General features: G+C 71.3%; 108 protein-coding genes and 1 riboswitch (2 of these 109 running past the window's edge). Of the genes, 60 read left to right on the forward strand and 48 right to left on the reverse strand.

Annotated elements, in window-relative coordinates:
• Positions 1-1,054: the 3' portion of a glycosyltransferase family 9 protein gene (locus tag JOD64_RS16635; RefSeq protein WP_204943055.1), read on the forward strand. 56 nt of this gene lie to the left of the window's left edge; 1,054 of the gene's 1,110 nt are visible here — the last part of the coding sequence; its start codon lies off the left edge, out of view; the stop codon is at positions 1,052-1,054.
• A 6-nt stretch (positions 1,055-1,060) separates the two neighbouring features.
• Here the strand turns inward: JOD64_RS16635 and JOD64_RS16640 are convergent, their stop codons facing one another.
• Together JOD64_RS16640 and rfaE2 are read right to left on the reverse strand one after the other, a co-directional pair.
• Positions 1,061-1,939, reverse strand: a complete 879-nt coding sequence (locus tag JOD64_RS16640; protein ID WP_204943056.1) for a glycosyltransferase family 2 protein — start codon at positions 1,937-1,939, stop codon at positions 1,061-1,063.
• Positions 1,936-3,795 (reverse strand): D-glycero-beta-D-manno-heptose 1-phosphate adenylyltransferase, encoded by a 1,860-nt coding sequence (gene rfaE2 / locus JOD64_RS16645; RefSeq protein ID WP_204943057.1) that lies wholly within the window; start codon positions 3,793-3,795, stop codon positions 1,936-1,938. Before rfaE2 ends, JOD64_RS16640 begins: the two co-directional genes overlap by 4 nt.
• 170 nt (positions 3,796-3,965) lie before the next feature.
• On the opposite strand from rfaE2, the gene JOD64_RS16650 reads away from it, so the two are divergent.
• Both JOD64_RS16650 and JOD64_RS16655 read left to right on the forward strand, forming a co-directional pair.
• Positions 3,966-4,505 (forward strand): type 1 glutamine amidotransferase domain-containing protein, encoded by a 540-nt coding sequence (locus JOD64_RS16650; RefSeq protein ID WP_204943058.1) that lies wholly within the window; start codon positions 3,966-3,968, stop codon positions 4,503-4,505.
• 119 nt (positions 4,506-4,624) lie between these two features.
• On the forward strand, positions 4,625-6,301 hold the full coding sequence (locus tag JOD64_RS16655) for an MDR family MFS transporter (protein WP_204943059.1): 1,677 nt from the start codon (positions 4,625-4,627) through the stop codon (positions 6,299-6,301).
• 115 nt (positions 6,302-6,416) lie between these two features.
• Here JOD64_RS16655 and JOD64_RS16660 read toward each other — a convergent pair whose 3' ends face one another.
• Complete coding sequence (locus tag JOD64_RS16660) at positions 6,417-7,049, reverse strand: TetR/AcrR family transcriptional regulator (protein WP_204943060.1); 633 nt, start codon at positions 7,047-7,049, stop codon at positions 6,417-6,419.
• Between the two features lie 128 nt (positions 7,050-7,177).
• Here JOD64_RS16660 and JOD64_RS16665 point away from each other — a divergent pair, with 128 nt between their 5' ends.
• Positions 7,178-8,212 (forward strand): aldo/keto reductase, encoded by a 1,035-nt coding sequence (locus tag JOD64_RS16665; protein WP_204943061.1) that lies wholly within the window; start codon positions 7,178-7,180, stop codon positions 8,210-8,212.
• Between the two features lie 37 nt (positions 8,213-8,249).
• Here JOD64_RS16665 and JOD64_RS16670 read toward each other — a convergent pair whose 3' ends face one another.
• Entirely contained in the window at positions 8,250-8,741 is a 492-nt protein-coding gene (locus JOD64_RS16670) for an NUDIX domain-containing protein (RefSeq protein ID WP_184180824.1), read from the reverse strand.
• A gap of 71 nt (positions 8,742-8,812) precedes the next feature.
• Here JOD64_RS16670 and JOD64_RS16675 point away from each other — a divergent pair, with 71 nt between their 5' ends.
• Positions 8,813-10,447 carry a fatty acid--CoA ligase gene (locus JOD64_RS16675; protein WP_204946097.1) on the forward strand — a complete coding sequence of 545 codons (1,635 nt, stop codon included), beginning with the start codon at positions 8,813-8,815 and terminating at the stop codon, positions 10,445-10,447.
• Positions 10,448-10,634: 187 nt separating this feature from the next.
• Here the strand turns inward: JOD64_RS16675 and JOD64_RS16680 are convergent, their stop codons facing one another.
• The 6 genes from JOD64_RS16680 to ku all read right to left on the reverse strand — a co-directional run bounded on the left by JOD64_RS16680 (position 10,635) and on the right by ku (position 15,942).
• Positions 10,635-11,645 carry an NADPH:quinone reductase gene (locus JOD64_RS16680; RefSeq protein ID WP_204943062.1) on the reverse strand — a complete coding sequence of 337 codons (1,011 nt, stop codon included), beginning with the start codon at positions 11,643-11,645 and terminating at the stop codon, positions 10,635-10,637.
• Between the two features lie 28 nt (positions 11,646-11,673).
• A complete protein-coding gene (locus JOD64_RS16685; RefSeq protein ID WP_204943063.1) occupies positions 11,674-12,327 on the reverse strand; it encodes an HAD family hydrolase in 654 nt (217 codons plus the stop codon).
• Between the two features lie 32 nt (positions 12,328-12,359).
• Positions 12,360-13,187: an SCO6745 family protein gene (locus tag JOD64_RS16690; protein ID WP_204946098.1), complete on the reverse strand. Its 828-nt coding sequence runs from the start codon at positions 13,185-13,187 to the stop codon at positions 12,360-12,362.
• Between the two features lie 189 nt (positions 13,188-13,376).
• Positions 13,377-14,093, reverse strand: a complete 717-nt coding sequence (locus tag JOD64_RS16695) for an FKBP-type peptidyl-prolyl cis-trans isomerase (RefSeq protein WP_204946099.1) — start codon at positions 14,091-14,093, stop codon at positions 13,377-13,379.
• A gap of 111 nt (positions 14,094-14,204) precedes the next feature.
• Positions 14,205-14,843, reverse strand: coding sequence for a DUF4241 domain-containing protein (locus JOD64_RS16700; RefSeq protein ID WP_204943064.1), 639 nt, complete (start codon positions 14,841-14,843; stop codon positions 14,205-14,207).
• A gap of 73 nt (positions 14,844-14,916) precedes the next feature.
• Positions 14,917-15,942 (reverse strand): non-homologous end joining protein Ku, encoded by a 1,026-nt coding sequence (gene ku, locus JOD64_RS16705; protein ID WP_204943065.1) that lies wholly within the window; start codon positions 15,940-15,942, stop codon positions 14,917-14,919.
• Between the two features lie 85 nt (positions 15,943-16,027).
• On the opposite strand from ku, the gene ligD (JOD64_RS16710) reads away from it, so the two are divergent.
• The 5 genes from ligD (JOD64_RS16710) (at position 16,028) to JOD64_RS16730 (ending at position 20,596) form a co-directional block, all read left to right on the forward strand.
• Positions 16,028-16,969, forward strand: coding sequence for a non-homologous end-joining DNA ligase (gene ligD / locus JOD64_RS16710; RefSeq protein ID WP_204943066.1), 942 nt, complete (start codon positions 16,028-16,030; stop codon positions 16,967-16,969).
• Positions 16,959-17,870, forward strand: coding sequence for a non-homologous end-joining DNA ligase (ligD, locus tag JOD64_RS16715; protein WP_204943067.1), 912 nt, complete (start codon positions 16,959-16,961; stop codon positions 17,868-17,870). The genes ligD (JOD64_RS16710) and ligD (JOD64_RS16715) overlap by 11 nt, the downstream gene beginning before the upstream one ends.
• A 160-nt stretch (positions 17,871-18,030) precedes the next feature.
• Positions 18,031-18,993 carry a zinc metalloprotease gene (locus JOD64_RS16720; RefSeq protein WP_204943068.1) on the forward strand — a complete coding sequence of 321 codons (963 nt, stop codon included), beginning with the start codon at positions 18,031-18,033 and terminating at the stop codon, positions 18,991-18,993.
• Between the two features lie 194 nt (positions 18,994-19,187).
• On the forward strand, positions 19,188-19,706 hold the full coding sequence (locus JOD64_RS16725; RefSeq protein WP_307813441.1) for a SigE family RNA polymerase sigma factor: 519 nt from the start codon (positions 19,188-19,190) through the stop codon (positions 19,704-19,706).
• Positions 19,707-19,711: 5 nt separating this feature from the next.
• On the forward strand, positions 19,712-20,596 hold the full coding sequence (locus tag JOD64_RS16730; protein WP_204943069.1) for a hypothetical protein: 885 nt from the start codon (positions 19,712-19,714) through the stop codon (positions 20,594-20,596).
• A 99-nt stretch (positions 20,597-20,695) separates the two neighbouring features.
• Here the strand turns inward: JOD64_RS16730 and JOD64_RS16735 are convergent, their stop codons facing one another.
• Complete coding sequence (locus JOD64_RS16735) at positions 20,696-23,002, reverse strand: esterase-like activity of phytase family protein (RefSeq protein WP_204943070.1); 2,307 nt, start codon at positions 23,000-23,002, stop codon at positions 20,696-20,698.
• Between the two features lie 54 nt (positions 23,003-23,056).
• Positions 23,057-24,139: a hypothetical protein gene (locus tag JOD64_RS16740; RefSeq protein ID WP_204943071.1), complete on the reverse strand. Its 1,083-nt coding sequence runs from the start codon at positions 24,137-24,139 to the stop codon at positions 23,057-23,059.
• Positions 24,140-24,284: 145 nt separating this feature from the next.
• On the opposite strand from JOD64_RS16740, the gene JOD64_RS16745 reads away from it, so the two are divergent.
• From JOD64_RS16745 to JOD64_RS16755, 3 genes are all read left to right on the forward strand, one after another.
• On the forward strand, positions 24,285-25,037 hold the full coding sequence (locus JOD64_RS16745; RefSeq protein WP_204943072.1) for a TIGR03089 family protein: 753 nt from the start codon (positions 24,285-24,287) through the stop codon (positions 25,035-25,037).
• An 18-nt stretch (positions 25,038-25,055) separates the two neighbouring features.
• Positions 25,056-25,199, forward strand: a complete 144-nt coding sequence (locus JOD64_RS16750; protein ID WP_239559546.1) for a hypothetical protein — start codon at positions 25,056-25,058, stop codon at positions 25,197-25,199.
• A 218-nt stretch (positions 25,200-25,417) separates the two neighbouring features.
• On the forward strand, positions 25,418-26,113 hold the full coding sequence (locus tag JOD64_RS16755) for a hypothetical protein (RefSeq protein WP_204943073.1): 696 nt from the start codon (positions 25,418-25,420) through the stop codon (positions 26,111-26,113).
• 155 nt (positions 26,114-26,268) lie between these two features.
• Here the strand turns inward: JOD64_RS16755 and JOD64_RS16760 are convergent, their stop codons facing one another.
• Positions 26,269-26,640: a DUF4267 domain-containing protein gene (locus JOD64_RS16760; RefSeq protein ID WP_204943074.1), complete on the reverse strand. Its 372-nt coding sequence runs from the start codon at positions 26,638-26,640 to the stop codon at positions 26,269-26,271.
• A gap of 89 nt (positions 26,641-26,729) precedes the next feature.
• Here JOD64_RS16760 and JOD64_RS16765 point away from each other — a divergent pair, with 89 nt between their 5' ends.
• Complete coding sequence (locus JOD64_RS16765) at positions 26,730-27,302, forward strand: TetR/AcrR family transcriptional regulator (RefSeq protein WP_204943075.1); 573 nt, start codon at positions 26,730-26,732, stop codon at positions 27,300-27,302.
• A gap of 24 nt (positions 27,303-27,326) precedes the next feature.
• On the opposite strand, the gene JOD64_RS16770 is transcribed toward JOD64_RS16765, so the two are convergent.
• On the reverse strand, positions 27,327-29,006 hold the full coding sequence (locus tag JOD64_RS16770; RefSeq protein WP_204943076.1) for a DNA repair helicase XPB: 1,680 nt from the start codon (positions 29,004-29,006) through the stop codon (positions 27,327-27,329).
• A gap of 172 nt (positions 29,007-29,178) precedes the next feature.
• Between JOD64_RS16770 and JOD64_RS16775 the strand changes: the two genes are divergently transcribed.
• Both JOD64_RS16775 and JOD64_RS16780 read left to right on the forward strand, forming a co-directional pair.
• Positions 29,179-30,060 carry a L,D-transpeptidase family protein gene (locus JOD64_RS16775; protein WP_204943077.1) on the forward strand — a complete coding sequence of 294 codons (882 nt, stop codon included), beginning with the start codon at positions 29,179-29,181 and terminating at the stop codon, positions 30,058-30,060.
• Between the two features lie 97 nt (positions 30,061-30,157).
• Positions 30,158-30,394, forward strand: a complete 237-nt coding sequence (locus JOD64_RS16780) for a hypothetical protein (RefSeq protein ID WP_204943078.1) — start codon at positions 30,158-30,160, stop codon at positions 30,392-30,394.
• A 47-nt stretch (positions 30,395-30,441) separates the two neighbouring features.
• On the opposite strand, the gene JOD64_RS16785 is transcribed toward JOD64_RS16780, so the two are convergent.
• Positions 30,442-32,928: a helicase-associated domain-containing protein gene (locus tag JOD64_RS16785; protein ID WP_204943079.1), complete on the reverse strand. Its 2,487-nt coding sequence runs from the start codon at positions 32,926-32,928 to the stop codon at positions 30,442-30,444.
• Between the two features lie 84 nt (positions 32,929-33,012).
• Here JOD64_RS16785 and JOD64_RS16790 point away from each other — a divergent pair, with 84 nt between their 5' ends.
• On the forward strand, positions 33,013-33,636 hold the full coding sequence (locus JOD64_RS16790) for an HAD family hydrolase (RefSeq protein WP_204943080.1): 624 nt from the start codon (positions 33,013-33,015) through the stop codon (positions 33,634-33,636).
• Between the two features lie 27 nt (positions 33,637-33,663).
• Entirely contained in the window at positions 33,664-34,050 is a 387-nt protein-coding gene (locus JOD64_RS16795) for a cold-shock protein (protein ID WP_204943081.1), read from the forward strand.
• On the opposite strand, the gene JOD64_RS16800 is transcribed toward JOD64_RS16795, so the two are convergent.
• Positions 34,011-34,859 (reverse strand): 1,4-dihydroxy-6-naphtoate synthase, encoded by an 849-nt coding sequence (locus JOD64_RS16800; protein WP_204943082.1) that lies wholly within the window; start codon positions 34,857-34,859, stop codon positions 34,011-34,013. The genes JOD64_RS16795 and JOD64_RS16800 overlap by 40 nt on opposite strands.
• Positions 34,860-36,326: 1,467 nt before the next feature.
• Here JOD64_RS16800 and JOD64_RS16805 point away from each other — a divergent pair.
• A complete protein-coding gene (locus JOD64_RS16805; RefSeq protein ID WP_239559547.1) occupies positions 36,327-37,181 on the forward strand; it encodes a helix-turn-helix domain-containing protein in 855 nt (284 codons plus the stop codon).
• Positions 37,182-37,228: 47 nt separating this feature from the next.
• Here the strand turns inward: JOD64_RS16805 and JOD64_RS16810 are convergent, their stop codons facing one another.
• Together JOD64_RS16810 and JOD64_RS16815 are read right to left on the reverse strand one after the other, a co-directional pair.
• Positions 37,229-37,879 carry a futalosine hydrolase gene (locus tag JOD64_RS16810; RefSeq protein ID WP_204943083.1) on the reverse strand — a complete coding sequence of 217 codons (651 nt, stop codon included), beginning with the start codon at positions 37,877-37,879 and terminating at the stop codon, positions 37,229-37,231.
• Complete coding sequence (locus JOD64_RS16815; RefSeq protein WP_204943084.1) at positions 37,876-39,492, reverse strand: MFS transporter; 1,617 nt, start codon at positions 39,490-39,492, stop codon at positions 37,876-37,878. The genes JOD64_RS16810 and JOD64_RS16815 overlap by 4 nt, the downstream gene beginning before the upstream one ends.
• Before the next feature lie 88 nt (positions 39,493-39,580).
• On the opposite strand from JOD64_RS16815, the gene JOD64_RS16820 reads away from it, so the two are divergent.
• A complete protein-coding gene (locus tag JOD64_RS16820) occupies positions 39,581-40,420 on the forward strand; it encodes a DUF3027 domain-containing protein (RefSeq protein ID WP_110564657.1) in 840 nt (279 codons plus the stop codon).
• Positions 40,421-40,456: 36 nt separating this feature from the next.
• Here JOD64_RS16820 and JOD64_RS16825 read toward each other — a convergent pair whose 3' ends face one another.
• Positions 40,457-40,702: a DUF2530 domain-containing protein gene (locus JOD64_RS16825; RefSeq protein WP_204943086.1), complete on the reverse strand. Its 246-nt coding sequence runs from the start codon at positions 40,700-40,702 to the stop codon at positions 40,457-40,459.
• Between the two features lie 88 nt (positions 40,703-40,790).
• Between JOD64_RS16825 and JOD64_RS16830 the strand changes: the two genes are divergently transcribed.
• From JOD64_RS16830 to JOD64_RS16845, 4 genes are all read left to right on the forward strand, one after another.
• Positions 40,791-42,266 (forward strand): NCS2 family permease, encoded by a 1,476-nt coding sequence (locus tag JOD64_RS16830; RefSeq protein ID WP_204943087.1) that lies wholly within the window; start codon positions 40,791-40,793, stop codon positions 42,264-42,266.
• Positions 42,267-42,381: 115 nt separating this feature from the next.
• On the forward strand, positions 42,382-42,831 hold the full coding sequence (locus JOD64_RS16835; RefSeq protein ID WP_204943088.1) for a MarR family winged helix-turn-helix transcriptional regulator: 450 nt from the start codon (positions 42,382-42,384) through the stop codon (positions 42,829-42,831).
• Positions 42,832-42,903: 72 nt separating this feature from the next.
• The gene (locus JOD64_RS16840; RefSeq protein WP_204943089.1) at positions 42,904-44,187 is read left to right on the forward strand and encodes an MFS transporter; all 1,284 of its coding nucleotides are present in this window, start codon (positions 42,904-42,906) and stop codon (positions 44,185-44,187) included.
• A 150-nt stretch (positions 44,188-44,337) separates the two neighbouring features.
• Positions 44,338-44,847 carry a hypothetical protein gene (locus JOD64_RS16845; protein ID WP_204943090.1) on the forward strand — a complete coding sequence of 170 codons (510 nt, stop codon included), beginning with the start codon at positions 44,338-44,340 and terminating at the stop codon, positions 44,845-44,847.
• Between the two features lie 33 nt (positions 44,848-44,880).
• Here the strand turns inward: JOD64_RS16845 and JOD64_RS33955 are convergent, their stop codons facing one another.
• Complete coding sequence (locus tag JOD64_RS33955; protein WP_204943091.1) at positions 44,881-45,606, reverse strand: helix-turn-helix domain-containing protein; 726 nt, start codon at positions 45,604-45,606, stop codon at positions 44,881-44,883.
• A gap of 239 nt (positions 45,607-45,845) precedes the next feature.
• Here JOD64_RS33955 and JOD64_RS16855 point away from each other — a divergent pair, with 239 nt between their 5' ends.
• A complete protein-coding gene (locus tag JOD64_RS16855) occupies positions 45,846-46,517 on the forward strand; it encodes a DUF4097 family beta strand repeat-containing protein (RefSeq protein WP_204943092.1) in 672 nt (223 codons plus the stop codon).
• A 73-nt stretch (positions 46,518-46,590) separates the two neighbouring features.
• On the opposite strand, the gene sepH is transcribed toward JOD64_RS16855, so the two are convergent.
• From sepH to JOD64_RS16870, 3 genes are all read right to left on the reverse strand, one after another.
• Positions 46,591-47,670, reverse strand: coding sequence for a septation protein SepH (gene sepH / locus JOD64_RS16860; protein ID WP_204943093.1), 1,080 nt, complete (start codon positions 47,668-47,670; stop codon positions 46,591-46,593).
• A gap of 185 nt (positions 47,671-47,855) precedes the next feature.
• A complete protein-coding gene (serC, locus tag JOD64_RS16865; protein WP_204943094.1) occupies positions 47,856-48,983 on the reverse strand; it encodes a phosphoserine transaminase in 1,128 nt (375 codons plus the stop codon).
• A 202-nt stretch (positions 48,984-49,185) separates the two neighbouring features.
• Positions 49,186-50,292 carry a citrate synthase 2 gene (locus JOD64_RS16870; RefSeq protein ID WP_124774249.1) on the reverse strand — a complete coding sequence of 369 codons (1,107 nt, stop codon included), beginning with the start codon at positions 50,290-50,292 and terminating at the stop codon, positions 49,186-49,188.
• A 279-nt stretch (positions 50,293-50,571) separates the two neighbouring features.
• Here JOD64_RS16870 and pdxH point away from each other — a divergent pair, with 279 nt between their 5' ends.
• The 7 genes from pdxH to JOD64_RS16905 all read left to right on the forward strand — a co-directional run bounded on the left by pdxH (position 50,572) and on the right by JOD64_RS16905 (position 56,698).
• Positions 50,572-51,201 (forward strand): pyridoxamine 5'-phosphate oxidase, encoded by a 630-nt coding sequence (gene pdxH / locus JOD64_RS16875; RefSeq protein ID WP_204946101.1) that lies wholly within the window; start codon positions 50,572-50,574, stop codon positions 51,199-51,201.
• The gene (locus tag JOD64_RS16880) at positions 51,198-52,496 is read left to right on the forward strand and encodes an MFS transporter (protein WP_204943095.1); all 1,299 of its coding nucleotides are present in this window, start codon (positions 51,198-51,200) and stop codon (positions 52,494-52,496) included. The genes pdxH and JOD64_RS16880 overlap by 4 nt, the downstream gene beginning before the upstream one ends.
• A gap of 18 nt (positions 52,497-52,514) precedes the next feature.
• On the forward strand, positions 52,515-53,444 hold the full coding sequence (locus JOD64_RS16885) for an aldose 1-epimerase family protein (protein WP_204943096.1): 930 nt from the start codon (positions 52,515-52,517) through the stop codon (positions 53,442-53,444).
• The gene (locus tag JOD64_RS16890; protein ID WP_204943097.1) at positions 53,444-54,046 is read left to right on the forward strand and encodes a nitroreductase family protein; all 603 of its coding nucleotides are present in this window, start codon (positions 53,444-53,446) and stop codon (positions 54,044-54,046) included. Before JOD64_RS16885 ends, JOD64_RS16890 begins: the two co-directional genes overlap by 1 nt.
• A gap of 187 nt (positions 54,047-54,233) precedes the next feature.
• A complete protein-coding gene (locus tag JOD64_RS16895) occupies positions 54,234-54,539 on the forward strand; it encodes a type II toxin-antitoxin system VapB family antitoxin (RefSeq protein ID WP_030329612.1) in 306 nt (101 codons plus the stop codon).
• A 44-nt stretch (positions 54,540-54,583) separates the two neighbouring features.
• Positions 54,584-55,747, forward strand: a complete 1,164-nt coding sequence (locus JOD64_RS16900) for an acyl-CoA dehydrogenase family protein (protein ID WP_204943098.1) — start codon at positions 54,584-54,586, stop codon at positions 55,745-55,747.
• 99 nt (positions 55,748-55,846) lie between these two features.
• Positions 55,847-56,698, forward strand: a complete 852-nt coding sequence (locus JOD64_RS16905; RefSeq protein WP_204943099.1) for a DUF4230 domain-containing protein — start codon at positions 55,847-55,849, stop codon at positions 56,696-56,698.
• A gap of 383 nt (positions 56,699-57,081) precedes the next feature.
• Here the strand turns inward: JOD64_RS16905 and JOD64_RS16910 are convergent, their stop codons facing one another.
• Positions 57,082-57,291 (reverse strand): PspC domain-containing protein, encoded by a 210-nt coding sequence (locus JOD64_RS16910; protein WP_204943100.1) that lies wholly within the window; start codon positions 57,289-57,291, stop codon positions 57,082-57,084.
• A 499-nt stretch (positions 57,292-57,790) separates the two neighbouring features.
• Here JOD64_RS16910 and JOD64_RS16915 point away from each other — a divergent pair, with 499 nt between their 5' ends.
• The 10 genes from JOD64_RS16915 (at position 57,791) to JOD64_RS16960 (ending at position 71,309) form a co-directional block, all read left to right on the forward strand.
• Positions 57,791-59,161 (forward strand): L-serine ammonia-lyase, encoded by a 1,371-nt coding sequence (locus JOD64_RS16915; protein ID WP_204943101.1) that lies wholly within the window; start codon positions 57,791-57,793, stop codon positions 59,159-59,161.
• A 72-nt stretch (positions 59,162-59,233) separates the two neighbouring features.
• Positions 59,234-60,061: an ABC transporter permease gene (locus tag JOD64_RS16920; protein ID WP_184180913.1), complete on the forward strand. Its 828-nt coding sequence runs from the start codon at positions 59,234-59,236 to the stop codon at positions 60,059-60,061.
• A gap of 1 nt (position 60,062) precedes the next feature.
• A complete protein-coding gene (locus tag JOD64_RS16925) occupies positions 60,063-60,809 on the forward strand; it encodes an ABC transporter ATP-binding protein (RefSeq protein ID WP_204943102.1) in 747 nt (248 codons plus the stop codon).
• Entirely contained in the window at positions 60,806-62,764 is a 1,959-nt protein-coding gene (locus JOD64_RS16930; protein WP_204943103.1) for a DUF5941 domain-containing protein, read from the forward strand. The genes JOD64_RS16925 and JOD64_RS16930 overlap by 4 nt, the downstream gene beginning before the upstream one ends.
• A gap of 15 nt (positions 62,765-62,779) precedes the next feature.
• A complete protein-coding gene (locus tag JOD64_RS16935) occupies positions 62,780-64,990 on the forward strand; it encodes a bifunctional glycosyltransferase/CDP-glycerol:glycerophosphate glycerophosphotransferase (RefSeq protein WP_204943104.1) in 2,211 nt (736 codons plus the stop codon).
• Between the two features lie 122 nt (positions 64,991-65,112).
• Positions 65,113-66,414: an ABC transporter ATP-binding protein gene (locus tag JOD64_RS16940; protein WP_204943105.1), complete on the forward strand. Its 1,302-nt coding sequence runs from the start codon at positions 65,113-65,115 to the stop codon at positions 66,412-66,414.
• 93 nt (positions 66,415-66,507) lie between these two features.
• A complete protein-coding gene (locus JOD64_RS16945; RefSeq protein ID WP_204943106.1) occupies positions 66,508-67,539 on the forward strand; it encodes a hypothetical protein in 1,032 nt (343 codons plus the stop codon).
• 64 nt (positions 67,540-67,603) lie between these two features.
• Positions 67,604-68,068 (forward strand): DUF4442 domain-containing protein, encoded by a 465-nt coding sequence (locus tag JOD64_RS16950; protein ID WP_204943107.1) that lies wholly within the window; start codon positions 67,604-67,606, stop codon positions 68,066-68,068.
• A gap of 59 nt (positions 68,069-68,127) precedes the next feature.
• Positions 68,128-68,934 carry an HAD family hydrolase gene (locus JOD64_RS16955; RefSeq protein WP_204943108.1) on the forward strand — a complete coding sequence of 269 codons (807 nt, stop codon included), beginning with the start codon at positions 68,128-68,130 and terminating at the stop codon, positions 68,932-68,934.
• Entirely contained in the window at positions 68,931-71,309 is a 2,379-nt protein-coding gene (locus JOD64_RS16960) for a glycoside hydrolase family 65 protein (protein WP_204943109.1), read from the forward strand. The genes JOD64_RS16955 and JOD64_RS16960 overlap by 4 nt, the downstream gene beginning before the upstream one ends.
• A 47-nt stretch (positions 71,310-71,356) precedes the next feature.
• Here the strand turns inward: JOD64_RS16960 and JOD64_RS16965 are convergent, their stop codons facing one another.
• Entirely contained in the window at positions 71,357-71,536 is a 180-nt protein-coding gene (locus JOD64_RS16965; protein ID WP_204943110.1) for a hypothetical protein, read from the reverse strand.
• 171 nt (positions 71,537-71,707) lie between these two features.
• Here JOD64_RS16965 and JOD64_RS16970 point away from each other — a divergent pair, with 171 nt between their 5' ends.
• Entirely contained in the window at positions 71,708-72,361 is a 654-nt protein-coding gene (locus tag JOD64_RS16970; RefSeq protein WP_204943111.1) for a dienelactone hydrolase family protein, read from the forward strand.
• Positions 72,362-72,364: 3 nt separating this feature from the next.
• Here JOD64_RS16970 and JOD64_RS16975 read toward each other — a convergent pair whose 3' ends face one another.
• A complete protein-coding gene (locus JOD64_RS16975) occupies positions 72,365-73,468 on the reverse strand; it encodes an AI-2E family transporter (protein WP_204943112.1) in 1,104 nt (367 codons plus the stop codon).
• 131 nt (positions 73,469-73,599) lie between these two features.
• On the opposite strand from JOD64_RS16975, the gene JOD64_RS16980 reads away from it, so the two are divergent.
• A complete protein-coding gene (locus JOD64_RS16980; protein WP_307813446.1) occupies positions 73,600-74,985 on the forward strand; it encodes an FUSC family protein in 1,386 nt (461 codons plus the stop codon).
• 10 nt (positions 74,986-74,995) lie between these two features.
• Here JOD64_RS16980 and JOD64_RS16985 read toward each other — a convergent pair whose 3' ends face one another.
• The 8 genes from JOD64_RS16985 to eccB all read right to left on the reverse strand — a co-directional run bounded on the left by JOD64_RS16985 (position 74,996) and on the right by eccB (position 81,611).
• Positions 74,996-75,640, reverse strand: a complete 645-nt coding sequence (locus JOD64_RS16985; RefSeq protein WP_204943113.1) for a C39 family peptidase — start codon at positions 75,638-75,640, stop codon at positions 74,996-74,998.
• Between the two features lie 384 nt (positions 75,641-76,024).
• Positions 76,025-76,432: a pyridoxamine 5'-phosphate oxidase family protein gene (locus JOD64_RS16990; RefSeq protein ID WP_204943114.1), complete on the reverse strand. Its 408-nt coding sequence runs from the start codon at positions 76,430-76,432 to the stop codon at positions 76,025-76,027.
• Between the two features lie 32 nt (positions 76,433-76,464).
• Positions 76,465-76,806, reverse strand: coding sequence for a YkvA family protein (locus JOD64_RS16995; RefSeq protein WP_204943115.1), 342 nt, complete (start codon positions 76,804-76,806; stop codon positions 76,465-76,467).
• Between the two features lie 33 nt (positions 76,807-76,839).
• Positions 76,840-77,637, reverse strand: coding sequence for a hypothetical protein (locus JOD64_RS17000; protein ID WP_204943116.1), 798 nt, complete (start codon positions 77,635-77,637; stop codon positions 76,840-76,842).
• 153 nt (positions 77,638-77,790) lie between these two features.
• Complete coding sequence (locus JOD64_RS17005) at positions 77,791-78,168, reverse strand: hypothetical protein (protein ID WP_204943117.1); 378 nt, start codon at positions 78,166-78,168, stop codon at positions 77,791-77,793.
• A gap of 206 nt (positions 78,169-78,374) precedes the next feature.
• Positions 78,375-79,646 carry a WXG100 family type VII secretion target gene (locus tag JOD64_RS17010; RefSeq protein WP_204943118.1) on the reverse strand — a complete coding sequence of 424 codons (1,272 nt, stop codon included), beginning with the start codon at positions 79,644-79,646 and terminating at the stop codon, positions 78,375-78,377.
• Positions 79,639-80,007, reverse strand: coding sequence for a hypothetical protein (locus tag JOD64_RS17015; RefSeq protein WP_204943119.1), 369 nt, complete (start codon positions 80,005-80,007; stop codon positions 79,639-79,641). Before JOD64_RS17015 ends, JOD64_RS17010 begins: the two co-directional genes overlap by 8 nt.
• 89 nt (positions 80,008-80,096) lie before the next feature.
• On the reverse strand, positions 80,097-81,611 hold the full coding sequence (eccB, locus tag JOD64_RS17020; RefSeq protein WP_204943120.1) for a type VII secretion protein EccB: 1,515 nt from the start codon (positions 81,609-81,611) through the stop codon (positions 80,097-80,099).
• 160 nt (positions 81,612-81,771) lie between these two features.
• On the opposite strand from eccB, the gene JOD64_RS17025 reads away from it, so the two are divergent.
• On the forward strand, positions 81,772-82,956 hold the full coding sequence (locus tag JOD64_RS17025; RefSeq protein ID WP_204943121.1) for a type VII secretion protein EccE: 1,185 nt from the start codon (positions 81,772-81,774) through the stop codon (positions 82,954-82,956).
• Between the two features lie 75 nt (positions 82,957-83,031).
• On the opposite strand, the gene eccD is transcribed toward JOD64_RS17025, so the two are convergent.
• Positions 83,032-84,429, reverse strand: a complete 1,398-nt coding sequence (gene eccD, locus JOD64_RS17030) for a type VII secretion integral membrane protein EccD (protein ID WP_204943122.1) — start codon at positions 84,427-84,429, stop codon at positions 83,032-83,034.
• A 166-nt stretch (positions 84,430-84,595) separates the two neighbouring features.
• Between eccD and eccCa the strand changes: the two genes are divergently transcribed.
• From eccCa to JOD64_RS17045, 3 genes are all read left to right on the forward strand, one after another.
• Positions 84,596-88,561, forward strand: coding sequence for a type VII secretion protein EccCa (gene eccCa / locus JOD64_RS17035; RefSeq protein ID WP_204943123.1), 3,966 nt, complete (start codon positions 84,596-84,598; stop codon positions 88,559-88,561).
• A gap of 205 nt (positions 88,562-88,766) precedes the next feature.
• Positions 88,767-89,075, forward strand: a complete 309-nt coding sequence (locus JOD64_RS17040) for a WXG100 family type VII secretion target (protein WP_110564615.1) — start codon at positions 88,767-88,769, stop codon at positions 89,073-89,075.
• A 25-nt stretch (positions 89,076-89,100) separates the two neighbouring features.
• On the forward strand, positions 89,101-89,439 hold the full coding sequence (locus JOD64_RS17045; protein WP_307813448.1) for a WXG100 family type VII secretion target: 339 nt from the start codon (positions 89,101-89,103) through the stop codon (positions 89,437-89,439).
• A gap of 99 nt (positions 89,440-89,538) precedes the next feature.
• Here JOD64_RS17045 and mycP read toward each other — a convergent pair whose 3' ends face one another.
• The gene (gene mycP / locus JOD64_RS17050) at positions 89,539-90,780 is read right to left on the reverse strand and encodes a type VII secretion-associated serine protease mycosin (protein ID WP_307813450.1); all 1,242 of its coding nucleotides are present in this window, start codon (positions 90,778-90,780) and stop codon (positions 89,539-89,541) included.
• 50 nt (positions 90,781-90,830) lie between these two features.
• Positions 90,831-91,166, reverse strand: a complete 336-nt coding sequence (locus JOD64_RS17055; protein WP_204943124.1) for a helix-turn-helix transcriptional regulator — start codon at positions 91,164-91,166, stop codon at positions 90,831-90,833.
• A gap of 186 nt (positions 91,167-91,352) precedes the next feature.
• Here JOD64_RS17055 and JOD64_RS17060 point away from each other — a divergent pair, with 186 nt between their 5' ends.
• Entirely contained in the window at positions 91,353-92,075 is a 723-nt protein-coding gene (locus JOD64_RS17060; RefSeq protein WP_204943125.1) for a carbonic anhydrase, read from the forward strand.
• Between the two features lie 57 nt (positions 92,076-92,132).
• Here the strand turns inward: JOD64_RS17060 and JOD64_RS17065 are convergent, their stop codons facing one another.
• Both JOD64_RS17065 and JOD64_RS17070 read right to left on the reverse strand, forming a co-directional pair.
• Positions 92,133-93,152, reverse strand: a complete 1,020-nt coding sequence (locus tag JOD64_RS17065; protein ID WP_204943126.1) for a coiled-coil domain-containing protein — start codon at positions 93,150-93,152, stop codon at positions 92,133-92,135.
• Between the two features lie 4 nt (positions 93,153-93,156).
• A riboswitch (cyclic di-AMP (ydaO/yuaA leader) is annotated at positions 93,157-93,287 on the reverse strand.
• A 165-nt stretch (positions 93,288-93,452) separates the two neighbouring features.
• Entirely contained in the window at positions 93,453-94,823 is a 1,371-nt protein-coding gene (locus JOD64_RS17070; protein WP_204943127.1) for a YibE/F family protein, read from the reverse strand.
• A 172-nt stretch (positions 94,824-94,995) separates the two neighbouring features.
• Between JOD64_RS17070 and JOD64_RS17075 the strand changes: the two genes are divergently transcribed.
• Entirely contained in the window at positions 94,996-97,098 is a 2,103-nt protein-coding gene (locus JOD64_RS17075) for a heavy metal translocating P-type ATPase (RefSeq protein ID WP_204943128.1), read from the forward strand.
• A gap of 6 nt (positions 97,099-97,104) precedes the next feature.
• Here JOD64_RS17075 and JOD64_RS17080 read toward each other — a convergent pair whose 3' ends face one another.
• On the reverse strand, positions 97,105-97,401 hold the full coding sequence (locus tag JOD64_RS17080; RefSeq protein ID WP_030329541.1) for a metal-sensitive transcriptional regulator: 297 nt from the start codon (positions 97,399-97,401) through the stop codon (positions 97,105-97,107).
• 97 nt (positions 97,402-97,498) lie between these two features.
• On the opposite strand from JOD64_RS17080, the gene JOD64_RS17085 reads away from it, so the two are divergent.
• From JOD64_RS17085 to JOD64_RS17115, 7 genes are all read left to right on the forward strand, one after another.
• A complete protein-coding gene (locus tag JOD64_RS17085) occupies positions 97,499-97,708 on the forward strand; it encodes a heavy-metal-associated domain-containing protein (RefSeq protein ID WP_184180969.1) in 210 nt (69 codons plus the stop codon).
• Positions 97,709-97,721: 13 nt separating this feature from the next.
• Positions 97,722-98,678 (forward strand): DUF8832 domain-containing protein, encoded by a 957-nt coding sequence (locus JOD64_RS17090; protein ID WP_204943129.1) that lies wholly within the window; start codon positions 97,722-97,724, stop codon positions 98,676-98,678.
• A gap of 12 nt (positions 98,679-98,690) precedes the next feature.
• On the forward strand, positions 98,691-100,943 hold the full coding sequence (locus tag JOD64_RS17095; protein WP_204943130.1) for a heavy metal translocating P-type ATPase: 2,253 nt from the start codon (positions 98,691-98,693) through the stop codon (positions 100,941-100,943).
• 74 nt (positions 100,944-101,017) lie between these two features.
• A complete protein-coding gene (locus JOD64_RS17100; RefSeq protein WP_036390803.1) occupies positions 101,018-101,191 on the forward strand; it encodes a CsbD family protein in 174 nt (57 codons plus the stop codon).
• A 164-nt stretch (positions 101,192-101,355) separates the two neighbouring features.
• Positions 101,356-101,703: an ArsR/SmtB family transcription factor gene (locus JOD64_RS17105; protein ID WP_204943131.1), complete on the forward strand. Its 348-nt coding sequence runs from the start codon at positions 101,356-101,358 to the stop codon at positions 101,701-101,703.
• On the forward strand, positions 101,700-101,969 hold the full coding sequence (locus JOD64_RS17110) for a hypothetical protein (RefSeq protein ID WP_204943132.1): 270 nt from the start codon (positions 101,700-101,702) through the stop codon (positions 101,967-101,969). Before JOD64_RS17105 ends, JOD64_RS17110 begins: the two co-directional genes overlap by 4 nt.
• Positions 101,970-102,091: 122 nt before the next feature.
• Entirely contained in the window at positions 102,092-103,567 is a 1,476-nt protein-coding gene (locus JOD64_RS17115; protein ID WP_204943133.1) for an alpha/beta hydrolase, read from the forward strand.
• A 55-nt stretch (positions 103,568-103,622) separates the two neighbouring features.
• On the opposite strand, the gene JOD64_RS17120 is transcribed toward JOD64_RS17115, so the two are convergent.
• Entirely contained in the window at positions 103,623-104,255 is a 633-nt protein-coding gene (locus tag JOD64_RS17120; RefSeq protein ID WP_204943134.1) for a class I SAM-dependent methyltransferase, read from the reverse strand.
• 88 nt (positions 104,256-104,343) lie between these two features.
• Between JOD64_RS17120 and JOD64_RS17125 the strand changes: the two genes are divergently transcribed.
• Positions 104,344-104,943 (forward strand): helix-turn-helix domain-containing protein, encoded by a 600-nt coding sequence (locus JOD64_RS17125; protein ID WP_204943135.1) that lies wholly within the window; start codon positions 104,344-104,346, stop codon positions 104,941-104,943.
• On the opposite strand, the gene JOD64_RS17130 is transcribed toward JOD64_RS17125, so the two are convergent.
• From JOD64_RS17130 to JOD64_RS17145, 4 genes are all read right to left on the reverse strand, one after another.
• Positions 104,925-105,551, reverse strand: a complete 627-nt coding sequence (locus tag JOD64_RS17130; RefSeq protein WP_239559549.1) for a dihydrofolate reductase family protein — start codon at positions 105,549-105,551, stop codon at positions 104,925-104,927. The two genes, JOD64_RS17125 and JOD64_RS17130, sit on opposite strands and share 19 nt — an antisense overlap.
• 25 nt (positions 105,552-105,576) lie before the next feature.
• Positions 105,577-106,830 (reverse strand): RNA polymerase sigma factor, encoded by a 1,254-nt coding sequence (locus JOD64_RS17135; protein ID WP_204943137.1) that lies wholly within the window; start codon positions 106,828-106,830, stop codon positions 105,577-105,579.
• Positions 106,827-107,183 (reverse strand): YciI family protein, encoded by a 357-nt coding sequence (locus JOD64_RS17140; protein WP_218908175.1) that lies wholly within the window; start codon positions 107,181-107,183, stop codon positions 106,827-106,829. Before JOD64_RS17140 ends, JOD64_RS17135 begins: the two co-directional genes overlap by 4 nt.
• A gap of 147 nt (positions 107,184-107,330) precedes the next feature.
• Positions 107,331-108,596, reverse strand: a complete 1,266-nt coding sequence (locus JOD64_RS17145) for a DUF2786 domain-containing protein (protein WP_204943138.1) — start codon at positions 108,594-108,596, stop codon at positions 107,331-107,333.
• Between the two features lie 657 nt (positions 108,597-109,253).
• On the opposite strand from JOD64_RS17145, the gene JOD64_RS17150 reads away from it, so the two are divergent.
• Entirely contained in the window at positions 109,254-109,745 is a 492-nt protein-coding gene (locus JOD64_RS17150) for a DUF2243 domain-containing protein (RefSeq protein ID WP_204943139.1), read from the forward strand.
• Positions 109,742-110,671, forward strand: a complete 930-nt coding sequence (locus tag JOD64_RS17155; RefSeq protein ID WP_307813452.1) for a cytochrome c oxidase assembly protein — start codon at positions 109,742-109,744, stop codon at positions 110,669-110,671. The genes JOD64_RS17150 and JOD64_RS17155 overlap by 4 nt, the downstream gene beginning before the upstream one ends.
• On the opposite strand, the gene JOD64_RS17160 is transcribed toward JOD64_RS17155, so the two are convergent.
• The 3 genes in view from JOD64_RS17160 to JOD64_RS17170 are tightly spaced (at most 56 nt apart) and all read right to left on the reverse strand, a layout consistent with a single transcriptional unit that may run on beyond the window.
• Positions 110,625-110,903, reverse strand: a complete 279-nt coding sequence (locus tag JOD64_RS17160; RefSeq protein WP_204943140.1) for a hypothetical protein — start codon at positions 110,901-110,903, stop codon at positions 110,625-110,627. The genes JOD64_RS17155 and JOD64_RS17160 overlap by 47 nt on opposite strands.
• Positions 110,904-110,933: 30 nt before the next feature.
• On the reverse strand, positions 110,934-112,082 hold the full coding sequence (locus JOD64_RS17165) for a CaiB/BaiF CoA transferase family protein (RefSeq protein WP_204946105.1): 1,149 nt from the start codon (positions 112,080-112,082) through the stop codon (positions 110,934-110,936).
• A 56-nt stretch (positions 112,083-112,138) separates the two neighbouring features.
• Positions 112,139-113,271, reverse strand: partial view of a 3-hydroxyacyl-CoA dehydrogenase NAD-binding domain-containing protein gene (locus tag JOD64_RS17170; protein WP_204943141.1) — the 3' portion only. Its footprint extends 1,021 nt past the window's final position; the window shows 1,133 of its 2,154 coding nt (coding positions 1,022-2,154); its start codon lies off the right edge, out of view — the gene reads right to left on this strand; its stop codon occupies positions 112,139-112,141.

A 113,271-nucleotide genomic window follows, 5' to 3' on the forward strand; every position in this document is an offset into this window, starting at 1 on the left:
GATCGCCGTGCTGCGCGCCAACGCGCTTGGCGACTTTCTGTTCGTCCTGCCAGCGCTGGACGCGTTGCGTGCCGCGTACCCCTTGGCGGAGATCGTGCTGCTCGGCGCGCCGTGGCACGCGAAGCTCTGGCGTGACCGGCCCGGCCCGGTGGACCGGGTGTTGGTGGTGCCCCCGGCGCCCGGCATTCGAACGGCGGAGGCGGGCGAGCCGGAGTCGTCGATGGATGATTTCCTGGCCGCTGCCGTCGGCGAGGGTTTCGACCTGGCGGTGCAGATCCACGGTGGCGGTGCCAGCTCCAACCCGCTGATCAGCAGCCTCGGCGCCCGGGTGACCGTCGGCCTGCGCGCCGAAGACGCGCCGCCGTTGGACCGCTGGGTCCGCTACGTCTACTACCAGCACGAGGTGATCCGCTACCTGGAGGTGGTGGCCCTGGTGGGAGCGGGGGCGACCACCATCGTGCCGACGCTGGCCGTGACCGATGCCGACCGGGCCGAGGCGGCCCAGGTGCTCGGCCCGGCGGGCCGACCCCGGGTGGCGCTCCATCCCGGCGCCTCCGACACCCGCCGCCGCTGGCCCGCCGAACGCTTCGCCGAGGTGGCCCGTGAGCTGCATGGTGACGGCTACGAGGTGCTGGTCACCGGCACATCCTCCGAGCAGGAGGTGGTGGACGGGGTGGTCGCCGCGGCCGGGGTGCCGGTCCGACCACAGGTGGGCACGCTCAGCCTCGGCGGGTTGGCGGGTTGCTACGCCGACTGCGCGTTGGTCGTCTCCAACGACACCGGCCCGCTGCATCTGGCCGCCGCGGTCGGCGCGTCGACCGTGGGGATCTTCTGGGTCGGCAATCTGATCAACACGGCCAACCCGTTGCGGGGCCGGCACCGGCCGATCTGCTCCTGGATGGTGCACTGCCCGGTCTGTGGAAAGGACTGCACCCCGGGCATCTACCCGCACCGATCCGGCGACGGCGAGTGCCCGCACCAGGATTCCTTCGTGGCGGACGTTCCGGCGATCGAGGTGCTGGAAGCCGCCCGGGAGTTGCTGCCATCGCGGTAACGGCGGTCAGGCCGGCTGGGGAGTGTCCTCGTCGGCGAGGACGACCTCCCACGCCTCCACGTCCCGGTCCGTGACGGTGGTGGGGGACTCCAGGTGGTACGCGCCGCTGGGCAGGATGCCCGCCCCGCCGTCGCGGGCCAGCACCGCAAGCTGCGCGGCCACGTCCTCGCCCTGGTGCTTCTCCTGCACCCGACGCCAGAAGTCGAACCCGCCCGCGTCGACGAGCTTGGCCCGGTCGTAGAGCACGCACCCACCGATCCAGGAGACCTTGTACGCCCGCCACGCGCCCGGCGGCAGCGCCAGACGTTCGGTGACGTGCAGCAGGTTGGCCGCCGAGTGGATCCGGGCGCGGTTCCACTGCGGGGTGCCGGGTCGGATTCGCTCCGGTGTGGGCGGCCCGGTCCACTCCTCGTAGTGCCCGTGCGAGTCCGGCCGCACGTCGTCGGCGTAGGAGAGCCCGTGTACGCCGTTGCCGACGAAGCCGCAGCCCAGCTCACCGATCGCCGTGACCAGCCGGTGCAGCGTCCCCGGTTCCAGCCAGACATCGTCGTCGAGGCTGAGGACGTACCGGGCGGTCGAGGCGGCGAGCAGGTACGCCCGGTGTTCGGCCAACCCCCGGCGGGGCAGCCGGCGGGTCAGTAGCACCGGGTGACCCCGGTGACGGAGTGCCCGGACCATGGTGGCCGCGGCGGGATGCGCGTACGCCGGATCCCCGTCGGACTGGTCGCTGACCACCACCCCGAACCCGGGCACCCCGTCCTGCGCGGCGAGTCCGCCCAGGGTGACCGCCAACTCGGCGGGCCGGTTCCGGGTCGGAATCAACACATCGACCAGCCGGTCGGTGCGGAACTCCTCCGGGGCGCCGAGGTCGAGGGGGCGGTTCACGACGCCTGGGTGCGGGAGCTGAGTGACGGGTCGGGCTTCCGATCATTGGTGTACGCCGACGGGTCGGGCTCCCGGTCCTGGCTGTGTGACCGGATCCGCTCGATGATCGCCGAGGTGGACCGGTCCGGCACGTACCCCAGGGTGTGCACCTGGCCGCCCAACCGGCGCACCAGCGGCGCCTCCGGCACCAGCTCCGGCGGGTAGTCCCCGCCCTTGACGTAGATGTCCGGCCGGACCGCCTCGATCAGCGCGGCGGGTGAGTCCTCCTCGAAGACCACCACGTGATCCACACAGGCGAGCGCGGCGAGCAGGGCGGCTCGGTCCTCGACCGGGTTGACCGGCCGGTCCGGGCCCTTCAGCCGACGTACGCTGTCGTCCGAGTTGACCGCCACGATGAGCAGGTCGCCCAGCGCGCGGGCCTGCTCCAGGTAACGCACGTGCCCCCGGTGCAGCACGTCGAAGCAGCCGTTGGTGAACACCACCGACCGTCCCGCCTCGCGGTATTCGGTGACGATCGCGTCCAGCTCGTCGCCGCCGACCACGGCGGGGTGGCTGATGGTCTCGGTCGGCTGGTTGAGCGCGGTGAGCAGGTCCTCTCGCCGGCACACGCAGGTGCCGGTGTCGGAGACGGTGATAGTGGCCGCCAACTGGGCGAGCTGGGCGGCGGTGGGCAACGGCGCGTCGGCGGCCAGGGCCAACGTCATCGCAGCCAGGTACGCGTCACCCGCGCCCACGGCGTGGCTCGCCGGGACCGGGGTGCTGTGGCTGCGTCGCGGCTCCCCGTCCGCGCCACCGACCACCGCGCCCTCGGTGTCCAGGGTCACCGCGACCACGTCGGCGCCGGTGTGCGCGCGCAGCTCGGCGAGGCGCGACTCGGCCAGGACGGCCCGGTCGACGCCATCCCCGGCCTGGGTGTTCACGGTGACGCCGGTGCCGGTGACGCTGAGCCCGTCGCCGGTGAGGGCCACTCGGCCCTCGCTCGGGGTGGGCTCACCGACCGGCCCCGGACGATCGGTTCGCGACGGCTCCAGGGCCGGCCGGTCGGCGACGTCGTCGGCGCGTACGCCGCCCGGGGCCGCGCCCACGGTCAGTTCGGACGGGCCGTCGGACGGGTCGCCGAGCGGGTGTTCCAGGTGCAGTTCGGTCCCGGCAGTCGGTCGGGTCGCCCCGCCGGCCCGGGCCAGCAGCCGGGTCGCCTCGGCGAAGCTGGGGGTGACCACGGTCGGCGCGAGGCCCCGCCAGTCGGCCAGGTCGTGGGCGTCCAGCGCGACGGTGGCGTACCGCTCGCGTTGCTCGACCAGCCACGCGCGGACCGGCGCGGGCAGCGCGCCCAGCCCGTAGTCGCAGACCACCAGGGTCGGCGGTTCCCCGCCGGCGGCGGCGCGAAGCTCCTCGGTGGCGCAGTTCAGGGCGGTGAGCAGCCGGGTCACGCCCTCGGGGTCGAGTGCGTCGTCCGGGTCGCCGGAGTCCTCGCGCAGCAGGATCTGGTTGCCGGCCAGCATCCGCCGCTTCACCGGGGTGGGCCGTCCGGGCTGGTTGACCGTGCGGTCCCAGACGCCAGCGCGGTCCAGACAGTCGTGCAGTTCGTCGCCGGCCACGTCGGCGCCGACCGGTGCCACCAACACCGCCCGGCCGCCGAGGGTGGCGACGTTGACCGCGGTGTTCGCGGCTCCACCGGCGGCGGAGATCCGTCGGCGCAGGGTGAGGACCGGGGCGGGCGCCTCCCGGCAGAGCCGGTCCGAGTCGGCGAACCGCCACTCGTCCAACATGGCGTCACCGACGATCAGGACCGGGCGTCCGAGCCAGCTCTCCACGACGGTGGCGAGCCGGCGCTGTTCCGCTGCTGCTCCTGCCATGCCTCCCCGGGTCCCCAGCGCCCTCCGGGCCAAACCTGGGCGGCCACCGCCGCCCGCAGCCTGACCTGGGCGTTGTCGACAAGGTGCCCGTCCTGGCCCGGGCGGTTTGTTTTGGGCGTTCGGGGTCGGGAAGGGAAATGAGGTACCCCCTGGAGAGGAGATGTACCGACATGGCAACGACATTGCAGGGCAAGCGGATCGCCTTCCTGGCCGCCGACGGCGTCGAGGAGGTCGAGTACGTCCAGCCGCGCGAGGCGGTCGAGAACGCCGGCGCGACGGCCGAGCTGGTTTCGCTCAAGCCTGGTTCCATCCAGTCCTTCAACCATCTGGACCAGTCGAAGACGTACGACGTCCAGGTGACCGTCGAGAAGGCGGACGCGAGCGACTACGACGCGTTGGTGCTGCCTGGCGGCGTGGCGAACCCGGACTTTCTGCGCGGTGACCCGGACGCGGTGCGGTTCGTGCGGGCGTTCTTCGACGCGGGGAAGCCTGTCGGGGTGATCTGTCACGGCCCGTGGACGCTGATCGAGGCGGACGTGGTGCGCGGTCGGCGGATCACCTCCTGGCCCAGCCTGCGGACCGACCTGACCAACGCCGGCGCAACGTGGGTCGACGAGGAGTGCGTCACCGACGGAAATCTGACCAGTAGCCGCAACCCCGGCGACCTCCCCGCGTTCTGCCAGAGGATCACCGAAACCTTCAAGGGCTGACCCGCCGTACCCCGCTTGATCATGGGGTTGGCGGCACGACTCGCCGCTGACCTCATGATCAACAGGGTGATTTTGTTCGGTCCGGCGCATGTTCTGCGGCTCGCGGGATAGAAGGGCACATGACCACCGAAGCCTCCGCCGCGCCGGTGCTGAATCGTCAGCAGATCCGGCTGCTCATGCTCGGTCTGATGACCGGCATGCTGTTGGCCGCACTCGACCAGACCATCGTCGGTACGGCCCTGCCGACCATCGTTGGTGAGCTGGGCGGGATCAACCACTACTCGTGGGTGGTTACCGCGTACCTGCTCGCTTCGACCGCTTCGACGCCGCTGTACGGCAAGATGGCCGACCTGTACGGGCGCCGACCGGTCTTCCTCTTCTCGATCGGCACGTTCCTGGTCGGGTCGTTGCTGGCCGGGTTGTCGCAGAACATGACCCAGCTGATCATCACCCGGGGCATCCAGGGCATCGGCGCCGGTGGTCTGCTGACGCTCGCGTTCACCATCATCTCGGACGTGGTGTCACCCCGGGAACGTGGTCGCTACCAGGGCCTGTTCGGCGCTGTCTTCGGGATCTCGTCGGTCGCCGGGCCGCTGGTCGGTGGTTACTTCGCGGAGACCGACTGGCGGTGGATCTTCTACATCAACGTGCCGCTGGCGATCCTGGCCATCGTGGTCTGCTACCACGTGATGCGGCTGATCCCGTTCGAACGCCGGGACCACGCGATCGACTGGCTCGGTGCCGGCCTGCTGGTCGCCGGGGTGAGTTGCCTGCTGCTTGCGCTGAGCTGGGGTGGCAACGAGTACCCCTGGGGCTCCGGGGTGATCATCGGCCTCATCGTCGCGGGTGCGGTGCTCGCCGTGCTGTTCGTGCTCCAGGAGGCCCGGGTCGCCGAGCCCATCCTGCCGTTGCGGCTGTTCCGCAGTGCCACGTTCGCGCTCGCCAACTCGGCCGGCTTCGTGCTCGGTCTGGTGATGTTCGGGTCGATCATCTTCATCCCGCTGTACCTGCAGATCGTCAAGGGCGCCTCGCCGACCCGAAGCGGTCTGCTGATGCTGCCGATGATGGCCGGCATCATCATCACCTCGATCCTCACCGGTCGGGCGATGAGCCGGATCGGCCGGTACAAGTGGTTCCCGGTGGCCGGGGCGGTGACCCTGGTGGTGGGCATGCTGCTCTTCACCCAACTGCACGTGCGCACCTCGCTCTGGCTGGCGTTCGGCTTCATGGCGATCATCGGCATCGGCCTGGGCCTGTGCATGCAGTCGCTGGTCCTCGCCGTGCAGAACGCGGTCTCCGTCCGGGACCTGGGCGCCGGCACCTCCTCGGCGACCTTCTTCCGGTCGCTGGGTGGTTCGTTCGGGGTCGCGATCCTCGGCACGGTGCTCTCGTCTCGGCTCAACTCGCAGCTGGCCGATCGGCTTCCCGGCGCGATCGCCCAGCTTCCGCCGGAGCAGCAGGCCGCGGTCGCGGCCAGCGGCGGCACGAACATTTCGATCAACGACCCGGCGACGATCATGGGGCTGCCCGGTGCGGTCCGGGCCGCCATCCAGGAATCGTTCGTCCAGTCACTGCACCTGGTCTTCCTGACCGCCGGCCTGGTCGCCATCGTGGCGGTGCTCGTCACGCTGGCACTGCCCAACAACACCCTGCGGGGTGCGGGCCCGCAGGGTGCCACCGGCGGCGCCGACCCGCTGGGCGGCAAGGCCCCGGCCGCGGGCGGCAAGCCGCTGACCCGCGAATCCAAGGAGGAGGCCGCCGCCGACATGGAGGCCAAGTCCCAGACGATGATCTGACCGCGCCCGAGACGACGACCTGTGCCTGGACGAGTGGAGAACGGCGATGTCGGGGTGTCCGAGTGTCGGGGACACCCCGACGTCGCCGATCTGGAGTTCGGCTTGCCGCAGCGGGTCAGGCGGGGCGACGGTAGGCGCCGTACCACCAGGTCGAGGCCAGCTCCCGGGCCGCTGTCGCGTCGGCGTCGGGGTCGGGCGAGGTCGTGCTGACGTGGTCGGCGAGGAAGCGGTCACCGCCGTACACGATCAGCCGACTCGCGGTTTCCGCGTCGAGGCTCGCAGGGGTACGCCCGGCCTGCTGCTCGACGAGCATCTTCTCCACGGTGCGCGCCACGAACTGCTCCAGCCCGGCCGCCCAGTACTCCCGGACCACCTCGTCGTACGCCGCCACCTCGCTGATCGCCGCCAGCACCGGGGCGTACGTCCGGTAGATCCGGATCACGTCGGAGAAGACCTCGGTGAGCGCCGCGAGCGGGTCGCCGGGCCCGGCAGGGTCCCAATCGCCGGTCCGGTCGAAGGAGCTCTCCCGCATGGTGCCGGCGAGGCGCATGAGCAGCTCGCTCTTGTCCCGGAAGTGGGTGTAGAAGGTCGACCGTGCCACCCCGGCCTCGGCGGCGATCCGCTGGACACCGAGGTCGGTGAAGCGGACCCCCTCCTGGAGCAGCCGCTCGGTGGCCGCCAGGACCCGTGCTTCGACGGCTGCTCGCCCGTCGGGGTTGCTCGGGCGGCGGCGGGTGATCGAGGGCATAGCCGAGATCCTAGGTGGCTGGGGACGTGGTAGGCGACGTACGCTCGTTGCCGGACATGCTGTCCGACATAGTGACCGATGGAGTGCCCGGTTCTCGGCCCTCCGACCCACCATGAGGAGCGACAAGCGTGAAGTATCGGCTGCTTGGCACCACCGGGGTGTATGTCTCGGAGATCTCACTCGGCGCGATGACCTTCGGCGGAAGCGGGCACCCGCTCTGGGGCACCCTTGGCGGGCTGGCGCTGCCCGACGTGCAGCGGCTGGTCGACACCGCGCTGGACGCCGGGGTCAACTTCGTCGACACCGCCGACGGCTACAGCGACGGCGAGAGCGAGGAACTGCTCGGCAAGGCGCTCGGCAAGCGGCGTCGCGACGTGGTGCTGGCCACCAAGGTGCACTCGCGGACCGGTCCCGGCCCGAACGACGTCGGCACCTCCCGGCTGCACATCATGCAGAACCTGGAGGACAGCCTGCGCCGGCTGGGCACCGATCACATCGACCTGTACCAGATCCACAACTTCGACCAGGTCACTCCCATGGAGGAGATGCTGCGCGCGCTCGACGACGCGGTCCGGCAGGGCAAGGTCCGCTACATCGGCGCCGCCAACTTCGCCGCCTGGCAACTGTCCAAGGCGCTGGGCATCTCCGCCCGGGAGAAGCTGGCCGGCTTCGTCTCGGTGCAGGAGTACTACTCCCTGCTGGGCCGGGACGTCGAGCGCGACGTGGTGCCGATGGCGCTCGACGCGGGCATCGGGCTGACCGTGTGGAGCCCGCTCGCCGGTGGTTTCCTCTCCGGCAAGGTCAGCCGGGACGGCGCCGTCGCCGACAGTGGCGCCCGCAGCGCCCAGCCTGGCTACGCCAGCTTCACGCCGTTCGACCCCGACACCGCCTTCGGCGTGGTCGACGTGCTCAAGGGCGTCGCTGAGCGGCACGAGGTCAGCCCGGCCCGGGTGGCGGTCGCCTGGCTGCTGTCCCGGCCGGCCGTGACCAGCGTGATCGTCGGGGCCCGCAAGCAGGAGCAACTGGTGGACAACATCGCCGCCTCGGACCTCACGCTGACCGCGCAGGATCTCGCCGAACTGGACGAGGTCACCAAGCTGCCGGTCGCGTACCCGAACTGGATCCAGGAAGGGTTCTTCGCCGGGCTCCGCTACCCGCAGTGAGGCACGGCCCCCGGGGTCGGTGACCCCGGGGGCCTACCTACTTGAGGATGAGCCGGTTGGTCTGCTCGAAGACGTCCAGGTCGGCCAGCGTTTCGGCGACCGAGGCGGAGAGTGGGGCGGGGAATCGGTCGCGGGGGAAGAAGCCGGCATCGGTGGTCTCGTCGGTGGCCCGGGCCAGTTGCCCGTCCCACTCCTCGACCTTGAACGCCGTCGTGAAGACCTGGTACGTGTGCCCGTACATGTTGGTGCTGGTCCGGTCCGGGCCGGTGTAGAGGGCGAACGCGCAGACCCGCAGCGCGCGCAGCCCGGTCTCCTCGCGGACCTCGCGTACCGCGCAGTCGGCGATCGACTCGCCCAACTCCATCGCCCCGGCCGGCATGGCCCACTGGCCGTTGTCCGAGCGTTGGATCAGCAGGATGCGTCCCGCGTTGTCGCTGACCACGGCGCGGGCGCCGACGAACATCAGCGTCCGATCCCCGGCGAGCGCGCGCAACTGCCCCACGTACGAGTCGGCCCAGGAGATGCTCACCTGCGACAATTTACGGGGGTTCCCAACGTGTGACCGCCGACACTAGCTTGTTACCCATGCGTAGCACGATGATGGACGCCCCTCTGCAGGTCTCCCGGATCCTCGATCACGGCGCAGGCGTGCACGGCACAGCCGAGGTGGTCACCTGGACCGGCGCCGAGCCCCGCCGGATGACGTACGCCGAGGTGGGCCGCGCCGCCGCCCGGCTGGCACACGGGCTGCGCGACGAGTGTGGGGTGACCGGCGACGAGCGGGTCGCCACCTTCATGTGGAACAACAACGAGCACCTGGTGGCCTACTTCGCGGTGCCGAGCATGGGTGCGGTGCTGCACACGCTCAACATCCGACTCTTTCCCGACCAGGTCGTCTACATCGCCAACCATGCCGAGGACCGGGTGGTGCTGGTCGACAGCACGCTCATCCCGCTACTGGCCCGGGTGATCGGTGAGCTGACCACCCTGCGGCACGTGGTGGTGGTCGGCGGCGGCGACCCGGCCCCGCTGGTGGCGGCGGCCGGCGACCGGATCACCGTGCACCACTGGGACGCGCTGCTCGCCGACCGGCCCGAGGTGTACGACTGGCCCGAGGTGGACGAGCGTGACGCCGCGGCGCTCTGCTACACCTCGGGCACCACCGGCAACCCGAAGGGTGTGGCCTACTCGCACCGGTCCATCTACCTGCACTCGTTGCAGGTCTGCATGCCGGAGGGTTTCGGTCTCGGGCCGACCGACCGGGAGTTGGCCATCGTGCCGATGTTCCACGCCATGTCGTGGGGCCTGCCGTATGCGGCCTTCCTCTCCGGCGCGTCGCTGATCATGCCGGACCGGTTCCTCCAGGCCGCGCCGATCGCCGAGATGATCGCCGCCGAGCGGCCCACGCTGGCCGGGGCGGTGCCGACCATCTGGACCGATCTGTTGGCCTACCTGGACACCCACGACGTGGACACCTCCTCGCTCACCGAGGTGATCGTGGGCGGGTCGGCCTGTCCGCCGGCGCTGATGCACGCCTTCGACGAGCGGCACGGCATCGACGTGATCCACGCCTGGGGGATGACCGAGATGTCCCCGCTGGGGTCGGTCTCGCGTCCGCCAGCCGGTGCGACAGGCGAGCAGGCGTGGCGGTACCGCTACACCCAGGGGCGGGTGCCGGCGGGCGTACAGGCGCGGATCGTCGGCCCGTCGGGTGAGCCGTTGCCCGCCGACGGCAGGTCCGTGGGTGAGCTGGAGGTCCGTGGGCCGTGGGTGACCGCCCGGTACGTCGGTGACGACGCCCCGGACGAGGAGAAGTTCCGCGACGGCTGGCTGCGTACCGGCGACGTGGGCACCCTCTCGCCGGATGGCTACATCATGCTGACCGACCGCGCCAAGGACGTGATCAAGTCCGGGGGTGAGTGGATTTCCTCGGTCGAGTTGGAGAACGCGTTGATGGCCCACCCGGCGGTGCTGGAGGCCTGCGTGGTGGGTGTGCCGGACGAGCGGTGGGACGAACGGCCGTTGGCCACCGTGGTCGTGCGGGAGGGCGCCTCGGTGACCGCGGAGGAGCTCCGGGACTTTCTGGCCGGCTCGGTGGCCCGCTGGCAGTTGCCCGAGCGCTGGGCGTTCATCGACACGGTGCCGAAGACCAGCGTGGGCAAGTTCGACAAGAAGGTCGTCCGTTCGCGGTACGCCGAGGGCGAGCTGACTGTCCGGGAGCTGACAGCCCCGTAACGTTTTCCCAGGCGCTGTCGCCTGTTGAGGCGGGAGTGCTGCTGAAGACCCTCCCCAGGGGGGCGGCCCCGGCGTTCGCACCGCGCCGGGGCCGCCCGTTCTACGCGGGGTGACCCGCACCATCATTGTTGCGAAACTTGTTCGCCTTTGTCCTGATGACAGGGAAATCGGGTGGTCAGCGACCCGATCAGGCGTCGCTGGTGGTGACGAGCACCTTGCCCACCGCCGAGTCCTCCACCGCCTGGTGTGCCGCAGCGGCCTCTGCCAGGGGGTAATGGTGCAGCGGCAGGCCGGCGTCCGCACCGACCCGGATGCCGCCCTGACTGGCCGCCGCCGCCACGTCCTTCACGCCCTGCGCCTTGGCCGACTTCGGCTCCGTGTAGACCAGCACGAACTGCCAGCGGGCGTTCGGCGCCATCATCGCCCGGATCGGGATGCTCACCTCGCCCCCGCCGTCGTCGGCGTACATGCAGACCGCGCCGCCGTGCCGCAGCACCTGTACGTCGGTGGAGGCGTTGCGGGCGGGGGAGACCTCGACGATCGTGTGGACCCCGTCGGGGGCGATCTTGCGGACCTCCTCGACCACGTCCTGCTCCCGATAATTGATCACAAAGGAGGCGCCGGCCGACGCCGCGAGCTGTGCCTTCTCCGCGCTGCTCACCGTGGCGATCACCGTGGCATCGGCCCAACGGGCGAGCTGGATCGCGGCGTTACCGACCGCACCGGCACCGCCCTGCACCAGCACCGTGTGATCCGCCAACGCGCCGGCCCGCAGCGTGTCCGGCATGAACTCACCAGCGGTCAGGCACCGGTGCGCGGTGAGGAACGGGATGCCCAGGGCAGCGCCCACCTCGAACGACGCGCCACCGAGGCGTACCGCCTGCCGGACCGGCACCAGGGTGTATTCCGCTGTGGTGCCCCACGGTCGCTGCCAGGCGGCCTCCCAGACCCACACCCGCTCACCGATCAGGTCCGGATCGACCCCCGCACCGGCGGCCTCCACCACCCCCGCGCCGTCCTGCCCGGGAATCTGCCACCCGTCCGGCGGGGAGTTGCGGCGGGACTTCCAGTCGGTCGGGTTCACCCCCGCGACCGCCATCCGCACCAGGACCTCGCCCGCACCCGGCTCCGGCACCGGCCGGTCGACCAGTTGCAGCACCGAAGGGTCGCCGGTGCGTTCGTACACGATGGCTTTCATCCGTGGTCTCTACCCCGCTCGGCCCGCGTCAACCCAGGTCGTCCAGCAGCTCGGGGGTCAGCTCGCCGATCGCGCCCAGCGTCACCACGGCCAGCCGGGCGGCGTCCGGGTCGAGGGGATATGAACCATGCGGCACCGCCACCACACGCATCCCCGCGGCGGCGGCCGACCGCACCCCGTTGGAGGAGTCCTCCACGGCCACGCAGCGGGCCGGCTCGACGCCGAGGCGCTGCGCGACGTTCAGGTACACGTCCGGCGCGGGCTTGCCCCGCTCGGTCTGCTCGGTGGAGAGGGTGGCATCGAACGCGTTGGTCAGGCCGGTCGCGGCCAGCGCCGCCTCGATCAGCCGGGTCGGCGACGAACTGGCCAACCCCAGCGGCCACCGCGCGGCCAGCCGGCGCACGACCTCGTCGGCGCCGGCGATCAGCGGTACGTGGTCCCGGTAACGCCGGGTCATCTCCTCGACCACCTCGTCGGCGACCTGCGGCGCGGTGCGGTCAACGCCCAGCTCGCCGCTGAGGTAGTGGGCCCACTCGCCGGTGCTCATCCCCATCAGGCGGCGTTGCGTGTCCGGCTGCCACATCCCGCCGTGCGCCGCCACGTACGCCCGACGGACCTCCTCCCACACCGGCTCGGAATCCACGATCACGCCGTCCAGGTCGAAGACCACCGCATCTGCCACGGGCCCATCCTGCCCGATCGGTGGGTGCCCGGTCAGCCGGGCAGCGCGGGCAGCCCGACCGGGCTCTCCGGCGGGAGCGCCGCGTGGCAGGAGCGGGCAATCGGCTCCAGCAGCTCGCGTAGTCGGTCGGTGCCGTCCCGGCCGAGTGCCTGCCACGGGTGCGCGGAAGCCCGGTCGGTGGCGTCCTCGACGGCCTGGAACTCGGCCCGGCCGTGCTCGGTGGTCGTGCCGTCCCCGGTCAGCCAGCCCCGCTGCACCAGCCGCTCGTGGGCGGCGTGCCACTGCTCCTCGGACCAGCCCCGGCCCAGCAGGTACTGCGGTGGCGCGCCGTCCGACGCCGCCCGCCAGGCCAGCGTCTCCACCGGGTCCAGCCCGGCCGCCACCAGCGCCGCCACGTGCCCGTCGCCCCGGTGCTCACGCAGCGTCGTGGCAGCCTGCCAGAGCTGAGCGAGGGGATATTCACCTACCGGAAGTGCGGCGTTGACCCGGCCGAGCACCCGGCCGGCCGTCTGCACCGCCGAGGCGGCCCGCACCAACAGGTCTGCGGCCTCCGCGAGGTGCGTCTCCGGCAGCTCGTAGGTCAACTCGGCGAGCGCCTGCACCGCGCCGGTAAGGCGGGCGCGCAGCGCCTCCTGCGGGCTGGCCAGGCGCCACACCGCCGGCAGCGCGCGGGCCACCATCGGCGGCGCGAAGTTGAAGAAGACGGCGATCACCGGGGCGGCCTCGACGGCACCCAGCGGCGCGGCCCGACCGGCGAAGTAACCCCGCCAGTAGCCGCGCAACCCGACCGCCTCGTACGCGGCGCGGGCCCGGGGGTGCAGATAGGTGACCGCGTGCACCGGCTCGAAATGTGCCCACATCAACCGGGCCGTCTGCCCAGGCTCGTCCAGCGCCGTCACATGCACCTCCGCGTTGCGGTCCCGGATGCTCACCCCGGGCGGCGAACCGCCCGGGGTGACGCCGAACCTACTGCCGCTGGGTGACGGGCCGGAAGCCCCATGTGAACAACTCCATCGCGCCTCGGCAACAACCGGGGCGATCCGGACAGGTCACTGGGCGGCGAGAACGTCCACCACGAAGCGCAGCGGGCCGGTCGGCCGCCCACCGGCAGCGGCCTCGTCGTTGCCGTACGCCAACTCGCCCGGGATGTCGAGCAGCACCCGGCTGCCCACGGTCACGCCGACCAGACCCTGGTCCCAGCCGGGGATGACCTGGCCCACGCCGATCGGGAAGGAGGCTGGCTGGCCGGAGCTCCAGGAGGAGTCGAACTCCTTGCCGTCCTTGTAGAACACGCCCAGGTAGTTGGTGGTGATGGTCTGACCCTTTTGCACCGCCGGGCCCGTCCCCTTGATCAGCGGGGTGACCGTGAGCTTCTTCAGCTCACCCTTGCCCGCTTCGACCGTCGGCTTGCTGCCCAGCGCCGGGTCGGCGCCGGCCGGCAGCTGCGGGGCCGGGGGCGCGCCGGCCGCGTCGGGGGCCGGAGCGGAGGCGGACGGGGTCGCGTCGGCCTGGGTCTTGGGCTTGTCGTCGCCCCCGCCGATCGCCACGAAGACGCCGATCAGCACCGCGGCCACAGCGACGGCGGCGAAGCCACTGATCCACGCGTTGCGGCGCCGCTTCGCATCGGCGGCCTTCTTCTCCGCCAGCTGGGCGGCCAGCCGGCGGCCCGACTTGGTCGCCGGGCTCTGGTCCTGGCCTGCCGACCGGTTCTGCTGCGTCCGCTCGCTCACGTCGTCGACTCCCTGATGCGAAGGTGTGGCCGGCACCCGGTGCCGGGGGGAAAGCCGACGCACACGGTACTCGCACCACGGCCTACCGTGCCCGCCGTGGACACCTCGGATCGTCCAGCGAGGCATTTCCGAGGCGTTCCCGGGCGGTTATTCCGGGACCACCATGAAGTCGGTCACGAACGACGTCACCCGGCCGTCGGCGGCCCGCCCGATCCAGGTGCCATAGCAGCCGTCGCCCCAGCCGGTGGCCACGGTGACGACGTTGGCACCGCTGGCCTCGTCCAGGACGGCGGTGATCAGCCCCGGGACCGGCGACGAGGGCAACTCGGCCGGGATGAAAACCTCCTCGACCTGGTCTTCGTCCCAGCCCTCCAGGGCGGCGAGCGCCGTCGGGTCGGCGAGGGTGCCGGCGCCCGCGTCCACGCCGTACCCGAAGTAGTCGTCCGCGCCGAGTGTGGCGACGTCCTGGTCGCCGGCGACGGCCAGCTCCCAGCGGGTGGTCGGCTCGTCGGCGACCACCAGCTCCAGCGCGGCCACCCGCCGGTCCACCTCGGCGTCCTCGCGAAGCACCACTGCCACCCAGGCGCGGGCGGGATGCCGCCCCGGCGGCACGGTCACCGTGAACGCCTCGGCCTCCGGGCAGACCAGCGGGTCACACCCGACCACCCGGCCGGTCGGCAGCACGATGTCGCCCACCGGGTGGGCCTCGATCAGGTACGCACCGTGCTCGTCGGTGAAGCGGGCACCGGGCGTCAGCAACCGGTCCAGATCAGGGGTGTACGGCATGAGGGCTCCTCCGGTGACCAGCGGCCGGCGGAGCGTACCCGGCCCGGCGGACACCGCCCTCGCTGCCGTACGGTCAGGCGCTCTTGCGGGGTGCCGTCTTGCGCGCGGCCGTCTTCTTCGCCGGCTCCGCCTTCTTCGCGGCGGTCTTCTTCGCGGCCGTCTTCTTCGCCGGCTCGGCGGTCTTCTTCTCCGCCGTCTTCTTCGCCGCGGTCTTCTTCGCCGGTGCCTTGGCCGCCTTCTTCTCGGCTGCCTTCTGCGCCGATCGGGCCGACGAGATGGGTGTCGGCTCGCCGCCACCACCACCGCGCGTGGGTTGCTCGCCCCGGGCCGCCTTGGCGCGCTCCACCGAGGCCTTCAACGCGGCCATCAGGTCCACCGCGGCGGCCGGCGCCTCCTCGGCCTCCTCCGGCTGGACGACCTCCCGACCCTCCACCTTGGCGTCGATGACCTCCTGCAACGCCGCCCGGTAGTCGTCGGTGAAGACGTCCGGCTCGAACTCGCCGGTCATCGAGTCGATCAGGGAACTGGCCATCGCCAGCTCCGGCGGGCGCACCTTGAGGTCCTCGTCGAGGAAACCAAAACCCGGGGTACGGATCTCGTCCGGCCAGAGCATGGTGTTGAGCAGCAGCACACCCTCACGGACCCGAAGCGTGGCGAGCTGCTCCCGCTGGCGCAGCGCCACCTTGACGATGGCCACCCGCTCCGAGTCGATCAGCGCGTCGCGCAGCAGCACGTACGGTTTGGTCGCCGTGCCCTCCGGCTCCAGGAAGTACGCCTTGTTGTAGAGGATCGGGTCGACCTGCTCGGCCGGGACGAACTCCAGCACGTCGATCGCGCGTGAGCTGGTCAACGGCAGGTCGGCGAAATCCTCGTCGGTGAGGATCACCATCTCGCCGCCGCCGATGTCGTAGCCCTTGGCGATGTCGTCGTAGGTGACCTCCTCGCCGCAGACCGAGCAGGTGCGCTTGTATCGGATCCGGCCGCCGTCCTCACGGTGCACCTGGTGGAACCGAATGTCCTTCTCCTCGGTCGCGGAGTAGAGCTTCACCCCGATCGAGACGAGCCCGAACGACACGGCTCCCTTCCAGATGGCACGCATCCTGCGCTCCCTTCGCCGATATCGACCATGCTCGCATCCGAAAGAACCTGACGCGAGGTGTTCGGCCTGCTACTACAGTCGGGTCGTGCCTGGCGCGCCGCTCAAGCCGATGCTCGCGATGACCGGGCCGCTCCCGGCGGGTGACGGCTGGGCATACGAGTTCAAGTGGGACGGGGTTCGGGCGCTCGCCGACATCTCCGGCGGTGGTCAGCACCTGTACGCCCGCTCCGGCGTGGAGATCACCGCCGCGTACCCGGAGTTGGCCACGCTGCCCGAGCAGGTCGACGACGCGCTGCTCGACGGCGAGGTGGTGCTGCTGGGGGAGGGCGGTCAGCCGTCGTTCACCGCGTTGGCCGAGCGGATGCACGTGCGGGACCGGAACAGGGCGGCCCGGTTGGCCGCGGTCATGCCGGTCACGTACATGATCTTCGACTTGTTGAGGTTGAACGGCGACGACCTGACCGGCTGGTCGTACGAGCGCCGCCGCGAGGCCCTGGAAGGGCTCGCGCTCGGCGGTGCCCGGTGGGCGGTGCCGCCGATGTTCGCCGACGGCCCGGCCACCTACGACGCGGCCGGCGAGCACGGTCTGGAAGGTGTGATGGCCAAGCGGCTGGCCGCCGTCTACCGCCCGGGGGTGCGCTCTCCGGACTGGGTGAAGGTCAAGCTGGAGGTGACCGGCGACTTCGTCATCGGCGGCTGGCGACCGGGCGCGCGCCGGATCGGCGGGCTGCTGGTCGGGGTGCCCGGCCCGGACGGCCGGCTGATCTACCGGGGTCGGGTGGGCGGCGGGATCGGCGCGGCCATCGAGCGGCAACTCCTCGCCGAGCTGGAGCCGCTGCGGTCCGGCGCGTCACCGTTCGCGCCGGGTGTGCCGCGCGAGGATGCCCGAGGGGCCATCTGGGTAGAACCCCGGATGGTGGTGGAGGTGAAGTACGGCCAGCGCACGCCCGACGGCCGGCTGCGCTTCCCCCGAGTGCTGCGGTTGCGCCCGGACAAACCCCCGGAGGAGGTCGACGATGCCGGCTGAGCGGCTACGGGTGGACGTCGAGGGCCGCCCGTTGGAGCTGTCCAACCTAGACAAGGTGCTCTATCCGGCGGCCGGCTTCACCAAGGGTGAAGTGATCGACTACTACACGCGGATCTCCCCGGTGCTGCTGCCGCACCTGCGGGACCGACCGGTCACCCGGATCCGCTTCCCCAACGGGGTGGACGACAAGTCGTTCTTCGAGAAGAACACGCCGGCGGCGACCCCGGACTGGGTGCGCGTGGAGAATCTGCCCGCACCCGGGTCGACCAAGGGCCGGGAGACCATCGACTACGTGGTCGCCGACGACCTGCCCACCCTGGTGTGGCTGGCCAACCTGGCGGCGCTGGAGCTGCACACGCCGCAGTGGAAGGTCGGTGAGCACCCGGACATGCTGGTGGTCGACCTGGACCCGGGGCCGCCGGCCGGGCTCGCCGAGTGCTGCCCGGTGGCGGTGCTGATGCGCGACCGCCTCGCCCTCGACGGGATCGAGTCCTACCCGAAGACATCGGGCAAGAAGGGCATGCAGCTCTGCTGCCCGATCGCCGGCACCCAGTCGTCCGATGACGTGTCCGACTACGCCAAGCGGATCGCGCAGGAGCTGGAGAAGGCGCATCCGAAGCTGATCGTGTCGAAGATGGCGAAGAACCTGCGCCCGGGCAAGGTCTTCATCGACTGGAGCCAGAACAACGCGGCGAAGACCACTGTGGCGCCGTACTCGCTGCGCGCCCAGTCGGTGCCGTCGGTGTCGACGCCGTTGTCCTGGGGTGAGGTCGAGGCCGGCGCCCGCGGCCGGAGGCCGGCCGTCCGCCAGTTCACCGCCGCCGAGGTCCTGGACCGGGTCGAGGAGTACGGCGATCTACTCGCCCCCCTGCTCGACGGCGGCCCGGAACTGCCGGGCTGAAAGGCCAGCGCGCGGCCCAAACAGCGCTGCCCGATCCGGTTCCGTTACATCGCCATCTGCCCTGCTCAGAGGGTCTTTCGTCGATGACTTCGGCATGTTCTCATACCCGAACAGCGACGTCATCGACCCCGCACCGCCTCCCTCATCGAAAGGTGCACCGATGCGCAGAAGAACGACCTTCCGACTGGCGGTCCTCACCGCCACCGCCGCGACGTTCCTGGCGTCCGGCGGCGCCTCCGGGGCACTCGCCACGGCCGCGCCCGCGACCGCCTCCCCGGGCGTCACCGCCTGTGAGCCGGGTGCCGACGCGCACAGCGCCGCCCGGGCCGCCGAGGGCGCCACCGCCCAGGAGCCGGAGCTGTACCCCAAGAACGAGGCGAACGCCTACGGCGTGATCAAGGACGCGCCGCGCCTGTCCAACGGCAGCGTCACCGTGCCGACGGTCTTCCACATGATCTCCGACCATCCGCTCACCGCGGCCGAGACGACCAGGTGGAACACCCTGATCGCCGCGCAGATGACAGTGCTCAACGACTCGTACGCGGGCCGTACGGCGGGAGACGCCTCCAACACTCCGTTCCGGTTCTCGCTCGTCGACACGACGTGGACGGTGAACAGCGCCTGGTACACGGTCGTGCCGGGCAAGAACGAGCGGGACATGAAGAAGGCGCTGTACACCGGCGACTCGGAGACCCTGAACGTGTACGCGGCCAACATCGGCGGCGGGCTGCTCGGCTGGGCGTACTTCCCGAAGGGCTACAACAACGGGCGCGACTATATCGACGGCGTGGTGATGCTCGACGAGTCGATGCCGGGCGGCACGGCCGGCAAGTACGCCCTGGGCGACACGCTGACGCATGAGGTCGGGCACTGGCTGATGCTGGAGCACACCTTCGCGCACGGCTGCTCCGCGTCCGGCGACTTCGTCGCGGACACGCCGCGCGAGGCGGCACCGCAGTTCGACTGCCCGGTGGGTGCGGACACCTGCACCGCGCCCGGGCTCGACCCGATCCACAACTTCATGGACTACACGCAGGACTCCTGCATGAACATGTTCACCCCGGGTCAGGCCGACCGGATGAGCGACGCCTGGCTGGCGTTCCGGGCCGGCGGGGCCGGATAGCCCACTGAGTGGCGGCGCTGGAGTTGCGCGCCGCAGTGGAGGGCCGGCGAGCACCGGGACAGGGTGGTCGACCTGGACCCGGTGCCGCCGGCCGGGCTCGCGACGGCGGCTTCGGAACTGTCGGTCCGCTGACCGCTGTCGACGACATCCAGGATCCTCGACAACCTTCTGTGGGGTCGCCACGTGTTAGGGGCGTGACCGACCAAAAGAAACCACTGTCCGCGGCGGACCGGTCCTACGTCGCGTTCGTCGAGGTGGCGTGGCAGCGACATATTCGGCTGGCCATGCTGCTCAGCGGCGACCGGTGGCGGGCCGAAGAGTTGCTCCAGGACAGCCTGGTCAAGGTCTATGAGCGGTGGCGGCGGCTGTCCCGGCTCGGCGACCCGCACGCCTACCTACGCCGGGCCCTGGTCAACAACCACACGTCCAGTTGGCGGCGGCGTCGTCGCGAGAGTCTCTTCGCCGACGTCCCCGACCGGGCCACCCCGGCGGACGTCATCGGCCCGGACGCCATCGTCCTGCGCCGGGCGCTGATGTCGCTGCCGGCGAAGCAGCGAGCGGTGGTGGTGCTCCGCCACTACGAGGACCTGAGCGAGCGCGAGGTCGCCCAGGTGCTGGGTTGCTCGCTCGGCACCGTCAAGAGCCAGAACGCCCGGGCACTGGGCCGGCTTCGCCACCTCCTTGAGGAATCCTTCGACTCGGTAAGCAGGTGATAGTCATGAACGACATCGATGACCGTCTCGTCCAAGGGCTGCACGACATCGTCGACGGCGAAACGGACTCCGCGCCGCCGGTGGGCGCGCTGATCGAGCGCGGTCGACGGGGCCGCCGACGTCGGAGCACCGCTCTGGTCGGTACGACGTGCGCGCTGTTGGCGCTGGGCGTCGGCACCGCGCTGACCGTGACCACGAACTCCCCGCCGGACCGTCCCGCCGTCACCGCCGGGGCCGCCCGGCCGGAGTCGGTCCCGCCGGCGATGCGACTGGTCTCCGCTGCCGCCGCCAGCGAGAACATCAGTTACCGGATGCGGCTCACCAACTCCGGCCCGGGCGGGCTGACCTACGAGGGCGCGTTCGACCCGAGGACCGCTACCGGCTACGTCCGCGCGCCCAAGGACGATTCGGTCATGACCGAGTTGCTGATCAACGGCACCCGCTACGAGGGCGGGGAACGACCGCAGGGCAAGCTGCCGGCGGACAAGGGCCCGGGCGAGACGTACGGCCGCTACGGGCAGTACCCGGGGAAGTACGACCGGCTCTCCCTCTACGGTGACGGGAATGACGTGCTGGGTTCCGCCGAGCCCGACCCGGCCGCCCTCTTCGCCGCACTGAAGCGACAGAACGCGACAGTCACCGAGAACCCGGACGGCTCGCTGCACTTCACCTATGCCGAGACCGGCAAGGACGGGTCGAGCAGCACGGCCGGCGACGTCACGCTGGACGGCGACGGCCGGATCGCGAAGGTGGCGCTCACGTTCACCTGGCAGTCGACGCTGAAGGGCCGGCTCGACACCGGGACGGGCGGCTCGACTCTCGAACTGTTCGACTACGGCGTCGACGTGACGGTCAAGCCCCCCACCGACGTGGTGATGATCAAGGAGTGATCCGCGAGGCCCGGCGTCCACACTTGTGGACGCCGGGCCGGGGCGGGCCATCGGGCTTCGTGCCGGTGCGGGCGGACAGCCCGCACCGGCGGCGCCGGATCAGCGCTGCCCGAAGACCTTACGACTGGCGCCGAGCCGCAGGAGCACCGTCTCACCGGTGGCGTCCTGGACCGCGTCGTTGTCGGTGATCGCGTACACCTCGCCGTTGCCGGCCACGGTCAGACCCTCCAACTTCTCCTGGGTCCAGCCGTTGGTGGCGCGCAGCGCGGGCAGTACGTCGACCGCGAGGGTCTTCGGCAGCACCGTCAGCGGACCGGTCGCCGCGGCACCCGGCAGCGGCACCGTGTAGATCCGCTTGACCGTGGCAGCCGGACCGTTCAGCTTGTCCCGCTCGATGACCGCGAGCCGGTCGCCGACCACGGTGATCTCGGAGAGGCCCATCCAGTCACCGGGCACGGTGGTGGCGCTCAACTGGTAACCGAACCAGCTCCAGGTGCCCGCCGTGACGTCGTACCGACCGAGCCGGACGATCCCCGCCGGATCGGTGCTCAGCTCCCGCTGCACGGCCACCCAGACGATCTCCCGACCCTGGCGGTCGGTGGTCGCGGTGACCCCCTCCAGGCCCTGCTTGCCCAGGCCGGCGGCGACCTCGGCGGGCAGCGCGACGGTCTGCCGGGTCACCCCGGCGGCGTCGAGCCGAACCAGCTTGTTCTCCGCACCCTTGGCGCCCTCGACAGCGAGCCAGAAGCCACCCTGCGGGCGGGCGAAGATGCCCTCCGCGTCGTACCCGACCGGCACACCTGTCGCGTCCTTCACCGGCAGCGCGCCGGTGATCACGGCGGGCGTCCGCTTCGCGTCGATGGTCAGGATGCGGGTCTGGCTGTACGCCGCGTCGGTGACGCTGTATAGCTGGGTCCGCTTGCCCGGTGCCGCGCTCAGCGCGCCGAGGGCACCCCAACCGATCGGCGTACCGGCCCGATCGGTGTCGGAGACGATGCTCGGGAACGCGGGCGTGCCCTTGCCGAGCTGGAAGAGCGACACCGAGGCCCGGACGTTCACCGAGGCGTCGTCCTCCTCGCTGGAGACCGCGAGCAGCCCGCGTGACGGAATGGGCAGCAGCCCTTCCGGCCCGTTCGTGGTCGGCAGGATCTGCGTGAACACCGGTGCCGTCGGGCGGCTGAGGTCGTAGACGGCGACGAAGTTGCTGCGCTCCGAGCCGACGAACGCGTACCGGACGCCGTCGTACTCGGCGACGGCCACACCCTCCGGTTCGGTGCCCTTCTTGGCGGCCCGGTCCTCGTTGTGGAAGCCGTACGTCACGGCGAGACGCTCGAAGCTGTTACCGGCGTCCCAGGCGACGCGCCCGGTGCGGCTGTCGAAGACCGACCAGCCACGGGTGCCGCCGTGCCAGTCGCCCTCGTTGGCCGTGGTCAGGTAGCGGTCGTCGACCCAGGCCACCGCGTCCGGCTCGCGCGGCACGTCGGTGATGCTGCCGGTCAGGTCGATGACACCGTCCTTCACGGTGTCGATCCCGCTGACCGTGGCGGTGCCGGCGCTGAACACCTTGGTGATCCGGCCGGTGGGCAGGTCGATCAGGGCGACGCCGTTGTTCTCCTGCAGGGTCACGGCCAACTGGTTGCGGCTGTTGATCGAGACGTACTCCGGCTCCGGGTCGGTCGGCGCGGCGAGACCGGCCTGGACCAGGGCGGGCAGTGCGCTCCCGTCGGCGCCGGTCAGCGCGACCGGCCGCAACCGCCAACCGGCCGGAGACTTACCGGTCAGGTCGACGATCTGCACGAAGCCGGCGGGGGCCTGGGGCAGGTCGCCCTCCTCGCCGCCGGGCGGGGTGGCCTCCTCGTCGCGCTCGTTCTCGATGGCGATCGCGGCGTACCGCTTGTCCTTGCTGATCGCGATCGAGTCGGGCTGACCAGCGAGGTCGAAGCTCGCCACCCGCTTGCGGGTGGCCAACTCGATCACGTCGAGTCGACCGGACGGCTCGGTGTAGCTGCTGCTGGTGTTCACCACCACCAGCACGTACTTGCCGACCACGGCCACCGAGGTGGGCTCGTCCTCGGCGTTCCCGAGCTGTGCCAGGGAGAGTGTGCCGAGGCCGCGCGGCCGGTCGGCACGGGAGATGTCCAGGAAGCCGATGCGCCGGGCCAGCGCGTCGGTGTGGATCAGGGTGCGGCCGTCCTCGCTGACCGCCGAGATCTCGGCGACCGTCGCGGTCGCCGGGTCCTCACCGGCCGGACGGTTCTGGAACACCGGGTACGTGGCGACCCGGTCGAAGGCGAGCGACGTACCCGGGTGGTGGTGCCCGCCGGCCGACGCGGGGGTGGCCCCGGTCAGGCTGGCGGCGGCGACACCGGCTGCGGTGAGCGCGGTGAATGCTCTTCTGAGTGTCAAGGACTTCCTCCGTTAGGTCGTACCCGCACGGAGGCTGACACCTGTGGGGGAGCGTCAGCTTGCGCCGACATGAACACTTGGCGAAGCGCGGCGCAGCCGCCACCAGGCACCGCCGACCAGGGCGACCGTGATGATGGTGACCGCGATGTCGCCGGCCAGTGCCGCCGCCGGGCTCGCCGGCGAGTAGGGCGGCACCAGGTACGCGAACGCGGCCGCGCTGACCAGGCTTGCCGTGCCGGCGGCGAGCAGGTGCCGCTGCCCCCAACCGTTGCGTGACGACCAGTACGCGATCAGCCCTCCGACGGCGGCCGCGAGCGCCAGCGCGATGGCCATCCCTGGCCAGCCGGGCGTCAGGTCGGTGCCGAGTCGGGCGAGGACCACCACCACAACCACCCAGAGCGGGTGCGGCACCCGGCTCCTGCGTCTCGCCGTGCCCGTCGTCTGAGCGGGTCGGGGGCGGGGGTGGCGCCAGCGGGGCAGCAGCGCGACCGTGATGAGTGCGAGGACCAGCGCCGCGGCGAAGGCCAACTGGCGCGGGCTGGCCAGGAAATCCTTCCGGCCGCTGCTGTCCGAGAAGATCAGCAGACTGCCGAGCAGGTAGATCACGCCGACCACGACGAGCCCGGGCCGGCCCAGCCACGGCCGAAGCCGGCGGTCCGCCCCGAGGAACGACTCGATGAGCACGATCGGGGCACAGATGGTCAGCACGATGTGGTTGCCCACGTAGTCGAAGGCCTGCCGGAGGCTGAACTCGAGCCCCGGCACCAGGGTCGCCTCGGCGGCGGCACGGGTGTCGGCGTACTGCGTGTCGTCCAGGAAGCCGGGGTTGAACAGGGACTGGTCGACCAGACCGGCCTGGAGCACGCCGAACGCGGCGGCGAGCAGCACGATCGTCGGCCAACTCGCCCCGAGGTGCCGGGCGGTCTCCCGGATCAGGATCGCCGCGCCGCCGTACATCGGGCCGAGGATGATCAACACAGGAAGGAAGTCGTCGATGGCGAAGCCACCCCACGAACACTCCGCCGCCCAAGGGGCGAGCAGCAGTAACGCGATCACCGGCAGAAGTCGGCGGCGCAGCGGAAGGCGGTCGGCGGTCACGGTTCGATCGACCATCGCGGGGTGAGGCACGGACGGCATGGGCTCTCTCCTCGACGGCGCTTCGGGGGTCACCTCGGTACCGTGCGTGGGCCAGCCGGCCACCCGCTACGGCCATCGGCCGACGACGGGCGCGACCAAAGTCGTTGAGTAGGGTGGATCGACGTCGCACACGGGGAGCGTGGAGATGCAGCCAACAGTCACAGCCGACCTGGTGGCCCGGTCCGCCGACGTCGAGCGCCCGCTGCTCAGTTACCGCGACGAGGCGACCGGCGAGCGTGTCGACCTGACCGCACAGCAGGCCGGCTCCTGGGCGGCGCGCAGCGCGAGCCTGCTGCGGGACGGCTGCGGGCTCGGCCCGGGCAGCCGCGTAGCGGTGTTGCTGCCCCCGCACTGGCGTACCGCCGCTGTGTTGTTGGGCGCGTGGGCCTCGGGCCTGGCGGTGTCGTTCCGGCCGCGCGCCACCGCGGGCCTGCCCGTGTTGGAACCGGGCGGCGATCGGCCGTTCGACGCGGTCTTCGTGACGCCGGAGCGGCAGGACGACTGGCTGGAGGACGTGCCGGACGCGACGCACCGCTACCTCGTCGGCACCGGCCCCGGGCGGCTCGCGGACGTGCCGCTGGGCTGGCTCGACTGGTCCGCCGAGGTGCTCCGTTACGCCGAGGCGACGCCCGACCACGCCGCGATCCACCCGTCGGACCCGGCCAGCGCGGACGGCACGACCTACGGCCAGTGGGGTGCGCTCGCCCAGGAGGTCGCCACGATGCTGGACCTGCGCGCCGGTGACCGACTGCTGGTCGACGCCGCCGAGCACGAGCAGCCGCTGAAGTGGTTGCTCGCGCCGCTCTCCGCTGGCGCGTCCGTGGTCATCAGCGCCAACCTCGACCCGGCGCAGCGTGACACCGTGGTCGCCACCGAGCGGGTCACGCGCGTCCTCTGAGCTCTACCCCCTCGGTGTGTGCCAACCAGCACCTCGCACGCCGTGTTCAGGATGCCGTGGGCCGGTGACCCACGCGTCAACATCCAGGACGACAAGGGCAAGGCCAAGGCGTATCAGGTCCGGCAGGTCCTCAAGGCGATCGACAAGAAGGAGGCCATGTGATGCACCACGACGCCCGTCCCGAAATCACGCACTACACATACCGCGTCACCTGGTCGGTCGAGGCCTGCGTTCTCCGACAGTAGGTCGCCTCACCCTTCCGGTGGAGCCACCGCGTTCCGCCACTTCTCACGTTTTGCCTGCTCCTACGCTTCGCCGAGGTCATGTGGCACTTTCACACCGGCGGAGGGCAGATGTTGTCGAGGCGTACACGTCGGACTGTGGTTTCGGCGGTGGCCGGTGGCCTGTTCGCCCTCGGTGTGGTCGCACCGGGTCCGGCGGCGGCGCCGCTGCCGCGCGCGGCCCAGGCCGGCGGCCCCACGGTCCCCGAGCCGAGGGAGCCGCGCCCACCGCTGCTCCCCGCCGACTTTCAGGGCACCGGCCGGTACATCGTGCGGGACCTCGGCATCGACGTGCCGTTCACCTGGCAGGGCCGCGGCGGCAACAGCCAGATGATCGCCGGCGGGCCGGACCACCCGATCTGGTTCACGAACCTGATCTACGAGAACACCCTCTACACGCTCACCTACAAGTGGCCGAACATTCCGCTGTTCCCGCCCCGCGCGTGCAGCAAGGTCCCGGGGTTCTTCAACCGGCAGATCTTCAATGACAAGCTGAAGACCGCCCGCTACGTGGGGCCGGAGATCCTGCAAGGCGAGCAGGACCGGCACGTCGACCACTGGCGGGTCGGGGTCGTCGGAGGGTCCACCGTGCCGGGAGAGTTCTTCCGGTTTCCGCTCGCGCTCGGCGACATCTACGTCGACCAGAGCGACCCGACCCGATGGTGGCAGGTGCTGCAGTTCGGCCTGCAGAACCTCTTCGATCCGGAGCTGGACGAGTGGTTCACGCTGAACACCTTCAACCACAACCCCGGCGAGGTGACCCTCCCCGACCGCTGCCCACCCCCCACGCCCTGACGCCGAGGCCCGCACCCAGCCCGCGCCGCGCGCCTCGCGCGCTTGATCAACTCCGTATCGGCGATGCGGCGGCATCCAGGTGCCTCGGACACCGCCACATCCCCGAAGTGGAGTGGATCAAGGGCTCGGTCGGGCGCGGCGGGCGGTTCCGGTCGTCACAGGGCGAAGAGCAGGGCGGCGTTCAGGAGGACGACGACTGCGGTGGCGAAGTGGATGCCGAAGGCGACAGCTTTCGTTCCGCCATTGCGCAGCACGATGAGGGTGTCGCCCAGCGGGACGAGCGCGACGATCAGCATGAACCACGCGACCGCGTCGGCGGTGGTGAAGGCGATCAGGGCGAGGCCGAGCAGCCCGAAGGTGAGGTCCTTCAGCCCTTTGACCGTCAGGTAGGCGGGGTCGCCGTCCGGGCGGGCCGGTACGCCGTACCCGGCGGCCGCAGCCTGCGGCACCAGCAGGAACCGCGCGCCGATGAAGGCGACGAAGAGGCTGAGTACGACGGCGAGCCCGTAGGCGAGAGGTGCCAGCATGGTTGTGCTCCAATTCCTAGCGCTGCTAGATATGAGAGCGACGCTAGCAGAGCACCGACAGGAACGCTAGCGGTGCTAGGGTTACTGTCATGTCGACACAGGCACGCCGGGAGCGTGAGCGGGCTGAACGGGAGCAGGCGATCATCGCCGCGGCACGAGACCTGGCGTTGGCCGAAGGCTGGGACGCGGTGACCACCCGACGGCTCGCCGCCGAGATCGAATACAGCCAGCCCGTCCTCTACAGCCACTTCAAGGGCAAGGACGCCATCATGGCGGCGGTCGCCGTCGAGGGCTTCGCCGAGCTGGCCACCGCGCTGATCTCGGCCCGGGCCTCCGCCGCCGACCCCCGGCAGGCGGTCGCCGACGTGGCAGCCGCGTACGTCGCGTTCGCCCAGCAGCGGCCAGCGATCTACGACGCGATGTTCACCCTCGCCGTGGATCTGCCGTTCGCCAGCCAGGAGGTGCCAACCGACCTGGCCCGGGGCTTCGCCGAACTGTCCGAGACAGTGCGCCCGGTCGCCGCGGACGACGACCTGGAGGCGGTCACCGAGACCTTCTGGGCCGGCCTGCACGGGCTGGTCACACTGATGCGCAGCGGCCGGCTCCGCCGCGCCGACCACGACCGGCGGCTCGCGGTCCTGGTAGGCCGTTTCTCCCCGTGAGCGTCGATCAAGGACGACTAAGCGTCAGTCGAAGGACGGCAGAGATGGGCCGAGGACGTCGTCGGCGTCGACGATCGTGTATGCGTACCCCTGCTCGGCCAGGAACCGCTGCCGGTGCGCCGCGTACTCCGTGTCGATCGTGTCCCGGGAGACGACCGTGTAGAAGTGCGCCTGCCGGCCGTCCGCCTTCGGCCGGAGCACCCGACCCAACCGCTGCGCCTCCTCCTGCCGCGACCCGAACGTCCCCGACACCTGGATCGCCACCGCCGCCTCGGGCAGGTCGATGGAGAAGTTGCCCACCTTGGAGATCACCAACGTGCGGATCTCGCCGGTGCGGAAGGCGTCGAAGAGGCGCTCCCGTTCCTTGTTCGTGGTCGAGCCCTGGATGATCGGCGCGTCCAGGTATTCGCCGAGCTGATGCAACTGGTCGATGTACGCGCCGATCACCAGCACCTGGTCGTCCGGGTGCCGGTCGACCAGCGCCTTCACCACCGGCAGCTTCGTGCGGGCGGTCGCCGCCATCCGGTAGCGCTCCTCGGCCTCCGCCGTCGCGTACGACATCCGCTCCGCGTCGGTCAGCGTCACCCGAACCTCGGTGCACTCGGCCGGTGCGATCCAGCCCTGCGACTCGATGTCCTTCCACGGCGCGTCGTACCGCTTCGGGCCGATCAGGCTGAACACGTCACCCTCGCGGCCGTCCTCGCGTACCAGAGTCGCCGTCAGGCCCAACCGGCGGCGGGCCTGGAGGTCCGCAGTGAACCGGAAGATCGGCGCGGGCAGCAGGTGCACCTCGTCGTAGACGACCAGGCCCCAGTCGCGGGCCCCGAACAGGTCCAGGTGGGTGAACGCGCCGCCGCGCCGCGAGGTGAGCACCTGGTACGTCGCGATGGTGACCGGGCGGATCTCCTTGCGCTCCCCGGAGTACTCCCCGATCTCCTCCTCGGTCAGCGACGTGCGGGCGATCAACTCCCGCTTCCACTGCCGGCCGGCGACGGTGTTGGTGACCAGGATCAGCGTGGTCGCCTTCGCCTCGGCCATCGCCGCCGCGCCGACCAGGGTCTTGCCGGCGCCGCAGGGCAGCACCACCACACCCGAGCCGCCGGCCCAGAACGCCTCGACAGCTTCCCGCTGGTACGACCGCAGCGTCCACGGCTTGCGCCCGTCCTTGCCGGCCTCGGCCAGCTCGATCGGGTGCGCCTCACCGTCGACGTAACCGGCCAGGTCCTCCGCGGGCCAGCCCAGCTTGAGCAGTGCCTGCTTGAGTCGGCCGCGCTCGGACGGGTGTACCCGGATGGTGTCATCGTCGATCTTGTCGCCGAGCATTCCGGCGAGCTTCTTGCTCTTGGCCACCTCGATCAGCACCAGCCGGTCCAGCGCGCGCAGCACCAGCCCGTACGCCGGGTCGTTGGCGAGTTGGAGCCGGCCGTACCGGTCCATCGTGTCGGCGACGTCCACCAGCAGCGCGTGCGGCACCGGGTAACGGGAGTACTTGATCAGCGAGTCGACCACACCCTCCGCGTCGTGCCCCGCCGCCCGCGCGTTCCACAGGCCCAGCGGGGTCAGCCGATAGGTGTGCACGTGCTCCGGCGAGCGCTCCAACTCGGCGAACGGTGCGATCGCCATCCGGCACGCCTGCGCGTCGGGGTGGTCGATCTCCAGCAGCAGGGTCTTGTCCGACTGCACGATCAGTGGTCCACCGCTCACGCCAGCGTCCTCTCCTCGGTTGGCCGACCGGCCGGGACGGGTCGCATACCCGCCGCCGGCCGACCATCCAGTGTTGCACGGTGTGGGATGTCGGAAGAAAGATGCTCACCGGCCGCAACCGTGACGGCACTCACGAACGTCTAGTAAAGGGACGACGGCCAGGGGAGGCTCCATGAGGCATGTTCGGATCACTTCCCGGCTGATTGCCCTGGTGGTGGTTGTGCTGGTCGGCGCCGGTGCGTGCGCGTTCGATCCGCAGTCCGGTGGGAGTGGTGGCGGGGGAGCTGCCCCAGCCGGGGCGGCGGAACAGGCAACGGGGGCGAGCGACACGCCCGGGCCGGACCAGCGCGGCCGGTCGACGCCGGCCGCCGCCACGACCAGACCGACACCGACCCCGACGTCGAAACCCACCCGCAGCGCAACGCCGAAGCCGACGCCCAGCACCGGTACGCCGACCGTCGCCGGCTGCCCGCAGGGCCAGCACCAGCGCGAGGTGGAGACCTACCTGGCCCGGTTGGGCGGGTTCGGCGCCGTGACCGTGGACGGCCGGCAGTCCGCCGCCGACTGCGCCGCGATCAAGAAGTTCCAGAAGAGGTACGGCATTCGCCCCGTCGAGGGTCGCGCCGGACCCACCACGTACGACGTGGCCCAGCGCCTCGCCACCACCGACCCGGCCCGTTGCAAGGCTGGCACGGGCACCACGTTCTGCGTCGACCTGACCCGGCAGACCGTCTGGGCGGTCCGCGGCGGCAAGGTGATCATGCCTCCGACGGTGACCCGCACCGGAATGTCCGGCTACCGCACCCCCGCCGGCACGTTCACCGTCAACTTCCGCAACCCGAAGGAGTGGTCCGACCCGTACGAGGTGTGGCTGCCGTACTGGCAGCACTTCACCCAGGGCATGGGCTTCCACGAGACCACCACCTACCTGCACGACAAGTCGATCGGCTCGCACGGCTGCGTCAACCTGTTGCACGCCGACGCCGTCCGCATGTGGGAGTTGGGGAAGGTCGGCACCCGGGTGGTGCTGATCGGCCGCCGCCCCGGCACCTGACCGACACGGAACGAACCGCGGGGATCACCCCCTGTCCGACCGGTCCCCCGAGTGTCACCCTTGGAGTCCAGGGCCGGACCGGGCGGGGAGGCTGGGTATGACGGTCGACCGTGACGTGATCGCAGAGCATGAGCAAACATCACCTGACGAGGTGTCCCGTGCGACCGTGATCGCCTACGCGGTCGCCGCGACGCTCCTCGTCGGGTGGTTCCTCTTCGGCTGGCTGGTGCTGCGGCAGGGCTTCATCGACTCGGTCGGGGAGTCCGCCGGCGCCGGGTTCGCGCTGCTGCTGGTCATCTCGGTGGTCGGCACCGTACGCCGCAGCCGCCGCTGACCGACGGCACCCCGCACGGCAGTGCCCGCCGTTCCCGTGAGCGCCGGTCAGTCCGCCAGCACCGCCGCGGTGATTCGGTGCAGCGCGAAGGTGTGCAGCATCTCCGTCCGCTCGTCCTCGGCGCGTAGGTAGCCGGCGCCGATCGAGACCGGCTTGAGCAGTCGGGACGCCGTCGCCCCGTGTGCGTCGACGTAACCGACCCAGACCAGCGCCTTGTCGCGCACCGCCTGCTGGAGCACCGCCAGGGCCTCGCTGTGCGTGTGCGCCGGCACCGGGCCACCGCCCAACCCCGGCGCCCCACCGCGGACCACCGCCGGTGCCCGTCGGGCCGCCCGCGCCGCCGCGTCACCCCGTCGGATGTGTTCCACCACCCCGAGCAGCCGGGGCATGGGCAGCTTCGGGGCGGCCAGCGGATCGAGCGTCCGGGTGGTCACCGACACCCGGGCCGGGGCCCGCCGGATCCGTGGCCGGGCCAGCACGGCGCTGCCGCTGCCGTCCTCCTGCACCGGGGCGAACCCGGCGTCGCGCAGCGCGCCCAGCAACCGACCGACCTGGTACTGCGTACACAGCACCGTCGGCGCGAGCCGGCGCAGTGCCAACGACTCCAGCCGACGGTCGGCCAGCACCTCGCTGAGCAGAGCCTCGTCGTCGCTGCGCAGGTACGCCCCGGCCAACCCGACCCGCAGCCCGCCGTGCTTACGGGCCACGTCGTCGACCAGGTAGGTGAGCCCCTGCGGCACCGGGGTACGCGACCGTCGCCGGAACACGTCGTGCAGGTCGTCGGCCGTGTAGCCGGAATCCAGTGCTCGCCGCACGCTCGCCGTGGTGACCCGGTGCACGCTGGCGCCGCCGGCCGACTCGAGTTCGGTCATCGCCTCCAACTCGACGGCGAGTGCCGGCTCGGGTGGGCCAGGCACCACCACCGTCAGGTCGGCCTGCACCAGGAAGTGGTCGACCGGGGCGGGCAGCAGCGCGTCCAGCGCTCGGACGGCGCTGGACGGGTCGCCGCTCTCGACGTCGGCGTGCACGCCCAGCGGGTCGTCGCCGCCCCGCTCGTCGGCCGACGTCAGCTCACCCAGCAACAGTCGCCCGTACGACGTGAGCGCTCCCAGCCCGGTGACGCCGAGCTGTGCGGCCTCCGCCAGCACCTCCCGGTGGGTTGCGTCCCTGCCTCGGCTGCGTCGCGGCGCCCGCCAGTCCAGCAGGTCCTGCACTTCCTCCGGGGTGGGGGCGGTCGCCGGCTCCAGGTCGGCGAGCACGCTGAGCACCGCCCGCCGGGTGGCCGGCACGCTGGCCCGTTCGGCTTCGGCGGAAAGCGCGGTGATCGGCCGGTCCCGGTCGTCACGGCGGCCGACCAGCCCGACCTGCCGGGTCATGGTCAGCCAGGCTCGGGCGAGCTGCTCCCAACGCTGGGCCAGCGAGCCGGCTCGCCACACCTCGTACCCGCCGGTCGGCAGCACCTGCTGGTCCGCCCCGTACCGGCTGGTGGTCGCGCCGGGCATCTCCAGCTCGCCCGCGAGCCCCGCCGCGTACGCCACTTCGAGCAGCAGCGCGGCGGTCGGTTCGTCCAGCCCGGCGGTACGTGCCAACCGACGCAGGTCCCGCACGCCGATGCCGCCCGAGCGCAGCACCGGCGCGGGCTCGTCGGCGAGTTGCTCCAGCAGCCCTTCGGTGTGGCGGACCACCTCCATCGTCTGCCCGGCTCCCGCCGAGTCGACCGCCTTCGGCTCGCGGGGTGCGGCAGCCACCGGTGGCGGGCTGGTGCGCAGTGGCCCGAGCGGCCCGCTGTCGCGGCGCAGCAGCAGGCCGACCTCGCGGGGCAACTCCACCGTGCCGCTGGTCGTCGACGAGCCGGTCGTCACGGGGACCAGCAGCCGGTTGTCGACGAGCCAGCGCACCGGGGACCCGGTCGGGGCGCCTCCGTTGGTCGGGTCGGAGAGCACCGGGTCCTCCGCACCTAGCGGCGGTGCCTGCAACGCGCCCGGGGGCACGCTGCCCACCGGTGGGCCAGCCGCCAACCGGTCCAGGATCGCCCGGGCCGAGGGTGGGGCGGCGAGCAGCGTCCGCCGAAGCTTCGCCGGGTCCGCGCAGAGCGCGGCCGTGCGCGGGTCCAGCTCCGCGGCTGGCCGGCCGAGCCCAGCGGGGTACGGGGCGACTTCGTCGACGGCGGGCACCACTTGCAGCGCGTGCTCCGGGCCGTACAGCAGGAACAGCGCGCGGAGCCGACCCACGGCGGCTCGGATGGCCGTCGGGGCCGGTGGGTGCGGCCCGGCGGTCGCCATCGCGAGTACGGCGTCGGTGGCCGTGGTGCCGTCGTCCAGACTTCGGGTGAGGCGGGCCGCGTCGAGGATCTGGAGGGTGAACTGGTCCAGCCCGTCCAGCGCGCGGGCCACCGAGACCCGGGACTGGGCCCGGATGGCCAGGGCGGAGACGTCGGCCGGCACGGGCACGACGAGGTCGGGCCGCAGCTGGAGCAGCGCGGCCAGCGACTCATCGGGCAGTGACCGCAGGTGGTCGGCGAGTGAGGTGGTCATCGTCTTTCCACGCTAGCCCGGCACTGGGCTGTCGCGCCTCTCGGACGTCCGGCCGGCTGCGAGTCGACGGGTACGTTTCTCGGCATGTACGCCCTGACGGTCGGATTTGATCTCGACATGACCCTGGTTGACTCCCGCCCCGGCATCGCCGCGACCTACCGGGCGCTGACCGCGAGGACCGGTGTGCCGGTGGACGCGGAGCTGGCGGTGTCCCGTCTCGGCCCGCCGCTTCGTACCGAGATCGCCCACTGGTTTCCGCCAGAGCAGGTCGAGTCGGCGGTTCGCGTGTACCGCGAGCTGTATCCGGCGTACGCGATCACTCCGACGGTCCCGCTGCCCGGCGCGCGGGAGGCCATCGACGCGATTCGTGCTCGCGGCGGCCGTGTGCTGGTCGTCACTTCCAAGATCGGCCGGTTGGCCCAGCTGCACCTGGATCACCTGGGCCTCACGGTCGACGAGTTGGCCGGTGACCTGTTCGCGGAGCAGAAGGCGACCGCCCTGCGGGAGCACGACGCGACCCACTACGTCGGTGACCATGTGGCCGACATGGTCGCGGCGGTGACCGCCGGGGTGCCCGGCATCGGCGTCGCGACCGGCCCGTGCTCCCCCGACGAGCTGCGCGCGGCCGGGGCGGACGTGGTGCTGGATGATCTCTCCGAATTCCCGGCGGCGCTGGACGGCATGATCCAGCTAGCCTTGGAGCAGTAGCGGCTCAAGTGAAGCAGGGGTTTTCAGGTGCCTACGGGTCGAGTGAAGTGGTACGACACGGCCAAGGGATACGGCTTCGTCACCAGTGACGAGGGCGGCGACGTGTTCCTGCCCAAGGGGGCGTTGCCGGCGGGTGTCACGGACCTCAAGGGTGGCCAGCGGGTCGACTTCAGTGTGGTGGACAGCCGCCGGGGCGCACAAGCCATGGGAGTCAAGCTGCTGGACGCGCCACCGTCGATGGCGGAGTTGCGCCGGCGGCCGGCCGAGGAGCTGCACGGCCTGGTCGAAGACATGATCAAGGTGCTGGAGGCGAAGGTCCAGCCGGACCTGCGCCGGGGTCGGTACCCGGACAAGAAGGCCGCGCAGAAGATTGCTCAGCTGGTCCACGCCGTTGCGAACGAGCTGGAGGTCTGAGGCACCAGCCCGGCGGTGGCGGCGCGGTCAAGCAGTGCCGTCACCGCGGCGAATCCGGCCTCACCCAGGTCGGCGGTGAACTCGTTGACGTAGAGGCCGATGTGCCGGTCCACCACGTCGAGTTCCATCTCCTGGGCGTGCGCCAGCACGTACTCTCGGCTGGCCGCCGGGTCCGCCCAGGCCTGCCGGACCGACTCGCGGACCCATCCGGCCGCGGCCTCCGGGTCCACCGCGCCACGCCGGGCCAGGATCGCGCCCAGGGGGATGGGCAGGCCGGTGTCGGCCTCCCACCACTCGCCGAGGTCGACCAGGGCGCTCAGGCCGTGCCGGTGGTAGGTGAACCGGGCCTCGTGGATGACCAGCCCAGCGTCGTAACGGCCGGCCGCGACACCCGGCATGATCTCGTGGAACGGGACCACCTCGATCCGGGCCGGCGGACGCCCGGCCGACCAGAGCCGGAACAGCAGGTACGCGGTCGTCCGGTCACCCGGCACCGCCACCGTGGCACCGGTCAGGTCGGTGCGGTCCGGCCCGCCGTCGCGGTCGCCCCGGGTGAGCACGAGCGGGCCGCAGCCGCGACCGAGCGCGCCACCGCAGGGCAGCAGGTGGTAGTCGTCGAGCAGCCAGGGCAACGCCGCGAAGCTCACCTTCACCAGGTCGAACGCGCCCCGCTCGGCCGCCGTGTTGGTGACGTCCACGTCGGCGTACGTCACCTCGACCGGCGGCGCGCCGGGCACCCGCCCGTGCACCAGGGCGTGGAAGACGAACGTGTCGTTGGGGCAGGGCGAGATCGCCAGAGAGAGCGCCACGCCCCTCACGTTAGCCCCGCCCCCCGGCCGATCAGTCGCCGCGGTCCCGCACCTGTGATCTGCCGGGCACCCGCCGCCGCCTGCCTGCCTGCCTGCCGCCGCCTGCCTGCCGCCTGCCTGCCTGCCGCCGCCTGCCTGCCGCCGCCTGCCTGCCGCCGCCTGCCTGCCGCCGCCTGCCTGCCGCCGCCTGCCTGCCGCTGCCTGCCTGCCTGCCTGCCTGCCTGCCGCTGCCTGCCTGCCGCTGCCTGCCTGCCGCTGCCTGCCTGCCGCTGCCTGCCCGCTGCCTGCCTGCCCGCTGCCTGCCCGCTGCCTGCCCGTCCGCCTCTGCCCGCCGCCTCCCCGTCCGCCGCTGCCCGCCGCCTGCCCGTCCGCCGCTGCCTGCCGTCGCCTGTCCGCGAGCCGGCCTGTCCGCGAGCCGGCCTGTCCGCGAGCCGCCGCCTGTCCGCCAGCCGTCGGGGCTCGGACGCCGCTGCTGCTCCCTGTAGAGCTGCCCCGTCTGTGGGGCGCGATGACGGCGGTGATGGTCGTCGACTCGCCGGCCCACTCGTCGACGAAAGTAGGACAGGCCACGCCTCGGGCCACTCCGATCGTCCGCGCCAGGGCACGCCCGCCATCCGTCGACGCGGTCCGGTCGCCGGTGGCAGGGTGGGCCTGATGTGTGTCGCGGTCGGCGGGGCCGTCGGGGCGAGGGTGGGCTGGTCGTTCGCCGAGGTGGGCCTCCTCGTCGATGCCAGGGTGGGCCCGATGCGTGTCGGGGTGGGTGGGGCCGTCGGCGCCAGGGTGGGCTGGCCGTCCGCCGTCACCTGCGGGCCTCCCGCCACCGCCGGCCCTCAAGTCGGCTGCCGGGCCTCACGTCACCTGTCCCCGGACATGATCGACACCATGTCGCCGATGTGGGGGTATCCCGCGCCTCGAATACCGCAATGTCGGCGACATGGAGTGGATCCTGTCCCGGGACAGGACCACGCGAAGCCAAACCATGCCGGCCTTGGGCAGCTTGTCTGCTTTGTGGGTATCACGCCTGGCCAGCCTCATCGTGTACGTGGTTAATTGTCCGGACGCGGGTCGGTCGTCGGTGCCCAGGGTGGGCCTGATGTGCGTCGGGTGGTGCGCCCGTCTGGGTCGGGGTGGGTCTGGTCGTACATCGGGGTGGGTCTGGTCGTGCATCGGGGTGGGCGGGTCGTCCGCGCCAGGGTGAGCCTGCCGTCCGCCAGCTGGGCCTGCCGTCCGCCAGCTGGGCCTGCCGTCCGCCAGCTGGGCTGCCGTCCGCAAGCTGAGCCTGGCCGTCCGCAGGTGCTTGGGCACTGCCGTGCCGGCGAGGTGCACCCGTGGCGTGCCCCACTGACGGGGCAGCTCTACAGGCGCCAACGAAGGGATTTACACAGCGGCGGAGACACTATCCACAGGGTTTTCCACAGGTGGACGGGTTCTGTTGACGGCGCGAGCTGAGCGGAAAACCATGGACGGATGGCTGCCGACTCGGGTGCGATCGACGTGGGGGCAACCCTGCGCGATCTTCGTCGACATGCCGACCTGAGCCAGCGCGAGTTGGCCGAGAGGTCCGGGGTCCCGAAGAGCACGTTGGCTCGGATCGAGGCGGGGCAGGGTGCCGGGCCGGCGTTCCGCACCGTGGAGCGGCTGGTCCGTGCGGCCGGCGGTGAGGTCGTTCTCAAACTCCCCGACGCCCGCTCCTCTGCGGCGGCTGACGAGTCACCGCAGCCGCCCGACAACGAGCTGCGGGACGAGTTGCGGGACGAGGCCGGCCGTCGGTACCCAGCGCACCTCGACGTCCGTCGAGTTCTGACCCTCAAGGACTGGCCGGCCGCCTGGTGGGTGCACTCCTACACCCTTCCGCGGCGGTTGTGGCCGGTACGCGTCCCGGAGCTGACCTATGACCTCGATCGAGCACGACGTGACGAGCGGCGGCTGCGGGCCCGGACTCGGGCCCAGGTGCGGTTTCGGCGCGCGTTCGAAGGGCTGCCGGCCACCTCGTGGCGCTTTCTCGCCGAGGTGCCCGGGGCTGGGCCGGTCGGTGAGTTGAGGGCCCATGAGCGAAGCCTGGACCTCCTCCTCGGCGAGGATTGGGGCGACCGGCGTGAGCTGGTGTTGGAGAGCGTCGTTGTTGCTCCCGGCCTACGGACCCTGGGCATGGGCCGTCAGCTGATCGAGCTGCTGGCCCGGGAGATGGCAGTCGCCGACATCCGGGCCATCCACGCGATAGCCGAGGGCGGCAACGTCGAGTTTCTGCTCGCCTGCGGGTTCGAGCTGCAGGCGGGTCGGCCGTCGGCGCTCACGCTCGAAGTCCGTCCGCCTCGGCGGTAGTCAGCGCAGCGCCGGGCCGCCAGTCAGCGCAGCGCCGGGGCCGCTCGTCAGCGCAGCGCCGGGGCCGCTGCGGTCAGGGCGGTGAGGGCCTCGCGCAGACGCCAGGCATCCCGGTCACGGGGGCCGATCGGGTTGGAGATGGTGCGTAGCTCGGCGAAGGGCACACCGGCCTGCGCCGCGGCGACCGCCACGCCGTACCCCTCCATGGCCTCGGCGACCGCCTCCGGATGCCTTCGGCGCAGCTCCGCGGTGCTGGCTGCGGTGCCGGTGACCGTGCTGACCGTGAGCACCGGACCGGTCGTGGCCGCCGGAAGGGCGGCCCGCAGTGCCGCCAGCAGGCCCGGGTCGGCCCGCACCACACTGCCGGCACCGAGCAGTGCGAGCGGCATGCCCAGCTCGTCGACGGGGATGAAACCGCCCGGTGACTCGGCACCCAGGTCGGCGGCGATGCTGGCGGTGCCGAGCACCGTGTCACCGACCTCGGCCCGCCCGGTGAAGCCGCCGGCAACGCCGGCGCTGACCACCGCACGGTACGGGCGTCCCGCAGCCTCGGCCAGCGCCAACAGCCGGGCGGTGGCGGCACCGGCGACGGCCGGGCCCACGCCGACCGGGGCGACGGTCACGGTGGAGTCGGCCAGTCCGGCGCGGACCGCGTCCGCCTCGGCTGGCACCGCCGTCACCACCAACAGGCCGGTCACGAAAGTGAGCCGGGGGACTCGCGGCGGGTCTCGTCGTCCGCACCCCCGCCCGGGCCTCCGACGGCCGAGGACGGTCGATAGATGTGGTAGCCCGGCGGGGTCAGGCCCGGCTCTTCGTAATGCGGGGAACCGGTCTGGGTCGGTGCCGGCGAGGTGGGCGCCGAGGCCCCCGGCTCGTCCGGCGGCTCGTCCTCAGTAAGCTCGTCTTCGGTCAGCTCGTCGTCGCCGAGCGGCCGGCCGGCCAGCTTCTCTCCGCGCAGCCGGGTGGCGACCAGCACACCCCGGATCGCGGCCAGGACGCCGACCCCGGCGGCGACGGCGATGCCCATGCGACCGTTGAACGGCACCAACCCGAGCCCGCCGCCGGCGACGAAGGCGAGCATCAGCACCGTCTCGGAATGGGCGAAGGAACTGGCGCGCAGCCGTTCCGGGATGCGCTCCTGGATCGAGGCGTCCACGGCCAGCTTGGCCACCCCGCTGACCAGCGCGGCGACCAGGCAGAGCAGGGCGACCATCAGGAGCGAGAACTGGATGACGGCGAGCACCGCTACCCCAGCCAGGATGATCATGCTGCTGGACTGGATGGCCGTCGGCCGGTGGATGCGCAGGCGGGTGCCGACGGCGGTGGCCAGGAAACTGCCGACCGCGAGCGCGGCGCCGACCGCACCCAACGCCCACTCGGCGCCCAGATCCCGGCCGAACACCACGGTGGTCAGATCGCCCTTCTTGATCGCGAACGCGAGGAAGAGCAGCAGGAAGCCGTACACCGCGCGGAGGGTCGCGGCGCCGATCAGGGTGGCGATCACCACACGTCCGGCGGGACGACCCCGGCCCAGCGGACGATCGCCACGGCGACGGCCCAGCGCGCGCAGCGGCCGGGGAACCCGCTCCGGTGGCTCCGAGTCGGCCTTCGGCGGCAACCGTAGGGAGATCACCATGCCGATCAGGAAGATCACCGACGCGACGCGCAGCGGCCACTGCGGCCCGAACCAGAACGCCGCCAGCCCGATCGGCGCCACCAGCGCGCCCGCAACCGTGCCGTAGACGCTGGCCCGGGCACCCACCTGGGAGAGGCCGAGGCCTTCCGGCAGCAACCGGGGCACCGCAGCGGACCGGGCCACGCCGTACGCCCGGGACAGCGCGAGCACCCCGAACGCGGCCGGATAGAGCCCGAAGCCGTGGATGTAGTCGGAGATCAACCAGGCCAGGAACGCGCGGCCGAGCATCGTGGCGGCCAGCGCGTACCGCCGACCGTGCCGGAAGTGGTCCAGCAGCGGGCCGACCACGGGGGCGAGCATCGCGAACGGCACCATGGTCACCAGCAGGTAGAGCGCGACCTTGCTGCGGGCCTCGCCCAGCGGCACGTTGAAGAAGATCGTCCCGGCGAGACCGATGGCGATCAGAGTGTCACCGGCACAGGAGACCGCGTGCAGGTCGAACAGGCGAATCATGCCGACCTCGCCGCCGGCACCCCGGGTCCGGGCCCGACCGGCCCGGCGGGTCACCCAGCGACCGCTGCCCACCGAACCGCGCAGCAGCAGACGAACGGCGCGAATGCTGGTGCCGACGGTCCGCCCGAGGACGGATCGCCCGGAGCGGGAGTACGACGGCATGTGCACCATCCTCGCCCATCTGATCCAGGTACGCCGCACCACTGCGGGGAAAGGTTCCCCGGGAGTCCCTGTCACCCCTGCGCGGCGCATGGGGAACAATGGGGAAGTGACCAGGCCCGCCTCCACCCGCGCCGCCCGTCTCGACCAGGTCTGTGCCGCCGCCGTCGAGGTGGCCCGCGCTGGCATAACCGAGGTGGACGCTGACGATGTCGGCGACCACCTGCAGGTCGTGGCCGAGGGTGAACGGTTGGTCACCCACTACTTTGAGTGCCGCCTCGCCGGCTATCGCGGCTGGCGTTGGGCGGTCACCGTCACCCGGGTGTCGCGCAGCAAGACGGTGACCATCTGCGAGACGGTGTTGCTGCCGGGCCCGGACGCGCTGCTCGCGCCGGGCTGGCTGCCCTGGCAGGAGCGGCTCAAGCCGGGCGATCTCGGTCCCGGCGATCTGCTGCCGACCTCACCGGATGACGATCGACTGGTCCCCGGTTACCTGCTCTCCGACGACCCGGCGGTCGAGGAGACGGCGTGGGAGTTGGGCCTCGGGCGAGCGCGCGTGCTCTCCCGGGAGGGCCGCATCGAAGCGGCGCAGCGCTGGTATGACGGTGATCACGGCCCCGCCGCGCCCATCTCCACCGCGGCCCCGGCCGCCGCCCGTTGCGGCACCTGCGGCTTCTACCTGCCACTGGCTGGTGCGATGCGGCAGGCATTCGGGGCGTGTGGCAACTTCTACGCCCCGGACGACGGTCGGGTGGTGAGTGCCGACCACGGTTGCGGTGCCCACTCCGAGACGTTGATCGAGGCTGCCGAGACCGCGGTCGAAGAGCTACCCACGGTGTACGACGACAGCGCGGTGGAGGCCATGTCGGTCAGCCGTGCCCCGGGCTCCGTGGAGACGGCCGAGCCGGCGGAGCCGTACGGGCACTCCTGATCGTTCGCGTCGGGGTGGCCCGGCGCGGTGGTCAGGTCAGCTCGCGCGGCGGCGGCGTCGGTTGGCGTCGTGCCGCATCATCACGGCGAGGCCCGGGAAGCCCCACAGGAAACCGGCGAGGCAGGTCCAGAGCCAGTTCTCGTGACCGTGGTCGGTCAGCCAACCCCGAAAGAAGATCAGCAGGACCAGCCCGACCACCGCCCAGGCGATCAGCCCGGCGAGGGCGAACGGCACCATCGGCGGGTCCAGTGGTGCGGGCCGCGGTGGCTGCTCGTTCGGCATTCGGCAAGCGTACGCGATCTACTTTCCCTGCCCGCTGCTGATCTGGGACGATGCGCGCGACAACCGGAAGATCACCTGCGAGGACCTGATGGCAGTAGCGCCGCCCGAAAACGGCACACCCAAACCCGCTCACCCGCGTAACGGCTTCGACCGGTTCTTCGAGATCTCTGCCCGTGGCTCGACGTTGAGCCGCGAGGTACGTGGCGGCCTGGCGACCTTCTTCACGATGGCGTACATCGTGGTGCTCAACCCGCTGATCCTGGGCGGTGCGGTCGACGGTGACGGCAAGACCCTGCCGATCCCCGCGCTGGCTGCGGCGACCGCGCTGGTCGCCGGCCTGATGACCATCCTGATGGGTGTGGTCGGCCGGTTCCCGTTGGCGCTCGCCGCCGGTCTGGGCGTCAACGCCCTGGTGGCGTACGAGATCGCTCCCGAGATGACCTGGGCCGACGCGATGGGCCTGGTCGTGATCGAGGGTGTGATCATCGCGGTGCTGGTGCTGACCGGTCTGCGGACCGCGGTGTTCCGCTCGGTGCCGACGCAGATGAAGACCGCGATCGGGGTCGGCATCGGGCTGTTCCTGACCATCATCGGCCTGGTGGACGCCGGCTTCGTCCGGCGGATCCCGGACGCCGCCAACACCACCGTCCCGGTTGGCCTGGGCATCGGCGGCAAGCTGGTGAGCTGGCCGCTGCTGGTCTTCGTGGTGGGTCTGCTGCTCACACTGGTGCTGGTGGTGCGCCGGGTGAAGGGGGCGATCCTGATCGGCATCCTCGCCTCGACGGTGCTGGCGGTGATCGTGGAGGCGATCGGCAACATCGGCCCGTCGTTCGTCAACGGTCAGCCCAACCCGAAGGGCTGGTCGTTGAACGTGCCGGAGCTGCCGAAGACGGTGGTCGACCTGCCGGACCTGTCGCTGCTCGGCAAGTTCAACGTGTTCGACTCGTGGGGCCGGGCCGGCTGGGTGGTCGTGCTGATGTTCGTCTTCACGCTGCTGGTCACGGACTTCTTCGACACCATGGGCACGATGGTGGCGGTGGGCCAGGAGGGTGGCCTGCTCGACGAGGGGGGCACTCCGCCGCGAGCCAAGGAGATCCTGCTGGTCGACTCGATCGCCGCGGCGGCCGGTGGCGCGGCCAGCACCTCCAGCAACACGTCGTACATCGAGAGTGCCGCCGGTGTCGGGGAGGGTGCCCGGACCGGCGTGGCCAGCCTGGTCACCGGCGTGCTCTTCCTGCTGGCGATGTTCCTTGCGCCGCTTGTGGTGATCGTGCCGTTCGAGGCGGCCTCGACGGCCCTGGTGGTGGTCGGTTTCCTGATGATGACCGCGGTGCGGACGATCGACTGGTCCGATTACGAGATCGCCATCCCGGCGTTCCTCACGATCGTGCTGATGCCGTTCACCTACTCGATTTCCAATGGGATCGGTGCCGGCATGATCACCTTCGTCGTGCTCAAGCTGGCCCGGGGTAAGGCCCGGGAAGTCCACCCCTTGCTGTACGGGGTGGCCGCTCTGTTCGTGCTGTACTTCCTGCGTGGGCCGATCGAGTCTCTGGTCCTCTGATCGATGTCAGGGCGGGGAGTCGATCGGGATTCCCCGCCCGTAACATCATGAATCCTCTCGTGAGCCTGGTCATAACAGATGTCGTTAGCCATGCTCATTAGTTAAGCTAACTACTGTGACGGAGCGGACGGTGACGGCGAAACGCGTGCCACCGGCGCAGCTGGCCCCTCAGCTGCGTGATGCGATCACTCGACTCAACCGGCGGGTCCGCCAGGCCCGACCGGTCGGCGACCTCACGGTCACCCAGGTCTCCGCGCTCACCAGCCTGCGGCTGGCGGGCGCGATGACGCCCCGGGAGCTGGCCGACGTCGAGCGGGTGCAGCCACCGACGATGACGAAGATCGTCGGGAAGCTGGAGGACCGCGGCCTTGTGCGGCGGACACCCCATCCGACCGACGGCCGGCAGGTCATCCTCGCGGCGACCGAGGGAGGGGAGGCCGTGCTCGACCAGTTCGAGCGGGCCCGCGACGAGTGGCTGGCTCACCGGCTGGCCGCACTGGACGAGGACGAACGGGAGACCCTGCAGAGGGCCGCCGAGATTCTTCAGCAGCTCGCTCGCGCCTGAGCCGCGCCCGCCCCACCGGGTCCGTGCCGTCACCTGTCGATGACGCGTACGTCCGGAGGAGGCGCACCAAGAGTGCAGGCGAAGCTGAGCACGATGTTCCAGTCCTTACAGGTCCGCAACTACCGCCTTTTCGCATCCGGGCAGCTGATCAAGTTGATCGGCGTCTGGATGATGTTCATCGCCCAGGACTGGCTCGTCCTCGAGCTCTCCAACAACTCGGCCACCGCGCTCGGCGTGGTCACCGCCTGTCAGTTCACCCCGGTGCTCCTGCTCACCCTGCTCTCCGGCCGGCTCGCCGACCGGTACGACAAGCGGGTGCTGCTCTTCGTCGCCAACACCTTCTGGACCGTGCTGGCGCTCGGCATGTCCGTGCTGGTCCTCACCGACCTGGTGCAGCTCTGGCACGTCTTCGCCTTCGCCGCGCTGCTCGGCACGGCCAACGCCGTGGAGACCCCGGTCCGTCAGGCGTTCGTCTCCGAACTCGTCGGCACGCCGCTGCTGCCCAACGCCTTGTCGCTGAACGCCGCCGTGTTCAACTCGGCGCGGATCGTCGGCCCGGCCGTCGCCGGCCTGGCGATCGCCGCCTTCGACGTCGGCCCGGTCTTCCTCTTCACCGCCCTCAGCTCCGTCGCGCCCCTGGTCAACGTGGTCCGGATGCGTACGGCCGACCTGCACCGCGACGCCCTGCTGCCGCGCGACGAGCGGGCGTCCGCACGGGTCATCGACGGGCTGCGGTACGTGTCGCGCCGCCCCGACCTGCTGCTGCCGATGGCGGTCATGTCGGTGATCGGCATGTCGCTGTTCAACTTTCAGCTCACCCTCGCCGCGCTGGCGAAGACGGTCTTCCACACCGGTGCCGCCTCCTTCGGCCTGTTCAGCACGGCGCTGGCCGTGGGCGCGCTCGGCGGCGCGCTCAGCGGCACCGGTCGGCGGAGCCGGCCGTCGGTCTGGCTGGTGCTCGGCGCGGCGATCGCCTGCGCCAGCTTCGGCACCCTGGTCGGTCTCGCCTCGACGTACTGGCTGGTCGTGGCACTGCTGGTGCCGACCGGCTTCTTCATGGTCTTCTTCGCCCAGGCCGCCAACCAGCGGGTCCAGTTGGGCGTCGACGCGGCCTTCCGGGGCCGGGTGATGGCGCTGTGGGTGCTGGTCTTCCTGGGCACCAACCCGGTCGGCGCGCCGCTGATCGGCTGGGTCGCGGAGAACTTCGGTGCCGGTGCCAGCATCTGGATGGGCGGGCTGATCTCGCTGGCCGCCGCGCTGATCGCCCTCACCTGGCAGCTGCGCCGTTCCGGCGCCCGGCTGCGCTTCCGGGTGCTGCCGATGCCCCGCTTCTACGTGACCTCCACCGACTGCTGACGCTTGGAAAGGGGCCCTCTCTTATCGGACATTCCGGAGGAGGGGGCCCTTTTTGGCATCCGGCGGAGCCGGGGCGAGTCTCGTTGGACGGATTACGCGGATGCGGCCAAACCGCTGGCGGCATGGCACGGTGGGGCTTAGCGTCGATACGTGGGAGTCGGACGCGCGCTGATGCTGGCCCTGGCGTTCCTCGCCGTGGCCAGTGTGCCGGCGGCACTTGCCCTGCTCTTCTGCTATGACGAGATCCTCGACCGGGTGGTCTGCGGCTGGTCGGAATGGCGTGAGCGCAGTCGAGAGAGACGCACCATCGCCCGTCTCGACCGGGCCGTCGAGGCCGACGCGCTGACCCGGGACATCGACCTCAGTGACTTCGATCGCACCGACCGGCGGCCCCTGGAACAACTCGCCGCCGATCTGCGCCGGCTCGGCGGCCAACGGCTCGGTGGCACCGGCCGGCCGATGGTCTGGCACAGCGCGCTGGTCCTGGCGTACGACGACAGGCTCCGGCTGGCCTGCCGCGCACTCGGCATCACCGAGCACCTCGCCGAATTGGACGGCGTCGACCAGGAAATCGAGCGGGTCCGCGTGGAGGGCGTGCTGCACGCCGCCGGGTTGGCCCTGCCCGCGGCCAGGGCCGGCCACCGCCAGTGGCACCGCTGAGCAGGCCCGACGGTTGCGGCTCTTCGACGCGGTCTACCCGCGGGTCGTCTCGGACCTGGTGTGGAGGACTTCCCGGGCCTGTTCGGCGGCGCGGGTGATGCTTTCGCTGATGAAATCGAGGAAGCGGGCGACGTTCTCCAGGCGGGTGGCCGCGGGGGTGTCGGGGCCGAGGATGGCGACGCCCTGGCGCGCGATTTCGACGAGTTGGTCGTTGGCTCGCGCGCTGGCGATCGTCGCCTGGTAGAAGAGTTCGTCGTCGACGACGTAGCGGTCGCGGCGGCGCTCGTCGCGTTCTCGGCGGACGAGGCTCTGGCTCTCCAGGAACGTGATGGCCTTGGAGACGGACGCCGGGCTGACCTGGAGGCGCTGGGCGAGTTCGGACGCGGTGACGCTGCCCGCGTCAGTGGTGAACAGGCAGGTCAGCACCCGGGCGCCCATCTTGGTCAGGCCGGAGGCCATGAGGACGGTGGTGAACGTCTCCTCGTATTCGGCCACGGCCTCGGCGTTGCGCCCGTGCGGCTGGGGGTCTGACTCCGTGCCTCGTACGGCGGTGGGCCTGCGCCGGTGGGCGCGGCGCTCGGTGGCGCGGTGGGCCAGGTCGGCGCGGTACGCGGTAGGGCCGCCGTTGCGCATCACCTCACGCGTGATCGTCGAGGTGGGACGGTCGAGGCGTCGGGCGATCTCGGCGTAGGGGAGGCTGTCGGCCAGCCCCAGCGCGATCTGCTGGCGTTCCTGCTGGGTGAGTCGGCCTCCCGGCATAACGATCTCCTCGGCGATCCATCGTGGCGGTCCCTGGACCGGCCCACTATAGCGTTCACCTCTCGACCATTGCAAAGACCCGTGGCGCGACCGTTGCGTTACCTCTAGATCAGTTGCAATGATTTAAGGGCCTCTAGCTGGGCATCTGCGATACCAATGCAACGTGCTTGTTGCCCGAAACTGAAAGGCAACGTAGCGTTTCGGGTGTCAGAAAGAACGAACGAGCACGGGAGAGCACGATGCAGAAGTTCGACACCCCCGCCCCGATCAACGCCGTCCTGGACATCCCCGCCGGACGCATCCAGTTCATCGCCGCGGACCGCGCCGACACCACCGTCGAGGTCCGGCCCAGCGACCCCGCCAAGGGCCGCGACATCAAGGCAGCCGAGCAGGCAACCGTCTCCTACGCCGACGGCGTCCTGCGGATCACGGCCTCGACCTCCAGCAACCTGCTCATCGGCCCGTCCGGGTCCCTGGAGGTGACCGTTCAACTGCCCGCCGGCTCCCGCGTCGATGCCAAGACCGCCAGCACCGAGCTGCGCAGTGTCGGGCGCCTCGGCGACATCTCCTTCGAGGGCGCGTACCGTCGAATCAAGATCGACGAGGCCGCGAGCGTCCGCCTCACCGCGATCGACGGCGACGTCGAGGTCGGCCGGCTCAACGGCCCTGCGGAGATCAGCACCGCGAGGGGCGACATCCGGATCACCGAGGCCCTGCACGGCACGGTCGTGCTCCGCACCCAGTCCGGCAACATCTCGATCGCCGCCGCCGCCGGCGTCTCCGCCGCTCTGGACGCGGGCACCGGCTACGGCCGTGTCAGCAACAGCCTCAAGAACGACGGCACCAACGGGCTCGACATCCGCGCAACCACCTCCCACGGCGACATCACCGCCCGCAGCCTCTCCGTCTGACCGGACCAGCGGTGGATGACGCCAGGTGTCTCGCGTTGACGGGTGGTGAAGAGCCACCCGTCAACGCGAAGCGTCAGGAGGACTCGCGCGCCGCCGGACCGCTGCCGAAGAGCACGTCGTCCCAGCTCGGCAGACGCTTGCGCGGCTTGCCGTTGGCATCGGTGGCCTCGCCGCCCGCGGCGGCCGCGGCGCCCGTCCGGCGGGGCCGCAGCACCGCCAGCGACGGCACGGCCGGCACCTCCTTGGGTGCGTCCGAGTCATCGTCGAAGGCCGACCCCTGGCCGCCGCCGAGCAGCGCGGCAGCGCCCCCGCCCACCGGTCGCTGCCGGGGCGCGTCCGACCCGCCAAGAGCAGCAGGAGTACGCGGCTCAAGGCCACGACCCGACGAGGCGCCGAGCGGGCGGTCCAGTGAGGCGAGCAGCGCGTCGCGGCCGGCCCGGATCGGGTCCCGGCCAGGGCGCGGGTGCTCGGACGCAGCCGGCAACCCGTGCCCACCACGGCTCGGCTCCCCACGCGACGGACCGGGCAGGCCGTGCCCACCCCGCTCGGGCGCCGGCTCCTGGCCGAGGATCGGCGTGGGCCGCTCGGCGCACAGGTACTGCGCCATGTCGTCGTGCGGGGCGACCGACTGCCGGGTCTTGTCGAGATCCCAGATGGCCTGCGCGGTGGCCTTGCCGGACGGCCAGGTGGCGATGATCCGCCAGGTGCCGTCGTCACGCCGGTACGCGTCCCAGGAGATCTTCTCGGTGTCAATGCCGTGCTGGCTCAGCCGACCGTTGACCACCTCGGCGAGCGGGGTGGGCTTCTCCGCGCCCTTGAGACGGGTGCGGCGGGCGTGCTGGGCGAGCATCGCCCGCTCCTGCAGGACCGGGCCGGCGTAGCGCAGCACCCGGTCGACCGGCACCCCGGCGATCCGGGCGACATCCTCGGCGGACTCACCGGAGCGGATGCGGGCCTGAATGTCCCGAGGAGACAGTGAGGGAATCGGGTCGGCTGCGGTCGGCGCCGTCACGAGCGGCGGCGCACCGGGCTCGGCGTGCAACGCCCCCGAGATCCGGTCGTCGATCGGCAGGGCGAGCAGCCGCCCGACCTCGTCGGCGAGAACCAGGGCATGGCCGTCCTCGGAGAGGGCGACGAAGCGTACTGGGCGCATAGCGTTGCCTCCGTCCCGCTTCGCTGGCCGCACGCCACGAGTCGGCCACCCAGGCGTCTCGGACCACCGTACGCGCATCTGCCTCGGGGTGGGGGAAGCGACACCCCGCATGTCATGACTGAGCTGCAACGATGATCACGGTCGGTGTCCGTGGAAGCCCCAACGGACACCGACCGTGACGAACCTCAGAGTCGCTCGACCACGTAGTCGATGGACGCGGTCAGCGCCTCGACATCGGCCGGCTCGACGGCCGGGAACAGCGCCACCCGCAACTGGTTGCGACCGAGCTTGCGGTACGGCTCGGTGTCCACGATGCCGTTGGCGCGCAGCACCTTCGCGATCGCGGTGGCATCCACCCCGTCGGCGAAGTCGATGGTGGCGACCACGTTGGAGCGCAGTGCCGGGTCGCCGACGAACGGGGTGGCCACGCTGGACCGCTCCGCCCAGCCGTACACCGTGGCGGCGCTCTCGGCGGTGCGCTTGGCCGCCCAGGCCAGGCCGCCCTGGGCGTTCATCCAGTCGGTCTGCTCCGCGGCCAGGAAGATGGTGGCCAGCGCCGGGGTGTTGTAGGTCTGCTCCAGCCGCGAGTTGTCGATCGCGGTGACCAGGTCGAGGAAGGCGGGGATGTAGCGCCCGGACGCCTTGATCTCGGCGGCGCGATCCAGCGCGGACGGTGACATCAGGGCCAGCCAGAGACCGCCGTCGGAGCCAAAGCACTTCTGCGGAGCGAAGTAGTAGACGTCGGTCTCGCCGACGTTGACCTCCAGGCCACCCGCGCCGGAGGTCGCGTCGACCAGCAGCAGCGCGCCCTCGTCCGCGCCGGCCACCCGACTGATCGGGACGGCCACGCCCGTCGACGTCTCGTTCTGGGGCGTCGCGTACGCGTCCACGCCGGACTCGGCGACCAGGGTCGGCGCGCTGCCCGCGTCGGCCTTGCGGACGGTCGGCTCGCCCAGGAACGGCGCGTCCTTGACCGACTTGGCGAACTTGGCACCGAACTCGCCGAAGCTGGCGAACTGGGCCCGGTCGCGGATCAGGCCGAAGGTGGCGACCTCCCAGAACGCGGTGGTGCCACCGTTGCCGATCACGACCTCGTAGCCCTCGGGCAACGAGAAGAACTCGGCGATGCCGGAGCGCAGCCGGGCAACCTGGTCGCGGACCGTCTTCTGTCGGTGCGAGGTGCCCAGGTAGCTGGTGGCAACCTCGGCAAGTGCGGACACTGCCGCGGGGCGGACCTTGGACGGGCCGCAGCCGAAGCGTCCGTCGGCGGGCTTGATCTCATCGGGAATCCGGATGATCGGTGCGTCAGCCACGGTTTTGAAGATCCTTCCGCAAGGGCGAGGGCGGGCCCGGCGACACTGCCGGCCCTCATCCTCGCACTCGGACCCATCGGTGCAAGCCAGGCCCCCGAGGGCCAGGCTGAGTCCTTCGCCACACCTCGGTGGCAACCCCCGGTGTACGCCAAAAGGGGCCCCTCCCACCGCCAGGCGATGAGAAGGGCCCCTTCCGTACAGCTCAGACGCCGTGGGGGATGGCCGCCCAGCCCTCGACGTCGGACGGCTTGCGGGTCTCCGGGCCGATGTAGCGGGCGGACGGGCGCACCAGCCGCTGCAGGCGCTTCTGCTCCAGGATGTGCGCGCTCCAGCCGCCCATCCGGGCGCAGGTGAACATCGAGGTGAACATGTGCGCCGGCACCTCGGCGAAGTCCAGTACGACGGCCGACCAGAACTCGACGTTGGTGGCCAGCACCCGGTCCGGGCGGCGGGCCTGCAACTCGGCGAGGGCGGCCTTCTCCAGCGCCTCGGCGATCTCGAAGCGCGGCGCACCCAGCTCCTTGGCCGTGCGCCGGAGCACTCGGGCGCGCGGGTCCTCGGCCCGGTAGACGCGGTGGCCGAAGCCCATCAACCGCTCACCGCGATCGAGCACGCCCTTGACGTAGCCCTCCGCGTCGCCGCTGCGCTCCACCGCCTCCAGCATGCTGAGCACCCGGGACGGGGCACCGCCGTGCAGCGGGCCGGAGAGGGCGCCGATGCCGGAGGAGATGCAGGCAGCCGCGTCCGCGCCGGTGGAGGCGACGATGCGAGCGGTGAAGGTGGACGCGTTCAGGCCGTGCTCGGCGGCCGAGATGAAGTACGCGTCGACGGCCTTGACGTGCCGCGGGTCGGGCTCGCCGCGCCAACGCTTCATGAACCGCTCGACGATGGTCTGCGCCTTGTCGATCTCCTTCTGCGGCACCGCCGGCAGGCCGAGGCCCCGGGCGGACTGGGCGACGAAGGAGAGCGCGGTCACCGAGACCCGGGCGAGGTCCTCGCGGGCCTGCTCGTCGGAGATGTCCAGCAGTTGGTTGAGCCCCCAGTACGGGGCCAACATGGCGACGGCGGACTGCACGTCGACGCGGATGTCACCGGAGTGCACCGGCACCGGGAACGGCTCCGCCGGCGGCAGGCCCGGCCCGAACCGGCCGTCGACCAGTAGCGCCCACACATTGCCGAACGACACCTGGCCGATCAGATCCTCGATGTCGACGCCGCGATAGCGCAGCGCGCCACCCTCACGGTCAGGTTCGGCGATCTCGGTCTCGAAGGCGACGACGCCCTCCAGCCCGGGTTTGAAATCGGCCATGTGGCTCTCCTGGATCTGGTCGGTGCGCCCGGTCAGCTCATCCGGCCCGGTCGGCCGAGCGCCTTAGGCGACCCTCAGGGATGTGTTCGGAACATACTGCCTGCTGAGTAAGGGATACGCGACCCGCTGCGACTGTGCTGCACGCGACATCTTCGGACGCGCAATCTCGACGCCACTCGGCGAGACTGGGCGGTGCGGTCTGGCCAGCGCGGGAGGGCGTTGGTCGGGTCGCCGAGAAGGAGTGGGGACGTGACAGGCGACACACCCGCCCCGGCTGCGATGCGTAACGAGTACGCCGCGGACCTGGGCCTGACAGAGGCTGACCTGGCCGTCGACTGGCACACCCAGTTCGACGGTTGGTTCGCCGACGCGGTTGCTTTCGGGCTTCCCGAACCCAACGCGATGGTGGTGGGCACCGCGGACTCGGCCGGGCGACCGAGCGGACGGACGGTGCTGCTGAAGGGGTACGACCCGGACGGATTCGTCTTCTTCACCAACCACCTGTCGCGCAAGGGCGTCGAGGCGTCTGCCAACCCGTACGCCAGCCTGGTCTTTCCGTGGTTTGCCATGCAGCGTCAGGTGGTGGTCGCCGGGCGGGTCGCGCACGTCGACCGCGCGACGAGTGAGGCGTACTTCGCCAGCCGGCCGCGCGGCTCCCAACTGGGCGCCTGGGCCAGCCCGCAGTCGCAGGTGGTCCCGGGCCGGGCGGCGCTGGAGGAGCGCTACCAGGAGGTGACCGAGCGGTTCGCCGACGAGGCGGAGATCCCGACCCCGCCGCACTGGGGCGGGTTGCGGGTCCAACCCGAGTCGGTGGAGTTCTGGCAGGGGCGGGCCGGACGGTTGCACGACCGGCTCCGCTTCCGCCGCCTCGACGAGGGTGGCTGGGCCGTCGAGCGGTTGGCGCCGTGACGGGTGTGCAGGAGGCTCGGCCGCGCGGACTGCGTCGCTGGGCGATCGACGTACGTCCGCTGCGTGTGCCCGCGTACCGGCGGCTCTGGCTCGGCAACACCGTGGCGATGTTCGGATTCCAGTTCACCGCCGTCGCGGTTCCGGTGGAGATGTACGCCCTGACCCGGGACTCGTTCTGGGTGGGCCTGCTGGGCGTCGCGGCCTTCGTACCCTTGCTGATCTTCGGGCTCTGGGGTGGCGCGATCGCCGATGCCCGTGACCGCCGTGCCGTGCTGCTCGGCGGGTCGGTGCTGCTCTGGGCGTCCACCCTCGGGCTGCTGGTCCAGGCACTGCTGAACGTGGGCAGCCCGGTGCTGCTGTTGGCGTTGATGGCGTTGCAGTCGGTGGCGTTCGCGATCACCTCGCCGGCCCGCAGCGCCATGCTGCCCCGGCTGGTGCCGGACGACCTGGTGCCGGCCGCCAGCACGCTCAACTACACGACCTTCACCGCGGCCTCGGTCGCCGGCCCGCTCGTCGCCGGTCTGATCCTCTCCGCCTCACCGGACACCACGGTCGTCCTGCCCATCGCGTACGGGGTGGACGCGGTGCTGTTCACCGCGATGCTCTGGGCGGCGCTACGCCTGCCCGCGCTGCCGCCCGAGCCGACCGCCGACGGGCAGGCCCGCCGTGCCGGCCTGGCCAGTGTGGTCGACGGGTTCCGCTACCTCGCCACCACACCCGTACTCCTGCTGTCCTTCGGGGTGGATCTGATCGCGATGATCCTCGCCATGCCGCGGGCGCTCTTCCCGGAGATCGCGCACGAGCGGTTCGGCGGCGGCGGGGCGGTCGGCCTGCTCTACAGCGCCATCGCGATCGGCTCGATGATCGGTGGGCTGACCTCCGGCTGGATCGGCCGGCTCCGCCGGCAGGGGCTCGGCCTGGTGCTCGCGGTCGTCGCCTGGGGAGTTGCGATCGCCGCGGCGGGGTTGGCCCACCAGCTCTGGCTGATGGTCCTGCTGCTCGCCGTGGCCGGCGCCGCCGACCTGGTGAGCGCGGTGCTGCGCCAGTCGATGATGCTGGTCTACGCACCCGACCGGATGCGCGGCCGGCTCCAGGGCGTCAACACGGTCGTGGTCGCGGGCGGCCCTCGTCTGGGCGATCTGCGGGCCGGCACCATGGCCGCCGGGTTCGGTGGCGGGGTGGCCTGGGTGGCCGGCGGGCTCGCCTCGGCGGTCCTCGTGGTGGTGCTCGCGGTCGCGTTCCCGGCACTGCTGCGCTACCGGGCGGCGACGGCGTCGAGCGGTGACCGGACGTGACCGGTTAGGGTCGCCGACATGGAAAGCCCCGATCAGCGCCCGTTCTCCGGCGCCCAGTGGACCATCTCCGCCGCCGGCCACGAGGCCGTCATCGTGGAGGTGGGCGGTGGGCTTCGGACGTACCGGCACGACGGTGTCGACCTGGTCGACGGGTACCAGACCGACGAGGTCTGCCCCGGCTGCACCGGGCAGGTGCTGGCACCCTGGCCGAACCGGATCCGCGACGGCCGCTACTCGTTCGGGGAGCGGGTGCAGCAACTCCCGCTGACCGAGCCGGAGCGGCACGTGGCCATCCACGGGCTGGTCAACTGGGTGCCGTGGCGTCTGCTGGAGCAGTCCGAGGACGCGGTGACGGTCGGCTACGACCTTCCGCCCCAGCCCGGCTACCCGTGGCCGTTGCGGTTGGTCAGCCGGTGGAGCGTCGGTGTGGACGGGCTGCGCGCCGAGCACGAGGTGACCAACATCGGCGGGGAGGCGGCGCCGTTCGGCTTCTCCGTGCACCCGTACCTGCAACTGCCGGGCGTCGCGGTCGACGACCTGGTCATGCGGCTGCCGGCCCGTACCCGGCTGTTGGTGGACGGGCGGCTGCTGCCGGTCGGTGCGACCCCGGTGGCCGGCACCGAGTACGACTGGACCAGCCCGCGCCGGATCGGTTCCGCCGAGCTGGACCTCTGCTTCGGCCAGGTGATCCGCGACGCCGACGGCGGCTCGTCGGTGAGCCTGTCCGCACCGGACGGCTCGGCGGGGGTGAGCATCTGGGCGGACTCCGAGTTTGGCTGGTGGCAGGTGTTCACCGGCGATGCGCTCATCGGTGAGCGGCACCGCCGATCGGTGGCGATCGAGCCGATGACCTGCCCACCGGATGCGTTCCGCTCGGGCAAGGACGTGCTCACGCTCAAGCCCGGCACGACCTGGCGGGGTGCCTGGGGCATCCGGCCCGGAGCCTGATGGAGTTCGCCGAGGTCGTCCGGCGTCGGCGGATGGTGCGCAACTACGACCCGGACCGCCCGGTCCCGCCCGACGTGGTGGACCGGCTGCTCGACCACGCGGTCCGCGCGCCGTCGGCCGGGTTCGCCCAGGGCTGGGGTTTCCTGGTGCTGGAGGAACCGGCCGACCGGGAGCGGTTCTGGGCCGCCACCACACCCGAGGGCGGTGGTCGGGAGCGTTGGCTGGCGGGGATGCGCCGGGCACCCCTGATCGTGGTGCCGCACGCCAACGAGTCGGCCTACCTGCAGCGCTACGCGGAGCCGGACAAGGGTTGGACGGACCGGTCGACCAACCGCTGGCCGGTGCCGTACTGGCACGTGGACACCGGATTCGCCGCGATGCTGATGCTGCTCACCGCCGTGGACGAGGGACTGGGGGCGTGTTTCTTCGGCATCGCGCCGCAGCGGCTCGCCTCCTACCGGGACGCGTTCGGCGTGCCGGCCGAGTACCAACCCATCGGAGCCGTCACAATCGGTTACCGGGCACCCGACCATCGGTCACCATCGCTGCGCCGTGGGCGCCGCGGAATGGACGAGGTGGTGCGGCGTGGTCGGTGGAGCTGAGAATGACGTCCTGTTCGTCCGGTTGAGGATCGGACGAGCGGTAGCGAAACTGACATCAGGGAGCAGAACGCAGCGTGCGCTGGGCGGCTAGGCTGGCACGGTCATCGGTGCCGCGCCGCGCGGTGCCCGCCGCGGCCCGGCTCGGCGCTGTCGGTCGGCCCGGCCACGGGGAGGGGAGCGTGCCGTCGTGATCTTCAGAGCGGTCCGGGACGGGCGTCCCTACCCGGAGCACAACCTGACCCTGAAGCAGTGGGCGGAGATCCCGCCTCGTCCGCTGCGCCTGGATCAGATGATCACCACCAAGCGCGAGTTGGCGCTCGACAAGCTCCTCGCCGAGGACTCCACCTTCTACGGCGACCTGTTCCCGCACGTCGTGCAGTGGAACGGCGGGCTCTACCTGGAGGACGGGCTGCACCGGGCGTTGCGTGCCGCCCTGCAACAGCGCAACCAGATCCACGCCCGGGTGCTGGTGCTCTCCGAGCCAATCGAGTGACGAGCCCTTCTGTCGCTCGCTGAACCTTCGTTAGGGTGGCGTCCATGACCGCTCCGCTGGACCTGCTCGATCTGGACCCGTCGCTCACCGACGAAGAGCGACAGATCCGCGACGTCGTCCGCCAACTCGTCGACGACCGGGTGCGCCCGCACGTCGCCGACTGGTACGAACAGGGCCAGGTGCCCGCCCGCGAGCTGGCCCGGGAGTTCGGCAAGCTCGGCCTGCTCGGCATGCACCTGACGGGCTACGGCTGCGCCGGCGCCTCCGCGGTCGCCTACGGGCTGGCCTGCCAGGAGCTGGAAGCCGCCGACTCCGGCGTCCGTTCCCTGGTCTCGGTGCAGGGCTCGCTCGCCATGTTCGCCATCTGGCGCTACGGCAGCGCAGAGCAGAAGCAACACTGGTTGCCGCCCATGGCCACCGGCGAGGCGATCGGCTGTTTCGGCCTGACCGAACCGGACCACGGCTCCGACCCTGCCTCGATGGCCACCCGGGCCCGCCGCGACGGCGACGACTGGGTGCTCACCGGCGGCAAGATGTGGATCACCAACGCGCCGATCGCCGACGTCGCGGTGATCTGGGCGCGCACCGACGAGGGCGTACGCGGCTTCCTCGTCCCCATGGACACACCCGGCGTCACGGCCCGGGAGATCCACCGCAAGATGTCGCTGCGCGCGTCGGTGACCGGCGAGATCGTGCTCGACGACGTCCGTCTTCCGGCGGACGCCCAACTACCCGAGGCGATCGGGCTCAAGGCACCCCTGAGCTGCCTCACCGAGGCCAGGTACGGCATCGTCTGGGGCTCGGTCGGCGCCGCCCGCGACTGTCTGGAAACCACCCTGGCGTACGCCACCACCCGCACCCAGTTCGGTCGCCCGCTAGCCGGCTTCCAACTCACCCAGGCCAAGCTCGCCGACATGGCCGTCGAACTGGTCAAGGGGCAACTGCTCGCGCTGCACCTGGGCCGGCTCGCCGACGCCCAGCGGTTGCGGCCCGAGCAGGTCAGCGTGGGCAAACTGAACAACGTGCGGGAGGCCCTGGCCATCGCCCGGCAGTGCCGCACCATCCTCGGCGCCAACGGCGTCTCCGGTGAGTACCCGGTGATGCGGCACGCCAACAACCTGGAGAGCGTGCTGACGTACGAGGGCACCTCCGAGATCCACCAACTGGTCGTCGGGCAGCGGCTCACCGGGCTCTCCGCATTCGCCTGACCTGCCCGAATCCGCAGTCCCGGCGCTCGACGCGCGACTGTCGCAGTGGGGCCGTACCGTCATCGGCAGACGACGTGTCTGACGAGGACGGTGAGCGTGATGGCCCGCGACGCTGGCAACAACGAGCCCACGAGGGAGTTTCCCGGTTACCCGACCGGCGACGATCTCCGGGAGCGGTCGACCGCTACACCCGAGCCGACCACTGATACACCGGGCGGCCCTGGAAGTGCCGGCGGCCCCGGTGGCCCCGGCGGTCCGCCCGCCGGTCCTCCCGGCGGCCCAACCGCCGGTGGCGACGGTGGTGGTGGTGGTGGGGCCGCTCGCGGTCTGCTCCTGCTGCTCGGCGCAGCCGCGCTGGCCGTGGTGGTGCTGCTCGGCATCCAGGCGACCGGCTTCCTGCCGGAGTTCCGCAACCCGTTCGCCAAGGAGCAGACCGACCGCAGCCAGCCACCGCTGCTGAAGTCGATCCAGGACCTCAGCCGCTACGTGGCCGCCGAGGGTAACTTCCAGGTCGTCGTCGACACCCAGAACGACCGGCGCAACGTGCCAGACTTCCTGCTCAACGAGCGCACCCTGTTCGTCGGCGCCGGCAGCGTCGAGGCGTACGTCGACTTCACCAAGATCGGTGAGGGTGCCATCGTCCAGTCCGCCGACGGCAAGTCCGTCGAGATCAAGCTGCCCGCACCGCAGCTCGGCGAGACCAACCTCGACATGGAGAAGAGCTACGTCTTCGCGGAGCAGCGCGGTCTGCTCAACCGGCTCGGTGACCTGGTCGGCAACGACCCCAACCGACAGCAGCAGATCTACCTGCTCGCCGAGGACCGGATCACCGGTGCCGCCCGGGACAGCGGCCTCGCCGCCCGGGCCCAGGACAACACCCGCAAGATGCTGGAAGGGCTGCTGCGCTCCCTCGGCTACCAGCAGATCACTGTCACCTACACCGCCCCCTGATCTGCCACACCCCGTAACGCCGAAGCGCCCGCCCCGACTGTCCGTCGGAGCGGGCGCTTCCGTTTCGGCCGTCACTCCGCCGAGCGTCCGGCGGTAGGTCGGTGCTGCGCTGTGGCCCGGGCTCTGCCGCGTCGCTTGGTCACCATGATCGACCCGACATCGGCGACATGGGGGTATCCCGAGCACGAGATACCCCCATGTCGCCGATATGGAGTGGATCAAGGCGAGGCCGGCGCCCGTTCCGGGCACCACCCGCAGGCGGCCCGTTGCCGATCCGGGAGGCCAACCGGCCCGTTGCCGGTCCGGGAGGCCACTGACGTGGTGGCCTCCCGGATCAGTGCGACTGCGACGGTGCGTGGTTCGGTCTGGCGGCGCGGCGAGGGTCAGCGCTGGGTGGAGGCCAGGTAGCGGTCCTCGTTCGGCATCAGGACCCACAGCACGAGGTAGACGATCACCTGGGTGCCGGGCAGTAGCAGGGACAGCAGAAACAGAAGCCGGACCATGAACGGCGACGTGTTGAACCGGCGAGCCAGGCCGGCGCAGACACCGGCGATCATGCGTCCCTCGCGGGGTCGGACCAGTTTGCGACTCATCGTCGTACTCCCACTCTGCGGCGGTGCGCCGCGTCTGCAATCCACGGTAGACAGGGTTGGCCAACTCGCCCTCGGTCCCGAGGAGGATCGGCAACCCGTGGACCCGTAGGTGCTTTACCCCGGCCACCCCTCCCTGACGCCCCCAGCCAGAGCCCGCGCCAGGCCCAGACGCGAAGCCGAAGCCGAAGCCGAGGCCGAAGCCGAAGCCGAAGCCGAAGCCGGAGCAAGGCCGTGCTCGTTCCTGGAGGTAGTGGCCTCGGGGGCGGCAGGAGACCACTGGAACCTGGATCGAGTGTGATCTTCCGGTGGCGGGCAGGCGACGGTCAGGTGCCCGCGTTCGAGCGGACGGCTGGGCGCTGAGCTGGGCGGGTAGGCTGGCTGATCGGGCACCCACACCCCCGGGTGACCGGCACCACACAGCCACGAGTGGGGCCGCCAGACCGGTGGCCACAACCGGGTCGGTTCCCGTACACCGGGCCGACGGCGAGGAAGCGCAGCCATGATCAGTGTTTTCGACCTCTTCAGTGTCGGCATCGGCCCGTCCAGCTCGCACACGGTGGGGCCGATGCGGGCCGCGCGCACGTTCGTGGCCGGGCTGAAGGCCGACGGCCTGCTCACCGACACCGCGCGGGTGCAGGCTGAGCTGTTCGGCTCGCTGGGTGCCACCGGGCATGGCCACGGCAGCGACCGGGCGGTGCTGCTCGGGTTGGCCGGCGAGTCCCCGGAGACGGTCGACACGGACACCGTCGGCCTTCGGGTGGAGCGGATCCGGGCCGAGCGGCGGATCAACATCCTGGACGCGCACGAGATCGACTTTGACCCGGATCGGGACCTGACGCTGCACCGCCGCCGGTCGCTGCCGTACCACCCGAACGGGATGACCTTCGTGGCGTACGACCGGGCCGGTGCCGAGGTGCGCAGCCGCACCTACTACTCCGTTGGTGGCGGTTTCGTGGTGGACGAGGCGGCGGCGGGCGCGGACCGGATCAAGCCGGACAGCACGGCAGTGCGGTACCCCTTCCTGACCGGGGCGCAACTGCTGGCGCAGACCACCGCGACCGGCCTGTCGATCAGCGAGGTGATGCTGGCCAACGAGCGTTCCTGGCGCAGCGAGGCGGACATCCGGGCCGGCCTGCTGGAGATTTGGCGGGTCATGCAGGAGTGCGTGCGGGCCGGTTGCGAGCGGGACGGCGTACTCCCTGGTGGGTTGAAGGTCCGGCGGCGCGCGGCGGAACTGCGGCGTGGCCTGGAGGCGGACGCCGGGACGGCCGACCCGCTGCACGTGATGGACTGGGTGACGCTGTTCGCCCTCGCGGTCAACGAGGAGAATGCCGCTGGTGGCCGGGTGGTCACCGCACCGACCAACGGGGCGGCCGGGATCATTCCGGCAGTGCTGCACTATTACACCCGGTTCGTGCCGGGCGCCGATGACGACGGAGTCGTGCGGTTCCTGCTGGCGGCTGGCGCGATCGGCGTGCTGTTCAAGGAGAACGCGTCGATCTCCGGCGCGGAGGTCGGCTGCCAGGGTGAGGTTGGCTCGGCGTGCTCGATGGCGGCGGCGGGGCTGGCCGAGGCGCTCGGCGGCACCCCGGAGCAGGTCGAGAACGCGGCCGAGATCGGGATGGAGCACAACCTCGGGTTGACCTGTGACCCGGTGGGTGGCCTGGTGCAGATCCCCTGCATCGAGCGGAACGCGGTGGCTAGCATCAAGGCGATCACGGCCGCCCGGCTGGCGCTGCGCGGCGACGGTGTGCACAAGGTGTCGCTGGACAAGGTCATCAAGACCATGCGGGAGACGGGCGCCGACATGAAGGTCAAATACAAGGAGACGGCGCGTGGCGGTCTGGCCGTCAACGTGATCGAGTGCTGAGTCCGGCCGATTCGGGGCATTCGTTCACCGACTGCTAACCTGTCGTCCGTTTCAGGAGGCGGGAGGCTCGCGGTGACCTCTGGCGTCGCGGCCCTGTGGTCGCACCGCAACTCGCTGCGCATCCTGGTCAGGCGCGACCTGGCGGTCAAGTACCAGCAGTCGGTGCTGGGCTACTTCTGGTCGTTGATCGAGCCGCTCGGCATGGGCGCCATCTACTGGTTCGTGTTCGGGGTGCTCTACTCCCGGGACACCGGAAGGCACCTCGGCGAGGCGGCCGGGTCGTACCCGCTGTTCCTGATCACCGGGATCTTCGCCTGGATGTGGACCAGTTCGGCGTTGAGCGAGGCGACCAACGCGCTGACCGGCCAGTCCCGGCTGATCACCACGATGAACGTGCCGCGTCAGGTCTTCCCGATCGGCCGGGTCACCGGCCGGTTCGCCGAGTACGCTGCCGGCCTGCCGATCCTGATCGCCATCGCGGTGATCTACGCGGTGCACGGTCGGATCCACCCGGGCTGGTCGCTGCTCTCCCTCCCGCTCGCGGTGGCGCTCCAGGCGGTTCTGTTGACCGGGCTCGCCCTGTTGCTGTCCGCGTGGAACGTGCTGATGCGCGACGTGGAACGGTTCATGCGGTTGATCATCCGGGTGCTCTTCTACGCCACGCCGATCATCTATCCGCTCAGCCTGGTGCGGGAGTCCGGCCTGCCCGGTTGGCTGAAGGTGGTGTACGAGTTGAACCCGCTGGTCGGGATCTTCCAACTGCACCACGCGATCTGGTACCCGGACGAGTTCCCGGACGCCCGGCTGCTCGCCATCACTGTCGTCGGCAGCCTGCTGGTGCTGGCCGCCGGCTGGTGGTCGTTCCGCCGGTTGGAACCCGCCGTGCTCAAGGAACTCTGAGATGGCCGCGCCGATCATCGAGGCCGACGGCCTGGGCATCCGGTTCGTCCGGAACCGTCGCCGCCAACTGCGGCTGCGGGAACTGTTCATCCACCGGGGCGGGCGTGGCGCCCTGCCGGGCCAGTTCTGGCCGCTGCGCGACGTGTCGTTCACCGTCGCGCCGGGCGAGACCATCGGAGTGATCGGCCGCAACGGCACCGGCAAGAGCACCCTGCTGCGGCTGATCGCCGGGGTGCTCATCCCGGACGAGGGCACGATCCGGGTGCACGGTGCGGTGGCACCGTTGCTGGAGTTGTCGGCCGGTTTCTCCAACGACCTGACCGGGCGGGAGAACCTGCACCTGGTCGGTGGGCTGCACGGGCTGTCGACGAGCTATCTGAAGCGGCACTTCGACGAGATCGTCGAGTTCGCCGGTGAGCAGGTGGAGCGGGCCATCGACACGTCGGTGCGGCACTACTCGTCGGGGATGAAGGTGCGGCTGGGCTTTGCGATCATCTCGCACCTGCCGCACCCGATCCTGCTGATGGACGAGGTGACCGCGGTCGGAGACGCGGAGTTCCGCAAGAAGTGCTACGCGACAATTGATCGTCTGCTCGGGGAGGGGCGCACGCTGGTGCTGGTGTCACACAACGAAAAGGACCTGACCCGGTTCTGCCGTCGGGGGTTGTACCTCGACGCGGGCCGGTTGACGCTCGACGGCACGATCGCCGAGGCACTCGACGCGTACCACGCCGCGGTTCCGCGGTGACGCTCGCGATCGTGCTCGCCGCCGGGACGCCCGCGGCGGGCCTGACCACCGCGACCGGCGAGTCGCTGGCCGACCGCCTGGCCGCACAGTTGCGTCGGGCCGGGGCGGACGGGGTGCGCTTCGCCGCCGACCTCGACGAGTTGGCCGCGCTGGTCGACACCGCCACCGCGCCCGTGCTGATCACCGGAACCGACCTGGTCGCGCACACCGCCGTACTGCGACACCTGGCCACCAGCCCGGTGGGGCCGACGGTGGCGCTGGTGCTCGGCGACCCGCCGGTGCCCGGGCGGACCGCCGTCCGGGAGGAGCGCGGCCAGGTGGTCGACGCCGGGGCGGTGGACGCCCTCGACGGGGACGCCACCGCTGTGTTCGGCGGCGCACTGCGGGTCGGCGTGGACGATCTCCCGACCCTCGCCGCCGCGGCGCGGGCGGCGGGTGGCCCCGGGCCGGCCGTGGACCGGCTCTTCGCGGGCCTCGCGGCGCTCGGCACCCTGATCTTCGCCCAGCGGGTGCGCCTGCTCGTCGCGCACCGGGTCGAGGACGCCTCCGGGCTTGCCGCTGCCGAGGCGGCGGTGAACGCGGTCGACGAGGACCGGGCCGAGCTGCGGCTGTCGGTGAAGGAGAAGGACGACTTCTTCACCACCTACTTCGTCAGCACCTGGTCACCGCAGGTGGTGCGGTTGGCGGCCCGGCTCCGGCTGACACCGACCGGCGTGACGGCGATCTCGGTGCTCTTTGCGCTGGCCGCTGCGGTGCTGTTCGGGGTTGGTGGGCGACCCGCGCTGGTCAGTGGTGCGGTGCTGCTCTACCTCGGCTTCGTGCTCGACTGCGTGGACGGCCAGTTGGCCCGCTACACCCGGCACTTCAGCGCCTGGGGCGGCTGGCTGGACACGATGGCGGACCGGGCGAAGGAATACCTGGTCTACGCCGGTCTGGGCTTCGGGGTGAGCCACGCCGGGCTGGGCAACGGTTGGGCGCTCGCGATCGCAGCGATGACGTTGCAGACCGTCCGGCACATGACCGACACCTGGTACGGGGTGCTGCACGACGAGGCGGCCCGCCGACCGCGTACGGCGACGGGGGCCGGCGGTGGGATCGGCGACCGGCTCAACGCGGCGTCGACCCGGGTGCAGGCCGACACCGGTTCGGTGTCCTACTGGCTGAAGCGGACCGTCGTCTTCCCGATCGGTGAGCGGTGGGCGCTGATCGCGCTGACCGCGGCGCTGTTCAATCCGCTGGTCAGCCTGATCGCGGTGCTGGTCTGGGGTGCGTTGGCGTTCGCGTACACCGGGGCGTTGCGGACGCTGCGTGCCCGCTGGATGTGGGTGCCGGTGCTGGACACGGTCGACGCCACCCTGCACCGCGACGACGGGCCGCTGGCCCGCCGGCTGCCGGTGGTCCGCCCGATGGGGCCGCTCACCCTGGCGGTGATCGCCGCGCTCGGCCCGGCGGTGCTGCTGGTCGCGGCGCTGCTGGGCGACGCGCCCGACGGGTTGCGTTGGGCGGTGCCGGTGGCGCTGCTGGTGCTGCTGGTCGGCGGTCTGGGCGCCGGGGCGGCGCACAACGGGCCGCTGGACTGGCTGGTGCCCGCGGCGCTGCGGGCCGCCGAGTACCTGTTCGCCATCGCGGTCGGGGTGGTCGGCGACGTGCCAGGTTGGCTGATCTTCGGGTACGTCTTCGTGCTCACCGTGCACCACTACGACCTGACCGCTCGACTGGAGAAACGGCAGGCGGCACCGCCTCTGCACCTGGCTACGCTGGGCTGGGAGGGGCGTTCGACACTGCTGGCCCTCGCGGCGATTGGCGGCACGGCAGGTGCCGGGCTGGCTACACTCGGTGCCTACCTTCTGGTGGTTTTCGTGGTGAGCGTCGTCCTGGCCTGGTTCGTCCGACCGGCTGGTAACACGCGGGCGTCGGTCGCGCCGGTGGGCGCTGGAGGTGCCGCGCCACGCTGACGGAGGGACGGCCGGGTGACCCTGATCAGTTTCGTGGTACCGGCCTTCCGGGTGCAGGGATACCTGCGCGAATGCCTGGACTCCATCCTCGGTCAGCCGGAGACCGACATCGAGGTGATCGCCGTCGACGACTGCTCGCCGGATGCCAGTGGCGACATCATCGACGAGTACGCGGCCCGCGACCAGCGGGTCCACTCGGTCCGGCTGCCGGAGAACGTGGGCCTCGGTCCAGCCCGCAACATCGGGCTGGACCGGGCCGTCGGCGAGTACGTGTGGTTCATCGACGGTGACGACTGGCTGGCGCCGGAGTGCCTGACGGAGGTCGCCGAGCGGTTGCGCGGCACCCGGCCGGACGTGCTGCTGGTCGATCATGTCCGCACCCACTGGAACGACACCGCCACCCGCAGTGCGATGGCCGAGGTGTTTCCGGAGTCACCCGGCACGGGCACCTTCCAGCTGCGGGACCGGCCGGAGGCGATGCGACTGCTGCACACCGCGTGGAACCGGCTGGTCCGCCGGGAGTTCCTGGTCGACCTGGGACTGCGCTTCGCGCCGGGCTGGTACGAGGACGTCTCGTTCAGCTACCCGGTCCTGATGGCGGCGCAGCGGATCGGCGTACTGGATCGGGTCTGCGTCAACTACCGGCAACGCCGCGCCGGTGCGATCACCCGGACCCGGGGGGACCGGCACTTCGAGGTCTTCCCCCAGTGGCACCGGGTCTTCCACCTGATGGATTCGTGGGGTTCGGCGACGGACGCCCTGCGGCCGGCGGTCTTCGAGCGGATGATCTGGCACTACCTGACCGTGCTCGGCAACGGCCAGCGGATCGCTCCGGAGTTGCGGCAGGCGTTCTTCGCGCAGATAACCGCCGACTACGAACGCTGGCTGCCGCCCGGGGGCTATCCGGTGCCCGACGGCGTGGAGGGGATCAAGCACCGGCTCGTCGCCGCCGGCCGCTGGCGCACCTTCAGCGCGTTACGGACCGCCGGCCGGGCCCGCGACACCGCCCGCAGGAAGGCCCGCTCCGCCCGGCGCCGGGTCGGCCCGGTTGCTCGGCGCGGTGCCCGGCTGACCCGCGACGGTCTGCTGCGCGAGTACTACCGCGCCGAACTGCATCGGCCGATCGATCCGACACTCGCGGTGTACGCCTCCTACTGGTACCGGGGATACTCCTGCAACCCGGCGGCGATCTACGAGATTGCCCGGCAGTTGGCGCCGGGGGTGCGCGGGGTGTGGATCGTGCGTCGGGACCGGGTGGACACCGTGCCGACCGGGGTGGAGTACGTGGTCGCGGGCACCCCGGCGTACTTCCGGGTGCTCGCCCGCGCCCGGTGGCTGATCAACAACGTCAACTTTCCGGACTTCGTCCGGAAGCGACCCGAGCAGGTGCACCTGCAGACCCACCACGGCACACCCGTGAAAGTGATGGGCCTGGATCAGCAGCGCTACCCGATCGGCGCGGGCCGGATGGACTTCGCCGGGCTGCTGCGCCGGGTGGACCGCTGGGACTACAGCGTCAGCGCGAACAGCTTCTCCACCCAGATGTGGGACCGGGCGTACCCGGCCACCTACACGACCCTGGAGGTGGGCTACCCGCGCAACGACCGCCTGGTCACCGCCGGCCCGGACGAGGTGCGCCGGCTACGCGCGGAGTTCGGCCTCGGCCCCGACGAGCAGGTCGTCCTGTACGCCCCGACGCACCGCGAGCATCTCCCCGGCTACCGGCCGCCCTTCGACCCGGACCGGTTCGTGCGGGCGCTGGGTGACTCGGGTCGGCTGCTGATGCGCAGCCACTACTTCCACGATCGTGATCGGCGTCCCGGCCGGCCGGTGGACTGGGAGCGGGTTCGCGATGTCAGCGGCTACCAGCGGGTGGAGGATCTCTACCTGATGGCGGACGTGCTGGTCACCGACTATTCGTCGGCGATGTTCGACTATGCGGTGCTGGACCGGCCCATCGTTCTCTACACCCCGGACTGGGAGGCGTACCGGCTGGCCCGGGGTGTCTACTTCGACGTGACGGCCGAGCCGCCCGGCGCGGTAGCCACCACCTTCGCTGATCTGCTCGACCTGTTCCGTACCGACGCCGTGCGCTCGGAGGCGGCGACCAAGGCGCGCGAGCATTTCCGGGGCAGGTTCTGCACATTGGACGACGGGCGGGCGGCCGAGCGGGTGGTGCGCCAGGTGTTCCTGGGGGAGCCGAGCGAGCAATCATCGCGCTGCTGATCGCGCCTATTGTCGTGTAATAGCAGCGTCATTTGCCGAACATAAGACGTTTACCCGATGTGCTAAACCGATGATCCTGGTCACAGTCTTCTGGGGTTTGGCAACGACCGGGGGAGGCGTCGGTGAGCACCGTCACGCTCAAGGATGTGACGAAGGTCTTCAGGGATGGCACGCTGGCCGTCGACAGCATCAACCTGGATGTGAACGACGGCGAGTTCATGGTGCTGCTGGGGCCGTCCGGCTGTGGCAAGTCCACGGTGCTGCGGATGATCGCCGGGTTGGAGGATCCGACCACGGGCGCGGTCATGCTCGACGGGGAGTTGGCGAACGACCTGCCTCCACGGGATCGCAAGATCGCTATGGTCTTCCAGGATTTCGCGCTCTACCCGCACATGACCGTCGGCGACAACATCGCCTTTCCGCTGCGACTGGCCGGGGTGGAGCCGGAACCGCGCGGTGAGCGCGTCGGCGACGTGGCCAGTGCGCTGGGCATCGGTGACGTGTTGGCCCGCAAGCCGGGTCAGCTCTCCGGCGGGCAGCGCCAGCGGGTCGCGATGGGCCGGGCGATCGTCCGTCGGCCCGGCCTGTTCCTCATGGACGAGCCGCTTTCCAACCTGGACAGCGGCCTCCGCGCCGAACTGCGCGCGGAGATCTCGGGCCTGACCCGGGAGTTGGGCGTCACCACCGTCTACGTCACCCACGACCAGGCCGAGGCACTCACCATGGCTGACCGGGTGGCCATCATGCGTCGGGGCGTGCTCCAGGACGTGGGCACACCCACCCAGGTGTACGGCCGGCCGGCGACGCTCTACGTGGCCGCCTTCCTGGGCAGCCCACGGATGAACCTGCTGGAGGCGTCGGTCTACGTCCACCTCGACCGGTACGTCACGCTCAACCTCGGTGAGCAGTCGCTCTACCTGCCCTGGAACGACATTCGCAGTCGGGCCGTCGCGCACTACCACGGTGAGCGGATCGTGGTCGGCATGCGAGCCGAGGCGCTCACCCCGGTCGCCCCGGACAGCCCCGGCGACGTGCTGCGCGGGCGGATCCGCTACCTGGAGCACCACGGGCACGAGTCGCTGGCGTTCCTCGACATCGGCGCGACCGCCATCATGGTCGACGAGATGGGTGCGCCACTCGAACCGCCGCCGGTGGGTCAGCGTGGTTTGCGTCGGTTCGGCTCGGTGATGCAGCGACTCACCGGCAAGCCGGTGGAGCCGATGGATGTCCCGAGCGGCGGTGGCACCCAGACCAGCGTGCTTCCCGATCCGGGTCGGCACCACCGCCGCCCGGCGGAGCTGGCGGTGCGGCTGGCACCGTACCCGGCGGTCAGCGCCGGTCACTCGCTCGCCGTCTCGGTGCGGATGGACGCACTGCACTTCTTCGACGAGCGTGGCGCCCGGATCGACGTGGGTTGGCGTTGACGACTCGCCGGAGCGGGGTGGCGGGCGTGCCACCCGGTGTCCTACCGTCTGCCCACCCAGTCCACTGTGAAAACCACCGAGAGGGGTGCACCCGTGTCGGGTGACCGTCCCAGCCCGCTCGTCATCGAGCGCATCCTGAGGGATCGCGTAGGCATCTGGCAGCAGGTCGTGGCCGAGCGTGACCTCAACGCGTTGACCGGGCGGATGCTGGCCAGTTCCGCCATCGCGCTGGCCTGCTACGGGGCGGTGCTGGGTGCCTTCCACAGCCCGCTGATGGCCCTGACGTCGGCGCTGAAGCTGCCACTGCTGTTCCTGGTCACGTTGGCCATCTGCCTGCCCACGCTCTACCTGTTCAACCTGGTCTTCGGTGCCCGGCTCTCGGTGCGTCAGTCGTTGGCGCTGGTGATGGTGGCGATCACGGTCACCTCGATGCTCGCGGTGGCGTTCGCGCCGATCAGCCTCTTCTTCCTGATCACCGCGCCCGACTACGGGTTCTTCAAGCTGCTCAACGTGGCGATCCTGACCCTGTCGGCGTTGGTCGGGCTGCGCTTCCTGACCGGCGGGATGCAGGTGCTCAACGACCACGGTCTGCTCGCTCCCGAGGTTGCCAAGGCCCAGGTCCACACGCAGGCTGTGCCCGTGACGGCGCCGGCCGCGATGCCTGCCGCGCCGACGCCGGCTGCGGTGCCCGCCGCCGCCGCGCCGGCTGTCGCGCCGGTCGCCGGTCAGAGTGCCGAGCCGGTCGCCGTGCCAGCCGGACCTCCGGTGGCTGAGTCGACCCCGAACGGGGCCACGACCACTGCGCCGGTGCCGGCTCACGTTCCGGCGCAGTGGAGCGGCCAGCCGGCCGGTGCCCCGTTCGCGCCCGGTCACCCGGTGCCGCCCGGCTACCCGGTGGCGCAACGCCCGTGGGGCACGCCGCCGGTGCGACGGGGCGAACCGACGCAGCGGCCGGCCAGCATGACCCTGCTCTACATCTGGATCCTGCTCTTCGGCTTCGTCGGCACCCAGCTGGCGTGGACGCTGCGCCCGTTCTTCGGCGACCCGGGCCAGGATTTCGCCTTCTTCCGCAGCATCGACGGCAACTTCTACGCGGAGATCCTGCGGACGATCGCCAACCTCTGAGCACCGGCCAAGAGCGGGGAAATCCCTGCTTGCTGGCCTGATTACCGACGAGTAACGTCAGGTCATGACCACCGATTCCCGCCAGGTGACGACCGGCATGCTCGAAGCGGTGCCCTTCGCCCGTACGCTCGGCTTCGAATTCGTCGAGGTGGCGCCCGAGGCGAAGGGCGGGGTCCGGGCAGTCGTCCGGATGCCCGACTCGTCAGCCACCCACAACCACCTCGGTGGCCCGCACGCAGGCGCCATCTTCACCCTCGGCGAGACCGCCTCCGGCGCGGTCGTGCTGGCCGCCTTCGGGCAGCTGCTCGACCGGGCCGTGCCGCTCGCCGTCCGGGCCGAGATCGCCTACCGCAAGCTCGCCATGGGCCCGGTGCTGGCCACCGCGCGACTCGTCCGGCCGGCCCTCGACGTGATCGAGGAGCTGGAGTCCGGCCGGCGGCCGGAGTTCGAAGTCGAGGTGGAGATCGCGACCGAGGACGGCCAAACCACCTCGGTCATGACCGTGGTTTGGACGCTGCGACCGAACTGAACCGGGCGGGGGCGGCGGAAACGGGTTTGCGGACCCGACAGGGTGGATAGATTCGTACCGTGCTGGGCCTACCTGCTCACGTGACCGCCTGTCTCTTCGATCTGGACGGTGTGCTGACGCAGACCGCCCGCGTGCACAACGCCGCCTGGACGCAGACGTTCGACGAGTTTCTCCGGCAGCGGGCCACCGCCTCCGGCGAACCGTTCCAACCCTTCGACCCCGGCCCGGACTACAACCGCTACGTCGATGGCCGGCCCCGCGCCGACGGCGTCCGGTCGTTCCTCGCCTCTCGTGGGATCGTGCTGCCCGAGGGGTCCCCGGACGACCCGCCGGACGCCGACACCGTCAACGGCGTGGGCAACCGCAAGAACGTCCTGCTGCTGCAGCGCCTGCGCGACTCCGGCGTCGAGGTCTACCCGGGGTCGGTGCGCTACCTGCAGGCGGCAACCACCGCCGGGCTGCGCCGAGCCGTGGTGACCGCGAGCGCCAACGGAGCTGAGGTCGTCGCCGCCGCCGGGCTGGAGCCGCTGCTGGAGGCCAGGGTCGACGGGTTGGTCGCCCGGGCTCAGGGGCTGCGCGGAAAACCGCACCCGGACACGTTCGTCGCCGGGGCCAGGATGCTCGGCGTCGACCCGACACAAGCCGCCGTCTTCGAGGACGCGCTCTCCGGGGTGGCCGCCGGCCGTGCCGGTGGGTTCGGATACGTGGTCGGCGTCGACCGGGTCGGGCAGGCTGACGAGTTGCTCGCGCACGGTGCCGACATCGTGGTGCAGGACCTTGCCGAACTGCTGGACACCGCCGATCGGCCGATGCCGACCGGCAACGCTGCCGCGCACCACTCGGCCACCGAACGGGGCAACGCGTGATCCGGGAACGGGCCTATCCGGTCGAGCCGTGGCACGTCCGCGAGATCCGGCTGGACATGGACGTGCTGGCGCAGTCGGAGTCCGTCTTCGCGCTCTCCAACGGGCACGTCGGGCTGCGGGGCAACCTCGACGAGGGTGAACCGCACGGCCTGCCGGGCACCTACCTCAACTCGTTCTACGAGCTGCGTCCGCTGCCGTACGCGGAGGCGGGCTACGGCTTTCCCGAGTCCGGGCAGACCATCGTCAACGTCACCAACGGCAAACTGATCCGCCTGCTCGTCGACGACGAACCGCTCGACGTGCGCTACGGGGAGCTGCTGGCCCACGAGCGGATCCTCGACATGCGGGCCGGCACCCTCCACCGGGAGCTGCACTGGCGCTCGCCCGCCGGCCGAGAGGTCAAGGTCCGCAGCACCCGACTGGTCTCGTTCACCCAGCGGTCGGTCGCCGCCATCAGCTACGAGGTGGAGGCCGTCGACGGCCCGCTGCGGCTGATCGTGCAGTCCGAGTTGGTGGCCAACGAGTCGCTGCCCGCGCAGAGCAAGGACCCCAGGGTCGCGGCGGTGCTCGAGTCACCCTTGCAGGCCGAGGAGGAGTTGACCACCCCGGACGGCGGGCAACTGATCCACCGCACCAAGGTCTCCGGTCTGCGGGTCGCCGCGGCGATGGAGCACGAGGTGCACGGCCCCGACCACACCACCATCGAGTCCGAGGGATACCAGGACTGGGTACGCACCACGATCGCCTGCGTGCTCCAACCCGGCGAGAAGCTGCGGGTGGTCAAGTACCTGACGTACAGCTGGTCGAGCAGGCGGTCGCTGCCCGCCCTGCGCGATCAGGTGGGTGCGGCGCTCGCCGGCGCCCGGTTGGACGGCTGGGACGGGTTGCACCGGGAGCAGCGCAACTACCTCGACGCGTTCTGGGATGCGGCCGACGTGCTGGTCGAGGGTGATCCGGAGGTGCAGCAGGCGGTCCGGTTCGGTCTCTTCCACGTGCTCCAGGCCGGCGCCCGGGCCGAGCAGCGGCCCATCTCGGCGAAGGGGCTGACCGGCCCCGGCTACGACGGGCACGCATTCTGGGACACCGAGATGTTCGTCCTGCCGGTGCTCACGTACACCCAGCCGAGTGCGGTGCGCAGCGCGTTGCAGTGGCGGCACAGCACGCTGGAATCGGCGAAGGAACGGGCCGAAACGCTCAACCTCAGAGGTGCCGCATTTCCCTGGCGAACCATCGAAGGGCCGGAATCCTCCGGATACTGGCCGGCCGGCACGGCGGCCTTCCACATCGCCGCCGACATCGCCGACGCCATCCGCCGCTACGTCATGGTCACCGGAGACGCCCAGTTCGAGCGGGAGGTCGGGCTGGAACTGCTGGTGGAGACCGCCCGACTGTGGCGCTCGATCGGCCACCACGACCGGCACGGGCAGTTCCACATCGACGGCGTTACCGGTCCGGACGAATACACCGCCGTGAAGAACGACAACATCTACACCAACCTGATGGCGCAGCGGAACCTGCTCGCTGCCGCCGACGTGGTGATGCGCTACCGGGACGAGGCGTTCCACCTCGGGGTCACCGACGAGGAGGCGGCCAGTTGGCGGGACGCCGCGACGTCCATGCACGTCCCGTACGACGAGGAGCTCGACGTCCACCAGCAGGTGGAGGGCTTCACCCGCCTCCAGGAATGGGACTTCCCGCACACACCGGCGGAAAAGTACCCGCTGCTGCTGCACTACCCCTACTTCGAGCTGTACCGCAAGCAGGTGGTCAAACAGGCCGACCTGGTCCTCGCCATGCACTGGCGAGGGGACGCGTTCACCCCCGAGCAGAAGGTGCGCAACTTCCTCTACTACGAGCGCCGCACCGTACGCGACTCGTCGTTGTCGGCCTGCACCCAGGCAGTGCTCGCCGCCGAAGTGGGTCACCCGGAGTTGGCGCACACCTACCTGCGCGAGGCCGCGCTGATGGACCTGCACGACCTCAACGAGAACACCCGCGACGGCGTGCACATGGCGTCGTTGGCTGGCGCGTGGCTCGCCCTGGTCAGTGGGTTCGGCGGTCTGCGGGACCACCACGGTGAGCTGTCCTTCGCGCCCCGACTGTCCAGCCGGCTCAACCGGCTGGAGTTCTCACTGCAGTGGCGCGGACTGTCGTTGCGGGTGGATGTCCGGCCGCACCAGACGACGTACTCGCTGCGTCATGGCGGCCCCGACGACGTGGTGGAACTACGCCACCATGATCAGGTGCTGCGGGTCAGCTGCGACGAGCCGGTGACCGTGCCGGTGCCGCCGGCCGAGCCGTCCGGCCCTCTGCCCGAACAGCCACCGGGCAGGTCACCGCTGCTGCGGTTGCCCGAACGCGTCGACGAGCAGTGACGGTCGGGGCGGGAGTTCCCGCCCCGACCGCCAGCGCCTACGTCACGTCAGATGGGTTCGCCGGTCGACGGACGCCCAATCGCGTCCCGGGGCGCCATCGCCCGGGGATCGTCGGGCAGGCGGGCCTCGACGGCCCGGTCCCCAAAGTCCTTGTTGCGCTCGACGTCCTGTTCGCGCCGGTTCCGCTCGTCCATCTGCTGCTGTCGGGACGTCTGCTGCTTGGCCATGACGATCCTCGCGATCCGTCGGGGCGCGGTTGCGCCGACACGGTCTGCGGTCGCTCGTCGCGTACCCGATGGTCATTTCGGCAAACGCGGCCCGCAGTGGGGGCCGCTCGGGTGCGTGCGGCCCGGTGGGCGGGGTACCCGGGCGGCAGACGAGCACGCGGAGGTGGGGGCATGGACGAGCAGCGCAGCAGTACGGTGACCATCCAGGTCGGGGACGCTCAACTCCCCGCCGATCTGATGCTGCCCGCTCAGCCGAGCGGTGTGGTGCTCTTCGCGCACGGTAGCGGCAGCTCGCGGCACAGCCCCCGCAACGTGGCGGTGGCCCGCACGCTGAACGGCAGAGGGCTCGGCACGGTGCTGGTGGACCTGCTCAGCCCGATCGAGGACGAGGTCGACGCCCGCACCGCCGAGCTGCGGTTCGACATCGGCCTGCTGGCCAGCCGGCTGGCCGGGATCGTTGACTGGTTGGCGGTGGAGCGTCCCGCCGGTGACGTTCCGATCGGTCTGTTCGGGGCCAGCACGGGGGCCGCTGCGGCCCTGGTCGCGGCGGCGTCCCGGGCGGATCGGGTGGGTGCCGTGGTCAGCCGGGGCGGTCGGCCGGACCTCGCCGGAGACGCGCTGGCGCAGGTGCGTACCCCGACGTTGCTGCTGGTGGGCGGCCTGGACGAGGAAGTGATCACGCTCAACAAGCGTGCACTGGCTGAGCTGGGGGAGGTCGGTGAGCTGCGGGTAGTCCCCGGTGCCACCCATCTCTTCGAGGAGCCCGGCACCCTGGAGCAGGTCGCCGACGAGGCCGGTACCTGGTTCACCACCCACCTCAGCTGATGATCAACCTGCCGACGTGAGGGCCGAGGTGGAGCGGCGCTGTTGAACGGTGTCGATGATGCGCCAGACGACGGCGGTGATGGGGACGCTGACGAAGGCGCCGGCAATCCCCGCGATCAGCGTGCCAGCGGTCACCGCCACCAGGATCACCGCCGGGTGCAGCCGGACCTGTCGCTTCATGATCAGCGGCTCCAGCAGGTTGCCCTCGATCTGCTGGACGGCGACCACTGCGGCAAGGGTGAGCAGTGCGGTGGTGGGGCCGTTCGCGGCCAGTGCCACCAGCACCGCCACCGCGCCGGCCACCGTCGCCCCGATGATCGGCACGAAGCCCCCGAGGAAGGTGATCAGCGCCAGCGGTAGGGCGAGCGGCACTCCCAGCACCACCAGAGCCAACCCGATGCCGAGCGCGTCGATGGCGGCGATCACCATGGTGCCTCGGCTGTACGCACCCAACGTCTGCCAACCCGCCCGGCCGGCCTCGGCCAGCACGGGCTGATTCGGACCGGACACCCGCGACAGCACCCAGTGCCACATCGACCGGCCGTCCTTGAGCAGGAAGAAGAGCAGCACCAGGGCGAGCAGTGCGGAGCCGAACACCTCGGTGGCGGTCCGGGCACCCGCCACCGGGTCCGGAGAGCTGCCGCTCAGCCCCTGCCGGGCCTGGTCGACCAGCCGGTCCAACTGTGCGTCGGTGACCGGCAACGTGGACGTCAGGAAGTCCCGACTGCGCTCGACCCCCTGCGTCAACTCCTGGCTGAGCTGGTCGAACTGACTGGCGGTCAGGTTCCACACCAACGCGCCGACGCCGACCAGGATGCCGAGCAGCAGCAGTACGGTGCAGAGCGCGGCGAGCGCCGCCGGAAGGCGCAGCCGACGCAGCAGCAGGAGTACCGGGTCGAGCAGCGCAGTGAGGAAGATGGTGGCGGCCAACGCGATGGCCAGCGGCGCCAGCAGGACGGCGATCCGGCCCAGCAGGTACAACCCGGCGACGATCACCACCAGGCAGGCGCTCCACAACACCGCGGTCCGGACCAGCCAGGGAAGCGCCTCCCACGTCTGGCGCGGCCCGGGGCCGCCTGTCGTCGCGCCGGGGCCCTCTGCCGCCATGTCGGTCCTCCTCGATCTCGCCGAGTCGGTACCCGCCCGGGCGCTCGCCGACACCCCTTGTCACACCAACGCCGGACGACGGGTCGGCGCCGTGGGTCGCCGTACGGTCGTCCGGGGCGCGGGTGCCTGCGGTGACGGTGGTGCCGAACCGGCAGGATTGCCCTGCCGTCGCCGGGGTAACCGCCGCCATGGCCGACGACCGCTCACCCGCCGACCGCGAGGTTTCGCGGCTCGACGAGGCGGCCAAGCGGAGCGGCCGGGCGGTTGAACGGGTGCGGCACCGCAGCGGGCAGGCCGGGCGGATCCGGGCCCGGCAGTGGGAGGTCACCCTGGTGATCTCCCTCCAGGCCGGGCTGGCTGCGGCGATCGCCGCCCTGCTGGCCAAGAACCTGCTCGGCCCAGGAGCGCACGTCTTCGCTCCCGCTGCCGCCGTCGGTACGATCGCCACCGCCATCGGGCAGCGGGCCCGACGCACCTTCGCACTGTTGAGCGGCGTGGCCCTGGGCATCATCATCGGCGACACGCTGCGTTTCATCCTCGGCTCGGGCCCGTGGCAGACCGGCGTGGTGGTCGCGCTGGCCATCGCCGCCGCGTTGCTGGTGGCCGGGAAGGGCGGCCCACTGGTCGGTCAGGCCGGCGGTACCGCCGTGCTGATCGCCACGCTGGCCCCGATGAACAGAGGCCTGGAGGTGCCCCGGATCTTCGACGCGCTCGTCGGCGGGGCGGTCGGCCTGGTGGTGGTCGCGCTGCTGTTGCCGGTCAATCCGATTCGAGTGCTGGACCGGGCTGCGGCGCCGATCTACACGACTCTCTGTGAGCAGCTCGACGAGTTGGCGCAGGCGATCCGGACCCGCGACGGCGACCGGACGATGCGCGTCCTGGACCGCTTCCGTAACACCGAGGACGACCTCGTTCGGCTGCACGACGCGCTCAGCGGGGCGGAGGAGGTGGTGACGATCGCTCCGGCCCGTTGGCACCGCCGCGAGCAGTACCACCGGTACGCCCGCAGTGCGGATCACCTCGAACGGTTGATGCTGGACAGCCGTGCCATGGCCCGCTGGTCGACGACCGCGCTGCAGTACGGCGAGCCGATCCCGCCGGAGCTGCCGGACGCGATCAGCCGACTGGGTCAGGCAGTGGCGGAGATGCGTAGGGAGCGCAAGTACGGTGACGACCCCGAGCGCACCCACCGGTTGATCGAGCAGTGCGCCGAGTTGGCCGGGCGAGCCTCCGCGAGTGGGGTCGGCTCGTTCGGTGAGTCGCTCGTCACCGGCCTCCGTACCGCGGCCAGCGACCTGCTCCGGGCCTGTGGGTATGAACCCGACGACGCCAACCGGGTCGTGCGCCGGGCGGCCGGTGCCGGCGAGGCCAAGGTTCACCCGCCGGCACGGCGACAAATGTTCCGGGCTCGGCCGACGCGAGGCGCCCGAGCTCGGCGACGCGCGCACCGGGCTGCCGCTCGGAGGCGCAACGACGGCCGGGCCGGCCTTCCCGCGAGGGAGAGACCGGCCCGGTGAACCATCAGGGTCAGGAGGAGTAGCCGCGCTCGGCGATCCAGTTGGCGACCTTCGGCAGGCTCACCCAGTACTCGCCCAGCGCCGGGTCGGCCGGGTCGGCGACCCGGATGGTGTCGCCACCGTCCCGGTAGCCGACGAGGGTGACGTAGTGACCGCCCTCGTACGAGTGCGGGTTGCCGTCGGTGTCCACCGTCGTGCCCTTGATGTTGGCCACCACCGGTCGCCCGGCGTCGACCGCGGCCAGCACGTCCCGGCGCAGCTGCTCGACCTGTTCGGGACGGGCCACCGAGTCACGAATTTCGGTGGTTCGGTACTTCCCGCCGGTCAGCTCGTTCAGCACCCGCGTGGTGTCCAGCGCCGACGGGGTGCCCGCCTCGGTGGTGCCCAACAGATTGGCCACCGCGTCCTGGGAGAGCGCCTTGCCCTGGGCGGACAACGCGATCCGGGTCGCGGCCGGGCCGCAGTAGTAGAAGTTCGGCTGAGCCTGGTAGTCGATGCCGAGGATCCGCTCGGCGGACCGGTCGGTCTGGCTCGACGAGGTCGCGGCAGCCTGCACCGGGGCAGCCTGCGCGGCTACCGCCGGACTGAGGGCGCAACCGCCGGCGACCAGCAGGCCGACGACGGACAGACCGCTCTTCTGGACGATCGGGTTCATGATCGAGTCTCCGTTCTGGGGGTTCCCGCCTCCGACCGGCGGAGGACGGCAGCACCGGGAATGGCGCTCGGTCAGCACAGGGAGCGACGACCTTCGGCCGATCTCGGCCGTGGGCGTACCGGGTAGGTAACGGCTCTACGCCGGCGGGCATTCCGCCGGCGCGGGTGTCGGCGTCGCGATCAGGTGTAACGGCTGCCGGCTGGGCGGGATTCCGCCGGATCCCTCGCCGTCGGTCTCCGCGGCGGTCGGGTCAAGCGTGGCCGGATAACTCGGAGCGATATAGGCCACGACCGTCCGAGCGGGCCCGGGTCGGCAGGTACGGGGTCAAACCTCCACAGCCAAGATGTGGCTCAGTCCGGCATGAATCCGGCACCGGCCACGGCGTCAGAGGCTCCCGAGCAGTCCGGTCACGGTGATCTCGATGACGACTCGCTCCGGATTCGGACGGGGGGTCCGATAACGCTCGGCGTAGCGGCGCTCCGCCTCCGCCACGGCGGCCCGATCCGTCCGGACGACCGCGCGGCCCTCGATGGTCAGCCAGCGGCGGCCATCCACGTGGCACACGGCCACCGCCGCGCCCGCCGCGCCGGCAGCGGCCACCTGGCGGGCCTTGCGCGAACCGCCGGAGGTGATGACGCGGGCCAGTCCGGCCGTCGGGTCGAGGGTCACCCCCACCGGTACGACGTGTGGGGTGCCGTCCGCGCGCAGCGTTGTCAGCGTCGCGAGGTGCCGTTCCGCGCAGAAAGCGACAACACGCTCATCGTGCACATTCAACCGATGATCGCCCGCCATGGCCGTCCCCTGTTCACCGAAACCGACCACGATCATGGCATGCGGCGGCCGACGCGGTCCCGATCCGGGTTGGCGCCCGGCTGATCGGCCAGTTGGCTGCCGGTCGCGCGGCGCTTCTGCACCAGCCGGGTGAGGTAGATCAGCGCGGCGGCCAGGACACCCATGTCGTCCAGGTAGATCGGATCCGGAAGCACGTCCACCGGGAAGATCGTGTAGATCAGCGCACCGTAGAAGGCAACCTTGCCGCCCGCGCCGAGCCCGGTCAGCAGTCGTCGCGTACGCACCACCCGCACCGCCAACACCACGGCACCGACCAGTGTGGCGATCGCCAGGATTCCGGCGATCACCACGAGGACCCACGCCTGTCGGGACATGTCGTCACGCTAACCCACCCGACGGCGTGCGGCTCAGAACGCGGCCACCGTCGCGCGCCCGCGGGCGATGACGTTGTTCTCCCGGGTCTGCTCGGCCGATGGCCGGGCAACCTCGCTGAGCGGTAGTACCGACGCCGGCTCCTCGACCCGTCGCCCGGTGGCGGCGTGGGCTTCCTCGCGCAGACTGCGGGCCGCCGCCACCGCCAACTCCGCCGCCCGCCACGCAACCTGCTCCTGCTCGCGAGCGGCGGCGTGTCGAGCCGCCAGGTTGTCCCGAATCGCGCGCTGCAGAACCAACTCCTGCTCGACCGGGTGCAGCCGTGGATCCCAGCCGTCGCGGTGCGCGAAGACCTCGCTGAGCTGCTCCACGGACAGCTCCCGCCGCCAGTACGCGTCCAGCGCGGCACGGTGCAGGTAGCGCTCGCGGTCCGCGTACTCGGCGGGAGTCCGGGCGGTCTGCGGCAGTGGCATCGCCGCCGCCGCGCCGAGCCGGCGGACGGCAGCCTCGGCAGCCTCGTACGTCTGCCAGGCCGCCTCGACCGCCTCCTGTGCGGTCACCCATTCCGCGCGGCGACGTTGAGCGGTGGTGGTCGCCCGTGCCGCGGCCACCGCGATCTCCTGCGCGTACCGGCTCTGCTCCCGTTGCTCCTGCGCCCGTTCGAGTTGGCTCGGCATGGCCGCGCGGCGGATCCGGGCGCCCGGGTCGAGGCGGAGACGGCCGGGCCGCAGCAGGAGGACAGAGACGACGACCCCCACCACCCCGAGCAGGCTCAGCCAGATGACGGCAGCCCGGGACAGGTCGGGCAGGGCGGCGGAGAGGATGGTTTGCATGATCAGCACCTCGCGGTCGAAGGCGGGTATCGACGGGGGCAGGAGAGGCCCGACAGCAGCGGTCGCCCGAATGACGGAGTGATCCGTCGCGGGGCGACTCAGCTGCCGCCACGGACGACCCGGGATCGGGCCCCGGGGATCGCCGGGCCTAGATCAGCGGGTGGGCGGGCCGCGTCGGGCGGGAACGCCACGGCCGGGATCGATGGCCGCCGCGTGCCCGGGGCCCTCCGCGATCGGACCGGTCACCCCGGCGGTGTCGACCCTGCCAGCCGACCGGGCGGCAACGGGCTGGCCGGCCCGCTCGGTGTCCGGCGCGGCATCGGGGCGGACAGTGGCATCGGGGCCGACAGTGGCCACCCGGCTGCTCACGGCGCTGGGCCGTAGTTGTGTCGGGGCGGGCGGTGCGGTCGCGGCGAGAGCGCCGCCGAGGCCGACCGCGAGCACCAGCGCGGTGATCGCCAGTCGGGTCAGCTCACGCAGCGAGCGCAGCACAGCCCAGCGGGCTGGGCGGGCGGGCGCTGCGGACGACACCTGACCAACCTATCGCCCGCCCCAGCAAGTCGCAGCACGGCGACGGCCCAGACCGGCGTGACCGCCACCACGATGCACAATGTGGACGCATCGACCGGCGACGCCCCGTAACGGGCGGTGCCCCGGCCGGATCGGAGCCGGCCGAGGCACACGCATCGTTCGTACAGCCCCGCCGCTGGTGAAGGCTCACCCGCGGCGGATCGTGCTCAGTCGCCGCTGCCGAGCACCGGGGGCGCGGCCTTCCCGCCGTCCCGCCACACCATCTCGTCCTCGGTCAACCAGGTCAGCCGCTCATCGGAGTCATCATCCTGAGATTGCCCGCTCCGGCCGAGCACCCCACCGTTGCCCCCCGCCCCGCGGCCGGAGCCCGGCCCGCCACGCTGGCCGTCGATGCTGCGCCCGACCCCGCTGGCGGAGCGACCGTCAGCCGGGGGCGCACCACCGGTCGGACGAGCTGCGGGGGTAGGCGTGCTGGTGCCCGAACCGGCGAGCGCCGCGGTGCGCAGCACCCCGCCGGCCGGTGCCCCGCCTTGCGCTCCGAAGAGCAGGCCGGGGCCGGTGCCGGCGCCAGTGGGCGCGGTGGTCGCCCCGGACAGGCCGGCCAACCCGGCGGCACCACCGGTGAGCATCGCGCCGCCGACCAGCGGATCCGCACCAGCGAGGAACGTGCCGGGGGCATCGGAGCCGCTGCCAGTGCCGACCGGGCCGATGGCGACGGCCGGCGTGCCACCGGTGCCCGAGCCATGCCCGCCCGGCACCGAGCTGTCACCGACGGACGGCGGCGGGGCAACGCGGTCGGCCCTCGCGATGGTCGCGTCGCCGGTGTGCGCGTTGGCACCGGTGCTGGTGGGCCCGGCGCTCACCCGGGCAATGGCCGACACGCTCTGCGGCGTCGTCGTCTCGTTGTTGACCCTGTTCGGGGTCTCCGGGTCGGGCGGGGGCGGATCGACCACCCGGTCGTAGGCGGAGATTTCGTAGCTGCTGGCCAGATCGGCCACCAGGTTCACCATCCGCTGGTGGGCCTTCTCCTGCTCTTCCTTGTCCTGCTGGTGACCCGCGATGCCCATGACCAGCGCGCCAGGCAGACCGAAGGTGACCGCACCCTTGATCGTGCCGGAGATCGCCTTGTCGTTGTCGTCGGTCTCCTCCGGGCTCTCGGCCTGCTTGTGGGCGCTGCGCAGATGGTCGGCCATCATGGTCAGCCCCTGCTTGATGCCGGCCATCCCTTCGCCCAGCGCGTCCGCGTGAGCGACGATCAGGCTGAGTCGCCGATGGAACTCCCGACCTGCCGAGCCCGTCCAGGTGTTGCCCAGCTTTTCGAGGTCGCCGCTCAGGTCCCGGCCGACTCCGTCGAGGATTCCCTTGAGCTCGGCCCACTGGGTGGCAACGCCCTCGATCTGCTCCGGCTCGCCGGCCATCACGCCGTCGTACAGCTCTTTGTGGGTGCTGCCCTGATAGCGCTGGGTGTATTCAGACACGCCGGTCCTCCTTCGGCTGCAACGCCCGGTCGACCCCGTTCAGCGCGTCGGTGACGTCGGTGGCGTTGGCGGCGTTACGCGCCTCGGCGGTGCGGTAGTTGGTCAGGATCGTGCTGGTCGCCTGCTGTGCCGCCAGCACCGCCTGCCGGATCCTCTCGGCCTGCTCGACATAGGACTGATGCACCTCGCTGTAGCGACGCGCCTTGTCGGTGGCGTCGAAGAACGAGCCCAGCGCCGGAGGACGGCACTGCATCTCGGTGTTGAGCTTGCGCAGCACCGACTCGACCTGGGTCAACCGCGACGCCAGGTGCTGGTGGAAGTCCTCTAAGGACAGCAGATCGACTTCCGTACGCCCCGTCATGGCAAACATCCCCGTCGTTCCGATTGACAGCCGTCAGCGACCTTCAGATTAGTCCACCGTAGCTGGTCTGGGCGACCCGTCATCGCTGCTCAGCTGTCGGACCCTGTCGATCTGACGGGCATCCCACCGCCCGCCCCGCCGCTCGGTGGTGCGGCCGCGGGTGGTGCGACCGGCGGCGGCGCGGCCGGGGCCGACCCGTCGGGTGAGAAGACGGCCATCGCGTCCTCGGAGTCCAGGGTGGGACCGGTCGGGATCAGTGAGAGCAGCGAGCCGGGCACCGCCAACGGGGTGACCCCGCCGTAACCGAGCACGCCCAGCGTCTCCGCCGAGCCGAGTGGATACCGGATCCCCTGCGGGCTGATCAGGTAGATCGTCGACCCGGCGGCACCGGACCCGCTGGTCCCGGCACCGGGCGAGGCCTGCGCGATGACACCCTTGCCACCGGGCATCAGCACCGCCTCGGCGGTGCGTACGGCATCCCGGCTGGTCTGGGGCACCGGCACCGGGCCCGGACCGCTCGCGGTCAGTTCGGCGGGCGGCCGGTCGAAGACCTCCAGGGTGGTGACCGGCGGGCCACCTCCGCTACCTGCCCGGTACGTCGCGCAGAGGGTGGTCTGACCCGACCTGGCCTGGTAGATGGTGGGCATCGTGGTCGGCAGCCCTTCCTCGTCCACCCGCTGCTCGACATAGAATTCGCCAGCCTGATCCGGGGTGATCTCGGTGATCGCGCCGCCACCGCGGACCATCAGCAGAGCGGTGATCTCACTGATCGGGACGAGACCTTCCCGGGTCAGCACGTAGTGCCGCCCGGCGGCCTTGAACACCCGGCCGATGGTGGACGGTCGGCCGGCCACGTTCCGCGTGCTGCTCTCGCCCTCGCCGGGCAGCGACGGCTTGCGCAGCGGCGGCCCGGCCGGTACGGCGTTGAGCAGTTGCTGCCCGACCCGGAGTTGCGTGGCACCGGCCAACTTCAGCGCCGTGATCGTCTGGTCCCCGTCGAGCACCTGGAGTCGTGCGTTGTTGGTGAGGAGGTACCGCTGCTCGTCCACCGTGACCAGCGCCGCGCGGTCGCCCAGCGGCACGCCGCCGGGCAGCGCCCGGTCGATGACCAGCCGAGTGCTGGAATGCGCGGGGTCGATCGGGTCGGGCACGTCGCAGACCGACCAGGGCAGCCCGGTCAGCGACTTGCGGTCGGGCAGGGCGTCCGGTGCCCCGACGATGCCGAGGGTGAGCCCACGCGGCTGGTCCCGCAGTGACGCCTGGGACATCGTCCGCACCTCGGCGCCCGGCTCGTTCAGGATGAGGCGGGCCGAGGTGTAGTTGAGCGTCGGGTGCAACTGGCCTTGCAGGAACACGTACGTCGCGCCGGTCTCCCGTTCGATGACCAGGCTCTGGTCCTTCAGCGGTGTGGCTCTGGACGTCAACTGGCCGTAGGCACCCACTCCGCCGAGCACGACGGCGGCGGTGATGACGCTGCCGAAGACAGCCATGCCGAGCCGTCGCATCGGCAGGTTGGTGGTCTCCGGGTCGCCCGACAGCAAGGCGGAGACGATCCGGCGTGTGACGAAGCGGTACGCCTGCACCTGATCGCGGCGGGTCCGCATGACTTACCTCCGGCGGGGTGGATCCGCGACGATCAGGTCGGGGTGCCGTCGCGGGCTTCCCTACGATAAGGGGCCGACGATGGTTCGTCGGGACCACCGTTCGTGGCCGCACCGGACCGACCCGGTGCAGAGTCGTACCGTGCAGGAGGGACAGTCAGCGATGACGCAAGATCAGGCGCGACCCGCCCGAGCGGCCACGGACCCGTCCGACGGTGCGACGAGGTCGTCGCCGTCGACCGACCGGCCCGGCCGTGGGCGGGTTGGTCCAGTGTTCGTCGGGCAGCTCGTCGTGCTGGAGCTGTGCGTGGTTGGCGTCTGGGCCGCGTCGGCCGGGCCCAGCTGGCTGCTCCCCGCGGCGGGCGGTGTCGCGCTGCTGATCGCCCTGGCCACCTTCGCCCGCCGAGGTGGCCGCTGGTGGTTCGAGGACCTGCTGCTGCGTCGGCGGATGCGGCGACGCGGCGAGCGCGCTTCGGCCGAGCTGGGCGGCAAGGCTGTCGACCCGCGGCTGACCGCGCTCGCCCCCGAGCTGAGCATCATCGAGTTGACCGACCGGGGCACCCGGCTGGGCATCGGGCAGGACGACCAGGGTTGGTTCGCCGCGGTCGCGCTGCAGTCGGTCAGCGGTGCGACGGTCGGTTCGGTGAGTGCCTCGACGGTCGACCGCGTGCTGCAGGTGCTCGCGGACTTCAGCGCCCCGGTCTCCCGGACCCAGGTCGTCGCACACACCATGGTCTGGTATCCGGCACCCGGTGCCCCGCCTGCGGCGCACCGGACGGTCTGGGTGGCGCTGCGGCTCAGCGTCCGTGACGCCCGGGTGGAGGCGGTGAGCCGGGGCGGCGGGCTCCCCGGTGTGCACCGGACCGTGGCTGCCGGGATCGGTCGGCTGGGCAAGGCGCTGACCTCCGCGGGCCTGGCGTATCGGCCGCTGGGCCGGGAGGAGTTGCGCGCGGCCATCGTCTCGGCGGCCGGGTTGGACCTGGGGATGGAGGCGCCGGCGGAGACCTGGCTGGGGCTGCGCGGCGGTGGCTGGACCCACCGTTGCATGGTTCTGCGCGGCCGTTCGGACGTGCGGCTCGGCCCACTGGTGGACGCGATCACCGCGACCTCGGCGCCGTCGCACACGGTGGCCGCCACGGTGTCGGTGGACGGTCGGGTGGCGGCACCGCTGCTGCGGGTCGCGGCGACGGACAATCACGTTGAGGCGCTGGTCAAGGTGGTTCGAGACGTCGCGCAACGCGCGGGCACGTCCATCCGTCCCATGGATGGTCAGCACGGTCCGGGCGTCTACGCGAGCGCGCCGGTCGCGTCGGCGCTGGGCCTCTCGACCCGTCCGCAGCCGCGCTGACCGGCGGGCGGTCGAGGACGTAACTCCGCTGACCGGCGGGCGGTCGCGGACGTCACCGCGCCGCCGGTCAGGCGGTCAGGGTCGGAGGTTGACGATCCAGCCGTACAGGCCGCAGACCCAGAAGGCGAGCGGGACCAGCGAGATGATGAGCAGGATCTCGCTGATGTCGAGCAGCCGGCCCCAGACCGGCGAGATGCGCTTACCCGCGACGCTCAGACCGTAGATCAGGCTGATGATCGCGGCCAGCACCAGCCCGCCGAGGATCAGACCGAGCCGGACCGGCAGCGATCCGCCGGCGAAGGCGCTCGCGGCGGCCAGGCCCAGCCCGACGGTGCCGGTCAGCAGCACGGGGGTGCGCTGGGCGCGGCCCAGCAGCGGTCGTGCCCGGAGCAGCGACAGCAGGGCCAGCACCAGGCACAGCAGCACCGTCGACAGACGCCCGTCCAGGGCCAGCACGAACTGCGCGCCCAGCACCAGCAGTGAGACGGTCCACAGCAGACCGGTCATGAACTGGTCGGCGCGTTCGCTGCGCTGGAGCACCTGCCGGCCGTCCACCGACTCGCTGTCGGTCTTCAGGTCCTCCGGACCGGTCGGGATCGACGGCACCGGCAGTCTCGCCAGCCGGTAGGCCACCATCGGCAGCGCCGGCACCATGGCGAACGCGACGGCCGCCACCACCGCGGCGGAGGCCGGCGCGTCGAGGCCGAAGACCAGGCAGAGCAGCGCGCCGAACCCGGTCGCGGCCCCCACCCCGATCGCGGCGAAGAAGAGGGGGTACCGGTCACCGACCGCCAGCACGGCCACCGCTCCGGCGACCACGGCGGCGGTCGCCGCGAGCAGGACGTGCGGGCTGGCCAAATCGGTCAGCGGCCGGTCGCCGGCAAGGAGCAACAGACCGCCGGTGGCGGCATGCCCCAGGCCGACCAGGGCCAGCAACGCGCCGGTGCGGCTGTCACCGGCGGCCCTGGACAGCACCGCCGCGCCCACCAGCAGCGCCACCGCGACCAGCAGGGCCGCCAACGCGCCGGGCAGGTGTGGCGGCCCGGCGAAGAGCGCGGCCAGCGCGCCGGCACCGAGCGCCGCCGCGGCGAAGACCACCGCGAAGGACCGGGTCGCGTCGACCTGCCAGGCGCCGGGGCGTTGGTTGGTCGCGGTGGCGACGGCATCCACCACGTCGTCGAAGACGATCTCCGGCGCCGCCGCAGACCGGGGGTTGAAGTAGAGCACCTCCCCGTCCCGGACGCTGAGCTGCGCGGCAGTGCGCCCGCCGTCCAGGGGTGCTCCGCCCAACCGGGACAGGGCCCAGCCACCGTGCCGCGCACCCTCGTCGGCCATGTCCTCGCCGGCGTAGCGCAGCAAAGTGGGGAGCAGGTCGGCCATCGGGATGTCCGACGGCAGCGCCAGGTCCATTCGGGTACGTGGAGCCACGATGGTGATTCGGCTCAAACCGCCGGTCGCCGTCTTCGTCGCCACAGTGGCCTCCAGGTGTGCGTCTGTGATCGGCTGGCCGCGATGCCACGCTCCGGGTCCACCGCGCCCACGGCAGATTACCTACGATGACGGGCACGTACGATGCCCACCCGCGGGCTACGGTCCGCGAAGGCACGTCATCAAGGCCGCTTCTGGGGAGGAGACAGCCGTGAGCACGGTGGTGTTTCGCCGGCTTCCGCGTCAGCCGGGACCGGCTTTACCGCGCGGCGAGGTGCTGCTGGAGTCGCCTCCTGAGCTGCCCGAGCCCACGCCCCGCGGGATGGGGCAGCTGCTCATGATCCTGCCGATGTTCTGCGGGGTCGGTGCGATGGCGTTCCTCTACGCCGGCAAGGGCGGCGGCATGATGACGTACGTCGCGGGTGGTCTCTTCGGTGTCTCGATGCTCGGCATGGCGATCGGGTCACTGGCCAACAGCGGCGGCAAGGACAAGGCCGAGCTGAACGCCGACCGGCGCGACTACATGCGCTACCTGGCGCAGATGCGTAAGCGCACCCGGCGTGCCGCCGAGCAGCAGCGGGCGGCGATGGCCTGGCGCCACCCGGAGCCCGACGCGCTCTGGTCGATCGCGGCATCCCGGCGACTCTGGGAGCGACGGATCACCGAGGACGACTTCGGCGAGACGCGGATCGCACTCGGCCCGCAGCGACTGGCAGTGGAGATCGTCCCGCCGGAGACGAAGCCGGTGGAGGATCTGGAGCCGATGAGCGCCATCGCGCTTCGCCGGTTCGTCCGCGCACACTCCACCGTGCCCGAGTTGCCGACCGCGCTGTCGGTGCGCGCGTTCAGCCGGGTGGTGCTGCGCGGCGACCGCGCACCGGTGCTCGACCTGACCCGGGCGGCGCTCGGGCAGTTGGCGACCTTCCACGCCCCGGACGACCTCATGGTCGTGGTGGTCGCCGCGCCCGACCGGCAGTCGTCCTGGGGCTGGGTGAAGTGGCTGCCACACGCGCACCACAGTGCCCGTACGGACGCCGCCGGTGCCCGTCGTCTGGTCTTCCCCAGTCTGGCTGAAGCCGAGGCCTCGCTCGCCGGTGAGTTGGCGGGGCGACCACGGTTCGCGCCCGAGGCCAAGCCGCTGACCACCGCCCCGCACCTGATCGTGGTGATCGACGGTGGCGAGATCTCGCCGACCTGCCAGCTGATGGGTCCGGGGCTGCTCGGCACCACGGTGATCGACCTCTCCGGGACGGTGCCGCGCGATGCCGGGCGCTGGCTGCTCTGCCTCGATGTGGCTGACGGAAGCTCGCTCGACCTGGTCCGGGGCAGCACGTCGTCGACGCTGGGTCGCCCCGACCAGCTCAGCGCCGAGGCGGCCGAGGGGCTGGCCCGGCAGATCGCCCCGTACCGGCTCTCCCAGCAGCAGACCAGCAGCGATGAGCCGCTGGCCCGCAGCATGGAGTTGCCGGACCTGCTCGGGGTGGGTGACGCCGCGACGGTGGACGTGCAGACCACCTGGCGCCCGCGTGGTCACCGGGACCGGCTGCGCATCCCGCTCGGTGTCGGACCGGACGGCAATGTGGTCGAGCTCGACTTCAAGGAGTCGGCGCACGAGGGCATGGGCCCGCACGGTCTGGTGATCGGTGCTACCGGTTCGGGCAAGAGCGAGCTGCTCCGTACGGTGGTGGCCGCGTTGGCGGTGACCCACTCGTCGGAGGAGCTGAACTTCGTCCTGGTCGACTTCAAGGGGGGCGCGACGTTCGCCTCGCTGGAGGCGCTGCCGCACACCAGCGCGGTGATCACCAACCTGGCCGACGAGTTGCCGCTGGTCGACCGGATGCGCGACGCGCTCGCCGGGGAGATGGTGCGCCGGCAGGAGCTGCTGCGGGCGGCCGGCAACTACGTTTCCCGCTTCGAGTACGAGAAGGCCCGGGCGGCCGGCGAGCCGCTGGCCCCGATGCCCAGCCTGCTGATCATCTGTGACGAGTTCAGCGAGTTGCTCGCCGCCAAGCCCGACTTCATCGACCTGTTCGTGATGATCGGCCGGTTGGGTCGTTCGCTCGGCGTGCACCTGCTGCTGGCCAGCCAGCGGCTCGAAGAGGGCAAGCTGCGTGGCCTGGACACCCACCTGTCGTACCGGATCGGTCTGCGTACCTTCTCCGCGGTGGAGAGCCGGATCGTGCTCGGTGTGCCGGACGCGTACGAGCTGCCGAACGCGCCGGGCCACGGATACCTGAAGACGGACACCAGCACCATGCTGCGGTTCCGGGCGGCGTACGTGTCCGGGCCGTACCGGGCGCCGGGCCAGCAGGCCGCCACGTCGCAGGCGCTGGTGCAGCGTCGGATCGTGCCGTACGGCATCGACTTCATCGCGGCGCAGGTCCCGCAGATGCCGGTGGCCACCGCTCCGGAGCCCGAGCAGCCGGCCGACGGCAAGGCCGTGGCAATGCTCGACGTGCTGATCGACCAGCTCAAGGGGCGGGGCCGCCCGGCCCACCAGGTGTGGCTCCCGCCGCTGTCCGACCCGCCGGGCCTGGGCGAGCTGCTCGGAGCGCTGGCGGTCGACCCGACCTACGGGCTGTGCACGGCGTCCTGGCCGGGGCGCGGACGGCTGACCGTGCCGGTCGGAGTGGTGGACCGCCCGTACGAGCAGCGCCGTGACCCGATGATGGTCGAGCTGGCCGGGGCCGGCGGCAACGTGGTCATCGTCGGCCGGTCCATGAGTGGCAAGAGCACGATGCTGCGTACGCTGCTCGCCTCGCTGTCGCTCACCCACACGCCACGTGAGGTGCAGTTCTTCTGCCTGGACTTCGGCGGTGGCGCGCTGCGCAGCCTGGAGCGTCTGCCGCACATGGCCGGGGTGGCCGGTCGGCGGGACGTCGAGGCGGTGCGTCGGACGGTGGCCGAGGTGGTCGCCGTCCTGGACGACCGGGAGGCGCGCTTCGCCCAGCACGGCATCGACTCGGTGGCGAGTTACCGTCGTCGCCGGGCTGCGGGCGAGTTCGCCGATGACCCGTTCGGTGACCTGTTCCTGGTGGTCGACGGTTGGAACACGCTGCGCCAGGAGTACGAGGAGCTGGAGCAGACCATCACCACGCTCGCCAACCGGGGTCTGGGCTTCGGCGTGCACGTGGTGCTCACCGCAGTGCGGTGGGCGGAGATCCGGATCAACATGCGTGATCTCCTCGGCACCAAGTTGGAGCTGCGCCTCGGCGACGCGTCCGAGTCCGAGATCGACCGCCGCGCGGCGATGAACGTGCCGGAGAAGTCGCCCGGTCGCGGCTTGACCCGGGACAAGCTGCACTTCCTCACCGCCATCTCGCGGCTCGACGGCCGTCGGGACATCGAGGACCTGAGCGAGGCGTCGGTGGCCCTGGCCGGGCATGTGGCGGCGAACTGGCCGGGCCGCCCGGCGCCGAAGGTGCGGCTGCTGCCGCGCAAGATGTCGGTGACCGAGCTGGCCCGGATCATCGACCGGTCGGCGCCCGGTCTGCCGGTCGGGGTCAACGAGTCGGCGCTCGCGCCGGTCTACCTGGATCTGGTCAACGAGCCACACCTGACGGTCTTCGGCGACGCCGAGTGCGGCAAGACCAACCTGCTGCGGCTGATCGCCCGGGGCATCACCGAGCGGTACACGCCGGCCCAGGCCCGGCTGGTGATCGCCGACTACCGGCGTGGCCTGCTGGGGGCGGTGGAGGGCGATCACCTGCTCGACTACGCCCCGTCGAATCAGGCGTTCGCCCAGGGGCTCGGTTCGATTCGCAGCGCGCTGTCCAACCGGTTGCCCGGCCCGGACGTGACCACCGCCCAGCTGCGCGACCGCAGCTGGTGGAAGGGCCCGGACCTGTACATCCTGGTGGACGACTACGACCTGGTGGCCTCCGGTGGCAGCAACCCGCTCAGCGCCCTGCACGAGTTGTTGCCGCAGGCCCGCGACATCGGTCTGCACCTGATCATCACGCGTCGGGTCGGTGGGGTGTCCCGGGCGCTCTACGAGCCGGTGTTGCAGCGGCTGCGCGAGCTGGACTCGCCGGGCCTGCTGATGTCCGGGAACCGGGAGGAGGGTGCGGTCTTCGGCACGTTGCGACCGAGCCCGCAACCGCCGGGCCGGGGCACCCTGGTCCGCCGACGCGATGGCCAGCAACTGATCCAGACCGCATGGTCTGAACCGTCCTGAGTGGCCTCGGTCGTTCGGTGGTGGTGGTGGGCCGTCTCAGTCCGATTCACCGCTATCCATCGAACGCACCGGGTCAGGGCTGCGAAGGCTCGACTCGTTCGGCTACGGTCTTCTCAGGAGTGTCCGTCGGTGGGGTGTTGGTGCCTTGCCGCGGGGGAGGGGTGCGGCGAAGCCGCCACCACAACATGACGGAAGGGTGTGAAGCATGGCGTTCGAGGTCGAAGCTGCGACTCTACATACCGCCGCGAGTGACGTGCGGTCCACGCGGAGCGAGGTCGACGGCGAGCTCAAGAAGCTGTGGAACGTGGTCGACGACCTGGCCATGGCGTGGAAGGGTCAGGCGTCCACGGGCTTCCAGTCGTTGATGACGCGCTGGAACGAGGACACCGTCAAACTGCTGACGGCGATGGACAACATCGCGGACCTGCTCGATCAGTCGGGTACGACGCACCAGGTCAACGACGAAGAGCAGCAGCAGATGCTGGACAAGTTCCACTCTGCTCTCAACCCGTGATCCGCAGTCAGCAGAGGAGGAAATCGTGACGATCAAAGTTGACTACGCTGTCCTCGAGAGCAGCAACCAGCAGATGCAGGCCATCTCGAAGACCCTCGAGGAAAAGCTCGACACGCTGCGGTCGATGCTGTCCAAGCTCCAGTGGGACGGCGAGGACCGGGTTGCCTACGAGCAGCACCAGGCGAAGTGGGACACGGCGGTCCGGGACATCAACCGGATCCTGAACGAGATCGGCGGTGCCGTCGGCATCGCCCGCGAAAACTACCTCAGCACCGAGATGAGCAACTCCAAGGTGTGGGATGGCGGCGGCGGTCGGGCTGGCAGCGGCGGCTACGGCGGTGGCGGCGGCGGCGGTCACCACTGATCAGCACCGCCGAGCAGCTTGAGGCATTCGCCGATGCGGCTCCGGTCCGGTTCACCCGGGCCGGAGCCGCATTGTCTTTCGGCGTCACCGCAGCAGTGGTCAGCCGGCAGCCGGTGCGTCGGTGCGTCGGCCAGGGCGCCAGCCACGCTGGCGGCCCCGGGTCACGATCGGTCGTGCGATCAGCAGCAGCACGGTGAGCAGCCCGCCGACCGCCGCCGCCCAGATCGCGGCAGGGCGTTGCCAGCCCAGTGGGTCGTCGCGCACCACGGGTGCGGGGATCGCGGCGGCAGGCGGGTTCTTCCGGGTGCCCAGCAGGCTCGACACCGCCCGGTACGGGTTGACCACGCCGTAACCGATGTCGGCGTTGTGGCCCTCCGGAGGGTTGTCGGCCGTGCGTTCCATCCGTTCGGCGACCTGTCGCGGGCCGAGATCCGGGTAGGCGGCCCGGACGAGCGCGGCCACACCCGAGACGTACGCGGCCGCGAAGCTGGTGCCACCGGTCGGCTCGGCGCGGTAGCCGGCGCCCTGGGGTGCCGGCCCGATGATGTTCAACCCCGGTGCGGCGATGTCGACGTAGTCGCCGCTGATCGAGCTGCCGACGTGGCCGCCCTGCTCGTCCACCCCGCCGACGGCGATCACCCCGGGGTACGCCGCCGGGTATCCCGGCCTGTTCTGCTGGTCCTCCGCCCGGTTGCCAGCGGCGGCGACCAGCACCACGCCCTTGGCCAGCGCACGGTCGACGGCCGCTGTCAGTTCGGGGAGGGGAATCGTCGTCAGGGACAGGTTGATCACGTCGGCGCCCTGCTCGACCGCCCAGTCGATCGCCGCGGCGATCTCCACGGGCAGCCGCAGGTCCGTGGTGTCCTTGAGGCTCGGCAGAACCCGGATCGGCAGGATGCGGGCAGCCGGGGCGATGCCGCTGAACGGGACGCCCGTGCCCTCCCGGCCGGCGATGATGCCGGCGATCATCGTGCCGTGCCCGACCAGGTCGCACTGGCCCTGGTTGGACGGCAGGTCGTTGAAGTCGCGCCCCTGGAGCACCTGACCGGCGAGGAGCGGGTGAACGGCGGAGACCCCGGAGTCGATCACCGCGACCGTCACTCCGGCGCCCCGGGACAGCGGCCACGCCGAGGACGGCTCCAGCCGGCGCAACCCCCACGGCATCGCGGTCAGGCCCTCCTCGCCGGTTGGGCCGCAGCTGGGCGGTGCAGCCCTCGCCGGGACGGGTGCCACCAGGGCGGCGCCGAGCAGAGCCGCCAGGGCTCCACTGAGGACGCCGCGGGTGGCACGGCTGGTATTGCGGAAGATGTTGGTCGCGCTCAACGGCGGGCATTCGCGCACCCGCAGAGATTACCGCTGTGACCCGTCGGGCAGCGGCCCGGCGATGAGGGTCAGGCCCGAGGGCTGAGGTTGGTGGCGGGAGTTTCGGCGAACAGCGCGAGCAGGTCACCGACCTGGCGGTCGGCCTCGGCGGGGTGCCGGAACCGGCCGGCCGGGTTGAGGGTGTATTCGTTGCGCCGTCCGACGCGGGTGCGGTGCAGGTATCCGCCCGCCTCCAGGTCGGCGACGATCGCCTGCGCGGCCCGTTCGGTCACGCCGACCTCGGCCGCGACATCGCGCAGCCGGGCGGTGGGGTTGCGGGCGATGGCCAGCAGAACGTGCCCGTGGTTGGTGAGGAATGTCCAGTTCCGCCCGCCGCCGATGTCGTCCGTCGCAGTGCTCGCCATCGTGTGACCGCCTCTTCGGGTGCGTCGCCGAGGGTCGACCCCGGATGTCAACGTATGAAATCTATATCACGCATACCTTGACGCAACTTACGGTGCGTGTGACGGTGGAGCCCGAGCCAGCGCCCGCCGCCGGCCCGGCTGAAGGGCCGGTTGACCAGCTCAAATGCGTGAAGACGAGGTGCGGGGATGAGTCGTTCCGGAACGCCCGGCGGGCAGCCGGGTCCGCAGCGGACCACCGACGGAGCGTCCGCAATCAGCGGGCCGGCTCTGGCGTACGCCGAGCTGACCGCCGGAAACCGACGCTTCGTCAGCGGCGCCCCACGCCATCCCAATCAGGACGCCGGGCACCGGGCCGCCGTGGCCGACGGGCAGCACCCCTTCGCGGTGATCGTCGGCTGCTCCGACTCCCGTCTGGCCGCCGAGATCATCTTTGATCGAGGCCTCGGCGACCTGTTCGTGGTCCGCACGGCCGGGCACACCGCCGGGCCGGAGGTGCTTGGCAGTGTGGAGTACGCGGTGACCGTGCTCGGCACTCCGCTGGTGGTGGTGCTCGGCCACGACTCGTGTGGCGCGGTCCAGGCGGCGCGGGAGTCCGCCGCGACCGGCGCTCAACCTCGCGGGCACCTGCGCGCGGTGGTCGACGCCGTGCTGCCGAGCCTGCGTCGGGCCGAGGCCGAGGGCGTGGACGACATCGACGGCATCGTAGACATCCACATCGCGCAGACCGTTGAGACGCTGCTCGAGCAGTCGCCCGTGCTGGCCGAGGAGGTGGCGCAGGGGCGGTGCGCGGTGGTGGGGGTGTCATATCGGCTCTCCGCCGGAGCGGTGCGCCCGGTGGCCGCAGTGCCGGCCGGCCTCGCGACGCTCGACGTGCCGAACGCGTCGACCGATCCGGCCGCTGCCGCCTGACGTGACGAGGGCCGCTCCGCGCTACGCGGAACGGCCCTCGACGCAGGATCCTGCGGGTCAGAGCAGCGACATGTGGACGTGGTCGGTGTGGTTCGACGGCCCGCTGTACGACTTCCAGCCGGTCGCCGGGAACCAGATCTGCCGGTTCCAGATCACGTAGTAGATGCCGAGTCGGTCGGCGTTACGGATGAGGAACGCGGCGACGTTGTTGCCGTACTTCCGGGTGTCGTCGTTGTGCCACGGGGCGAAGCCGCTCTTCTGCAGCGACCAGTCGCAGGCGCGGCCCTTCGGGTGCTCCCACGGCCCGCCGGAGCGGTAGCAGCCGACGAACCGGTTGAAGCCGGCCCGCTTGACCTCCTTGTACGCGTGCAGCGTGCGCGGCGTGATGCAACCGGACGTGGTGGGGTCCTTCTCGCTGCACGACTGGGGCTTCCAGTCGCCGTCGGCGTCGCGACCCGGCCCGATCCTGGCGACCGGCGAGGTGGCGTCCACCAGGCCGCCGGTGAACCCCTTCCCGCCGACGAGGGCGAGCGCCTTGTCTGCCTCACTCTTCCGCTTCGCCATCAGTGCGGTCTGCTTCTGCTGCTCACGGACCTCGGTGTCGAGGGCCAGCTTGGCCTGCTCGGCGCGGGCCTTCGCCTCGTTGACCTTGGAAAGCTTCTGCTCGTTGACCATGTTCATCTCGTCGAGCGCCGCGGCGCGTTGGACGAACGTGTCAGGGGCGTCGCTCTCGAGCAGCATCGCGAGGGCACCCATCCGGCCGGTTCGGTACGACTGGGCGGCGATCTGCCCGACCTGTGGGGCCAGCGCGTCCAGGTCGGCCTTGGCCCGGTCGACCTCCAACGCCAGCTCGAGCTGCCGCTTCTTCGACTTGTCCAGTTTGGACTTGGCGGCCGAGTAGTCGCGGTTGGCCTGCTCGATGACGTCGGTGATCAGCTGGGGCTCGTTGTCCTCCTCGTGCCCGGACGGGGTGGGTGTCGTCGGGGCGGCGTGGGCGGGGAGGGGCCCAGCGAGCACGGTCAGTGCGGCGATCACGGCCACCACGGGTGTCAGCCAGCGGCGTAGGGGTGCCGTCACAATGTTCCCTTCCGTCGACCGCCGACCGGGTTAGCTGACGGGTTCGGGGCGGAAGTGGCCCCTACCGCTGACGCGGATTCACCCCACGTACCTGGGTCCCCGGTTCGCCGGTTGGCGATTGGGCGGCGGCACCGCAGGCGCCGCTTCGCGCCTTCATCGGTAACCGGCAGCGAGGTTACCCGAGAGTCGACCGACTGAGCTACGCCTGGATGCCGACCAAAAGTGTCTTTTCGTCATAGCGTTGCGTGACCAGTGACGCGGTTCTCAAGTTGGCTGCTCATCCGGTCACGCTGCGGAGTGTCACCATGCCGGATCCGTGCTTCTGTTCGACTCCAGCCATCCGCCGGTGGCCGAGGGCGGGGGCGGGGTCCGCGTCTGATCCGGCTCGTCGGAGTGACCCGTTCGCGGCGAGATGAGTGCGGCCAGTGCCTCCGCGCGGTCCGGTTGGGGCCGCGAGACGGGGGTGTCGGTGGACGGCGGGGCAGCGGTGCGCCCGGCGGCGGTCACCACCGCGGCCAGCCCGGTGGTCAGCGGCACGGCGGCGATCAGACCGAGTGTGGCGACCGCGCTGCGGACGATCTCCTGCGCGAGGAACTCACTGGTGAGGAGCTGCCCGATCGGCCGCGAGTCGGCGCTGAGCAGGAGCAGCAGGGGTAGCGACGCGCCCGCGTACGCCAGCACGATGGTGTTGACAGTGGAGGCGATGTGTGCGCGGCCGACCCGGGTGGCCGCACGGTACAGCTGCAACCGGGTCAGCCCCGGGTTGGCGTTCGCCAGCTCGGTGACGGTCGCCGCCTGGGTGACGGTCACGTCGTCGAGCACCCCGAGCGATCCGATGATGATCCCGGCGAGCAGCAGACCGTGCAGGTCCACGTCGCCCTGGAACATCGACAGGGTGGTGGCATCTTCGCTGCCGAAGCCGGTGAGGTGGGTCGCGGCCGTGGCGATGCTGGCCAGCACCCCGGTCAGCACCAGGCTGCCCAGGGTGCCGAGCACCGCGACCGAGGTCTGGGCGGTGACCCCGTGCGTCAGATAGAGCACCACGAACATGATCAGCGCCGCGCCGACCACCGCCACCAGCAGTGGTGATCTGCCTGCGCCGATGCCCGGTAGCACGAAGCTGAGCAGAATGGCGAAGCTGGCGGCCAACCCGGCGAGCGCGGCCAGGCCCCGCCACCTACCGAACGCGATGATCGCGGCCGCGAAGACCACCGCCAGCCACACCATCGGGGTGCCGCGCTGGTGCTCGGCGATGTTCCAGTTGCTGGTGGTGGGATCGGTGGGATCAGTCAGCTCGACCAGGATGACCTCGTCGCCGACCTCGACCCGAGGTGCGCCGGGTCCGTCGGGCACCGGTGTCCGCACCTGCTGGCCGGCGGTCGGCCCGTCGTCCACCCGGACGTCGACCGTGCCGCACCGCCCGTCGCCGGTCCTCGGTGTGCCCTCGGGGACCGATGGCACCGGGGGGCACGGCTCGCTGACCACCCGGGTCACCGTGCCGGGAAAGCGCGGCACGTCCGCACCGCCATCGGTCTGCGGTGATCCTCCGCGCGGCCAGAGCAGCACCGCGGCGAGCACGGTGGCGACGAAGAGGGGCACCACCGTCAGGACGAGGATCCGTCGTACCCGGGGCGGGGCGGACGAATTGGTATGGGTGTGGCCGGAACCCAAGGCGAGACTCCCAACGATCCGGTGCGGGTACGTGTCGGCGGGCTGGTCGGCTCACTGTCGGAGGGTCATCGGAGGGAATGCTAACCGGGTCGACCCCGGGGAGTCCGGTCGTGCCGGAGTGTCGGTGGCTGAACCGCCCGCGTGGCGGTCCCCGGCCGGGCATGTTGGAGGAATGCCCGATCCGTTGCCGCCCGACCCCGATCGCCAGCAGCACGGCGCCCCGGACAAACCTGCCCAACACGCCGAGCACGACGGGCACGACGGGCACGACGGGCACGCCGGGCACGACAGGCACGCCGGGCACGATCCGGAGTTGTTCCGCCTCCGCTTCTGGGTCTGCCTGGTGCTCACCGTCCCGGTGGTCCTGGCCAGTCACCTCGTGTCGGATCAGCTGGGCCTGCGCTGGGACGTCCCGGGCCGATCCTGGGTCGGCCCGGTGCTCGGCTCGGTGGTGTTCTGGTGGGGCGGTTGGCCGTTCCTCGTCGGTGCGGTGCGGGAGGTGCGGGACCGGGCGCCCGGCATGATGCTGCTGGTCGCGATGGCGATCACCGTTGCGTACATCGCGTCACTGGCCACCAGCGTGGGGGTCTTCGACCTGGACTTCTGGTGGGAGTTGGCCGCGCTGGTCACCATCATGCTGCTCGGGCACTGGCAGGAGATGAAGGCCATCGGACAGGCCCGGGGGGCGCTCGCGGCGCTGGCCGCGCTGCTGCCCGACGAGGCCGAGCGGGTGGCGGCCGACGGACGGGTCGAGGCGGTGCCGGTGACCGGCCTGCGCGTCGGCGACGTGGTGCTGGTCCGTCCGGGAGGTCGGGTGCCGGCGGACGGTCGGATCGTGGACGGCGCTGCGGAATTGGACGAGTCGATGATCACCGGTGAGTCGCGTCCGGTCGTCCGGTCGGCGGGCGATCGGGTGGTGGCCGGCACCGTCGCCACCGACTCGGCGATCCGGGTCCGCGTCGAGGCAGTGGGTGAGCAGACCGCGCTCGCCGGCATCCAGCGCATGGTCGCCCAGGCCCAGGAATCCAGCGGACGGGCACAACTGCTGGCCGATCGGTTCGCCGCGGCGCTGTTCTACCTGGCCACTGGCACCGCGGTGCTGACCGTGCTGGTGTGGACCGCGCTCGGTGATCCCGACGAGGCGGTGGTCCGCGCGGTCACCGTCCTGGTCATCGCCTGCCCGCACGCACTGGGTCTGGCCATCCCGCTGGTCGTCGCGCTCTCCACCGCGCTGGCCGCCCGGTCCGGGATCCTGGTGAAGGACCGGTTGGCGTTGGAGCGGATGCGGACGGTCGACGCGGTGCTCTTCGACAAGACCGGCACGCTGACCCGGGGTGAGCACGCGGTCACGGACCTGGTGACGGCCTCCGGCACCGAGCGGGACGAGGTGCTGCGGATCGCGGCTGGCGTGGAGTCGGACAGTGAGCATCCGCTGGCTCGGGCGATCGTGGCGGCGGCCGGGGCCACCGGCCCGGCCGCGGCCGCCGGGTTCCGGTCGCTGCCGGGCCGCGGGGTGCGGGCCACCATCGACGGTACGGAGTACGCGGTGGGTGGGCCGGCGTTGCTGCGGGAACTGGGCCTGTCGCTCTCGGCGGAGCTGGAGGCGGCGACCGCACGGTGGTCAGCGCGGGGCGCCGCGGTGCTGCACCTGGTGCGCCTGCCGGAGACCGTGCTCGGCGCGTTCGCGTTGACCGACGAGGTGCGTCCGGAGGCTCGGCGGGCCATCGACGAGCTGCGTGCCGAAGGTGTTCGGACCATCGCCATGATCACGGGTGACGCGCGGTCGGTGGCCGACGCGGTCGCGGGCGAACTCGGCTTCCGACCCGGCGTCGACGAGGTCTTCGCCGAGGTGCTGCCGGCGGAGAAAGATGAACGGGTGGCCGAACTCCAGCGTCGGGGGTTGACCGTGGCGATGGTCGGCGACGGGGTGAACGACGCGCCCGCGTTGGCCCGAGCGGACGTCGGCATCGCGATCGGCGCGGGCACCGATGTGGCGATCGAGTCCGCGGGCGTGGTGCTGGCTTCGTCGGACCCGCGCGGGGTCGGTGCCGTGTTGCGGATGTCCCGGGCGTCGTACCGGAAGATGCGCCAGAACCTGGCCTGGGCGGCGGGCTACAACGTGGTGGCGCTGCCGCTTGCGGCGGGGGTGCTGGCCGGGGCTGGCGTGGCGTTGAGCCCGGCGCTGGCCGCGCTGCTGATGTCCGCCTCCACCATCGTGGTGGCGCTCAACGCGCAGTTGCTGCGTCGGGTGCGTCTTGGTTCGGCGCCGGACTGAGGGCCGTCAGCCGCGCTTCATCAGTCGGCCGACCGCCGCCATCATCTCGGTGGCCATCTCGTCGGCCCGACCCTCGGCGGCCCCCTCGTGCATGCAGTGCCGGGCGTGCCCGTCGAGCAGCCCCAGCGCCACCTTGTCGAGTGCGGCCTGGATCGCGGAGATCTGGGTGAGCACGTCGATGCAGTAGCGGTCGTCGTCGACCATCTTCTCGATGCCGCGGACCTGCCCCTCGACTCGGCGGAGCCGCGCGAGCAGCTGGTCCTTGCTGGCGGTGTACCCGCGGATCGGGGTGGGAGCGGTCATGGCGACCAGGATAGCCTACCCCTGGGGGGTATGGTACGGTGCCATTGCAGGTGGGATACCCCCACCCGGTACAGGTACCGACTAGGGAGACGATCCGATGGTCAACACGACGTACCAGGTGCAGGGCATGACCTGTGGGCACTGCGTCAGCGCGGTCAGCGCCGAGGTGGGCGCAATCGCGGGTGTGCGCGACGTCCAGGTCGACCTCGCGGCCGGCCGGGTCACGGTGAGCAGCGACCAGCCGTTGGACGTGCAGGTCGTCCGAGCCGCTGTCGACGAGGCCGGCTACGACCTCGTCGACGCGTGAGCAGAGGGTCGGCATGCGCACGGTGACGAGACTGGCCGGCTTCGCCGTCGGCCTCGCGGCGGTCTTCAGCGCGACGTACGGAATCGGCCGCGTGGTCGACCGCGCCCCCGTCGTCGAGGGCCGGCACGAGGGTGCTGCCGCCCGCCCCATGGGAGAGTCTGACGAGGCGGCCGACCGGCTCCCGGGCGGTCTGCTCGTCTCCGACCGCGGCTACACCCTTGACCCGGTCGACGCCCGGGCCGACGAATTCGCGTTCCGGATCACCGGGCCGGACGGCCACCCGGTGACCCGGTACGACGTGGCGCACGACAAGCAGATGCACCTGATCGTCGCCCGGCGGGACCTCTCCGGTTTCCGCCATGTGCACCCCGACCTGGCCGCCGACGGCACCTGGCGGGTCGACACCCCACTGGCCGGCCCGGGGCAGTGGCGGGCGTTCGCCGACTTCACCCCGACCGGGGGCGAGCCGCTGACCCTCGGCGTGGACGTGACCGTCCCCGGTGAGCTGACCGAACGGCCGTTGCCCGCCCCGGCGACCAGCACCACCGTCGACGGCTACACGGTCACCCTGACCGGCGCGCCGCAGCCCGGCCGCACGTCACCGCTCACCCTCAGCATCAGCCGGAACGGGCAGCCGGTCACCGACCTGGAGCCCTACCTGGGCGCGTACGGGCACCTGGTGGCACTGCGCCGGGGTGACCTGGCATACCTGCATGTGCACCCGGACGGGGCGCCGGGCGACGGACGGACCCGGCCCGGCCCGGCCGTCACCTTCCTCGTCGACGTGCCCTCGACCGGCAGCTACCGGCTCTACCTCGACTTCCAGCACGGCGGGGCGGTGCACACCGCCGAGTTCACCCTCAGCACCGGCACCGCGCCGGCCGACGCGCCGCCGACCGGAAGCAACCCGAGCGGACCCGCACCGACCGGGGGCGCCGACCACGGCACTCCCGGTCACGGGCACAACTGACGGGACCAGACGATGACCACCACCAGCAGACCGCTGCCCGAGGCACCGAACCGGATCGAGTTGGCGATTGGCGGCATGACCTGCGCCGCCTGCGCCGCCCGGATCGAAAAGAAGCTCAACCGGATGGACGGGGTGAGTGCCACCGTCAACTACGCCACCGAGAAGGCGACCGTCCGGTACGCCGACGACGTCACACCTGACGACCTGATCGAGACCGTGCAGAAGACCGGCTACACGGCTGCGCTGCCGGCCCCGCCGACCGCCGAGCCGGCGGCGGATCCGCTGAAGGGCCCGCGTACCCGGCTCTGGGTCTCGGTGGTCCTGAGCGTGCCGGTGGTCCTGCTGGCCATGGTCCCGGCCTGGCAGTTCGACTACTGGCAGTGGCTGTCGCTGACCCTGGCGGCCCCGGTGGTGGTCTGGGGTGGGCTGCCGTTCCACCGGGCCGCCTGGACGAACCTGCGGCACGGCGCGGCAACCATGGACACGCTGGTCTCGCTCGGCACCCTGGCCGCGTTCGGCTGGTCGCTCTGGGCGCTCTTCCTGGGTGATGCTGGCATGCCGGGGATGACGCACCCGTTCCGCTTCGACATCACCCGCACCGACGGCGCCGGCAACATCTACCTGGAGGCCGCCGCCGGGGTGACCGTGTTCATCCTGGCCGGCCGTTACTTCGAGGCGCGATCCAAGCGGACCGCCGGCTCGGCCCTGCGCGCCCTGCTCGAACTCGGCGCCAAGGAGGTGGCGGTGTTGCGCGACGGGGTGGAGACCCTGATTCCCGTGGACCAGCTCGCCGTCGGTGACCGGTTCGTGGTCCGCCCCGGGGAGAAGATCGCCACCGACGGCGTGGTCGACGAGGGCACCTCCGCCGTCGACGCCAGCATGCTCACCGGCGAGTCGGTGCCGGTCGAGGTCGGGCCGGGCGACGGCGTGGTCGGCGCCACCATCAACGCGGGCGGACGGCTGGTCGTCAGCGCCACCCGGGTCGGCGCGGACACCCAGCTCGCCCGAATGGCCGACCTGGTCGAGCAGGCACAGAGCGGTAAGGCGGCCGTGCAGCGGCTGGCGGACCGGATCTCCGGCGTCTTCGTGCCGATCGTCATCACGCTGGCTGTCGGCACACTCGGCTGGTGGCTCGGCACCGGCGCCGGCCCGACCGCGGCGTTCACCGCAGCCGTCGCCGTGCTGATCATCGCCTGCCCCTGCGCGCTCGGCCTGGCCACCCCGACCGCGCTGCTGGTCGGCACCGGCCGGGGTGCTCAACTCGGTGTGCTGATCAAGGGGCCGGAGGTGTTGGAGTCGACCCGCCGGGTGCAGACCGTGGTGCTGGACAAGACCGGCACCGTCACGACCGGCCGGATGACCCTGGTGGACGTGGTGCCGGCGAGTGGCGAGGACCGGGCCGAGCTGCTCCGGCTCGCCGGTGCGGTGGAGGCGGCCTCCGAGCACCCGATCGCCCGAGCGGTTGCGGCGGGAGCCTCCGAGGCCGGGCCGCTGGCCGCCGTGACAGGCTTCACCAACCTCGAAGGGCTGGGTGTGACCGGCACGGTCGACGGGCGGGTCGTGCTGGTCGGCCGGGTCCGGCTGCTGCGTGAGCGCGAGGTCGACGTACCGCCGGAGATCGAGCGGGCCGTCAGCGACGCGGAGGCCGCCGGTCGTACGGCGATCGTCGCGGGTTGGGACGGACGGGCCCGGGGCGTGCTCGCGGTCGCCGACGTGGTCCGGCCGACCAGCCGGGCGGCGGTGGCCCGGCTACGGGCGCTGGGGCTCACCCCGGTCCTGCTGACCGGGGACAACATCACCGTGGCTCGCGCGATCGCCGCCGAGGTGGGCATCGACGAGGTGATCGCCGAGGTTCTGCCGGCCGGAAAGGTCGACGTGGTCAAGCGGCTTCAGGCGCAGGGGCGGTCGGTGGCGATGGTCGGTGACGGGGTCAACGACGCCCCGGCGCTGGCCCAGGCCGACCTGGGGCTGGCCATGGGCACCGGCACCGATGTCGCGATCGAGGCGTCCGACCTCACCCTCGTCCGGGGTGACCTGGACGCCGCCGTCGACGCCATCCGGCTGTCCCGACGCACGCTCGGCATCATCCGGGGCAACCTGTTCTGGGCGTTCGGCTACAACGTGGCGGCCCTGCCGCTGGCCGCTGCCGGGCTGCTCAACCCGATGATCGCCGGCGCCACCATGGCGTTGTCCTCGGTCTTCGTGGTGGCCAACAGTCTGCGGCTGCGCCGGTTCCGTCCGGCCGCTGACGATCGCGGACTGTGACGGCGGTAATGGTTGGGCCGGCGTCGGCGGGGGTACTGGTGGTGTTGTAGCGACGCTTGCAATGGAGGTTGGCAATGGGTATCGACGACAAGATCAACAACGCCACCGAGGATGCGACCGGCAAGCTGAAGGAAGGCGCTGGTCGCGCCACCGATAACGAGCAGCTCGAGGCCGAGGGTCGCGCTGACCAGTCCACGGCCAAGCTCAAGCAGGCGGGCGAGAAGATCAAGGACGCTTTCAAGAGCTGACGTACGACGTAACCCGCACGCCGGGCCGGTGATCATTCACCGGCCCGGCGTTTCTGTGTGTCCGGTCCAGCCGGCGACCCTGAGAACCCCCTGATTTCGTGATCCATCCGCACCGCCGCCCTGCGATACCTGCTAACTTCTCTTGGCATGTGCGAGGGCCGGTTATGAGCAGCGCTCCACCGCTGACCGGTGACGACCTGATTCGGGTGCTGGCCTCGTTGGCCAACCCGCACCGGCTGCGGATCGTCGCCGCGCTGGCCCGCGAGCGTGCCTACGTCAGCGGGCTGGCCCGGCAACTGGGCATCAGCCGAGCGCTGTTGCAGGTCCACCTACGGAAGCTGGCGGCGGCCGGGCTGGTCACCGCGAGCCTGGAGTTGTCGGAGGACGGGAAGGCCATGAACTACTACGAGGTGCAGCCGTTCGTGCTCACCCTCACCCCCGAGATCATCGCGGCGGCGGCCGAGACGCTGACCGTGCCCGTCTCGGCCGAACGACCAGGAGCGGACCGATGAGCGAGCACGACTGGACCGAGGTGGTCGGCGCGATCGGCATCTTCGCCTTCCTGGTCAGCGTGGTCACGGTGACCATCGTGCAGCTCGCCAAGACCCGGCGGGCCCGGTACGAGGCGTCCCGCGCGGACGACTACCGCCGGCTCGCCGAGACGGCCACACAGGCCCAGGCGGAGAACGCCCGACTGCTCGCGGCCATGGACGGCCGGCTGAGCGGGATGGAGACCCGGATGACCACTGTCGAACGCGTCCTGAGCGACGTCGACTGACCTCGGCGACGAAAGGTCCCGGGCCGTCGAGCGGCTACTCGACGACCCGGGTGGAAGCAGCATCACCTCGCCCAGTGGGCGAGTTCACCGGTAACGCTCCTTCGAGGAGAGGACAGCACCTCATGCTGCGCGTACGCAAATCGGCCGTCGGCTGGGCGGTCGCCCTGGCCCTCACGGCCACCGGCCTGACCCCGGCGAGCCCGGCTGCCGCCCGACCACAGCCCGGTCCGACGATCGACTGGCGGCCCTGCGCCACCGACTCGGATGCCGAGTGCGGCACGCTGTCGCTGCCGGTGGACTGGAACCAGCCCCGAGGTGAGCGCTTCGACCTGGCGTTGGCTCGCCGGGTCGCCACCGATCCGGCCACCCGGAAGGGTGCGCTGGTCTTCGGCCCCGGCAGGCCGGGCGACAGTGGAGTCGACCGGGTGGTGAACGGCAGCTCCCGGTTCAGTGCCGACCTGCGCCGCCGGTTCGACATCGTCAGCTTCGACCCACGCGGCACCGGCGGCAGCCACCCGGTGATCTGCGCACGGGACCTGCTCGCCCGGCAACCGCAACTGATCGCCGACCAGGCCCAGTTCGACGCCACACTGGCCGGCAACGCTCTGCTGCGCGCCGACTGCCGGGCCCGCACCGGGGCGCTCTACGACCACGTCGACACGACCAGCGGCGCCCGGGACCTGGACGCGGTCCGCGCCGCGCTCGGCGAGCGACAGCTGACCTTCCACGGCAGCTCGTACGGCACGCTGCTCGGGCAGCGGTACGCGGAGCTGTACCCGAACCGCGTCCGAGCCGTCGTGCTGGAGGCCGCGATGGACCACAGCATCGGCACCCGCGCCTTCCTCGACAGCCAGGCGGTCACCGCGGAGAACGCGTTCGACCAGTTCGTCGCCTGGTGTGACCGGTCCACCGCCTGCGGGCTCAACGGACGGGACGTCCGGGCGATCTGGGCGGGGCTGCGCGCCCGGGCCGAGCGCGGCACGCTGACCGATCCGGACCGGGCCGGCGTGGTGCTGACCCCGTTCGAGTTGGCCCGGCTCACCCACAAGAAGTTCTACGACACGTGGCGGTGGCCGGGGCTGGCCGATTGGCTCGGCAGGATGGACGCGGCCGCCTCGCCGACCACCGCACCCCCGGCCGACGCCACGACGACGGCCGACGCTGTCGCGCCGTACCCCTTCGCGGTCTTCTGTCAGGACTGGAGCCTGCCCGTCCGCGACTACCGGGAGTACGCCGCACACGTGCGCCGGGCGGCCCTGCTCGCACCGGACCTGCGGTACCCGCCGGCCCTGTTCGCGCTCGTCACCTGCCTGGGCACTCCGACACCGGTCGCCAACCCGCAGCACCGCCTGCGGGTCCGCACCGACGTGCCACTGCTGCTCGCCGCCACCGTGCACGACCCGGCGAGCGGGTACGACTGGGCCCGCACGGTGGCCCGGCAGTTGGGCAGGCACGGCGCTCTGCTCACCTACCAGGGGTGGGGGCACGGCAGTTACAGCAGCAGTCGCTGTGTGGAACGGGCCGTCGATGCCTACCTGATCGATCAGGTGGTGCCCGCTCGGGGTGCCAGCTGCCCGGCGGTCGACCCCGACGTGTGACCGTGCCGCCGGCCGTCGGGTGGTCACGTTCGCCCGACGGCCGGCAACGGCGGGTTCAGCGGCGTCGAGTGGCGCGGACGACGACGTCGTGCAGCGGGACTTCCCGGCCGGGCACCGAGCGGCGGTGCTCCTCGGCGGTGACCAGCTCCCAGGTGGCGCTGTCCAGGCCGGCGGTGATGTCCGCGAGCGTGACCGATGCCTCCTCCGGTGGGTGGTGGCCGTGCCCGGTGGCTTCCGAGGTGTGCAGGTGCCCGACGATCAGCAGGCTGCCACCCGGCGCCACCCACCCGGCGATGCGGTCGTAGAAGGCCAGGTGTGGCATCGCCGGGTGCGCGTAGTGCGTCGTCACCAGATCGAACTGCGTCCCCGGGTCCCAGGCCGTCAGGTCCGCCTCCACCCACCGCACGCGCTCGGGCACCCCCGCGCTCTCCGCGCGTCCGGCGGCGAGAGTGAGGGCACCGGATGCGATGTCGACCGCGGTGACCTGCCAGCCGTGGGAAGCGAGCCAGATCGCCTCCGTGCCGGTGCCGCAGCCGGCGTCCAACACCGTGCCGGGCGTCAGGCCGGCGGTCTCACGGGCCAGGTACGGGTGTGGGGGAGCCGCGCCGACGGCACCGGGATGCTCATGGTGCACCTGGAGCCAGTGCCGATCCCAGTAGCCCTTGTCGAATTCGTGCTGCTCAGTCATCTACCCGCTCCTTCGCGTCTCGGTAGCGACTGTGACCGGCCCGCCGACCGATCCGCAAACCTTCTTGCCAAATGGCAAAATTGGCGACATGGACGAGCCGGACCGCACCCTGGACGCTGTCGGAGGAAGACTGAAGCACCTTCGGCTCCGCCGCGACATCACGCTCACCGACCTCGCCGCGGAGACCGGCATCTCCGCCAGCACCCTGTCCAGGCTCGAAGCCGGCCTGCGTCGTCCCACGCTGGAGCAACTCCTCCCGCTCGCCCGCGTCCACGGCGTGACGCTCGACGAGCTCGTCGGCGCGCCTCCGACCGGCGATCCCCGCATCAACCTGCGCCCCATCACGTGCAGCGACGGATCGGTCATCCTGCCGCTGACCCGGCGGCCCGGGGGCATCCAGGCCTACAAGTACGTGCTCCCGGCCAGCGCCGACGACCGCGAACCCGACCTGCGCACCCACGAGGGACACGACTGGGTCTACGTCCTCAACGGCACACTGCGACTGGTCCTCGGCGAGCACAATCTCGTCCTCACGCCCGGGGAGGCCGCCGAGTTCGACACCCGCACCCCGCACTGGTTCGGTGCCACCAGTTCCGGCCCCGTCGAGTTCCTCAGCCTGATCGGGAAACAGGGCGAACGCGCGCACGTACGCGCCGCCCCGAAGCCCGATCAGCCCAGGACCCGGTAGGTCAGGTGCGTGACGGTCGGCCCGGCCACCACCGCCACCTGCTCCAGGCGCGGCGCGATGCCGTCGAAGAGTCGCTCGCCGCCCCCGAGCACGATCGGCACCAGGTGCAGTTGCAGCGTGTCGATCAGCCCGGCGGCCAGGTACTGCCGAACCGCGCTCGCCCCGCCCGCGATCGACACCTGCCGGTCGCCCGCAGCCTCCTGTGCCTGTCGCAGCGCCGAATGGATCCCGTCGGTGACGAATCGGAACTCGGTGCCGCCCCGCATCACCAGTGGCTCCCGAGGGTGGTGGCTGAGCACGAACACCGGGGTGTGGAACGGCGGGTCGTCGCCCCACCAGCCCTGCCAGCTCTCGTCCCAGTCGCCGTCCCCGCCGCCGAACATCTTCCGGCCCATGACGTACGCGCCGAGGTCACGGGTCATCTCCTCGACGACATCCGCGTCGACACCCCGGTCACCGCCGGTCAGCCCGTGCTGCGCCCTCCAGGTGTCCAGACCGAAGACCCACTCATGCAGCTGGAGGCCTCCCCGGCCCAGCGGATCCTGCGGACTCTGCCCCGGCCCCGCCACGTACCCGTCCAGTGAGATCGACAACTGGCTGCTCACCATGCGCATGTCCCTTCGACTCGGTCACTCATCGTTGTGTCGCCAGTCGGCCGGCCTTCAGTTCCAGATACCGCTGCTCGGGCAGGCTCGTGGTGCCGCGTGCGGCGGCGAGGTACGCCTCCCGCGCCGCCTCAGCGTCCCCGGCCAGCTCCAACAGGTGTGCCCGGACGGCGGCGAGCCGGTGGTGCCCAGCCGTGCGCTCGTCGGCGATCAGCGGTGTGAGCAGGGCGAGCCCGGCCCGTGGCCCGTCCACCATCGCCACCGCCACCGACTGGTTGAGGGTGATCATCGGGTTTGGCGCGATCCGGGCCAGCAGTCGGTAGAGCGCGACGATCTGCCGCCAGTCCGTCTCCGCAGCCGTCGACGCCTCGGCGTGCACGGCGGCGATCGCCGCCTGGAGCTGATACGGGCCCGGCGGCGACCAGGTCAACGCTTCGGTGATCAGCGCGATCCCCTCCGCGATGGCGGCCGCGTCCCACCGGGTGCGGTCCTGCTCGGCGAGGGGCACCAGTTCCCCGTCCGGGCCGAGCCGGGCCGCCCGGTGCGCGTCGGTGAGCAGCATGAGCGCCAGCAGCCCGGCCACCTCGCCGTCGTCGGGCAGCAGCCCACGCAGGATGCGGGCCAGCCGGATCGCCTCGCCGGTCAGCTCGGCCCGGTGCAGGTCCGGCCCACTCGACGCGGTGTACCCCTCGTTGAAGATCAGATAGAGCACCCGGAGCACCGACCGCAGCCGCTCGTCCCGTTCAGCCGGCTCGGGCATGGTGAACCGGGCCCCGGCGGCCTCGATCCGCTGCTTGGCCCGGCGGATCCGTTGACTCATCGTCGCCTCCGGCACCAGGTGCGCCCGGGCGATCTGGGCGGTGCTGAGACCACCGACCGCGCGCAGGGTGAGCGCTACCTGCGCCGATCCGGTCAGCGCCGGGTGGCAGCAGAGGAACAGCAGAGTGAGGGTGTCATCGGCGTCCGCCACCGCCGGCTCCGCGTCGGCCGGCGGAGCCACCCCGACGTACGCCGGCTCGCGCAGCGCCACCGCCACCTCACGGTCCCGGCGAGCGCTCTCGCTGCGCCACTCGTCGGTGAGCCGACGGGTGGCCACGGTGAGCAGCCAGGCGCGGGGATTGTCCGGTACGCCCTGCCCGGGCCACTGCGTCGCGGCGGCCAGCAGCGCCTCCTGGACCGCGTCCTCGCACCTGTCGAACTGGCCGTGCCGGCGGACCAGCAGGCCGAGGACCTGCGGCGCGAGAGTGCGCAGCAGATCCTCGACCGTCCGGTCCTCGGTCACATCTCCGTCCCGGCCTGCTCCATCACCGGGCGGACCTCCATCGCGCCGCCGTAACGGACGTCCGGCCAGCGGGCCGCGATCTCGGCGGCCCGCTGCGGGCTGTCGCACTCGACGGTCAGGTAACCGGCGAACTGCTCCTTGCTCTCCATGAACGGCCCGTCGACGATTTCGGTGCTGCCGTCGATCTGCCGGACCGTCAAGGTCTGCGACGGGTTGGCCAGCGCCTGGCCGTCGACCAGTTCGCCGGTCTCGGTCAGCTCCTTCATGATCTCGTCGACCTCGCCGAAGAGGGCGGTGCGGTCCTGCTCGGTCAGCTCCTCGGTGAAGCCGGGCCGGTTCCAGATCAGCAGCATGTACTTCACGGCGGTGCTCCTCAGCTCTGGTCGCACCCCCGGTCGGGGCGCGGCTCACCGGAGGGTCGGAGCGGACAACCCGTTCCCTACGGCGTACCGAAGAAAATCCCAGATAGCTTCGCCGGTGGTGGTCCCACGCCGGTCGGGTCAGCGGCGATCGGGTCGGCCGGGCACCTGGCGGGGCTGCTTGCGCCCGCCGCCGACGTCCAAGGAGGCCCGGTCGGCGGCCGACGTGCCGGAGGACCAGCCCTCGGCATCCCGGACGCTGAGCCGGTGCCGGGTCACGCCGGGGAAGAGCGTGTCCAGTCGTTCCCGGACCGCCTCACCCCGGGCGGCGAGCACCGGCAACAGTCGCTCCGCCCCGGCCGTCGCGGCCGACGCCTGGTCGGCCGCGTCGGTCGCCGCCTCGGTGGCCGCACGCAACCGCTCGCCGATCCGCAGCGCGAACGCGTTGAGGAAGGACTCGTCCCACACCTTCGTGCGCCGCCCCGACCCCGACCGGCGCTCGGCGCGCCCGCGCAGCATGGCGGCCGTGGCCTGGACCAGCAGCGACGTGTAGAGCAGCTCCACCGCCACCAGATCGGCCGGCCAACCCAGCACGGTGGCGAAGCCGAGATCGTCGGACCAGACCGCCTCGCACCTGTTCGCCGCCGCCACCTCCTGCACCAGCAGCGCCTTCGCACCCGCGTACGGGGTGTCGGTGCTCAGACGTACCCCGCCAGGCACGTCGCCGCGCTCCGACCCGGCCGCCAGCAGCGCCTCGTCGATGCTGTGCCGGGCGATCAGCTCCTGCGCCTTCCCGGTCAGCGCCTCCGCCTCGGCCGGGAAGGTCGTCGACTCGGCCTTCGCCAGCAACGCCCGGACCCGGTCCAGCATCGGCGACCCACTGCGCGTCGTGCCCGCCGACCGGGCGGTGAGCGCGCCGGTCGTGCCCGGCGGTGGGCGCAGCACCGCGATCGGCGGCAGGCTCTCCACCAGCGCGAGAGTGTCCACAGCCGCGCGGAGCGCGTCGGTCCGATCCAGCCCCTCCGCGGCGGTCCAGGCAGCCAGCACGTCATGGCCGTCGTCCCGGACCTCGGCGGTCAACTCGCGTAGCTGGTCGTCCCACCAGGCCGGAATCGGTTCGGCCTGCTCACGCCGTTGGGCGGCCATCGCCTCGCGGACCAGCCGCGCCGCGCGGGCGTCGAGCCGCCGGCTGGTGATCCGGTCCACGTCGACCGGCTGCCAGCCGCGCGGCCAGAGCCGGCCCAGCGCGCGGACCAGGCGACGCAGCAGGGCCGCGTCCACCGCCGAGGTGCCGTCCGCCGCGCCGGTGCCGACCATCAGTTGGTCCAGCTGCCGTTCGGCCTGCCGTACGTCGGTGCCGCGCACCGCCGCGAGTGCGTTGGCGACGAGTTCGTCCGCGTCCGGCACGGGCACCTCCTTCTCGGGCTCGGTCGTCTTGTCGCGGGCTCGGTCGTCTTGTCGGGCTCGGTGCGTCTTCTCGGGCTCGGTCGTCTTGTCGGGCTTGGGTTGCCCCTTCAGGCTCCATGATCATGCCGCTAGCCGTGCGGGAGTCGCGAAACGGGGATGTCTCGCCCCGCCCAGACGCGCCTGACTACGGATCCCGCCTTGATCAACACGAGGTCGGCGATGTTGCGGTATCAACCAGGCCGGATACCGCAACATCGCCGACCTCGTGTTGATCAGCGCCGGATGCACGTTCGGAAGGGCTTCGGGCCGGCACATTTCGTCCGGTTCGGGGTAGTTTGGCCTCGACCGACCGACCGACCGACCGACCGACCGACCGACCGACCGACCGACCGACGGACCGACCGATCCGTCCGGACCCGATCCGTCTGGACCCGATCCGTCCGACCCACGGACCGACCGACGGACCGACTGACCCGTCCGGACTCGACTCGCCCCACCTGATCCGATCCGTCGGGACTGGACCAGCTGGACCTTGCTGACCTGACCTGACCTGACCGCGCCGGGCCGGACCTGGCCCGGCCGGAACCCGACGGGATCCGAGCAACCTGACCCCAGCCGACCCGATGAACCCGATCTGACGCGGATGTGAGGTGTTTGATGGCCGACTCGATCGTGCCGCGTACGCGTACCGCTGATGTGCCGGACGGCCGGTCGTCCGCGCTCGCCGGCGTCCTGATCGGTGTCGCGATCATGGCTGCGGTGGACGAGATCGTCTTCCACCAGTTGCTGGCCTGGCACCACTTTTATGACCGGTCGACCCCATCGGTGGCCTTGCTGTCGGACGGGCTGCTGCACGCCGCCGAGGTGATCGCCCTGGTGGGCGGGTTCTTCTGGTTCGCCGACCTGCGCCGACGGCGCGCCCTGTCGGGCCGGCTGGCCTGGGGTGGCTTCCTGCTCGGCGCCGGAGGGTTCCAGCTCTTCGACGGGTTGATCGACCACAAGGTGCTTCGGCTGCACCAGATCCGCTACGGCGTACACCTGGTGCCGTACGACGTGGTGTGGAACGTGGCCGGATCGGTACTGCTGCTGGCTGGCGCCGCGGTGGTGTGGTGGTCCCGGTCCCGCCGGCCTGGCGACGGCCGGAGGTGACGGCGGCCCCTCCCGGCCTGCCGGGCTGGTCCGGGCTCCTTGCGTTCGCGGATGGTGGGCACGGGGCGGACGGGTCGGGCTGGTCCGGGTCGCTGCCGTTGACGCATGGTGGGCACGGGGTGGATGGGTCGGGCTGGTTGCCGCTGGTCCCGGTCGCGTTGCTGGCGGGCGGTTACCTGCTGGCTGCCGTGCGCGACCCGAGGGGCTGGGACCACCGGCGCACCGCCGCCTGGCTCGCGGGGTGCGCGTTGCTGGCGGTTGCCGTGGGTCCGCTGGCTCAGCTCCCTGACGATCCGCGCGGGCACATGGCGCAGCACCTTCTGCTTGGCATGCTGGCCCCGCTCGGGCTGGTGCTCGGCGCCCCGGTGACCCTGCTGCTGCGCGTCGCCCCTCCGCCGACGCGCCGGCTGGTGGGCCGGCTGCTGCGCGCCCGCCTCCTGCACCTGATCGCCCACCCGGTCACCGTTGCGCTGCTGGGCACCGGAGGGTTGGCGTTGGTGCTGCTCACCCCGATGTATGCGGCGGCCGAACGTCACTCTGCGCTGCACCACGCCCTGCACCTGCACTATGTCGCCGCCGGCTATCTCTTCGCCTGGGCCCTGGCCGGGCCGGACCCGGCGCCGCGTCGCCCCGGCCTGGCGGTACGGGTGGGCGCGCTGCTGGGGGCGGCGGCTGGTCACGCCGTGCTGGCCAAATACCTGTACGCGAACGCCGAGATCCTGCCGCCCGGCCTCACCGACCGGGATCCGGCGGCGTTCCAGTCGGCCGCCCAGCTCATGTACTACGGCGGTGACCTGGCGGAGTTGTTCCTGGCGGTGGCCCTTTTCGCCACCTGGTACAACCGCCCCGACCGTCTGCGCCCACCCCGCTCAACCTTGATCAACTCGACGGGGCGGGCGCTGCCAGGGTGGCGGAGAGCCGGTTGAGGAAGGTGCGGATGCTCTGCTCGCTGTGGTGGGTTTCGATCTCGTGGTTCAGGGGGCCCGGGTGGCGCAGTGCGTGATCCAGCGCGTCCAGCGTCTCGGCCCGGTCCCCCGGGTAGAGCCCGCCGCGCACCCCGTCGGCGACCCGGGTCACCACCGCGTCGTCGAGCGACTCGTCGAACTGGATCCCGTAGAGGATTCCGTTGACGTGGCCCATCCAACTGTCCGTACCCATGTTGTCGACTCCCTAGAGGATCTCCCGGCGTCACCGCCACCCGACGAGGATCTCCTCGACCGACAGGACGTCCTGCTCCGGGTCCGGAGCAGGGGTCGGGCGGGCAGGCGGTGTGCGGTCGAAGCGGGGTGCCGGTGCCGGCTGGATCTCGCCACCCACCTCGACAAAGGTGCCCCGGGCGGCGTTGTGCGGGTGCTGATGCGCCTCGCCGGGGGCGAGCACCGGGGCGACGCAGGCGTCCAGATCGGCGAAGACCGCGGTCCACTCGTCCCGGGTCCGTTCGGCGAACCGTGCGGTGAACCGGCGGCGCAGTTCGTTCCAGCCGCTCGGGTCGTACTGGGCGGGCAGGTCCGGGTCGTCGGCGAGGTCGAGGCCGGTGAGCAGTACGGCGTAGAAGGCCGGTTCCATCGCGCCGACGGCCATGAATCCACCGTCGGAGGTGCGGTACGTGTCGTAGAACGGTGCTCCGCCGTCGAACATGTTGCGCCCGCGCGGCGCGGCCCACAGGCCGGTGCCGAGCAGCCCGTGCAGGAACGACGTGAGCAGCGCCGACCCGTCCACCATCGCCGCGTCGACCACCTGGCCGATGCCGGAGCGTTCCCGTTCGAGCAGTGCGGCCAGCACACCGACGGCGAGCAGCATTCCGCCCCCGCCGAAGTCGCCGAGCAGGTTCATCGGGGCGTACGGGCGCTCGCCGGCACGGCCCAGCGGCTCCAACGCCCCGGCGACCGCGATGTAGTCGATGTCGTGCCCGGCTCGGGCTGCCAGCGGGCCGTCCTGACCCCAGCCGGTCATCCGCGCGTACACCAGTCGGGGGTTGCGGGCCTGGCAGATCTCCGGCCCGAAGCCGAGCCGCTCGGCCACCCCCGGCCGGTACGCCTCGACCAGCACGTCCGCCCGCTCGACCAGGCGCAGCAGGTCCGCCACCCCGGCCGGGGACTTCAGGTCCAGTGCGGTGATCCGTCGGCCGCGCTGCAACGGCCCGCCGGTCGGCGCGGCGAGCCGTCCCGCTCCCGGGGCGCCCGGCCGGTCCACCCGCACCACGTCCGCGCCGAGGTCGGCGAGCACCATGCAGCCGAACGGTGCCGGGGCGAGACTTGCCAGCTCGACGACCCGCACCCCGGCGAGCGGCCCGCCGCCGGTCGATCCGCCCTGCGCACCGCGCGCCGACCCGGCCAGCTCGCCGGCCGCATCCGGCTCGACGCCGGCCGGCCCGGGAACACCACCGGCCGGCGTCACGCTACGCCCGTCGGTTCGGTGGGACGGGCGGCCAGTCGGTCGTCCAGATCGGCGGGAGGCGTGAACCGGTCGCCGTAGCGGTCGGCCAGTTCGGTGGCGCGGGCCGCGAAGCCGGCCGGGCCGCCCGCGTACTGCCGGACGTAGCGGATCACCCCACCGGTCCAGGCGGGGAAGCCGATGCCGAAGATCGAGCCGATGTTGGCGTCGGTTTCGGTACGCAGCACGCCCTCGTCGAGGCAGCGCAGCGCGTCCAGCGCCTCGGCGAAGAGCATCCGCTCCTGCAGGTCGGTGAAGGGCACCGTCCGACCGGCGTCGGTGGTCAGGTCGGCGAGGCCGGGCCACAACCGGCCCCGGGTGCCGTCCTCGTAGGAGTAGAAGCCGCGGCCGGCGGCGCGACCCGGCCGGTCGTACGCGTCGACCAGTTCGTCGATGAGCCGGTGCGCCGGCAGCGGCAGGAACTCGTCGCTGGCGGCCTCGAACTGGCGGCGGATCCGCTGGATCAGGGTGAGGCTGACCTCGTCGGCCAGCGCCAGGGCGCCGGTCGGGTAGCCGGCCTGCAACGCCGCCTGCTCCACCGACGCGGCCGGTACACCTGCGGCGACCATGCCGACCGCCTCGTCGATGAACCGGCCGATCACCCGGCTGGTGAAGAAGCCCCGGCCGTCGTTGACCACGATCGGGGTCTTGCCGATTCGCCGGCCCAGGTCGAACGCCCGCGCCAGTGCGGCGTCACCGGTCCGCTCGCCGACCACGATCTCCAGCAGCGGCATCCGGTCCACTGGGGAGAAGAAGTGCATGCCGATGAAGTCGGACGGTCGGTCGACACCCTCGGCCAGCCCGGTGATCGGCAGGGTGGAGGTGTTGGAGGCGAGCAGCGCTCCCGGCGCCAGCACCGGCAGCACCTCCGCGAAGACCACCTGTTTCAGTGCCGGATCCTCGAAGACCGCCTCGATCACCGCGTCGCAGCCGGCCAACGCGTCAACCTGGTCGGTGGTGGTGATCCGGTCCAGCACCGCGCAGGCGTCCGCCTCCGTCGCGCGACCCTTGCGTACCTTGCGGGCCAGCAGCCGTTCGGCGTGCTCCCGGGCACGGTCGGCGGCCTCGGCTGTGACGTCCTTGACCACCACGT

Origin of the sequence: Micromonospora luteifusca, from assembly GCF_016907275.1 — a bacterium.
Classification (GTDB): Bacteria; Actinomycetota; Actinomycetes; order Mycobacteriales; family Micromonosporaceae; genus Micromonospora; species Micromonospora luteifusca.

Bases quoted from the DNA above. Each gene is read 5' to 3' on its own strand.
- JOD64_RS17130 (WP_239559549.1), bottom strand. From the start codon at position 105,551: ATGGTGAGCAGCCAGTTGTCGATCTCACTGGACGGGTACGTGGCGGGG.
- rfaE2 (WP_204943057.1), bottom strand. From the start codon at position 3,795: ATGGCAGGAGCAGCAGCGGAACAGCGCCGGCTCGCCACCGTCGTGGAG.
- JOD64_RS33955 (WP_204943091.1), bottom strand. From the start codon at position 45,606: ATGCCGGGAGGCCGACTCACCCAGCAGGAACGCCAGCAGATCGCGCTG.
- JOD64_RS16780 (WP_204943078.1), top strand. From the start codon at position 30,158: ATGACGGTCGACCGTGACGTGATCGCAGAGCATGAGCAAACATCACCT.
- JOD64_RS16910 (WP_204943100.1), bottom strand. From the start codon at position 57,291: ATGAGTCGCAAACTGGTCCGACCCCGCGAGGGACGCATGATCGCCGGT.
- JOD64_RS16650 (WP_204943058.1), top strand. From the start codon at position 3,966: ATGGCAACGACATTGCAGGGCAAGCGGATCGCCTTCCTGGCCGCCGAC.
- JOD64_RS17140 (WP_218908175.1), bottom strand. From the start codon at position 107,183: ATGCTGCTGATCTGGAACCGGCCCGGCTTCACCGAGGAGCTGACCGAG.
- JOD64_RS16905 (WP_204943099.1), top strand. From the start codon at position 55,847: ATGGCCCGCGACGCTGGCAACAACGAGCCCACGAGGGAGTTTCCCGGT.
- JOD64_RS17040 (WP_110564615.1), top strand. From the start codon at position 88,767: ATGGCGTTCGAGGTCGAAGCTGCGACTCTACATACCGCCGCGAGTGAC.
- ligD (WP_204943067.1), top strand. From the start codon at position 16,959: ATGCCGGCTGAGCGGCTACGGGTGGACGTCGAGGGCCGCCCGTTGGAG.
- JOD64_RS17075 (WP_204943128.1), top strand. From the start codon at position 94,996: ATGCCCGATCCGTTGCCGCCCGACCCCGATCGCCAGCAGCACGGCGCC.
- JOD64_RS16760 (WP_204943074.1), bottom strand. From the start codon at position 26,640: ATGCTGGCACCTCTCGCCTACGGGCTCGCCGTCGTACTCAGCCTCTTC.
- JOD64_RS16700 (WP_204943064.1), bottom strand. From the start codon at position 14,843: ATGCCGTACACCCCTGATCTGGACCGGTTGCTGACGCCCGGTGCCCGC.
- JOD64_RS16765 (WP_204943075.1), top strand. From the start codon at position 26,730: ATGTCGACACAGGCACGCCGGGAGCGTGAGCGGGCTGAACGGGAGCAG.
- eccB (WP_204943120.1), bottom strand. From the start codon at position 81,611: ATGCGGACCCGCCGCGATCAGGTGCAGGCGTACCGCTTCGTCACACGC.
- JOD64_RS16805 (WP_239559547.1), top strand. From the start codon at position 36,327: ATGGCTGCCGACTCGGGTGCGATCGACGTGGGGGCAACCCTGCGCGAT.
- JOD64_RS16740 (WP_204943071.1), bottom strand. From the start codon at position 24,139: ATGCCGTCCGTGCCTCACCCCGCGATGGTCGATCGAACCGTGACCGCC.
- JOD64_RS17150 (WP_204943139.1), top strand. From the start codon at position 109,254: ATGGCCGACTCGATCGTGCCGCGTACGCGTACCGCTGATGTGCCGGAC.
- JOD64_RS17025 (WP_204943121.1), top strand. From the start codon at position 81,772: ATGACGCAAGATCAGGCGCGACCCGCCCGAGCGGCCACGGACCCGTCC.
- JOD64_RS16950 (WP_204943107.1), top strand. From the start codon at position 67,604: ATGACCACCGATTCCCGCCAGGTGACGACCGGCATGCTCGAAGCGGTG.
- JOD64_RS17085 (WP_184180969.1), top strand. From the start codon at position 97,499: ATGGTCAACACGACGTACCAGGTGCAGGGCATGACCTGTGGGCACTGC.
- JOD64_RS16870 (WP_124774249.1), bottom strand. From the start codon at position 50,292: ATGGCCGATTTCAAACCCGGGCTGGAGGGCGTCGTCGCCTTCGAGACC.
- JOD64_RS16995 (WP_204943115.1), bottom strand. From the start codon at position 76,806: ATGTCCCGACAGGCGTGGGTCCTCGTGGTGATCGCCGGAATCCTGGCG.
- JOD64_RS17100 (WP_036390803.1), top strand. From the start codon at position 101,018: ATGGGTATCGACGACAAGATCAACAACGCCACCGAGGATGCGACCGGC.
- ku (WP_204943065.1), bottom strand. From the start codon at position 15,942: ATGCGTGCCATCTGGAAGGGAGCCGTGTCGTTCGGGCTCGTCTCGATC.
- JOD64_RS17090 (WP_204943129.1), top strand. From the start codon at position 97,722: ATGCGCACGGTGACGAGACTGGCCGGCTTCGCCGTCGGCCTCGCGGCG.
- JOD64_RS16985 (WP_204943113.1), bottom strand. From the start codon at position 75,640: ATGAACCCGATCGTCCAGAAGAGCGGTCTGTCCGTCGTCGGCCTGCTG.
- JOD64_RS16820 (WP_110564657.1), top strand. From the start codon at position 39,581: ATGGGGAACAATGGGGAAGTGACCAGGCCCGCCTCCACCCGCGCCGCC.
- JOD64_RS17060 (WP_204943125.1), top strand. From the start codon at position 91,353: ATGAGTCGTTCCGGAACGCCCGGCGGGCAGCCGGGTCCGCAGCGGACC.
- JOD64_RS16730 (WP_204943069.1), top strand. From the start codon at position 19,712: ATGAACGACATCGATGACCGTCTCGTCCAAGGGCTGCACGACATCGTC.
- JOD64_RS16855 (WP_204943092.1), top strand. From the start codon at position 45,846: ATGCAGAAGTTCGACACCCCCGCCCCGATCAACGCCGTCCTGGACATC.
- JOD64_RS16915 (WP_204943101.1), top strand. From the start codon at position 57,791: ATGATCAGTGTTTTCGACCTCTTCAGTGTCGGCATCGGCCCGTCCAGC.
- JOD64_RS16815 (WP_204943084.1), bottom strand. From the start codon at position 39,492: ATGCCGTCGTACTCCCGCTCCGGGCGATCCGTCCTCGGGCGGACCGTC.
- JOD64_RS16655 (WP_204943059.1), top strand. From the start codon at position 4,625: ATGACCACCGAAGCCTCCGCCGCGCCGGTGCTGAATCGTCAGCAGATC.
- JOD64_RS16900 (WP_204943098.1), top strand. From the start codon at position 54,584: ATGACCGCTCCGCTGGACCTGCTCGATCTGGACCCGTCGCTCACCGAC.
- JOD64_RS16990 (WP_204943114.1), bottom strand. From the start codon at position 76,432: ATGGCGGGCGATCATCGGTTGAATGTGCACGATGAGCGTGTTGTCGCT.
- JOD64_RS17120 (WP_204943134.1), bottom strand. From the start codon at position 104,255: ATGACTGAGCAGCACGAATTCGACAAGGGCTACTGGGATCGGCACTGG.
- JOD64_RS16925 (WP_204943102.1), top strand. From the start codon at position 60,063: ATGGCCGCGCCGATCATCGAGGCCGACGGCCTGGGCATCCGGTTCGTC.
- JOD64_RS17055 (WP_204943124.1), bottom strand. From the start codon at position 91,166: ATGGCGAGCACTGCGACGGACGACATCGGCGGCGGGCGGAACTGGACA.
- JOD64_RS17160 (WP_204943140.1), bottom strand. From the start codon at position 110,903: ATGGGTACGGACAGTTGGATGGGCCACGTCAACGGAATCCTCTACGGG.
- JOD64_RS16690 (WP_204946098.1), bottom strand. From the start codon at position 13,187: ATGTGGGCACATTTCGAGCCGGTGCACGCGGTCACCTATCTGCACCCC.
- JOD64_RS16890 (WP_204943097.1), top strand. From the start codon at position 53,444: ATGGAGTTCGCCGAGGTCGTCCGGCGTCGGCGGATGGTGCGCAACTAC.
- JOD64_RS16830 (WP_204943087.1), top strand. From the start codon at position 40,791: ATGGCAGTAGCGCCGCCCGAAAACGGCACACCCAAACCCGCTCACCCG.
- JOD64_RS16745 (WP_204943072.1), top strand. From the start codon at position 24,285: ATGCAGCCAACAGTCACAGCCGACCTGGTGGCCCGGTCCGCCGACGTC.
- JOD64_RS17095 (WP_204943130.1), top strand. From the start codon at position 98,691: ATGACCACCACCAGCAGACCGCTGCCCGAGGCACCGAACCGGATCGAG.
- JOD64_RS16720 (WP_204943068.1), top strand. From the start codon at position 18,031: ATGCGCAGAAGAACGACCTTCCGACTGGCGGTCCTCACCGCCACCGCC.
- JOD64_RS17080 (WP_030329541.1), bottom strand. From the start codon at position 97,401: ATGACCGCTCCCACCCCGATCCGCGGGTACACCGCCAGCAAGGACCAG.
- JOD64_RS16975 (WP_204943112.1), bottom strand. From the start codon at position 73,468: ATGGCGGCAGAGGGCCCCGGCGCGACGACAGGCGGCCCCGGGCCGCGC.
- JOD64_RS16965 (WP_204943110.1), bottom strand. From the start codon at position 71,536: ATGGCCAAGCAGCAGACGTCCCGACAGCAGCAGATGGACGAGCGGAAC.
- JOD64_RS16790 (WP_204943080.1), top strand. From the start codon at position 33,013: ATGTACGCCCTGACGGTCGGATTTGATCTCGACATGACCCTGGTTGAC.
- JOD64_RS17015 (WP_204943119.1), bottom strand. From the start codon at position 80,007: ATGACGGGGCGTACGGAAGTCGATCTGCTGTCCTTAGAGGACTTCCAC.
- JOD64_RS16825 (WP_204943086.1), bottom strand. From the start codon at position 40,702: ATGCCGAACGAGCAGCCACCGCGGCCCGCACCACTGGACCCGCCGATG.
- JOD64_RS16970 (WP_204943111.1), top strand. From the start codon at position 71,708: ATGGACGAGCAGCGCAGCAGTACGGTGACCATCCAGGTCGGGGACGCT.
- JOD64_RS16885 (WP_204943096.1), top strand. From the start codon at position 52,515: ATGGAAAGCCCCGATCAGCGCCCGTTCTCCGGCGCCCAGTGGACCATC.
- JOD64_RS17125 (WP_204943135.1), top strand. From the start codon at position 104,344: ATGGACGAGCCGGACCGCACCCTGGACGCTGTCGGAGGAAGACTGAAG.
- JOD64_RS16680 (WP_204943062.1), bottom strand. From the start codon at position 11,645: ATGAAAGCCATCGTGTACGAACGCACCGGCGACCCTTCGGTGCTGCAA.
- JOD64_RS16660 (WP_204943060.1), bottom strand. From the start codon at position 7,049: ATGCCCTCGATCACCCGCCGCCGCCCGAGCAACCCCGACGGGCGAGCA.
- pdxH (WP_204946101.1), top strand. From the start codon at position 50,572: ATGCGTAACGAGTACGCCGCGGACCTGGGCCTGACAGAGGCTGACCTG.
- JOD64_RS16775 (WP_204943077.1), top strand. From the start codon at position 29,179: ATGAGGCATGTTCGGATCACTTCCCGGCTGATTGCCCTGGTGGTGGTT.
- JOD64_RS17000 (WP_204943116.1), bottom strand. From the start codon at position 77,637: ATGCAAACCATCCTCTCCGCCGCCCTGCCCGACCTGTCCCGGGCTGCC.
- JOD64_RS16785 (WP_204943079.1), bottom strand. From the start codon at position 32,928: ATGACCACCTCACTCGCCGACCACCTGCGGTCACTGCCCGATGAGTCG.
- JOD64_RS16675 (WP_204946097.1), top strand. From the start codon at position 8,813: ATGGACGCCCCTCTGCAGGTCTCCCGGATCCTCGATCACGGCGCAGGC.
- JOD64_RS17115 (WP_204943133.1), top strand. From the start codon at position 102,092: ATGCTGCGCGTACGCAAATCGGCCGTCGGCTGGGCGGTCGCCCTGGCC.
- JOD64_RS17110 (WP_204943132.1), top strand. From the start codon at position 101,700: ATGAGCGAGCACGACTGGACCGAGGTGGTCGGCGCGATCGGCATCTTC.
- sepH (WP_204943093.1), bottom strand. From the start codon at position 47,670: ATGCGCCCAGTACGCTTCGTCGCCCTCTCCGAGGACGGCCATGCCCTG.
- JOD64_RS17105 (WP_204943131.1), top strand. From the start codon at position 101,356: ATGAGCAGCGCTCCACCGCTGACCGGTGACGACCTGATTCGGGTGCTG.